Below are 115,343 nucleotides of genomic sequence, written 5' to 3'. Positions count from 1 at the left end.
CCGCCGAGCCCAGCGGTGACGCCGTTGATGACTTTGCCGCCTTGGCCACCAATGACCGTGGCTGGGTAGGGACCGGTGCCGCAGCAGCAGCGCTGACTGCCTTGGCGGCTGGCTTGATTGGCTTGCTGGGTCTGTTGCGCACCGGCGTTGTTGCCGGTGGCGGCCTCCTGCCCGTTTCCGGATCTCCCGGAGACATGTGGGACAACGCCTCGGGTTGGTGGATCTCCTTGGGCGCCGGACTGCCCGGGCACGGGGACCCGTTCGGCTATGTCCTGTGGCTTCTCTCGCTCTTCGGTGGGGGCGATGGGAATTCAGCCATCGCCTGGCTCCTGGTCCTGGCCATGCCCTTGTCCGGTGTAGGCGCCTGGTTTGCCGTGGGCGCGCTCACCAAGCGCCGCCGGTTCAGGACCGTTGCAGCCCTGGCCTGGGGCGGTGCGCCGGGCCTGTTGATCGCCATCAACGAGGGCAGGCTGGGGGCCCTGTTGGCCCATCTGGTGATGCCGCTCCTCCTGCTGGCGCTCCTTCGGGCTACCGGGACGGCCATCGGCGGCACTGCCACCCAGGCACCCTTCAGCCGCAGGCCGACGCCGGTGCGTGGGAAGCCGGGCATCAACGGGACTCCATCCTGGACTGCCGCGGCAGCCGCCGGGCTTGCCATGGCCGTTGTGACCGCTGCGGCTCCATCGCTCCTGGCTCCCATCACTGTGGCAATCGTGCTTGCCGCCGTCGTCCTGGGATCCCGCGGGAAAACGCTCTGGTGGTCGTTCCTTCCCAGCCTGGTGCTTTTTGTCCCCTACGCCGTCTCGGCGCTGGACCGTCCCCGCTCGCTGCTTGCCGATCCCGGCCTGCCGCTGGACTTCGCGGCCGCCCCGCTGTGGCAGCAGATCCTGGGCCAGCCACTGGCGTTCAAGCCCGACGGCGGCCTCACCGGACTTGCGCTCTTTGGGCCCGGTCCCGTGCCTTGGGCACTCTTGCTTGCCTTGCTGGTCAGTGTTCCAACGCTTCTGCTCGCAGTGGCGGCCCTCTTCCTGCCAGGAAAGCGTACGGCCCTGGCCCGCGTGTTCTGGCTGGTTGCTTTGGCTACCCTGGCCAGCAGCTGGTTGGTAGGTCACGTGGCAACGGGCGTCAACAGCACCGCCTTGGTGGGTCCGTTCACGGGTCCTGCGGTGTCCGCCGCAGGAATGCTGTTCCTGGGAGCGGCGATGATCGGTGCGGACAGGATTTTCTCGGCGCCGCGATCCGCTCCGGACCCAACGCGCTGGAGGTTGCCGTTGCGGGGCCTTGCGTCTGCCGTGACGGTGGCATTGTTGGTGGCCGGTCCTTTGGCGGCGATGGCGGCCTGGACAGCGCAGAACATCCTGCAGCCTTCCTCTGAAACCGGTGGTACGCCAGTGGCGGCCCCGGCAAACGGTTCCCTCGGCGCCAGTCGGTTGGTGGGGGCAGTGACCAGCGATACTTTGCCGGCCACCGCGGTCGACCGCGGTACGGGACCCGAGCGGACGCGGACGCTGGTGATCACCAGTGGCGAGCAGGGCTCGTTCACTTCGTCCCTCATGCGGGGTTCCGGAACCACGCTGGACAGTTTGTCCACCATTGCCACGGCACGGACGATTATCGGAGCGCCGGGCCGTGAGGAGATTGTCACCGACGATTCGGCCACCGCTTCCATGCGGCGCGCCGTGGCCACGATCGTGGCGAGCACCGGGGTTGATCCGCGGGCGGACCTGGAACAGCTGGCCGCCGGATTTGTGGTCCTCAAGGCCGCGGACAGTGCTGCCCAACTGACGGCCAGCAGGATCGACGCCGTTCCCGGCCTGGTGGCCGTGGGACAGACGGACGCCGGGTGGTTGTGGAGGGTGACTCCGCGGAACACCGGTGGCCCTGCGGCTCCGGACACCATGAACCGGGTCCGCATTGTTGACGCCAACGGAGCCGTGGTGGGCGCCCTGCCATCGGACGACGTGGCCGTGGATGCCGAGGTGCCCGCCGGTAAAGAGGGCAGGAAAGTGGTGCTGGCCGAGCGTTCGGACCAAGGCTGGAACGCGTGGCTGGATGGCCGGGCATTGACTTCAACGTCTTCCGGCTGGGCCCAGGCCTTCGAGCTCCCTGCCGCCGGTGGAACGCTGGAAATCCGCTATACGGCTCCCTGGGCGCTGTGGTTCGGAATCCTCCAGGCCGTGGTCTTCGGCCTGACGGTGCTGCTGGCCGTTCCCGTCCCCGCCCGCCGTTCGCGCACCGGCATGTCGAGGGACGAAGTTTCCCTCCGTAAGGAGTACAGCAGTGTCTGACGACCAGAACAACGGCGTCGAAAGAACGACGGATCACGGAAAGCCACGGACGGAATCCGCCAAAGCTCCCAAGCCGTCCAAGGAGCGCGCTGGAAGCCGGCGGAGTTCGAACAAGGGCATCGTCACGGGCGTCTTGTCCGCCGTCGTCATCCTGGCCGCCGGTGGCGGCGCGGTGGCGGCCGCGGGCATGGTTCCAGGACCGTCCGGCGGGTCCAAACTCGAAGCCCGCCAGGCAGACGTCCCCGCCGGGCGCTCCCTGGGCGTTTGCCCCGAGCCGGCGCGGCTGGTCACGGGCACGGAGGTAGGGACGGACGCGCAGTTCAGCCCGGTCTCAACTACCGCAACCAGCGCCCTCAATGCCGTGGTCCTCAGCAACCCGGCCGGAACCGTCCCCGGCAGCAGCATCACGGCACTGGGCGGGAAGAACGTGGCCGAGATTGCCAAGGCCCCCACCAGCACACCGTCGCCCACACCTGGTCCGCCCGTGCTGGCCGCAGCGGCGGCATCCGTCAGCCCCGTGGATTCGCCAACCGTGGTAGGCGCCGACCCCATCGGCAACGAAAAGGCCTCGCTGTCGGCGAACCTCAGTTACTCAGCCACGGACGGCGACCTCCGGGGATTGGCCGCAGCGCAGTGCCAACAGCCCGGCAACGACGCCTGGCTCCTGGGCTCAAACACGGCCTTGGGCCGCACTGCAGTACTGAACCTGAGCAACGCCTCCGAGACCCCGGCCACCGTTAACCTGGACCTGTTCGGCCATCAAGGGCAGATCCAGGCGCCCGGCGCCCGAGGGCTCCTGATCGCCCCGGGAACAACCCGCTCGGTCAACCTCGCAGGCCTCGCGCCGAACGAATCCGAGTTGGCTGTCCACTTGCGCAGCACCGGCGGTCCCGTGGCAGGAACCATCCAGCAGAGCGTCCTGCGGGGGCTGGTTCCCGGTGGGGTCGACTTCCTGTCGCCGGGTGCCGCACCATCCAACCTCCAGGTGATGACCGGCGTCGACATCCAGGACGCGGCAGCCCTGAAGGCGCTGGGTGGCAAGTCCGGCTTCGGCGACGCGGTGCCGGCCCTGCAGCTTGCCGTTCCGGGGTCCACGGATGCCGTGGTCCAAGTGAAGCTATACGGGGCCAATGGCGAGCGGCAGCTTCCCAACGGGGGAGTGGTCACCGTCAAGGGTGGGACCGTCACCAGCCTGGACCTGGACGGAGTGCCTGCGGGGAGCTACACCGTGACCGCAAGTTCCGATGTTTCCTTCGTGGCCTCCACCCGGATTGCACGCGGGGCCAAGGCCGAATCGCCCACCGACTTTGCCTGGTCGCCGTCGTCCGCACGGCTGGGCAGCCAGCATCTGGTGGCGGTTCCCCGCTCAGGCCAGCGCTTCTTCAGTTTCGGCGTTCCGGAGGGGCGGGCAAGCGTCAGTTACGCCCCTGTCACCGCCGACGGGAAAGTGGGGAAGTCCGTGGACATCGACATCTCGGGAGGAACCACGTCGCTGATTGAACTCCCGGCAACCGCGGACGGCGCTGCGGTGGCAGGCTTCGTGGTTTCCGCCTCCGGCGATCCCGTCTACGGAGCCATGCTGCTTGGCACCAAGGACCGTGCCGATGTTTCCGTGCTGGCCATCCAGGACGCTGCAGCCGGCCTGGAGAAAGTTCCGGTCACGGTAGGCTACTGAGCCTTGGCTTGCCGGTAATGGCTTACTGGTAACGCCGCCGGTACACCGGGTCCAGCGTCTCCGGCGGCACCCCGAGCATTTCGGCGGTGTACTCCACCACGACGTCGTGGACCAGGTCCTGGAGTTCCTCCTTGGTTCCGGCGGTCTGTTCCACCACGCGCCGGTACACAGTGATCATGGGCGCTGCACCCCGGACACCGGGAGTGTAGGCGCCCATGGGTGCCGGCGTTGCCGCGGCCACCAGTTCTTCGAGGTTTGGCGGTATTTCATCCACGGCGAAGAGCACGCCGTCCAATTGCTTGCCCCACATGTCCTGCAAGCGTTCCGCGGAATCCAGCACGAGGTCGTCGAAGCGTTCCGAGCGGGAGCGGAAACCGGGCAGGTTGGGAAGCATGAGGTCCCCTCGCAACCCCCGACCGTGCCGGTTCCGCCGGCGCGTCCGGAAGCCTTTGGCCTTCGGCGCGGCAAGGTCCGGCTCACCGGATGCTTCGGCGTCTGTCCACCGGATGGAGAAGCCGGGAACATGTGGCTGTGACTGCATATATCGACTGTAGTCCCGGGAATCCGCCAGCGCGACATCATGGGCGGCACCGCGCCGACCATGGAACCGCGGGGCAGAATCCACGCGGCCACACGCCCTCAATGCGGCGTCCATGGGCCATATGCGGCTAATCTGGGATGTTGTGGGTGCTATTCGCCAGTGTTCCAGATCCGCTTGCCGCCAGTCCGCGGTAGCTACTTTGACGTACGTGTACGCCGAGTCGACTGCCGTGCTCGGTCCTTTGGCGACCTACGCAGAACCCCACGCCTATGACTTGTGTGCGCAGCATGCCGAGACCCTGACGGTTCCCCGCGGGTGGGAAGTCCTGCGGCTGGCCATGCCTACCTCGCCTCCCGAGCCGGGACCCGACGATCTCCTGGCGCTTGCCAATGCCGTTCGCGAGGCTGCGTCCAACGCCAATTCCGCTCCGGAAACGTCCACACGCCAGCACCGCCAGCCCGTGGAGCCGCCCGCCGCGGTTGAGGGAACGCGACGCGGACATTTGCGGGTTCTCCGCGAGCCTTCCTGACCGGACGCAAAACGTCGCGGGCTCCGAAGGGCCTGCCCCGGCGCGGTAGGCTGGAGGCTGCAGATAAGTCCGCCAGCGGCGCCATGCCCGGCGCCACCCAGGGAGCATCATCCATGCCAAAGGTCAGTCCTGAATTGTTGTCCATCCTGCGTTGCCCGGTGACCGGTTCACCGCTGCTCCAGGAGGGTGAGGAACTCGTGTCCACCGAGGCTGCTGACACTGGGGAAAAGCTACGCTACGCGATCGAGGACGGCATCCCGCTCCTCTTGCCTCCGGACCTTCTCGCCGCCGCCAACGCCTGACAGCGCCCCAGACACCAAACGCACACGGTCTACCTAAGGACACCCATGACTTTCGACTACAAAGTGGCTGACATTTCGCTCGCCGAGGCTGGCCGCCACCAGATCCGCCTGGCCGAGCATGAAATGCCGGGCCTGATGTCCCTGCGCGCCGAGTTCGGCGCGTCGCAGCCGCTCAAGGGTGCCCGCATCGCCGGTTCGCTGCACATGACGGTCCAGACTGCCGTGCTGATCGAGACTCTCACGGCCCTCGGCGCTGAGGTTCGCTGGGCTTCGTGCAACATTTTCTCCACCCAGGACGAGGCAGCTGCCGCCGTCGTGGTTGGAAAGGGGACCACGGAGGACCCGCAAGGCGTCCCGGTGTTCGCCTGGAAGGGCGAAACCCTGGAGGAGTACTGGTGGACCGCCGAGCAGATCCTCACCTGGCCTGGCGCGGACGCCAACCCGGAACTCGGTCCCAACATGATTCTCGACGACGGCGGAGACGCGACGCTGCTGCTGCACAAGGGGGTGGAGTTCGAGGCTGCCGGCGCTGTTCCCACGGCCACGGACGACGACCCCGAGGAATACCACCTCATCCTTGACCTGCTCCGCCGCACGCTTGCCGTGGACCCGCAGAAGTGGACGCGCATTGCCGCGCGGATCGAGGGCGTTACCGAAGAGACCACCACGGGCGTGCACCGCCTGTACCAGCTGGCAGAGCAGGGCAAGCTCCTCTTCCCGGCCATCAACGTCAACGACTCCGTTACCAAGAGCAAGTTCGACAACAAGTACGGCATCCGGCATTCACTGCCGGACGGCATCAACCGCGCCACCGATGTCCTCATGGGCGGCAAGGTCGCCGTCGTTTGTGGCTATGGCGACGTCGGCAAGGGTGCCGCTGAAGCGCTGCGGGGACAGGGTTCCCGCGTGGTGGTAACCGAGATCGACCCCATCTGTGCACTTCAGGCTGCCATGGACGGCTACCAGGTTGCCAAGCTCGAGTCCGTCCTGGCCCAGGGTGACATCTTCATCACCACCACAGGCAACAAGGACGTCATCCTCGCCGAGCACATGCTGGGCATGAAGAACAAAGCGATTGTGGGCAACATCGGCCACTTCGACAACGAGATCGACATCGCCGGCCTCGCCAAGGTTGAGGGCGTCAAGAAGGTGGAGATCAAGCCGCAGGTCCACGAGTGGGTCTTCGATTCCGGAACCGGCGACGAGCGCTCCATCATCGTGCTTTCCGAGGGCCGGCTGCTGAACCTGGGCAACGCCACGGGCCACCCGTCGTTCGTGATGAGCAACTCCTTCGCGAACCAGACCATCGCGCAGATCGAGCTCTGGACCAAGAAGGACCAGCCCGAGGGGGAACGCGAGTACGGAAAGCAGGTCTACGTTCTTCCCAAGATCCTCGATGAGAAGGTGGCACGCCTGCACCTGGACGCCTTGGGCGTGGAGCTCACTGAACTGAGCAAGGAACAAGCCGACTACCTGGACCTCGATGTTGCCGGACCCTACAAGCCGGAGCACTACCGCTACTAGGGCGACATCGCTCTTGACGGAAGCGAAAGGCCGGACGCGCACCATGCGTGGCCGGCCTTTCGGCTAAAATTGGGTGTTCAGTATTGCTTGCCGGGGGACAGGAAGACAGGGCCATGACGGAAGTCGCCAAGCGGAAGACGGGCAAGATCCTTGCCATCGTGGGGATCTGCGCTGCCATTGCCGCCGGCGGAATCGGTGTTGCAACCGTTCCGGGCCTGTTGGCAGGCTCCGCGCAAAACCAGGCCGGAACGGCTCCTTCTACTCCGGCTCCCGAGGCCAAGCCCGTGGAACTGGGGGTCACGCCGCTTGACGGCGCGGTTGAGTGGAACCCGGTGGTTGGTCCGCAAGTGAAGGCTGTCAACGGCAAGGTCAAGGATGTGGTCCTCGCTCCGGTTGGCGGCGGCGCGGCTGTTCCCGGCAAGACCAGCGCCGATGGCACCACGTGGACCACCCTGGAAGTCCTGAAGTTCAAGACGCAGTACAACTACTCCTTCACCGTAGTGGATACCGCCGGCAAGGAAACCAAGAAGTCCCAGACCTTCACCACGGTGTCCGCCGCCTACGAAGCCGATGCTTCCATCTATCCGCGGAACGGTTCGGTGGCGGGATCGGGCCAGCCCATCGAGATCAACTTCAGCGAGCCCGTACTGGACAAGGCGGCCATGGAGAAGCGCGTTGGCATTACCGTATCCTCCGGTCAGCCCGTGGCGTGGCACTGGTATTCGGACAAGAAGGTCCGCATCCGGCCCGAGGCTTTCTGGGCGTCGGGGAGTACTGTCACCGTTGACATGAAGCTGCTGGGGGTGGACTTCGGCAATGGCATGATCGGCAACGGGAATGTCACTTCCACCTTCACCACCGGACCCCAGCGCATTGCGGTGGTGGATGACACCACCAAGACCATGAACGTGTACATCAACGGCCAGTTGGAACACACTGCCCCCGTTTCGCTCGGCGGGGAGGACTGGCTCTCGCCCACGGGCTACGCAGCGATCATGGAGCAGGAACGCCACTCGAACTTCAACGCAGGAACCATCGGCCTCAAGCCCGGCGACAAGGGGTATTACCCTCCGCTGGTTGTGGAGTATGCCAACCGCCTGACCTGGTCCGGAGTGTATGTTCACCAGGCCCTCGAAGCTGCCTGGGGTGCCATTGGAAGGGTCAACGTTTCCCACGGTTGCGTTGGCTTGCTGCCCGAGGACGCCGCGTGGTTCTTCAACAACATGAAGACCGGCGATGTGGTGCAGATCCTGAACACCGGAGCTCCGCCGGTTGAGCCGCTTGAAGGCTTCGGGGACTGGAACATTCCCTGGGCGAGCTACGCGCAGCGCTAGTACTGCTGTTAAGATCGAAGCAGTGATTATCTCCTGCGCTCTTTGATCAGTCCTTTCGGCGCCGGCCATTCCCCGGCCCCTCTTTCCGTGCTGCCCTCTGTGGTGATTCCGGGTGTCCCGTTGGGGAACCCGTTGATGGGTTCCCCGGCTCCTGCCCCCGGATCCTTTCACCCCTTTGGAGCACCTGTGACCATTTCACCTATCTTTCGCCCCGACTGCGGCAACTGCTTTGCGCTGTGCTGCACTGCCCTGGGTTTCGCCCGTTCGGCTGACTTTGCCATCGACAAAGCCGCGGCTGCACCATGCCCCAATATGGCGGGCGACTTCAGCTGCACCATCCATGATCGTCTGCGCCCGCGCGGCTTCAGCGGCTGCACCGTGTTTGATTGCTTCGGTGCGGGGCAAGTGGTGTCCCAGCAGATCTTCCGCGGCGTCAGCTGGACGGACGACCCCTCTGCCCGAACGTCCATGTTTGCTGTCTTCAAAGTGGTCCGCCAACTCCATGAGATGCTCTGGTACCTGGAGGAAGTGCCGCAACGCACCTACGATCCTGAACGCGCGGACGCCGCGTTCCAGTTGTCGCGGACCATCCTGGCCATCACGGGCGGTGACCCGGCCGCCGTCGTGCGGGCCGACGTCGAACGCCTCCACGGCGAGGTCCGCAGGCTTCTTCTGGAGGTGAGTGAGGAAGTGCGGGGTTCGTACGGCGCTGAAGGGAGCAGAACGTACGACGGCGGACTTCGGCCGGGTGCGGACCTCGCCGGAGCGGAACTGGCCCGCCGCCGGTTGTGCGGCGCCGATCTCCGGGGAGCTGTGCTCATCGCGGCGGACCTCAGGGGGAGCGACCTCGCGGCCGTGGATCTTCTGGGCGCAGACCTTCGCGGAGCCCGGCTGGAAAACGCCGATGTGTCTCTGTCCCTGTACCTGACCCAGCAGCAGCTCAACGCCGCGGAAGGGAACGGTGCCACGCTGATCCCGGCGCGGCTTGAACGGCCCGGGCATTGGGGGTGAACGTCAGCGGTCCGTGAACGGAAGCTTTCCCAGTCTTTCACCTACGGCAATGTTGCGTTGCTCCGCTTGCCGCAGCCTGACGAACTCGCGGTTCCTCCGCTCGCCCAGGACTGCCCCGATGTAATCCGCGGGGTTGGTTCCAGGCGGCGGGGGAGGAGCGACGTAGCGCGACAACTCGGAGGCCAAAGCGATGGCCATGTTGTTCCGCGAAACGGGGGCCATCCGGTATGCGTGTTGGACGAATGTTCCGGCTCTGCGGGCCGTGGCGTCCGGGACGCGGCCAATGTCCGCCATGGCCACCCAGCCCTGAAGGTACGGAGGGGCCGTGGCGAGAATGTGCGGTTCGGCAGGGACGCGGAGACGCAACGAGTAGGTTCCGGCAACAATATCGCCCAGTCGCTTTGACTTCTCGTTGAACAGGGCCACGCCGATGGCCAGGCCACCAAAGGTCAGGTAGATCTCCAGGAATCCGAGCAGGCCCCGGATCACAGCGTGCCTGAACCGGATGGCGCCGCCGTCATCGCGGACGATCCTCAAGCCAGCAGCAAGTTTGCCCAGGGAGCGCCCCCGGGTGAGGGTCTCAACTGTCACCGGAACAATGACGAAAGTGAAGACCACAGCTGCCAGGATCATGGCCCGCATGGCGGCCTCATCAACATCGCCGGCGGCAGCTCCCAGGAGGGCGATCAGGAGGATCAGCAGGAGGATGTGCGCGATGACATCGATGATCAGTCCCAACGCACGTGCTGCGAACGAAGCCGGGCGCAACTCAAGGACAACGGCCTCGCCTGTGATGATCGAACTCAAGCCGTCCCCCGGTCCAGTATGCTGACAGGCACTCCTGCGGCGGGCCAAGAAGGCCCACTTCACCGAGTCTAGCGGCGCTCCTGCCTCAACGGGCCACATCACGGGCTAGGGTGGTGCCGTGGACATCGATGCCTTCTCAGCCGTCAACCAGGGCAAATGGTCACGGCTGACGTACCTGGCCCAGAAGCGGCGGCTTTCCGGAACCGAAGCCGATGAGCTGCTGCGCCTCTACCAGACGGTGTCCGCCCACCTGTCACTCATTCGTTCCGTGGCACCGGAGACGGCCTTGTCGTCGTCGTTGTCCGCGGCGCTTGCGCAGGCACGAACACGGTTCACCGGCGCGCGGTCCAATGTCATGGAGGACCTGGCCCGATTCTTCGTCATCTCGCTTCCAGCCGCCTTCTACCGGGTCCGCTGGCTCACCGTGTGGTGCGGGGTTTTCTTCGTCCTGGTTGGCGGCGCCTACGCCTGGTGGATCGGCACCTCGCCTGAGGCTTTGCGCGCGGTGTACGGAAGTGATGCGAGCATCCGCCAGTACGTCGAGGACGACTTCATCAATTACTACTCCGAGAACCCCGCAGCCTCCTTTGCCGGAGCCGTGTGGACCAACAACGCCTGGATATCCGCCCAGGCCGTAGCATTTGGCGTGACCGGATTCTGGGTGCCGATGATCCTGTTCCTCAACGCCCAGGGGGTGGGCGTGGCCGCGGGCGTGTTCGCCGCGTCCGGCAAGCTGGACGTCTTCTTCAGCTATATCCTCCCGCACGGCCTGATGGAACTCACCGCAGTCTTCATCGCCTGTGCCGCCGGACTGAAGATCTTCTGGGCGATGGTCCAGCCAGGTCCGCGAACCCGCTTGCAGGCCGTAGCCGACGAGGGGCGTTCGCTGGTGACCGTCGCGCTGGGGCTGGTCCTGGTGCTGCTGGTCTCCGGAGTCGTAGAGGCGTTCGTGACGCCGAGTCCGCTTCCTGTCTGGGCGAAGATCACCATTGGTGCCCTGGTCCTTGCCGGCTATTGGGTCTACACGCTGCTTTTGGGCGGACGGGCTGCCCGCGCCGGCGAGACCGGCGACCTGGACGTCAACGACGCCGGTTACCGCGGCATTTCGGCGTAGCACCTTACAGTTACGTTTCAATCCGGCCGCAAGCGGGGTGGCTCCTGTCTCGGTGCATGGGCGGACTGTAGGCTCGAAAGCAGACAAGAATGCCGGCAGTCCCCAACCGCCGGTGGATGCCTACGGAAGTGAAACCGCTGTGAGCGACAAGAGCCCGAAACCACAAGAACCGGATACGGACGTCCATGACGACCCCGACGAGCCGGCTTTCGACTGGATGAAGCCCAAAGCTTCCGGTGGAACGTCTCCAGCCGCCGGGTCCGCCCCTGCCGCTGCTTCCGCTTCCAAGGCTTCTGCTGCTCCCGCGACTCCCACGGGCAAACAGCCCCCCACGGGCAAACAGCCCCCCACGGGCAAACAGCCAGCCGCGGCGGCTGCCAGCCAGCCATCGACGCCCACCACCGGCCAGCCCGGGAGCCGTGCCGACCGGAAAGCGGCAGAAGCTGCCGACGCCGAGCCGGAGCCACCGCTCTTCGCGGACACCGTTGCGGGCCGCCCGTCGCACTATTCGGAACCGTTGCCGACGTCGGCCCTTTCAGTCCGTCCTCCCGAGGAGGAAGTGGCGCGGCGGAATGCCGAGCGCGAGCAGGCCGCGAAGGTGAAGCCGATCGGTCCTCGTGTTTTCCAGGTCCTGCTGGCGGTTTTCTACCCTGTGATCCTGCTGGTCCTGGCGGTACGTGCCGTGACCAGCCCACTGTTCCTTTGGGTGGAGTACAACCGCCCGGGATTCCCCGGTGACGGCTACGGGTTCAGCACCGATGACCGCATGACCTACGGATCCTACGCCGTGGACTACCTGAGCAACTGGGCCGGGCCACGGTACCTCGGCGGGCTGGTCAACCAGGACGGCGCCAAACTGTTCAAGGACTCCGAAGTCTCGCATATGGCCGATGTCAAAGTGGTCATGCTGTCCTCGTTCGGTGCCGGCCTGCTGCTCATCATCCTCAGCATCATCGCCATCATCTACCTCCGGAAGCGGAGCGCTGGCGGTGTGCGCCGGGGGCTGTTCGCCGGATCCATCGTGACGCTCGTGATCATCATCGGCCTGGCTGTGCTGGCCGTCCTCAGCTGGCAGCAGTTCTTCACGGAGTTCCACCGGATTTTCTTCGCCAGCGGTACGTGGACGTTCTCTTTGGAAGACACGCTGATCCGCCTGTTCCCGGGACAGTTCTGGTCGGACGCCGGAATCGTGATCGGAGGGCTGGTCTTCCTGGCCGCGACGCTGACGTTCATCTTCACGTGGCCAACCCGCCGGCGTCGTGGCGTGGCCGCCGAACCCGTGGCCGACGCTGGTGACGAGGAACAGGAAGAAGAGCCGGCATCCGGGGAAGAGGCTGTCCGCCGCTAGGCCGACTGCCCTGCAGGTGGTGGCTTTACTTCGCGTAGAGCCTTTCCAGCAAGGGCGAGAAATCGTTGACCACGGCTCCCCGCTTCACTTTCAGCGACGGCGTGAGGTGGCCCGATTTGATGCTGAGTTCAGCATTGATGAAGTCGAACTTGCGGATCGACTCGGCGGCCGAGACCAGCTTGTTGGCCTCGTCGACGGCGGATTGCACTGCCGCCCGCACGCGCGCGTCAGCACCGGCTTCCTGGAGGGACAGGGCACCGGTCTTGTTCTCGGCGCACCAGTCGGCCAGCCCCTCAGGGTCCAGGGACACGAGGGCTGCGACGAACGGACGCCCATCGCCGACCACCACGGCCTGGCCCACGAGTTGGTGTTCACGGAGCTTCTCCTCCAAGGGAGCCGGCGCTACGTTCTTCCCGCCGGCAGTTACCAGGAGGTCCTTCTTGCGGCCTGTGATGGTGAGGAAGCCGTCCTGGTCCAGCTCGCCGAGGTCTCCGGTGCGGAAGAACCCGTCAACAAAGGCCTCTTGAGTCGCAGCTGGATTGGCGTGGTATCCCTTGAACACTCCGATGCCTTTGACCAGCACTTCGCCGTCGCCGGCCACACGGATGGTGGTGCCGGGCAGGGGAATTCCCACAGTGCCGATGCGGGACATCGTGGGGGTGTTAACGGTGCAGGGCGCCGTGGTCTCCGTGAGCCCGTAGCCTTCCAAGACGGGAACGCCCGCGCCGTGGAAGAAGTGGTTTTCCCGAAGGCTCAAAGGGCTGGCACCGGAGACGGTGTAACCGACCGCCCCGCCGAACACCTCGCGGACTTTCGGGTACAGCAGTTTATTGAACACGGCGTGCTTCAGCCGCAGGAGTAAACCCGGCCCCGTTCCCTGCCCCCGCGACGCGAGGTCCACCGCCGTTGAATATTCAACAGCGGTGGCCGAAGCGGCCGAGAAGAGCGCCGACTTGCCGCTCATGGCCGCCTTGTGGCCGGCACCGGCGTACACCTTCTCGAAGATACGTGGCACGGCCAGGAGGAAGGTGGGCTTGAACGCGCCGAGGTCCGCCATGAGGCCGTTGGCACCGGCACTGTGGCCCAGGGTGACACCGGCTGAGAGGCACACCACCTGCACGGCGCGGGCCAACACATGGGCCAGCGGCAGGAACATCAACGTACGGGCATCCTGCTGCATGAGCAGTTGCGGAAGGAAAGGGATGACGTTCCTGGCCACCAGCACAAAATTCCCGTGCGTGATTTCGCAGCCCTTGGGTTTGCCCGTAGTTCCCGAGGTATAGACGATGGATGCGACGTCGGCCAGGGTTGCGGCGCTGCGTTGCCGTTCCAGCTCCGTGTCCGTAATGCCGCTTCCGACGGCGGCCAGGCTGGTCAGGTTGGGTACCTCGCCTTCGTGCTCCATCCGGATGATGGTCACGGGATCGTCGCCCAGGGTGGCCGACTTGTCCACGACGCCGCGGACCAATTTTGCCTTGCCGGCGTCCTCGACGAAGACCCGGCGGGCCCCGGAGTCCATCAGGATCCACTCGATCTGGCTCGGCGATGACGTCTCATAGATGGGCACGGTGACACCGCCGGCCATCCAGATGGCGAAGTCCACCAGAGTCCACTCAAAGCTTGAAGGGGAGAGGACGGCTACGGGATCACCGGGATTGAGGCCGCCTGCAATCAGTCCTTTGGCCAGCGCGTTGACGTCGGCCTGGAAACGGGAAGCAGTGACGTTCAACCAGCCATTGGCGGTTTTGTGCGCGTAGAGCGTCCCGAACGGGTCCTTGGAACACCGTTCCAGCAGGAGGTCCGTGACATTGCTGTTCTCATCGGCCTCGACCAGAAGCTCCGTGCTTGCTTCCCTCACGACCCTCCTCATTTCCTTGCCTTTGCTGCGCACTTGCGGGGGGCTTGCCACCCGACCCCGGTGAATTGCCTCCATGGATCAGCCTAGATCCACGAGGGCATCCACATCCTCATCCGCCAGTCCTGGTAGCTGATCACTTCGGCCGTCAACACCGGGTAGAAGAAGGCCGTGGCAATGACGGCCAGCACCACGATGAGCGCCACGACGTAGAGGCCGGATCTGCGCCGCCAGGGTGGATCGCTGCTCCGGCCCAGCGCCAACCCCAGTACGTACGTCAAGGCCAGCACCAGGAAGGGTTCAAAGGACACCGCGTAGAAAATGAACATGGTGCGTTCGGGGTACATGAACCACGGAAGGTAGCCGGCAGCAACCCCGGCCAGGATGGCACCGGCCCGCCAGTCCCTGCGCCCGGCCCACCAGAACAGCAGGATCACCAGGGCGATGGTTCCACCCCACCACACCACGGGGTTGCCGACCGGGAGGATAGCCGAGGAACAGGTCTCCACCACGCACCCGGCGGTTCCCTGTTTGGGCGACTGGTAATAGAACGATGTTGGGCGGCCCATGATGAGCCACGTCCAAGGACTGGATTCGTAGGGGTGGTCCGAAGACAGGCCCTGGTGGAACTTGTAGGCCTCAAGGTGGTAGTGCGCCAGCGATCGAACGGAGTTGGGCAGCCAGTCCCATCCGGGGGCCGGGTTGGTGGCAGCCCACTGCCGATAGTAGGCGTCCTTGGAAAGGAACCAACCCGTCCAGGTGGCGACGTACGTGACGCACATGGCGGGAATGATGGTGACGAACGCCGCGAGGCCGTCCTTGATGATGGAGGCGCTGGGCCAGCTTCGGATCCCGGCAACGCGGCGGGCGTTCATGTCCCAGAAAACGGTCATGAGTCCGAAGGCAACCACGAAGAAGAGGGCCGACCATTTGGTTCCGACGGCAAGCCCCAGGCAGATCCCGGCCACGAGCCGCCACCAGCGCATGCCCAGCCACGGGCCGGAGAGCAGTTGGACGGGGGAGGGGCGGCCATGGCGTGAAGCAGCCGCTTGCGCGGCAAGCCGGGAAGCAAGTCGACGGCGGCCGTCGTCGCGGTCCAACAACAGGGCACCAAAGGCCGCGAAAAGCCAGAAAGCCAGGAAAATGTCCAACAAGGAGGTCCGTGACAACACCAGGTGGTGCCCATCGATGGCGAGGAGGAGTCCGGCGACCAGCCCGAGTATGTGGGACCGGAACAGCTTCAGGGCGATGAGCGAGATCAGGAAGACCGTGAGCGTTCCTGTCAGGGCAGCCCCGAACCGCCAGCCGAAGGGGTTGTCCGAACCGAACAGCCACATGCCGAAGGCGATCATCCACTTGCCCACGGGCGGGTGCACCACGTATTCGGGAGTGTTCAGGAGGACGTCCGGATTGCCGATGTTGAACGAGTCGTTGGCTTTGGCCGGCCAACTGCGTTCATAGCCGCTCACCAGGTAGGAGTAGGCGTCCTTGACGTAATACGTCTCATCGAAGACCAAGCTGTGGGGTGCGTCCAGCCGGTAGAAGCGAAGGATGCCCCCGAGCGCGGCCGTCAGGGTAGGGATCAGCCAGAACCACAGGCGCAACGACGGCGGATAATCCCGCCAACTCTGGATGCTGCCAATGAGCCGGGACCGCAAGGCCTCCGCGGTGAACGCCTCAGCCGGACGCTCAATCCAGCGGTGGCCTTCCAAGCCACGCTTTGGTCCACGATTGCCGGGGCTGCGCCGGCCAGGGGGCTGCCAAACGGTCAGTTTACTTACCGTTTGTCCGCCAGCAGCACCCTGTGCTGTCTCTTCGGTCTCTTCAGGCGAGGACGGCATCCCGGAAGTTCCGGAAGCTGTTGCTGGGACGGGCGACTGGTTCACCCGCCCATGCTACCTTTCGATGCTTGGTGCGAAGCCGGATGCCTCGCGGGGCGCCCCGGGCATTAGGCTTGGCAGGTGGACGAAGAACGCAGTGTGCCGGCCGAAGCCCCCTTGGATGACGAGTTTCCCGACGACGAGCTCGAAGCGCCGGTACCCGGAGGCACCTCCGGAATCGGAAGGATCGTCCTGGCCGCGACCCCTATTGGCAACGTGGGCGACGCTTCCTCCCGTTTAATCGAGCTCCTGGGGACCTCGGACATCATCGCGGCCGAGGATACCCGGCGGCTGCATCGTTTGGTTCAGGCGCTTGGGGTCCAGGTCACCGGCAGGGTCATCAGCTACCACGAACACAATGAGGTGGCGAAGACAGGCGACCTGCTGGAACAGGTCCGCGCGGGCAAGAACATCCTCATGGTCAGCGATGCGGGGATGCCAGCGGTCTCCGACCCCGGGTTCCGGCTGGTTGAAGGCGCAGTCGCGGCCGGGCTGACGGTGACGGCAGTGCCCGGTCCTTCGGCTGTACTGACCGCCCTGGCGTTGTCCGGGCTGCCGACAGACCGTTTCTGCTTCGAGGGCTTCCTGCCCCGCAAATCCGGGGAGCGCAGTTCCCGGCTCGGGGAGTTGGCTGGCGAGCGCCGCACCATGGTGTTTTTCGAAGCCCCCCACCGCCTGGAAGCCATGCTGCGCGCCCTGCACGAACGTTTTGGGCCGGATCGCCCTGGAGCCGTCTGCCGGGAATTGACCAAGACCTATGAAGAAGTGATTCGCGGATCGTTGAGGGATCTCTTGGAGTGGGCCGAGGCCAATGAGGTCCGGGGCGAGATCGCCGTAGTGGTGGGTGGTGCACCTGAACAGGCGCCTGCCAAGCCGGAGGACCATGTTGCTGCGGTCAATGAGCTGGTTTCGCAAGGCATCCGCCTGAAGGAAGCCGTGGCGGCGGTGGCCGACGATGCCCGCATCAGCAAGCGTGAACTGTACGCGGCGGTGCTCGCAGCGCGCTGATGAGCTCCTGTGCAGTTGCACAAATTGGGAGGCGCAGGGCAGTGCGCGAAGGCGTAGACACTCCTTCCGGCCGGGCAGTACCGTGGCAGTAATTCAAGCCACTTCTGGCAAGGAACCCTAGTGGTGCAACACTCCAAATGCACCCAAGACGAAGGAGTCGCCATGACTGTCACGGTTGAACGCGAAAGCGAACTGCTGGCTTCCGTCCCCACTGGCCTGCTGATCAACGGTCAGTGGCGTCCGGCGGGATCCGGGAAGACCTTTGATGTTGAGGACCCGGCCACGGGCAAGGTCCTGCTCAGCATCTCCGACGCCGGCGCGGAAGACGGCGCCGCTGCCCTGGATGCTGCCGCTGCCGCGCAGGCTGACTGGGCCCGCACGGCCCCGCGCGAACGCGGTGAAATCCTGCGCCGTGCCTTCGAGTTGGTCACTGAGCGTGCTGAGGACTTCGCGCTGCTGATGACCCTGGAAATGGGCAAGCCCCTGGCCGAAGCCCGCGGCGAAGTGACCTACGGTGCCGAGTTCCTGCGCTGGTTCTCCGAAGAAGCCGTTCGTGTTTCGGGCCGCTACTCCGCAGCCCCGGACGGCAAGAACCGCCTCCTGGTCCAGAAGAAGCCCGTTGGTCCTTGCCTGCTGATCACGCCGTGGAACTTCCCGCTGGCCATGGCCACCCGCAAGATCGCCCCGGCCGTTGCCGCCGGTTGCACCATGGTCCTCAAGCCGGCCAACCTGACCCCGCTGACCAGCCTGCTGTTCGCCCAGGTCATGCAGGAAGCCGGCCTCCCGGCAGGTGTCCTGAACGTTATCCAGACCTCCACCGCCGGTGCGGTGACCGGTCCGCTGATCAAGGACGACCGCCTCCGCAAGATCTCCTTCACCGGCTCCACGCCGGTGGGCCAGGCCCTCATCCGGGAAGCCGCGGACAAGGTCCTGCGCACGTCCATGGAATTGGGCGGCAACGCGCCGTTCGTCGTGTTCGAGGACGCGGACCTGGACAAGGCCGTCGAAGGTGCCATCGCCGCGAAGATGCGCAACATGGGCGAGGCCTGCACCGCTGCCAACCGCTTCATCGTCCAGGAATCCATCGCTGATGAGTTCGCGGAGAAGTTCGCCGCGAAGATCGCTTCCCTGACCACCGCCCGCGGCACCGAGCCCGAATCCAAGGTTGGCCCGCTGATCGACGGCAAGGCCCGCGACGGCGTCCACGCCCTCGTTGCCGACGCTGTCGCTGGTGGCGCCGAGGCAGTGACCGGTGGTGCCGCCGTCGACGGTCCTGGCTACTTCTACCAGCCCACCGTGCTGAAGAACGTCGCCGAAGACGCCCGCATCCTGCAGGAAGAAATCTTCGGCCCGGTAGCCCCGATCGTCACCTTCTCCACCGAAGACGACGCGATCCGCCTGGCCAACAACACCGAATACGGCCTGGTGGCCTACGTCTTCACCAAGGACCTCAACCGCGGCCTGCGCGTCAGCGAACGCCTGGAGACCGGCATGCTCGGCCTGAACGCCGGCGTGATCTCCAACGCAGCGGCACCGTTCGGTGGCGTCAAGCAGTCCGGCCTGGGCCGCGAAGGCGGCTCCGAAGGCATCGAAGAGTACCTCTACACCCAGTACGTAGGTATCGCGGACCCCTACGCCGACTAAGGGCTGCTCTCCACCAAGGAGCCGCATGCACCGCTCTCGCAACAAGAATGGTGCGGCACCGACGAAGGGCCCGGCCTGGAACCACAAGTTCCGGGCCGGGCCTTTCGCTGTCCTAGCGGCGCTGGGGGAGCAGCCCGCGCATGGCACGCCACGCCCTCGAGATTCCGTAACCGAGGTGCCGTAAGAGGGCCGCCATGGCCCGGAACGGCGCCCCGAGTGCACGGAACCACCGGCGCATCAACGACGGCGGCAGCCAGGTTGCCCGGAAGCGGACCCACCAACTGGAGTTGTTCCGCAACGATTCGCGGACGACGGCGATCCTCGCTGCGGCTGCCTTGCTCGCCTCAGAGGGCCTTCCGTAGCGTTGCCTTTCGAAATCCGAGGTCAGCGAAGAGACGGCGCTGTGGGCGGCATCGTCGAGTCCGCCCACCTCACCCAAGGCGGTGCTGGAACGAAGCCGGTAGGAGAAGTGCCTGGGCGTTTCGCTCGGGGTGGACGGCAGCCCAAAATCCGCGGAGAGGTCCAGGAGCTCCGCCCAGGCATGGGCGGCCGACGGGTCCACGTACCCGGGTGGCCGCTCGTCCTCCGGAGGCGGCTTGCGGTTCAGGCGACGACGCCGCAACAGGGTGCGGCTCAGCCACGGCGATCCGAGGAAGGCCGCGAGAACCACGGCAGCGGCCGCAAGGAGGCCGATGGTCGGGAAGGGGTTGCTCTCCACGGGCCCTGTGGCAGGGGTTTCCGCTCCTGGCAGTGGCAGCGGGGTGGGCGCCGGTGTGGCCGGTGTGGTGGGGACGTCCTTCTCATCGGCATTGGTGCTCAGGTTGCCGGTGACGGAGGAATCAGTGGCGTAATCGGGAACTACACCACGGGAGGGAGTTGGTTCGAAGGGAACCCAGCCGAGGCCCTCGAAATACAGTTCAGGCCAGGCATGGGCATCTCGCGCATCCACTTCGTATTCGGGGAACGACCCCTGGCCCACCAAGGCCACCGACTCGCCCGTTAGCCGGCCGGGAGCGTAACCCACGGCGATACGGCTCGGGATGCCTTCCACGCGTGCCATGACTGCCATGGCCGAGGAAAAGTGGACGCAGTAGCCGGCTTTGACGGAAAGGAAGTCCGCCAACACCGAAAGGCCGTTGCCGTCATATCCGTTCTGCACCGGGGCCTGGAGAGAATAGCTGAACTCTCCCGAGCGCAGGAACTTCTGGATGGCCAGGGCCTTGGCGTAGTTGTTCCCGGAAGACGCCGTCACCTTGTCCGCTGTTTCGCGGACAATCCCCGGAAGGTTGCCGGGAATGCGAAGGAAGTCGTCCGAAATGGAGCGGGGGGCTGCATTGGCTTGGGAGAGGGCCTGGGCCGTTACTCTGGGGGCGGCAGAAAACACGACATAGCGCTGGGCCAGGGTGCTGGTTTCCGTGCTCATGATGCTGAGCGTGTTGGGGTCCCACGTCCAGCGTCCGTTGAGCCCGTTGACGGACACGGGCGCGAACGGAGCTGGAAGGTACGGGCTGGTGAACAGGCCGGCATTGATGGATGTCACGGCATTCACCACGTCGCCTTGGACTGCGTACCCGGTTTCGATCCTGTCCGCCCCGGCGCGGCGCGTGGCGGTGCGGTCGTCCGGAGCCCAGGTTTCGCCGTCGAAATGGTCAATCGTGACCGACCTCAGGTACAGCGGTGCGCTGGAACTGGTGGCGTATGTGATGCGACCCGAGCCCGTAGGGCTGCGGAGGCTGTTGCCCAAGGTGATCATGGGATTCAGCCCGTTCGATGTGCCCCAGGGGCTGAGCCGCGATCCCTGCGGAAAGGTCCCCGAGTCGAAGCCCGGGATGGCCAGCGGAACCGCCAAGGCCAATCCGAGCGTCAGGACACCGGTCACCAGGGACCGTTTGAACTGTCCGGAACTCCGCGAAGCGCCGGACTGCAGCCTTGAATCAGGGGCGAACCACTGGCTGCAGCCGAGGATGAGCAGGAAGCCGACGGTTGCACCGATGAAGCCCGGCATCCCCACGCTTTGCGGTTTGATGGTGGCGGGAACCACCATCACTGCCAGCAGGCCCACACCGCTGGCTGCCGGCATGGAAAGCGGGACGGCCAGCGCGTCGATGAGGATCACCAGGAGGCCCAGGCACGCGCAGGTGACGAACACGATTCCCGCGTTGGGGGCCACCGGAGCACTCTCCGACACCACCGTTTCGCCCGCCCGCTTAATGAGCCGTCCCACGGCCGCGAACGTGCCAGGGGTGGGAATGAAGCCCAGCAGGCTGTCCGGGCGGCAGAACGTGAAACTCAGGATGCCGGCCAGGGCGGCAAATGAACCGAGCGTGGACACGAGGGGTGGGAGGCGGAGCGAGCGCAGGATGGCCAGTGTCAAGGAAACAGCCACCACGGTGGTGATCAAAGGCAGGAGCCAGGCCCAACCACGGAACACGCCGTTCAGGGACAGGGCGGCACCGAGGACACCTGCCGAGATGGCGCCGGCCATGGCCCAGGGGTACAGGCCGGCGCTTGGCTTGCGCTGGCGCTTCGATGGGGGGCCGGTCGGCCGGCCCCGGAGACCGTCACCGGTGTTCGCGGCGTCGGGCCGGGATGTCACCGTCACCGGGGCACCGCCGCTCCACGCCTGACGTCCATGGCCGCCCCGGCCGCGGCGACGATGCCGCCCTCGTCGAATCCGGACCAGGCCGCTGCCAACGGTGTCTTGGCCGTCACTGCCAGGGCGCGCCACCCGCCTTGCCGCAGGATCTCCAGGACCTCGTCGTTGTTTCGGGCCGGGTCCGTGACCATCAGGGCGAAGGCGTTGGCTCCGTAGGCCGCTGCCTGAGCCAGCGATTTGGCCTCCGCCACGGTCAGCGTGCCAATGAGGGCCAGGAGCGGCCCGCGCAGGCGGTGGGCGGCCAACTTGTCCATGAGCCGATCGTCGAAGGCTGCGTCCAGGCCCTCGGCCCCGGGCGCTTCAGGCCCCGGATTTCCGCGGCGTGGGTCTTGGCGCGTCCGCTCCTTCTGCTTGGCGTCCGCCCTGACGTACTCGACCCGGTGATGCCGGGGACCGCCGAGTTCAATGGCCGCAAGGCTCTCGGCAATGGCATGCAATCCGCCGGATCCGATGAATTCCTCGTCTCCCGGGTCGGGCGCCGAGCGGGAATGGACGAAAGCAGGGTGGCCAAAGGCATCCAGGACCCGGAGGGAATAATTCCGTTCGGAAAGGTGCGCGCTGATGGACATCGCCGCCGTCACCACCCACTCGAAATTGGGCGACGTGACAAGGTCCGAGTCTTCGTCGTGGCTCCCGAAAACCGTCCCGGTCCCGGAGGCAAACGCCGTGAACCTCTGGTCCATGACGATGGTTGCTTCCGGAGTGGTCACCGACTCTTCCTGGCGTACCATGAGCTGCCCGTGGCGTGCTGTCGCCGGCCAATGGACCCTGCGCATGGGGTCACCGTGCCGGTACTCGCGCGTCATGATGTCGTCATCGCTCGGATTCGCCCGGATACGGGTGGCGGTGACGCCGTCGTTGCCGCGCGCCCCGGCCAGGCCCGTTGCGGGAAGTTCGACGGCGGCCGGCGTCACGGTGAGGAGGTCGCCGTCGTCGATTGAATGGCGACGCAACGACAAACCAAAGGGGTCGCTGAACTCGGCGGTGACCGGGCCAATCCTGAACTGCCCGCGCTTTCCCGAACGCAGATGGTACTCATAGCGGCTGGTACCGCCCGAGGCGGAACGGGCAGGGAAGCGGAACGCCGGCGGCTCGCCGAAACGCGGCGGCAGTTGCTCCTCCATGATCACGTGGCCCGTGGCGAACGAGGTGCGGGCCACCGCCAAGCGGACGGTTGTGGCCGTTGCGGTCTCCACAGTGGAGGGATTGAACTCCCGGTACACCTGGAACCGTGGTTTGAGGATCCGAACGCCAGCCAGCGCAACCAGCGGCAGGAGGAGAAGGAACACAGCCAAGGTGAGGAGGTCGCGCCGGCCCATCACTTGGGCGCAGGCCAACGAGGCCATCCCGGCAGCAAGAAGTCCCCACCCGCGGTTGGTGAACAAGTGCTTGGGGAGCCGGTCCACGAGTGCCATGCGCTTCTCCTCTGCGGTTCCGGTCCTACGCGGTCTGCTTGTCCCGGCGCCAGGCACCGGGTGGTTCCTGGGCAACAGGCAAGGAAGCGAGGATGCCCCGGATGATGGTCTGCGGCGTATCGCCGGCGCTCGCGGCCTTGCGGTCCAGGATGATCCGGTGGGCGAGGACGGACTCCGCCACATCAACCACGTCGTCCGGCAGTACGAAGTCGCGACCGTCCAAGGCCGCAGTGGCCTTCGCAGCCCGCAGCAACTGGAGGAGGGAACGTGGGCTGGCGCCCAGCCTCAGCCGTGCGCTGTCCCTGGTGGCACGGCCAATTGCCACCGTATATTCCTTGATGGCCGTGGAGACGTATACCTGCTGGACCGTGGCGATCATGGCCGCGACATCGCTGGCTGTGACAACGGGGGTGACCTTGGCCAAGGGGGAGACGGCCTGGTGTGTCTCCAGCATTTCGATCTCGGCTTCCTGGTCCGGGTAGCCCATGGAAATCCTGGCCATGAACCGGTCGCGCTGGGCCTCCGGCAGGGGGTAGGTGCCCTCCATCTCAATGGGGTTTTGCGTGGCCACCACCATGAATGGCAAGGAGAGCTGGTAGGAATTCCCGTCCACCGTGACTTGGTGTTCCTCCATGCACTCCAAGAGCGCCGACTGGGTCTTGGCCGAGGCACGGTTGATCTCGTCGCCGATCACGATGTTCGCGAAGACCGCGCCCGGCCGGAACTCGAACTGGCGCGAGGACTGGTTGTAGATGGACACTCCCGTCACATCTGAAGGGAGGAGGTCCGGGGTGAACTGGATGCGCGAAACCGTACAGTCCACCGTCCGGGCCAGGGTTTTTGCCAACATGGTCTTACCCACGCCGGGAACGTCCTCCAAGAGCAGATGCCCCTGGGCCAGCAGCACAGTGAGGGCCAGCTTTGCGGCGTCAGCCTTGCCGTCGATGACCTTGCCAATGGCGGCCAGGATCCGTTCGCTGGCATCGTGGAACCGTTCAGGGTCCATGACCTGCGGCTTGTGCCCGTTGAGGACGGCATCCCGGGGCGCAGCGGCGTATGCCTCGCCCTGGAAGGCAGCGGGTTCAACGGTGACGTGTCGCTTGGACTCCATGGATTGCCCTTCAGCCGTGGCCAACGTCCCCCGTGTGGCCTCCTTGTCCGTTCCAGCCTACCCAGAGTTTGGGCGTGGCTCACATAGTGGCAGGCGAATTTATGTACCAACTGGAATTTATGCGAAGTGCTGCGGCGGCACGGGCGGGACCGCGGTCCGGTTAAGGTGGGAGCATGTGCAACTCCCTCGCTCCTGCTCCCTACCGCAGCAACGTTGACGCGACCGGGGCCAAGGATTCCCGCAAAGAGTACCCGCCGGCCCCGGAACCGCTTCCCGTGTCCGTGATGGACAATCACACTCACCTCGACTTCCGGCACGGACTGATCGCGGTCAACGTTGCCGATGCCATGGACTCCGCGGAAGCCGTTGGTGTCCAAGGGGCGGTGCAGGTTGGCTGTGACCTGGAGTCCTCGCGATTCACCGTGGAGGCCGTGGAAGCCGACCCGCGCCTGCTCGGAGCGGTGGCGATCCATCCCAACGATGCTCCCGTCTACGCTGGCCGGGGCGAACTCGACTCGGCGCTCGCCGAGATCGAGGAACTGGCGCGCCACCCCCGCGTTCGCGCCATCGGAGAGACAGGATTGGACTTCTTCCGGACCCACGGAGAAGGACTGGCCCACCAGCGGTACTCCTTCCGCAGGCACATCGACATCGCCAAACGGCTGGGACTCACCCTGCAGATCCATGACCGGGACGCACATGACGACGTGGTTCAGGTGCTGCGGGAAGAAGGCGCTCCGGAGACCGTTGTCTTCCACTGCTTTTCGGGCGGCGCCGAATTGGCCCGGATCTGCAACGAGAACGGCTGGTACATGTCCTTCGCCGGAACCATGACCTTCAAGAATGCAGACAACCTCAGGGAAGCGCTCGCCATCGCAGAGCCGAGCCGGATATTGGTGGAAACCGACTCGCCGTTCCTCACCCCGCACCCTCACCGTGGCCGGCCGAACGCCAGCTACATGGTTCCGTACACCGTCCGTTCCATGGCGGATGTGACAGGAAGTGACTTGGCCGGGCTGTGTTCGCGATTGGCCGAAAACACCGTCAACGCCTACGGAACATGGGCCTGAGCGCCGCTTCTCCTCGCCCCATGGAGCTGTTCGGCTGAATACCGGGTATGCAGATTTCTTGGCCGCTTTATAACAGATCGGTTACTGTGTACAAGAAATAGCCGGGGTCGGGGAAGGCCTCCGGACAGCTGGTTCGGTTATCCCGGACAACCCAGTTGAATGTTTTGGCGGCACAGATGGCCGCCGCGCGTGTGGGACCAGGCTCGTTTGCCTGGCCCCGTTCCTGCGCGGCCGGGCATGTTTGTTCTGTGCTTATCCCCGTGCCCGGATGGTCTGAGAGTTATGGGCAAACGTGATCAAGTTCTTCACAACGGATGGAAAGTTCAGCTTCCTCAAAGTTGGTGCGCAGGCACTGGTTTTGGTGGCCTTGGTGGCCGGCGTTGTTGCCTTTGTGGGCAACAACAAGACCGTCACCCTCAACGTTGACGGCAAAGTGAGCTCCATCCAGACCTTCGGCGGCACAGTTGACCAAGTGGTCAAAGCCGCCAAGGTGGAATTGAAGAACGACGACCGCGTGACTCCTGCCCTGGACACGCGCGTGGAAAACGGTTCGGTGGTCAACGTCAACCTTGCCAAGGCCGTGTCCATTGAACTGGACGGCGCCCGCAAGACCGTGAACACGAACGCCCCAGACGTCGCCGGGCTGGTCAGCGAACTCGGCGTGGCCAGTTCGTCCGAGATTTCCCAGCCCAAGGACGCTTCCCTGGCCGTGGAGGGTTCCTTCGTTTCCATCTCCACCCCCAAGACCATCAGCCTGGTGGCCGACGGCAAGGACACCAGCACCACCACCACGGCGTCCGATGTTGCCGAGGTCCTCAAGGACGCGGGGATCACCGTGGGTGCCAGCGACCGTGTCTCCCAGCCGGGCAACGCTCCCGTCATTCAGGACATGGTGATCAAGGTCTCCCGCGTGGACACCAGCAAGACCGCCGACGCCACCGAAGAAGTTCCGTTCGACAGCGTCCGCACAGACAGCGCCGATCTGTTCAAGGGCGAAGAAAAGGTGACCCAGAAGGGCGTTGCCGGTTCCGTGGTGAAGACGTTCAAGCTGGTCCTGGTGGACGGACGCGAAGCTTCCCGGACGCTGGTCTCCAGCAACGTCACCACCCAGCCGGTCACCGAAAAGGTGGCCGTCGGCACCAAGGCCCGCCCCGCAGCCACCCCCGCCAAGGCTGTCTCCGGCGCCGCTACCGGCGCGCCGAACGAGGCCATGTGGGACAGGATCGCCCAGTGCGAATCCGGCGGCAACTGGGCCATCAACACCGGTAACGGCTACTACGGCGGCTTGCAGTTCTCCAGCCCCACCTGGCTGGCCAACGGTGGTGGCGCCTACGCCCCCACGGCAAACCTTGCCAGCAAAGCACAGCAGATCGAGATCGCCAACCGTCTCTACGCCAAGAACGGCCTGCGTGACTGGGGCTGCGCCGGCGCTGCCTGATCCCGCGCAGGCGATACGATACCTAGGTGACTGAACCGAATTCCGAACCCGCCGCCGTCGCGCCTTTGCTGGGCGCAACTGACATCCGACGGTTAGCCGAGGAAATCGGTGTCCGCCCCACCAAAACGCTGGGGCAGAACTTCGTGATCGACGGCAACACCATTCGCAGGATCGTATCGGCGGCGAACATTGATGCCTCGGAGACCGTCCTGGAAGTGGGGCCCGGCCTGGGCTCGTTGACGCTCGGGCTGCTCGACGCGGCACGTGAGGTTGTCGCCGTCGAAATCGATCCCGTGCTGGCGCAGAAGCTGCCCGAGACGGTGCGTGCTTGGCGTCCGCAGGCTGAAGAGCACTTCCACTTGGTCCTCTCTGACGCCATGAAGGTAACTGAGCTGCCGGTTGAACCTACCGCCCTCGTAGCCAACTTGCCGTACAACGTGGCAGTTCCCGTGGTTCTGCACCTGCTCCAACACTTCCCGAGCCTCCGCCATGGCCTGGTCATGGTCCAGGACGAGGTGGCGGACCGCCTTGCCGCAGGTCCCGGCTCCAAAATATACGGAGTTCCGTCGGTCAAGGCAGCTTGGTACGGACAGATGCGCAAAGCCGGAGTGATCGGCATGAACGTCTTCTGGCCGGCCCCCAAAATCCATTCCGGACTGGTTGCCTTCACCCGGCACGAGCCCCCCGCCACGCACGTGACGCGGGACCAGGTCTTCGCCGTGATCGACGCCGCATTCGCCCAGCGCCGGAAAACCCTCCGCGCCGCCTTGGCCGGCTGGGCAGGAGGCGCAGTGGAGGCCGAACGGTGCCTGGTCGAAGCCGGCGTGGACCCCACTGCCCGCGGCGAAGTGCTGGACATCTCCGCCTACGTACGCATCGCCGAAGCCCGCCACCCAAGGGACGCATGAGCGCGGGCACCCGTGGTTTGCCTTTCGTGGGGGAGCGGTTCCACCCGCGCACTGTCCGAGTGAAGGCTCCGGGCAAAGTCAACGTCTCCTTGAGCGTTGGCCCACTGAGGCAGGACGGCTACCATTCCGTTGCCAGCGTCTACCTGGCGGTGTCGCTGTATGAAGAAGTTGCTGCCACCAGCACGGAAAGCCCGGGAATAACTGTCAGCATCAGTCCTTCCAGCACCCTGGACCTGGACGGCGTGGATATGCCGCTGGACGAGCGCAACCTCGCCTACAAGGCGGCGGCCCTCATGGCCGAGATGTCCGAGAAGCCGACGGGTGTGCACCTGGAAATTACCAAGCGCGTACCCGTGGCCGGTGGCATGGGTGGCGGATCCGCGGACGCTGCGGCCACGCTCCTGGCCTGTGACGCCCTGTGGGACAGCGGCCTGTCACGCGAGGAACTGGCCCACGTGGCCGCCGAGCTTGGCGCAGACGTGCCTTTTTCGCTCCTGGGCGGGACCGCCGTCGGGCTTGGCGTGGGCGACAAGTTATCGCCGGCGCTGGCCAAGGCACAAATGGACTGGGTGCTGGTGTTCGCCGACTACGGGCTCTCCACCCCCGAGGTGTTCCGGACGCTCGATGGCCTCCGTGACTCCGAAGGCAGCGAAATCCCGGAGCCCGTGGACGTGGATCCCACGATTTTGCAGGCACTCCGGAATGGCGACCCCGAAACGCTGAGTCGGGTGCTGGTCAACGACCTCCAACGTGCATCGATTGCCCTCGCCCCGGGATTGAGGGACACGATCGGGCTCGGGGAGGCCAGGGGAGCGCTGGCCGGAATGGTCTCCGGTTCCGGACCCACCATCGCCCTGCTGTCCCGGGACCCGGACTCCGCAGCCGTCCTCGCTGAAGAGCTTTCACACCGGGGCCACACGGCCAAGGCGGTCCATGGCCCCGTACCGGGTGCCCGGATCATCTCCGATACCCTCCTTTAGTACGCATTTCCAGCTGTAGAAAGTAGTACCTCTTGGCCCACCTTCTTGGCGGCGAAAACCTGACGGTTTCCTTCGCAACCCGCACAGTCCTCGACGGCGTCACCCTCGGTTTGGAGGACGGCGACCGGATTGGCATGGTGGGCCGCAACGGTGACGGCAAATCCACGCTGATGCGGCTGCTCGCGCAGCGCTCCACCCCGGATTCCGGCCGTGTCACCAAGCGCGGCGACGTCAACGTCGGCTACTTGGACCAGGGTGACGTGCTCGACGGCGACCTGACGGTTGGCGCAGCAATCGTCGGCGACCGCGCGGATCACGAATGGGCCGCCAACCCCAAGATCCGCGAAATCATGGGCGGCCTGGTGGGCGACGTCGACTGGCACGCGATCGTCCACTCGCTGTCCGGTGGCCAGAAGCGTCGTGTGGCGCTGGCAAAGCTCCTCATCGAAGACCACGACGTCATCATGCTCGACGAGCCCACCAACCACCTTGACGTCGAAGGCGTTGCGTGGCTCGCCCGGCACCTCAAGTCACGCTGGCGTGCCAACCAGGGCGCCTTCCTGGTGGTCACCCACGACCGGTGGTTCCTGGACGAAGTCTGCAACTACACCTGGGAAGTCCACGACGCCATGGTGGACATGTTCGACGGCGGATACGCCGCCTACGTTTTGGCGCGCGCCGAGCGGGACCGGATGGCCGCCGTCGTTGAGAACAAGCGCCAGCAGCTCGTCAAGAAGGAACTGGCCTGGCTCCGGCGAGGGGCGCCCGCCCGTACGTCCAAGCCCAAGTTCCGCATCGAGGCCGCCAACGAGTTGATTTCCGATGTCCCGGAGCCACGCGACTCGGTGGCGCTGAACAAAATGGCTACCGCCCGGCTGGGCAAGGACGTGCTGGACCTCGAGGGCGTTTCGCTCGATTTCGAAGGTGGCGAGGCCGGGCAGAAACTCTTCAACAACATCACCCTGCGCCTTGCTCCGGGCGAACGTCTGGGCCTGGTGGGCGTCAACGGTGCCGGCAAGTCCACGCTCCTGAAGCTGCTCAACGGGGACATCCAGCCGAGTGCCGGCAAGCTCAAGCGCGGCAAGACCGTGGTGACCGCCGTCCTGACCCAGGATGTGAAGGAGCTCGACGAAGTCTCGGATCTGCGGGTCATTGAGGTCATTGAACGCGAAAAGCGGTCGTTCAACGTCGGTGGCAAGGAATTCACCGCCGGGCAACTCGTGGAGCAGTTGGGCTTCACGAAGGAAAAGCAGTGGACCCCCGTCACGGATCTCTCTGGTGGAGAACGTCGTCGGCTGCAGCTCTTGCGCCTGCTGGTGGGCGAACCCAACGTGCTGATGCTCGACGAGCCCACCAACGACCTCGATACCGACACCCTGGCCGCCGTCGAGGATGTCCTGGATGGCTGGCCCGGAACGTTGGTTGTGGTCAGCCACGACCGCTACCTCCTGGAACGCGTCACGGACCACCAGATGGCGCTGCTGGGCGACGGTAAACTTCGTGGCCTGCCCGGTGGCGTGGACCAGTACCTGGAACTGCGGGAAGCTGCCTTGGCTTCGGGTGCCGTTGTGGGTGGATCCGGCGCGCCCACAACGTCTGCTTCCGGAGGCACCTCACCTGCTGCCTCCGGACCCAGCGAGGCTGAGAAGCGCGAGGCTCGCAAGGACCTCAACAGGATCGACCGCCAACTGGGCAAGATCGCGCAGCAGGAGGAAAAGCTCCACACCCAGATGGCCGCCAAGTCCGAATCCGGAGACTTCGACGCGCTCGGGGAACTCAATGCCAAGCTGCAGGAGTTGCTTGACGAGAAGGAAGGTCTGGAACTGGAGTGGCTGGAGGCCGCCGAGGTCCTCGGCGAGTAGGACGCTCTCTCACCGAATCGCCCGTTTCGCCGGGCGCTCTCTCACGGAATCGCCCGTTTCGGCGGATGCTCTCTCACCGAATCGCCCGTTTTGCCGGATGCTCTCTCAGGGAATCGTCCGTTTTGGCGGATGCTCTCTCAGGGAGTCGTCCGTTTTGCCGGGCGCTCTCTCAGGGAGTCGTCCGTTTTGGCGGGCGCTCTCTCACGAACGGGCGTTCCTAACCGCGTTCGTAACCGATCAGCCAGTGCAAGCCGTAGCGGTCGATCACCTGACCGTCGCTGGCTCCCCAGGGTTTGGGGCCGAGAGGGTCGATGACCGTGCCGCCGTCGGCGAGTCGTTCGAACCATCCGTGCAGTTCCGTTGGCGCGGCTGCGCCCAGCAGCGAGAGCATCAGTCCTTCCGTGCGGATGCTCGTCTCGCCTGCCGCCGCGTCTGCGCCGGCTAAGGCAACTGCACCGCCGAGGACGCCGTGGGCGACCGCGTCCTCGGGGCCATCGGTGCGCCCAAACTCTCCGTAGCTGTGGAGGGTGAGTTCTCCGCCGAAGACTCCCTGGTAGAAGGCAAGGGCTTCACGGGCAGTACCGGGGAAAAGGACATAAATCTGCAAGGCAGTCATACGTCCGACCCTACTTCGTCCGTGACAGAGGGTTGGGGTTTTGGGGTGGTTTGGTGAGAGAGGGTTGGGGTTTTGGGGTGGTTTGGTGAGAGAGGGTTGGGGTTTTGGGGTGGTTGGGTGAGAGAGGGTTGGGGTTTTGGGGTGGTTGGGTGAGAGAGGGTTGGGGTTTTGGGGTGGTTGGGTGAGAGAGGGTTGGGGTTTTGGGGTGGTTTGGTGAGAGAGGGTTGGCTTAGGTTTCGGTGCGGAGTTCGGGTTCCTTCTGCAGGCCGGTGAGGCCGTTCCAGGCCAGGTTCACCAAGTGCGCTGCAACGGCGCGTTTGTCCGGTTCGCGGCTGTCCAACCACCATTGCCCCGTCATCGCCACCATGCCAACGAGCATCTGGGCGTACATGGCGCCGTCCGCCGCGCTGAAGCCCCGCCGGGCGAATTCGTCCGAGAGCAAGTGCTCTACGCGGGCCGTGACGTGGGAGAGCAACGTGGAGAACGCGCCCTCGGGTTGTGAGGGCGGGGCGTCGCGCATCAGGATCCGGAATCCGTCGGTGCGTTCCTCGATATAGCCCAGGAGGGCCAACGCGGCGCGCTCAACGAGGACCCGGGGTTTGGCGTCGGTACTGAGGGCCCCGGTGATGGAATCCAGAAGGATCCGGAATTCCGTATCCACGACTTGCCGGTACAAGCCTTCCTTGGAGCCGAAGTGCTCATAGATCACAGGCTTGGAAACGCCCGCAGTGGCCGCGACTTCTTCGATGGTGGTGCCGTCCAGGCCCCGTGCGGCAAACAACGCACGGCCGATGCCGATGAGCTGCGCACGCCTCTGCTGGCCCGTCATCCTGGCCCGGACAGGGGACCCGCCGGTACGGGGTTCCAAGGACTCAGGGACAGCGGTGTGCAGGGGAAGTTCGGTGCGCTTGCTCACTTGTCCATCATGCACCAAGGGCAGCGGCGGGAGGCCGGACGCGCAGTTCACAACCCGGCAAAAGAGGGTCAAGTCGCGAAGCACGCAAAGGTCATGGCAAACTAGTTTCTTGTGTGTGCATCCCGGTGATCCGGGAACGCCTCCGGACCCTGCCGTCCGGATGTGGAAAGCATGCACGGTCCGCTCTGGTGTAACGGCAGCACCCCGGCCTTTGGAGCCGTGGAGTATAGGTTCGAATCCTATGGGCGGAACGGTCGGAAATGCGCTCCACTCTGTACCTGGAACGGCTTGAGCAGTGCCTGGGTCCAAAGCTTGGATGGCAGCATTCCGAAGCCGGAATATCCGGGACAAACCGAGCAAGGAGAGCCAGTACGTGAGCCCCGAAACCACCGGTCCCGCAGCGGTCATCGTCTTGGCGGCAGGTACCGGAACGCGAATGAAATCGCGGACTCCCAAGATTCTCCACGAAATCGGCGGCCGTTCCATGGTGGGCCACGCGATCCTCGCCGCCCGTTCGATCAACCCCCAAAAGCTTGCCCTGGTGGTCCGTCATGAGCGCGACCGCGTCGCCGAGCACGTCTCCGTGCAGGATCCCGCAGCGCTGATCGTGGACCAGGACGACATCCCGGGCACGGGCCGCGCTGTCGAGGTAGCCGTGAAGGCCCTGGACGCGGAAGCCGAGCTGAGCGGCACCGTGGTGGTCACCTATGGCGACGTCCCGCTGCTCACTGGCGAACTCCTGGGCGAACTGGTCAGCACCCACGAATCCGAGGGCAACGCCGTGACCGTCCTGACCGCATTGCTGGACGACGCCACGGGCTACGGCCGCATCCTCCGTGCCGAGGATGGCACCGTGCTGGGTATCCGCGAGCACAAGGACGCCACGGACCAGGAACGAGCCATCCGCGAGATCAACTCCGGTATCTACGCCTTCGACGCCGCAGTCCTCCGCAAGGCGCTCGAAAGCGTCACCACGGACAACGCACAGGGCGAGATGTACCTGACCGATGTGCTCGGTTTGGCCCGCGACGCCGGTGGCCGGGTTGCCGCCGTCGTGACTGACGACCGCTGGCAGGTCGAAGGCGCCAACGACCGCATCCAGCTCTCCGCGCTCGGCGCAGAGCACAACCGCCGCATCATCGAATCCTGGATGCGCGCCGGCGTCACCGTGGTGGACCCCTCCACCACGTGGATCGACTCCACCGTGACCCTCGACGAGGACGTCCGCCTGCTGCCCAACACCCAACTGCACGGTTCCACCACCGTGGCGAGGGACGCCGTCGTCGGACCTGACACCACCCTCACCGACGTGCACGTAGGCGAAGGCGCGAAGGTGGTCCGCACCCACGGATCCGGTTCCACCATTGGTGCCAAGGCGAGCGTCGGACCGTTCACCTACCTCCGCCCGGGAACGGTGCTGGGGGAGACGGGCAAGATCGGCGCCTTCTACGAAACCAAGAACGTGACGATCGGCCGCGGCTCGAAGCTGTCCCACCTCGGTTACGCCGGCGATGCCGAAATCGGCGAAGACACCAACATCGGCTGCGGCAATATCACCGCCAACTACGACGGCGAGAAGAAGCACCGTACGGTCATCGGCTCCGGCGTCCGGACCGGTTCCAACACCGTTTTCGTTGCCCCGGTCACCGTGGGCGACGGAGCGTACAGCGGCGCCGGTGCAGTGATCCGCAAGGACGTCCCCGCAGGTGCCCTGGCCGTGAGCCTCGCCGCGCAGCGGAACGCCGAGGGTTGGGTCCTGGCCAACCGCGAAGGCTCCATCTCCGCGCGCCACGCAGAGGCAGCCCTGGAACCGCGGCTTGCAGCCGCCCCCACATCCTCACCATCCCCGGCAACCACAGAAGAGGGCACACAGGCATGAGCGAAATTACCGCACACGGCGAGAAGAAACTGGTTCTCGCCGCCGGAAGGGCACATCCGGAGCTGGCGCAGGAAATCGCGAAGGAACTCGAAACAGAGCTCCTGCCCATCGACGCCTACGACTTCGCCAACGGGGAAATCTACGTCCGTTCGGCCGAGAGCGTCCGCGGCACCGACGCGTTCGTGATCCAGGCCCACCCGGCACCCCTGAACAACTGGCTCATGGAGCAGTTGATCATGATCGACTCCCTCAAGCGTGCCTCGGCCAAGCGCATCACGGTGGTTTCGCCGTTCTACCCGTACTCCCGCCAGGACAAGAAGGGCCGTGGCCGCGAGCCCATCTCCGCCCGGCTGGTTGCGGACCTGTACAAGACCGCGGGCGCTGACCGCATCATGTCCGTGGACCTGCACACGTCCCAGATCCAGGGCTTCTTCGACGGCCCGGTGGACCACCTCATGGCCATCCCGCTGCTGGCCGACTACATCCGCACCAAGGTCGAAGCTGACAACATCACCGTTGTTTCGCCGGACACCGGACGCGTGCGCGTTGCCGAGCAGTGGGCCGAACGCCTGGGCGGTGCCCCGCTGGCGTTCGTGCACAAGAGCCGCGACCTCACGGTTCCCAACCAGGCCGTCTCCAAGACCGTGGTGGGCCAGATCGAAGGCCGCACCTGCGTGCTGATCGACGACATGATCGACACCGGCGGAACCATCTCCGGCGCCGTCCAGGTGCTGAAGAACGCCGGCGCCAAGGACGTCATCATTGCCTGCACCCACGCCGTGTTCTCGGACCCGGCAGCGCAGCGCCTGGCTGATTCCGGTGCCCGCGAAGTGGTGGTCACCAATACCCTGCCCATCCCGGCAGAGAAGCGCTTCCCGCAGCTCACGGTCCTCTCGATCGCGCCGCTGATTGCCCGCGCCATCCGTGAAGTGTTCGACGACGGTTCGGTCACCAGCCTGTTCGACGGCAAAGCATAGCCGAGGACTGACAGGGACTGATCCTGACGACGGGCCATCCACCGCTTGAGTGCGGTGGATGGCCCGTTTTCCGTTTCCGGCCGGACCGCTGGTAAACTTTTGGGGATACCTTGGCGAGGGAGAGCACGCCGGTTGTTGAAACCGGTGGATGTCTCCGTCATCGACTGGGTCTGTAACCTCCTTCGACAAAGGCGGGCCGGCGTTCAAGTCGGGGCCCGCGGGCGTGGAAGGTCACTCCAGACCTCCGCCCTTGCTGATCAACCAACCGCCATCCGGCGGTACACCAGTAATCAAGGAGTACACATGTCTGAGCAGAAGCTCGCAGCAGAACTGCGCACCGAATTCGGCAAGGGCTACGCCCGCCGTGCACGCGTCGCCGGCCGCATCCCCGCCGTCATCTACGGCCACGGTGCAGAGCCCGTCCACGTAACCCTCCCGGGCCGCGAAACCACCCTGGCAGTCCGCGTTGCCAACGCCCTGCTGAACCTGGACATCAACGGCGAGGCACACCTGACCATCGTCAAGGACATCCAGCGCAACGCCATCAAGCAGACCATCGAGCACATGGACCTCCTGACGGTCCGCCAGGGCGAGAAGGTCACCGTGGACGTTCCCGTCCACGTCACCGGTGAAGTTGCTCCGGGTGCCGTTGCCAACCAGGAAGCCGTCACCCTCTCCGTTGAGGCCGAGGCTACCCACCTGCCCACCGCCCTCGAGGTCGACATCGAAGGCCGCGAAGCCGGCGCGCACGTCCACGCTTCCGACGTCGTTCTTCCCAAGGGCGTCAGCCTGCTGACCGAAGCCGACACCCTGGTGGTCAACATCTCGGAGCCGGTTGCTGCTGCAGCTGAAGAAGAAGAGGCAGCTGAAGGCGCAGAAGCACCGGCCGCTGAAGAAGCTGCCGAGTAGTCTGAGGCTTAGCCTTTCGAAGAGTGGCCGGGTCCCTGCGGGGTCCCGGCCACTTTCCTTTGCCTGACCTGCAGTACCCACCAGATTCCCTAGGATGAAAACCATGACTGACACTTGGCTGATCGTTGGCCTGGGCAACCCCGGCAGCGAGTACAGCGGCAACCGCCACAACGTGGGCCAGATGGTCCTGGATGAACTGGCCGCACGCATGGGTGGAAAGTTCAAGGCCCACAAGTCGCGTGCCCAGGTGGTGGAGGGCCGGCTCGGGATCGGCGGGCCCCGGGTAGTGCTGGCCAAGCCGATGACGTACATGAACGTTTCCGGTGGCCCGGTGTCGGCGCTGAGCAAGTTCTTCGACATCGCCCCGGACCACGTGATTGCCGTCCACGACGAAATCGACATCCCGTTCAATACCCTCAAGCTCAAGATCGGTGGCGGCGAGGGCGGCCACAACGGGCTGCGGGATATCTCCAAGGCGCTTGCCACCAAGGATTACCTGCGCGTGCGCGTGGGCGTCGGCCGTCCCCCGGGACGCATGGACACCGCCGATTTCGTCCTGCGTGATTTCGGCACCGTGGAGAAGAAGGAACTGCCGCTGCTGCTGGACGAAGCCGCCGACGCCGTGGAACTGCTCATGGCCCAGGGTTTGCTTGCCGCGCAGCAGAAACACCACCCGGCGCGTTCTTGAGCAAATCTTGAGGAAAGCCTGATCAAAGCCTTACGGTCGTAAGAACCCTTGGCCCTACTAACTGTCGGCGCCCGGCGGTAGTGTGCATGGTACGCGGTGGGGACTGTCGGGATGTTGTAGCGAGGGATGCGGGTGTCGGCGGAGTTGCTAAACAGGAATGGGGGAGGCGCAGCGAGGGCTGCGGCTCCCGATCTTGTTGGCGGACCCTCGGATCGGCAAACCTGGTCCCTCCTGGCGCGCAGCCAGGATCTCGCAAGGGCCAACAAGCATCTCGAATCATCCGAATCCTATGGCGTTGTCCTGACCGGTGACCGCGGAATCGGCAAGTCCGGGCTGGCAAGGGCGGTGGTGTCCTCCCTCGGTCCCAAGGTCCACAGCCTGCAATTGCGCAATACCTTGGCCAGCGGACAGACCCCTTATGGCTGCTTGGGTTTTCTCCTGGCCCGGCTGCCCTCGGAGGCAGTGAGCTCACCGACGGGCATCCTCCATGCCGTCACGTCGCTGATCCGGGCCGAAGCCGGAGGACGCCAGACAGTTTTCATCGTTGACAACGCCGGCGGAATGGATCCGATGAGCACGGGCGTGCTGCTCAACCTCATGGCTACGGGCACCGCGAAGGTGATCGCCACCGTCCAGCGCGCCAGCGACCTCCCCGCAGATTTCCATCGCTTGGTGCTCGAAGGCCAATTGGGTGAAGTGCACCTGAACGCCCTGTCAGAAGAGCAGACCAAACAGGTGCTGGGCTCGGTCCTGGGCCACTACGTTTCCTCAACCCTGGTGGGTTCGCTGCACTCCGCCGTGGGCGGGAACCCGATGCTCCTGCATGCGCTGTTGGATGAGCAGCGGCATTCGGGCAACCTGGTGCTCAACGACTCGGTTTGGACCCTTCGTGACCGCATCAAACTCGACGGCGCGACGGTGGTGGAGGACTTTGTCCGCTCCCGGCTGGCGCGCGAATCCCCAGCCAACCGGACCGTCGTCGAAATTCTTGCCTGTGCCCGGCGGGCGACGCTCATGGACCTGGCCGCGATCTTCAGCACCGAAGTCCTGGTGGAGATGGAGGAATCCGGCCTCCTTTCGGTGGACCGGTCCGGGGAGCACTGGGTTTCGCTCCGGGATCCCTACTTGGGCGAGGTTGTCCGCGGGTGGCTGAGCACCAGGCGTCGCCGGGAACTGCGCCTCATGCTCCTGGGACCCAAGGAGCCCGAACTCCATGGCCTGGCACCCCAGGACCTGCTCAGCTACGCAGCCTGGATGCACGAGTGCGAGGACGAACCTTCGCCGTCGGCATCGCACGCCCTCGCGGCCGGACGCGCTGCCCTGGACGAGTACGATCCCAACTTCGCCATCCAGTGCACCGTTTCGCTCGATCCCAAGGATCCCGAATGGGTGGCCGGCCAGCGACTCAAGGCAGCGTCCTACCTCATGCTGGACCTCCCGCTGCACGCCGCGCAGGCACTGGATGAGGTCTCGGAGGCGCACCTGGCGGTCCTGGGACCCACGGACTTCGCCGAGATCACGGCGGCGAAGTGCCAGGCCATGACGTGGATCGACGGCCGCTCCGCCATGGTCCCGGGAGTGATCACGGAGGCCAGGGAATCCCTTGCCGCGATGGAGGCCTCAGGAATCCATGCGGACACCGACCTCTCCCGGGCACGCAACCGGCTCAACCTCTGCAACTACGAGTACCAGACGTACATGGGCGAATACGCTGACATTGTTGAGGCCCTGGAACGTGAACATGCGCAGGAACCCGGTGAGGACAGTGAGCACTGGTTGCGGTGCGGCTTCTTCCTGGTGGAGGCCCGTTGCATGTTGGGCCGCGAACTGGAAGCCCAGCAATTGGCGCGCACCATGTCCAAACATCTTCGGCAGGCCGGTACCACGCCTTCCCTGGAGGAAGCCTTCGCCCGGCACACCTACCTGGTGCTCTTGCTGTCCGGCCACTGGCGCAAATGCATCGAGTTGATGCGCCGGGCGCCGTCCAAGCCCTCGCGCCTGCAGTTCCGGGGTGCCGTGACCGAATTGGGCATCGGGCTGGCGTACGCCTATGCCGGCAAACCGTCGTGTGCCATTGAACCGTTGCGTTCGGCTGCGGCGCAGCTTGAACTGCGGCCCGCCATGAACCTCGTGAAGGTGGCCTATGCTGCCACGGCCTTCGCCTACGCCCAGCTGGGGAACGCCTTGGAAGCGGGCCGCTACTTGGATCTTTACCGGACGTGCCGGGGTACGGGAATGTATTTCTCCGAATCGGTGGCGGAATTCTGCGCGGAGATGGCCGGACGCTGGATGGGCGATCCCGAGGTGAAGCAGCGGCTCCTGGCGAAGGTCCACCTGGATGTGGCCAAGCAACGGTTCACCACTGCGGGTATTTGCCTCTTCGGTGCCACGGTGGAGGGCACGGACGCCGAGTACCGCTTCCTGGAAGACATCGCGGCCAGCCGTCAGGGTCCGCTGGCGAAGATCTCCGGCGATCTGGCCCGCGGTTCGCTGACCCGCAGCTCACGTTCGCTCCTGGCGGCCGCAGATGCCGCCGCGGCGTTGGACCTGCTGGTGGTCGAGGCCCGGTGCGTGGCGATGGCCCTGGACTTCGCCCGCGACGCCGGTGAAACCACCACGGCGCGGACAGCCCAGCTCAGGCTCGAACGACTCGAACAATCAGTATCGGCCCTGCCGATCCAACCTCGCAGCGATGCGCCTGTCCTGACCGAGAGGGAACGGCAAATCGCCAAACTTGCTGGAAAGGGTGTCAGCAACCGTGAAATCGCCATGGATATTGGGGTGTCTGTGCGGACCGTGGAAGGCCACCTCTACCAAGTCTTTACCAAGCTGGGTGTCTCCTCGCGGGGCGAGCTCAATGGCCTGCTGTAACGGAGGGACGAACCGTCCAAGGCTGAGCGCTGCCCATGCAGGCTGAGCACCTTGTGGGCCGGGAAGCCGAACTGGACCTGGCGACGGAAATATTGAGGCAGGAGGGCGCTGGAGCCGTCCTGCTCCTTGCGGACCCTGGAATCGGCAAAACCGCCATGGCAGCGGAGATTGCTGCCCGTCTGGCCGACGAAATGGTGGTGATGCGGGTCCATGGAAGCCCCGCCCTGTCCGCGGTTCCCTTTGGCGTCCTGTCCCCGTACTTGTTGGACCTGCCCGTGGACCAGGCCACCTCGCCGGTAGCGATCCTGCGCGAATTCTGGTCGCAATTCGAGAAACGCCGGGGCAGTGCGGGGGCCCGCCTCCTGCTGGTGGTGGACGACGCGCACGACCTCGACGAAGGCAGCACCCAAATCCTGGCTGAACTTGTCACGGCCGGCTGGGCCCGGCTCGTTGCCACGAGCCGGCCCCGGCCCGGACTGCCTGCAGCCCTGCTTCAGCTCTGGTATGACGGGTTGGCTGAACGGTTGGAACTGCACCCGCTGGAGAAGGAAACGGTCACGGAACTGGCCGAGAAGACCCTGGGCGGCACGGTGATGGCCAGCACCGTGGACGTGCTGCATTCAGTATCCGAGGGCAATCCCTTGCTGTTGCGGTCCCTCCTGGAGGACTCAAAGGCGGACGGCAACCTGGTCCGCCGCAATGGTGTGTGGTTCCTGACCCGCGCGCTGACGGGCAATGGAGAAGGCCTCGCCGAGGTGGTCCGTAACAAGGTCCTCCGGACCAGTGAGGCCGAGCGGGAGGCGATGTACGTCATTGCGTTGGCCGAACCGGTCCCTGCCGCCGTGTTGGACTCGCTGGTGGGCAGGGACACCGTCCGCTCCTTGATGGACAGCCGGTTGGTCCTCACCACGAACGGGGTGGGCAGCCCGCTGAAGATGTGGCACCCCATGTACGGGGAGGCCTTGCGCCAGATCGTTTCGCCGGCCCGCAGCCTGCAGATCCGCCAGAGCATGGTGCAGCACTTGCTGACCGAGCCGGCCACGGCGGAGGGGCTGCTCCGCATGGTGAGCTGGGCACTGGACTGTGGGGCCGACGTCGACGATGAACAGCTGCTGCAGGCAGCGTTCCTGGCCGCGAAACTGCTGCAGAACCCCCTGGCCATGGCCGCGGCGGAGCGCGTCAGGTCAGAGGCGCTGCGGCCCCGCGCCCGCGCCGTGATGGCGATGGTCAATTACAACGACGGCGACTACCGCAGTACCATCCGGCTGTTGGAGGAAGGCGCCGGGTTCCTGGACGCGGACCCGTCCGGGCCCTTGGGTGCCGGACTCCTGTGGGCGGCGGCCCGTTCGGCTGTGGGGGACAGCTCCGGGGAAATCGTTGCGGATGTGCGCGCCGCAGCGGAGGCCGTTGCCGGGCAGCACCCGGCGGACCAGGAGTTGGTCAACGGAATCCAGCGGCATGCGTTCGCCCTGGAATTGGCTGCCTTGGCACACGACGGTCGTTATGCGGAACTGAGGGAAGGCCTGGACGCTTTTGAGTCCGGGTTGGAACAGGACCAACCGGACATCGTCATGAGCCAACTGTTCCTGCTGGCCATGCGGTGCGAGCTGCTGATGGTGGAAGGCCAGCCCGTCCAGGCCCTGGACAAGGGCCGGGACGCGTTGGTGCTGCTGGACGAGCACAAGGACGATCTCCTCTACCTCAGCGACTTCATCCTGGTCCGCTACGCCTTGGCAGCCCTCGAATCGGGGGACTGGGCCGCGGCGGAGACGGCACTGAACCGCTATGCCGCCAGCTCGGCCTTGGGGCTCATCACCTTCGGCGGCGACATCCAGACCCTCAAAGGCCTGTCGCTGCTGCGCCAGGGCCGGTTGGAACAGGCTGGGCTGGTGTTGACGCCCGCTGTGGAAGCCCTGAAGGTCAAAGACCCGCAGCGGCTTCGCAGGCTCGGCAACGCCTTGGCGTTCTACGCCGCGGCGCGCTCGGGGAACACGGACTTGGCCAGGCGGCTGGGCAGGGAACAAAGCGCCGCCGCGGCCGGCGGAGCCTACGTTGAAGCCATGGCCCAACTCTTCATGCTCGCCGGCAAGGAACACCTGGACAAAGGCTCTGCGCTGGAGAAGCTGCGCACCATCGCCGGGGAATCGACTCTCCACCACCTCCCGGGTGTCCTGCTCCAAAACCTGGTGCTCCGCGCTGAACTGGGGGACCTGGAAGCCATGGAAGCCATCCAGGACACAGCCTCCACGATGGGAGGCTCGTGGGCCAACGGCTGGGAGTCGCTGGCATCGGCCCAGATGGGCGGAGCGGGCGACGGATTCGTGAACGCCGGGAACCTCCTGGCCGCTGCAGGAATGCCCGGTCCTGCCGCCGTCGCCTTCGACAGGGCAGCGAACGCGTTCGACGCCGAGGGCAAGCGTCCCGAGGCCAGGCAAGCCGCTGTGCTGCGCGACGTCAGCGAATCCAACCTGGGCGACGCCTTGGTCCACGACCCCCACACCGAAACGGACCGCTCCGTACCCCTGACCCGCAGGGAGCAGGACATCGTGGCGCTCGCCGTCTCGGGGCTGACGGACCGGCAAATCGCCGAGAAGCTGATGGTTTCCGTCCGCACCGTGGAGGGCCACCTCTACCGCAGTTACGCGAAGCTTGGCATTCGTCGCCGTGAGGATTTGGGAGCGGCCGTCCGCAGCTGACGGCAGGCGACTAAGTACCGCCGAAACCGCCCTGCGTACCACCTGCCCGCGGGTTGCCGCGGAATTTAACCATTCAATGGAGTAACGCCTGCCTGTGCGATGCCCGGACCAAGTAGTGCGCTCCCGAACGACTGAGTACAAGAGAGTACTGCCGCTGAAAATCCCCGCAACTAATCGAGTACCAACTACTGGTGTTCTGCTTTTCGCCACACGGTTAACTGTTCTCAGGAAGCACGGTTAGCCCCAAGCATCGCCGGACTTCCCACCGCAACACCCGCATCGGTGGTCTCGTTGAGCCGATGCTCCGGCCGTCGCAAGACGGTCCGGCCCTGGACGAAGCCGGCGGCGACAGAGTCTTCTGAGACCGAGACTCTCCCCCCAGCCGTCGCCGGCTTCTAGGCCAGGGATCCGCATTCGCGGAACACCGAACCCCTCCCGGACCAAGGGACTGCTGCTATTGGAGTGCGCATGCTGCCGGATCCCTGGCTGGACGAAGACACCGTCCCAGTCGGGCTGAGGCCACCAGTATTCCCGGACCGGAAGAAGCTGCTTGAGCTGATCCTCGCAGCCGTACCTTCACCGTCCACCAACGGCATTGTGGTAGTGGGGGACCGGGGCTCCGGGAAGAGCCATTTGTTGCTCTCCATCCAAGCCGGCCTTCCTGAATCCATGGATGTCCACACGTTCGCCGGAAGGCCTGAGCTCGAGGCAATCCGGTTCGGGGCCCTGACCGGCGGCGAAGACGCCCCGGACGAACATGCCGTCCTGCCCGGGCTGCAGGTGCTCCGGGCCCTCACCCGGACCCTGGGACCGGCCGATTACCTGTACACACCGTCGGCGGTACGCCGTCGCAGCAAGAAACACGCCACACCGCTGCGAAGGGCACCTCTGGTGCTGCTGGTGGACGATATCCACTACATCGACCCCGCCTCCCTGGCGGTCCTGCTGCAGTTGATTCCCGGTTTTGGGGCGACGCTGGTGGCGACGGCGGACAGCCGGCGTCCCCTGCCCCAGGATCTGTACCAGTTGTGGGAGGACGGGTTCCTAGAGCAGTATTTCCTGCCGCCCTTTACCTTCAATGAGGCCCACGCCCTGTGCCAAGAGGTGTTGGGCGGCAACGTCCAACGCCGCGCGAGCAGCCTCCTGGCCGTCATGAGTGGCTTCAACGTGGGCCTCTTGTGCCTGGCTGTGGAGGATGCCCGCGAAGCAGGCCTCCTGGTCCTCCGCGATGGCTACTGGACCCTCGATGTCCGGGCCCACTGCCACTGGCCACGGGTGGTTGAGCACGTCAGTTCGGAGAACGCCAACCGTCCCGAGGAGGAGCGCCAAGCACTGGAGCTCATTGCCTTGGGCGAACCCCTGGCGTTGGACACCGTGGAGCGCAGCTTCGGCCAGCGCGCCGTGGAACACCTCCTGTCCGCCCACCACATCAGGTTGCTGCCAGGCCGCCCGCCCACGGTCCGGACCAGCTCGTGGCTGCGGGGCGAGGGAACGCGGCTTTCCGTCCCCAAGGCGCGGAGTACCGCCCTGCGGAAGGGCATCGAAGGGCCGGCCGTGACACGCGAGTCCGCGCCCACCATGCTCCGGTGGATGACGTGGACGCTCGATTCCGGCCTGAGCTTGTCCGATGAGCTCCTCCTCTCCGCCGCGCCGGCCGCCGACAGGCCCTCCACTGCTGAGCTTGCGCTGCGGGCGGCGGACGCCATCAAGGAACCGGGCCACCTGCAGGAGGCCAAGCTGCTCCGTGCCCGTGCGCTCATCGCGGAGGGGCAGCTCAGGGAAGCAACGCCTGAACTGCGGGAGTTGGCCGCCACAGGATCGCAAGCGGACGTCAGGGACGAGGCCAGCCATCGGCTCATGGCGCTCAGCCTGCTCGGGGCGGTTCCGGAGTCTGGCGGAGACCGCGAGGGCGGGCCCGTGGACCAGGCGGGGTTTGTCATGAAGACCATCGACGAGGCAGGGCGGCTGCTGCTGGCAGGCGCAGCACCGCAGGCCTTGGCCGAGTCGTCCGCCGCCATGGCCGCCATAGACCAAGACCCTGCCTTGGAGGTCTTCCGGCCCGGAGTCCTGCTGCGCCACATCATCTGCTTGCGCCACAACCTGGCGTGGGGTCCCGTTGATGCGCTGCTGAACTGTCCGGGGTCCTATGCGATGCCCGCCCACATGGCTGTTTGCCTGGAGGTGGCCCGCGGGTACGCCCAGCTCAGCCAAGGACTGCCGCGGGCAGCACGGCTGACGCTGCAGCCGGCGGTGGCGGAACTGCCCGACGCCGGCCTGCCGCCCGTCCTGGCGTTCGCTGCGGCCATGTTGGCCTACTGTGAGGCGCTGTGTGGAGACCCTGTGCAGTCCGGGGAACGGATCGCCCAAAGCCACGCTGCCCTGCTGGAAACGCCCCCAGGGTTCTTCGGTCCGTTCACTGACCTGTTCCTGGCCGCTGCCAAGGATGCCGTTTCGCGGGGGTGGCACGCGGAAGGTGGAAGGCTGTTCACGCTTGCCGGAGATTTCCATGGGCAAAGCCCGTTGCTCGAAGCCGAGGCGCTCTCCCTCCTGACCCTCAACGCAAGCAGCACCGCCGTCGACGATCTGGTGCTGCAGCGGCGCCTCGGCGAGCTGGGCGCCGCTGTCCAGGGACCGGCAGGGGTGGCCCTGCAGACCTTCGCGCTGTCCCTGCTGGACCATGACCCCAAGACGCTCGAGTCTGCCGGAAGGAGCCTGTCCGCGGACCGCCAGTTTGCGCATGCCGCGGTGTGCTATTCACGCGCTGCGAACGGCTACGAGGCGAGGACCCGCAGTGCGGCGAGCCGCCGGGCCTCGGTGATGATGGAGCGCTTGCGCCATGCCTTTGAGAGCGAGGCTGTTCCGCCGCTGGGTTGGCTGCCGGGGACCGCCGGCCGCTGACGTGCTGGAAGGCACACTCCCGCCGGCCTGTGCCGTGGGATAATTGAGTGTCCCTGAAGGCTTTCCAAGGAGCGCCCCTTGACCGTCGTATCAACCCCCGCCTCGCTGAAGCATTCCGTGCACGCCATGGACAACGCCGAGGTTTTGCGGATCCGGAACGACTTCCCCGTCCTGGACCAACTGGTGAACGGCAAGCCACTGGTGTACTTGGATTCCGGCGCCACATCGCAGAACCCGCTCAGTGTCATCGAGGCCGAGCAGGAGTTCTACGAACAACGCAACGCGGCCGTGCACCGCGGCGCCCACTACCTTGCCGTGGAGGCAACGGAGGCTTTTGAAGACGCCCGCCAGACGGTGGCCGATTTCATCGGTGCCCGGTATGAGGAAACGGTGTGGACCTCCAACGCCACCGAGGGCCTGAATTTGGTCAGTTACGCCCTCTCTAACGCCGCGCTGTGGTCCGCGCAGGGCCGGGGCGGTTCGGCGCTGAAGGACCTCGCTTTTGGGCCAGGCGACGAGATAGTGGTCACCGAAATGGAGCACCATGCCAACCTCATCCCATGGCAGGAACTCGCGTTCCGCACCGGGGCCACTTTGAAGTACATTCCCATCACGGACGACGGCGCGCTCCGGCTCGACGCTGCGGCGGAGATCCTAGGGGAGCGCACGCGCTTGCTCGCTTTCACGCACGCGTCCAACGTCCTGGGAACGGTCAACCCGGTGCGTGAACTGGTGGCCCTGGCCCGCCGCGTGGGCGCGCTGGTGGTGCTCGATGCCTGCCAGTCGGTGCCCCACCTGCCCATCGACGTCAAGGAACTGGACGTCGATTTCGCCGTCTTCTCCGGCCATAAGATGCTGGCGCCCACGGGTGTTGGCGTGCTCTACGGGAAGCAGGAACTCCTGGACGTCCTGCCGCCCTTCCTGACAGGTGGTTCCATGATCACCACGGTCACCATGGAACGCGCCGAGTACCTGCCGGCTCCGCAACGCTTCGAAGCCGGAACCCAAAGGATTTCCCAGGCGGTGGCACTCGCCGCGGCGGTGAACTACCTGAGCGAAACCGGGATCGACCGCATCCACGCCTGGGAATCCCAGCTGGGCCAGCGGCTGGTGAAGGGCTTGGAAGCCATTGACGGCATCCGCGTGGTGGGGCCTGCTTCCGGTTCCGAACGGATCGGCCTGGCCGCGTTCGACGTCGCCGGAGTGCACGCGCACGACGTCGGGCAGTTCCTGGACGATCGCGGCATCGCCGTCCGCGTGGGCCACCATTGCGCCCAGCCGCTGCACCGCAGGCTGGGACTCACCGCAACCACCCGCGCCAGCACCTACCTCTACAACACCACGGACGACGTCGAAGCTTTCCTGGACGCTGTGTCCGGAGTGCGGGCGTACTTCCAGGCCTGAGGGCCTTCCATTCACCCTTTGACGAACAGGCAAGCACCATGAGTCTCGACCAGTTGTACCAGCAGATCATCCTGGACCACTCCAAGCAGCGGCACGGCAGTGGCCTCGCCGACACCCCAGCACCCGAAGGGGCCGCCACGGGCCAGTCCCACCAGCTCAACCCGGTCTGTGGCGACGAAGTGACCCTGCGGCTCGCCGTCGCGGATGGGACGGTCAGGCAAGTCAGCTGGGATGGGGCCGGTTGCTCCATTTCCATGGCATCCGCCTCCGTCCTGAGCGAGCTGGCCGAGGGCATGTCCATCGGCGAACTGCATGCCGTGATCGATACCTTCCGCGAGGTCCTCCGTTCCCGCGGGAAAGTCCAGGCCGATCCGGAAATCCTCGGCGATGCTGCGGCGTTCGAGGGCGTCGCCCGGTACGCCGCCCGGGTCAAGTGCGCCATGATTTCCTGGGTGGCTGCCGAGGACGCGCTCAACCAGGCCAGCGCCTGACCCTCCTCGCCGGGGACGTCCCCTAACTGCGGGCGAAAACGTCAGGCACGCCGTCGCCGTCGTCGTCCCGTTGCTCTTCTGCCGCCACTTGCCGGTACCGACGGTTGCGGGCCTTAAGCACGACGGCGGCAAGCACTGCCGAGATCAGGGAACCGGCCAGGATGGCCACCTTGGCGTGGTCGTTGTGGGCCGAACCTGCCCCGAAACTCAACTCGCCGATGAGCAGCGAGACCGTGAAACCGATGCCGGCCAGAAGCGCCAGGCCGAAGAGGTCGATCCAGGCGATGCTCGAGTCCAGGCGGGCCCGCGTGGTCTTGGTGACCAGGAAAGTGGTGCCGAAGACTCCCGCGGCCTTGCCCACAACCAGAGCGGCCACCACTCCCAGGGCCACAGGATCACTGAGGGCTGCACCCATGCCGCCAAAGCCGCCCAAGGCAACACCTGCCGAGAAGAAGGCGAAGACGGGGACGGCGAAGCCGGCCGAGAACGGGCGCAGCCGGTGTTCGAAATGTTCGGCAAGACCCTCCGCCGGTTCACCCTTCCTGCCGCTGGCAAAGACCGGAACAGCGAAGCCCAGCAGCACTCCGGCCACGGTGGCGTGGATCCCGGAAGCATGCACCAGGGCCCACGTCGCCAGGGCCAGCGGGAGCAGCACGTACCAGCTCCGGATGCGCTTCTGGACGAGAAAGGTGAAGAGGGCGAGGGGAACCAGGGACGCGAGGAGCATGAGGGGCTGCAGACCGCTGGAGTAGAAGAAGGCGATGATGCCGATGGCGATGAGGTCGTCCACCACGGCGAGCGTCAGGAGGAAGGTCCTGAGCGCTGCGGGAAGGTGTGTGTTGATCACGGCCAAGACCGCGAGGGCGAAGGCGATGTCCGTTGCCGTGGGGATGGCCCAGCCTTTGAGGGTTTCTTCGGCCGATCCGAGGTTGAAGAGGACGTAGATCAGGGCCGGGACAATCACGCCGCCTACAGCAGCGGCCACGGGAACAACAGCCTTGGCGGGCTTGCGGAGTTCGCCGGCCACGAACTCCCGCTTGAGTTCCAGCCCGGCCAGGAAGAAGAAGACGGCGAGCAGGCCATCGGACGCCCAATGGCCAAGGCTGAGGTCAAGATGCCACGGCTCGTAGCCGATGGTGAAGTCCCGCAAGGCAAAGTAACCGTCCGCGGCGGGGGAGTTGGCCCAGATCAGGGCAATGACCGTTGCGGCCAGCAGTAGCGCGCCACCGACTGTTTCGGTCCGCAGGATCGCGAGGATGCGCCGGTACTCGGGGTAGCTGGAACGGGTGAAGATTCTGTTGGTGCTCGGCGGCTTGGCCACAGGGGCTCCTTCAGTTGGTTCGGGGTATCACAATGACTCCGCCGACCAGACTTCCCGGCACACCAACATCCATCCTACCCAACTGGGTCGCAGTAGAGCGCGTTATGAGGGGTCAAAACGCGCTTAACTGCGACTCAGTTGGGTGAGGGTTACGCGAAAAGGCCGGCGACGCCGATTGCCGCCGTCGCGAGTCCCAGCACCATGGAAATGGTCACCAGGACCACGTGCACGGTCAGGAACCTGGTGGCCTTGCCCGAGGCGTCACGGGCGCGGGGATCCTTCATGACGCGCTTGAGGAACTGCGGCCACACCGCCAAGGACCATACGCCCGCCACGATCAGGATGATCGCGAGGATGGCAGGAAGCTGCACCTTAGTGGCTTTCGAGCCAGGCCTGGGCCTGCTGGGACTGGATGTTCAGGGCCTTGCCAACCATCGGTTCCGCGGCGTCGGCGATCTTGCCACCGAGGAACGGAACGGAGGAGGTGACGTTGCCTTCGAGTTCGATGCGGGTGCTGCCGCCCTCGGCGATCAGGCGCTGCACGGCCGAAACGTCCAGGGGAGCGCCGGAGACCTTCAGGGCGATGGTGCTGGCACGCGAACCATCGGCAGCGGGAGCGTCCCACTTCTCGGTCTGGGTGACGGTGAGGCTCTCACCGACGAACTTGCGGGCGATGTCCGGCAGCCGCGTGGTGGGCAGCGTGCGGACGGTGGTGGTGGTGAACGCGCCGGCGGTGTCACCGTCGATCGTGAACGATTCCAGGGAGCCGCCCACCAGTTCGCTCGTGTGGCGCAGGAAGTCTTCGTCAACGAAGACGGCAGCTACGCGGTCAACGCTGTGCGGCAGGGTGGTGGATGCACTCAGGGCCATGGGTCCTCCGTGGATTGGTGGTGTTGAAGCTCTTTTAGCTCCCCAACATCCTACGGGGTGTCGGTGGACACTCCTGAACCGGGCTCCACGGCCTCTTCCTCTTGCAGGGCAATAGCTGCCGCCGAGATGTTCCTGGCCATCGACGGAAAAATGAACCCGTGGAACGGGTAGACGCCCAGCCAGTACAGCCTTCCCGCCAGTCCCCGGGGGAAGAAAATGGCGCGCTGCTTGTAAAGGCTTCCGCCGCCGTCGGGCTCCACCGCCAGCTCCAGCCAGGCGCGTCCCGGTGCCCGCATCTCCGCCCGCAGGCGGAGCAGGTGCCCGCGCTCGATCGCCTCCACCCGCCACCAGTCCACCACTTCGCCGCTGCCCAGCGTCTTGGGGTGGCGGCGTCCGCGGAGCAGCCCGGCCCCGCCTTGGAGCTTGTCCAGCCAGCCACGGACCCGCCAGGCCAGGGGGAGCGAGTACCAGCCGTTCTTGCCGCCGATGCCCTCAATGATGGTCCACACGTGTTCCGGCTTTGCTTCGCTGTGGAAGCTCCGTTCATCCAGGTAGACCTTGTAACCGGCCCAGTCGGGGTCGCTGGGCAAAGGATCGGCGTCGATGCCGGCGTTGGCCCACGTGGTCTCCACCTGGCCGTCGCGTTCCTTGCCCAGTGCCAGGGCGACGGCGCGGCGGTACGGTGTCAGGCCGCCGTCGGGCTGCGGTATGTAATGGTCGACGTCGTGCTCCCGCGACACAGCATCGTGCTGCAGTGACTGCACCAACGGGAAGGACATGGACAAGGGAATGGGTGTCACCAGTGCCACCCACAGCCCTGCGAGCTTGGGTGCCGGGACGGGCAGGGCGATCACGAGCCGCCGGGGAAGTCCACGCTCCAGGGCATACTCGTTCATCATGTCCTTGTATTTGAGGACATCCCGGGAGCCGATATCGAACGTCCGGTTCAGCTTGTCCGGAAGTGTCGCCGCGGCGACCAGGTAGTGCAGGACGTCCCTCACGGCGATGGCCTCGATCCGGTTGGTGACCCAGCTTGGTGCAGGCATCACCGGCAAGGTATCCGCCAAGTGCCGGATCATCTCGAAGGACGCCGAACCGGAACCAATCACCACCCCGGCCTGGAACACGATGGAATCCACGCCGGACTCCAGGAACACCCGGCCTACCTTCTCGCGGGACCGCATGTGCTTGGAAAGCAGCTCGTTGTCCGGATGCAGTCCGCCGAGGTAGACGATCCTGTCCACCCCCGCCGCCTTGGCTGCCTCCGCAACCAGCCGCGCCATGGCTTCCTCCTTGGCCTCGAACCCGCTGCCGGAGGCCATGGAGTGCACCAGGTAATAGAGCACCTCCACACCCGCCAAGGCCTCTTCCACGCCGGCGGCATCGTCCAGTGAGTCCTGCACGATCTCAACCTGGTCGTGCCACGGGACATCCTTGATCTTCTGTGGCGAACGGACCAGCACCTTGACGCGATGTCCGGCCTCGAGGAGCCGGGGGACCAGTCGGCCGCCGATGTAGCCGGTGGCGCCGGTGACAAGGACGGTCCGGCTGTGGGAGGGAACGGAAGGCTGCAAAGGGAACTCCTGGGTCTGGAGGGAGGGGTAGGCTGGAATAACCCGGCATTCTTTTGAATTTCCGGGCATTTGTGTTGCCTGCCCTTGGATCCACCCTAGGAGTTTCAGCCATGAGCCTCAACGGTCTGCGCCGCGCACTCGCGGAAGACAAGAGTTTTGCGCGTGTCCGCACCGAGGCCAGGCGGCCCTTCGACTCCCGGAGCACGGATTACCAGATCAGTGGTCCCACCGGCATGCGTTCCGTGCTGCTCGCCGAAATGGCCGACGCCCTGGCCGGCGAAGGCTCCGCGGGTCCGGTGGTCCTCGCGGTGACGGCCACGGGCCGCGAAGCCGAGGACCTCACCGCAGCGCTGGCCTCCTACCTTCCCGCCGAATCCGTGGCGGCATTCCCCAGTTGGGAAACCCTTCCGCACGAACGGCTCTCGCCGCGCTCGGACACAGTAGGCCGCCGGCTCTCCGTCCTGCGGCGGCTGGCCCACCCGGAAAGCTCGACGGCGGCCCCCCTGCGCGTGGTGGTGGCGCCGGTCCGCGCCGTGGTCCAGCCCATCGTCGCCGGCCTGGGCGACCTGGTCCCCGTGACGCTTAAAGTGGGCGAAGAGCGGTCCTTCACCGAGGTGGTCCGGGCCTTGTCGGACGCCGCCTACGCCCGCGTGGACATGGTGACGCATCGCGGTGAGTTCGCCGTGCGCGGTGGCATCCTGGACGTTTTCCCGCCCACCGAGGACCACCCGATCCGCGTGGAGTTCTTCGGCGACGAAGTGGACCAGATGCGTTGGTTCGCCGTCGCCGACCAGCGCTCGCTGTCTGCCCCCGGAATCCACCACCCCACCGAATTGCATGCCCCGCCGTGCCGGGAAATCCTCATTACGCCCTCGGTCATGTCCCGGGCGGCCAAGTTGAAGGCGGACATGCCTGCCGCAGCGGACATGCTGGAGAAGATCGCCGGCGGCATCGCGGTGGAAGGCATGGAGTCCCTGGCCCCCGTCCTGGTGGATGCCATGGTTCCGTTCGTGGACCAACTTCCCGCCGGCTCGCTGGCCGTGGTGATCGAACCCGAGAAAGTCCGTACCCGGGCGCACGATCTCGCCGCAACCAACGAAGAGTTCCTTGAGGCCGCTTGGTCAACAGCGTCCGACGGCGGTGCTGCGCCCCTTGATCTCTTGAGCCGCGCCTCCACCGACTTGCATGCCGCAAGTTTCCGTTCGCTCACGGACACCCGGACTTCGGCCCTGGAGAATGAGGTGTCCTGGTGGTCCATCACCTCACTGGCCTCCGATGAGGACCTGGTGTTGGACATTGACGTGCTCAACCTCCATGCCCGTGAACCCCGCGGCTACCAGGGCGAAGTGGCTGAAATGCTCGACTTCATTGGTTCCCGCGTCCGGGACCAGTGGCGCGTGGTGGTGGTGACCGACGGTCCCGGCCCTGCGCAGCGATTGGTTGAGCTGTTCCATGACGCCGATATTCCATGTGCCCGGGTTGACTCCCTGGATGACGAGCCGCAACCCGGCATCATCGAGGTGACCTGTGCCGCCGTCGGGCGTGGCTTTGTGCTCGATGGCCTGAAGATGGGCCTCCTGACCGAAGCGGACCTGCTGGGCCGCGCTTCGACGAGCTCCACCAAGGACATGCGGCGCATGCCGTCCAAGCGTCGCAACGCCGTGGACCCGCTGCAGCTGCATGCCGGGGACTTCGTGGTCCACGAACAGCACGGGATCGGCAAGTTCGTGGAACTGATCCAACGCAAGGTGGTGGGAACATCCGCGTCCGACTCGGGGCTGCGCGAGTACCTGGTGCTGGAGTACGCCCCGTCCAAGCGGGGTGCCCCCGGGGACCGCTTGTTCGTTCCCACGGACCAGTTGGACCAAGTGACCCGCTACGTTGGCGGTGACACCCCCGCGCTGAGCAAGATGGGCGGCGCCGACTGGGCCAGCACCAAGTCCAAGGCCCGCAAGGCCGTCAAGGAAATCGCGGGCGAACTGATCCGCCTTTACTCGGCCCGCATGGCCTCGCGGGGGCACGCGTTCGCCCCGGACACGCCGTGGCAGCGGGAACTTGAGGAGGCCTTCCCCTACGTGGAGACCCCGGACCAGCTGACCACCATCAACGAGGTCAAAGCGGACATGGAGCGCGAGATCCCCATGGACCGGCTGGTGTCCGGCGACGTGGGCTACGGCAAGACCGAAATCGCCGTCCGCGCCGCGTTCAAGGCCGTCCAGGACGGCAAACAGGTGGCTGTCCTGGTGCCTACCACCCTCCTGGCCCAGCAGCACTATGAGACCTTTACCGAGCGATTCTCCGGCTTCCCGCTGCGCGTCAAACCATTGTCCCGGTTCCAGTCCAGCAAAGAAGCCAAGGAGACCGCAGAGGGTGTCAAGAGTGGCGCCGTGGACGTGGTGATCGGCACGCACCGCCTGCTGTCCAAGGATTTCGAGTTCAAGGACCTCGGCCTGGTGATCGTGGACGAGGAACAGCGGTTCGGCGTGGAGCACAAGGAAGCGCTCAAGAAGATGCGCACCAACGTGGACGTGCTGGCCATGAGTGCCACCCCCATCCCGCGTACCTTGGAAATGTCCCTCACCGGCATCCGGGAAACGTCCACCCTGGCCACGCCGCCGGAAGAACGCCACCCCGTGTTGACCTACGTGGGACCGTTCACCAACAAGCAGACCTCGGCCGCGATCCGCCGTGAACTCATGCGCGAAGGACAGGTGTTCTTCGTGCACAACCGGGTGTCCTCGATTGAACGGATTGCCGCGCAGATCCGCGAGCTGGTTCCCGAAGCGCGGGTGGAAGTGGCTCACGGGCAGATGTCCGAGAGCCGCCTGGAAAAGATCATCGTGGACTTCTGGGAGAAGCGCTTCGATGTGCTGGTGTGTACCACCATCATCGAAACCGGCCTGGACATCTCCAACGCCAACACGCTGATCGTGGATGGTGCCGACAAGTACGGCCTCTCGCAGCTCCACCAGCTTCGTGGCCGCGTGGGCCGTGGACGTGAACGGGCGTATGCCTACTTCCTGTACCCGTCGGAGAAGCCGCTGGGCGAGGTCGCGCTGGAGCGCCTCAAAGCCGTGGCTGCGCACAATGAGCTCGGCGCCGGCATGCAGCTGGCCATGAAGGACCTCGAAATCCGCGGCGCCGGCAACCTCTTGGGCGGCGAGCAATCCGGCCACATCCAGGGTGTCGGCTTCGACCTTTACATCCGCTTGGTGGGCGAAGCCGTGGCAGAGTACCGTGGCGAGGCCGAGGAGAAGGCCGCCGAGATGAAGATCGAGCTGCCTGTCAACGCACACTTGCCGCATGACTATGTTCCGGGAGAGCGCTTGCGCCTGGAGGCCTACCGGAAACTGGCCGCAGCCATCACCAACGAGGCCATCGACGAGGTCCTGGCCGAACTCGTGGACCGCTACGGTGAGCCGCCACTCCCGGTCAAGAACCTCATTGCCGTGGCCCGCTTCCGGGTGGGTGCACGCGAAGCCGGGCTGTCCGACGTCGCACTCCAAGGAAACTTCATCCGCTTCTCGCCGGCGCAACTGCCCGAATCGAAAACCATGCGCCTCAACCGCATGTACCCGGGTTCGCAGGTCAAGCCCGCCTTGGACGCGGTGCTGATCCCCAAGCCCAAGACAGCAAGGATAGGTGGCCGCGACTTGCAGGATGCCGAGATCCTTGACTGGGCCAACAACGTGATCGAAGCAATCTTCACCGATGTACCCGTAAAGGCTGGCTAAACGAATGATGGGAGGACACCACGCCGCGTCGGGAGCCGCGGCGTGGATCGCTATTGCCTCGACCGGCCCGTACGCGCTGGGCTGGTACCCGCTGGATTCCACCGGCATCCTGATCGGCGCCATGGCGACGGCGGGAACGGCGCTGGTGTGCGACTGGGACCACCGGCACAGCACCATCGCCAATTCGTTGCCGCCGTTGTCCAACGCGATCGCCGTGGGGATCGAGAAGGCCAGCGGCGGGCACCGTCAGGGAACACACTCCTTGCTGGGCGCCTCGGCGTTCGTGGTGTTGGCTGCGATGGCTGCCCAATTCCAGATGGTCACGCCCGTTGGGAGGTTGTCGGTGGGCGCCGGGCTGCTGTGCATGTTCATGATCAACCTGGCAGCCAAGGCCCTGAACCTGTTTCCCAAGTCCGGGTGGATCACCAACTGGCTTTTCGCGCTGGTGATGGCGGGGTTGGTGACCTGGTTCGCGCCGGCCCAGTGGGGCTGGCTGCCCCTGTCCATGCTGACCGGCGTCGTGGTCCACATCGTGGGGGACATGATTACCGTGGGCGGTGTGCCGTTGCTGTGGCCGATCGTCATCAAACCGCCCAAGTTCCTGCGGAAGTCCGCCATCAGCGGGATCTGGCGTCCCAACGGAGCCTTTTCCCTGCCGCTGCTGGGCCGGGCGGGATCACGCCGCGAATGGCTGGTCCTCATCCCCGTCAGCGGCTACGCGATGGTGGGCATGGGCGCTGCTGCCTGGGGACTGGCTCAACAGCACTGGCCGGCGGTCCTGGCGGCACTCGCGCTGTAACCCCGCACTTAAACAAGGAAGGGGCACCCGCTGGGGTGCCCCTTCCTTGTTGCTTAAGACCTAGTTCTCGCCGGCCGAGTCCGAACGGCCGAGGACGGTCTGCGGAATCCAGAAGGCCAGGGCGAAGAGGCCCAGGCAGACGGCCATCGGCCACGGGTTGTCCAGCGTCAGGAAGGACAGGGAGTAGATGGCGCCGAGGAAGAGCACGATCATGACCACGAACAGCACGATGCTCGTGCCCAGGTTGTTCTCGTTTTCAATCGGGGCAGTGTTCTTGGACAATTCATTCCTCCTCGGCCCCGCAGGGCTCAAATCCGTGGCGGCGGCCGGAAGCTCAGTAGTCGGATGAACCCTGTTCACCCTTGACGATGGCAATTCCGGAACTCGCTCCGATACGTGTTGCACCAGCAGCAATCATAGCCTGTGCATCGGCGAGGGACCGCACTCCGCCCGAGGCCTTGACGCCCAGTTCGGGGCCGACCGTCTTGCGCATGAGGGCTACGTCTTCGGCTGTTGCGCCGCCTCCGTTGAAACCGGTAGAGGTCTTGACGAAGTCGGCACCCGCTTCCACCGCTGCTTCACAAGCGATGACCTTCTGCTCGTCGCTCAACAGCGACGTTTCGATGATGACCTTCAGGATCGCCTCACCCGTGTGCACAGCTTCGGCCACGGCGGTGATGTCCTCCACGAGCGCGCCCTTGTCATTGGCCCGGGCCGAGGCGATGTTGATCACCATGTCGATCTCGTCCGCGCCGTCCAGCACGGCGCCCCGGGCCTCGAACGCCTTGACGTCGCTGGGCGTCGCGCCGAGCGGGAATCCCACCACCGCGCAGGTCAGGACGCCGGAACCCTTGAGGGCTTTCTTGACGGTCTTGACCCAGATCGGATTGACGCAGACGGACTTGAAGTTGTACTCGGCTGCCTCGGCACACACCTTGAGGACGTCGGCCTCGCTGGCCTCGGGCTTCAACAGGGTGTGGTCGATGTACGAGGCGATGCCGGCTTGGTTGCTCATGGAATCCTTCCGTGCCGGGCGTGGCCGGCCCGGTGGCCGCAGGGTTGTCACTGCCCGTCAAAGGACCATCTTGCCACACCGGCCACCGGCACCGGCGGGAGGTTGTCAGGCGGCTGCCTGGACTTCTGCCGTGCCAGCGGCAGCGCCGCCACGAGCGGCAGACAACAGCCCCGAAGCGCACAACATGGCTGACGATTCCGCGGACAGAAGGAGCCCCAACCGCAACCCGTCGCACGACGCGGCGTCGCCGATCGCCCAGATGCCCGGCACCGATGTGGCCAGGTCGCGCCCGACGGCGATACCGCCGTCGTGAGCCAGTTCCAGGCCCGCGCTGGAGGCGAGTTCGGTGCGCGCAGTGCGCTCCTCCGCCAGGACCACCAGGTCGCCGTTCATGCTGCTGCCATCCTCGAACAGGATGCCGGTGGCCGGCAGCGGGGAACCGGCCAGGGAAGGTACGACGGCGGACGGCCGCAACGTGGTGCGCACGGGACGGACACCCCTGGCCCGGAGCACGGCCTCAGCCTGCCCGGCCGCGGGTCCGGTTCCCACGAGGATGCCCAGCGGACGGCGGCCAACAACCCGGGTGACGTCCTTGACGGCTTCGCCGATGGTACCGGCATCGTCAATGGTGGAGTAGTTCAAGCCACAGTAGGCGCCGGTAACCGGGGGCAACGACGGTGCCGAGCCGGTAGCGATCACCAGTTGGTCGTAGGAGAACTCCATGCCATCAACGGTGGTCACCATCTTGGCGTCCACGTCGATGTAGCTTGCAGCCTGGCCGAAACGGACCGAGACCTTGGGCAGCTCAGCGAGTTCCAGCAGGGCGTCGGAGCACTCGTCGCGGTTGCTGAGGACCGTGATGGTGCCCTCGAAGGTGCGGTGATCCCGGGGGCGTGGGCCACCCTTGCCTGCGAGCCTCCGCACCAAAGCCTGGGCGGCCGGACCTGCGCCGGCAATGACGATGTGGAGGGAAGGTGAGGACATGGTGGGCCCTTTCGCTGAATGACCTGTTCGGTGCTTGTGGGATCAGCCTAGGACGCCGGTTTTTCGCGGGTGTTTCACCGCTGTTGCCATCTTTGGTTGTTGCGTAGCGTGGTGTTTACCGGGCGGTAATAACGTAGATCACATTTGCAGCGTTCGCAGTGGGGCATCCGGGATTCTGGCCCTGTGGATAGCACCACCTAGATAATTTTCCGCTCCACCTAATTTTGGGTTTCTACCACATAATTTCCCTTGTTTTGGTCTAGGGAGAGCCTTTTTTGCCACCTAGTCGGTTTTTCGTGTGCTCACAATGACCCCGGCTGCGTGACCACTTCCGGTCACGACCATTCCGGTTGTTATTCCAGGAGCGCTTGTGACGTCCGTTGACACTTCGTCGGGGTTGAATCCTTCGGGTGGGTTCACTTTGCCTGAGGTTGATTCCCTTGATGATGCGGTGAAGTCGCTGCGGCAGTTGGCCGGAGATTACCTGACGGACTTTTGCAACACCGCGGGGATTTGGCGGAACCTTTCGGTTCATTACAGGTCCGAGGAATCAGCCGCGGTTCTGACAGCATTTGACCATCTGACGCCCACCGCGCAGCGCGTAAACAGCACGGCAACTTCCACCGCGGCCGCTCTGGAGACTTTTTCGTCCACGTGCCGGGACTTGAAACAGCGGCTCGAAGCCTACGGCAGGGCTGTGCACGCCTTGGACGCGGATATTTCCGCATTCCCGAGCAGCATCGAGGTCACCCATCGCGTCAAAGACGACGAGATAACCACCACGGTCACCCAGCACTGGAGCGGGGACGCTGACCTGAGCGCCCGGCGCGAGCGGCTCGCCACCGATATCAAGGCCATCCACGACGACTACCTGAATGCCCAAAACACCTGCGCACAAGCACTTGCAGTCATCTCCGGCGGTCCCGTGTACGCGGCCACGGCACCTACCGGGCCGGACCCGAAATTCGGGAACTGGGTGGACGCACTCCTCTGGGACGCCGGAACGTACGCCGGCATCGATCGCCCCCAGGACGAACAACCCTGGGGCAACCAAACCATTCCCTACCGGCCCAACGGCGGGCTGGGGCTTCTCCAAGGGATCGGCGCAGCGTTTATCGAAACCGTGGACGGCATCTGGTCCCTGAGCGGAACCCTGAATCCGATCAAACGCGACCTGGCCTGGGGCGGTATCAACACCACCATCGGCGCCGCTGGAACCTTGGCCGGAGCCAGCATTCCGTGGCGGGACGAGGAGACCAAGGAACGCGAAGAGCCCAAGGTCAAGGAAGCCCGGGACCTCTTCACGTCCATCGGCCCGGCCTTCATCCACCTCGAAGAAAATGAGACCACCGCGGCCTGGGCAGCCGGGGCATCCGTGTTCAACGTCTCCAGCCTCTTCCTCGGCGCCGGAGCAGGCGCAGGAATTAAGGCCTCCAAGATCGTCTCCTCAGCAGGGATGGCCGCAGGGCGCCTGTCCCTCGCGACGATCGACAGCGCCAAATACGCGGCGTTCGCAGCCAAGCTCGCCGCCAGTTCCCATCTGCTCCTGAAAACCGCGGACTTCCTCGAAAAACCCGGCTCCTTGGCCTTGAAGGTTTCGGACATCCTCGCTCCCAAGACCACAGCGAAGGTCCAGGACGCCCTCACCAAGGCCCGCGTTGGAACCTGGAACCTCGTCACCAATGCTCGGGCCGGCGCGGCCCAATCCGCCGCCGCAGTCAAGAACGCAACGGCCAATGGTTTATCCAAGCTCGCGGACGGACTCCGCGCAGCAGATGCTTCACTGCCAAAAGCCGTTTTCCCTACCCCGGGCGGAGCTCTCACCCGGACTGGCCACACCCACCATGCCTCCAATTGGTTGGAAACCCGGGCCTCGGCCATTCGCGGGAACAACCCACCCCCGTTCGTTCCACCACTCAGGACCAGTGCGGGACATCCAGCTGTGCCGTCGGTACTCCCGGACCACTTCGTCGTACCGGACAGAATCGAGAACACCATCATCCTGAAGCACGGTGATGGACTTTTCCCGGTCAGCCGCAGGGAAAACTTCGCGGCACGAACCAACCTGAAGCCGTTCACCGAGTATGTCATCGAGCACCGCAACCTCATGAAGAACTCCCAGGGGATCGTCAATAAGCCCACTCTGGAAGAGTTCTACACCGACGCCACTGGCACCGTCAGGGTCGTCGACACTTATGGCGGCGTCAGAGGGGCGTGGTCCCTTGAGCTGAACAAGCCTCTGCCAAACGTCACCTACAACGTGGTGGTGGAAGTGGATGGTGGACTCCAGAACACGTTCACTCTTGTCATGGACCAGAATGCTGAGCTCGCCTCAGCCAAGGGCCACATTGTTTCGACACTCGTCGGAGACAGTAACCGCAACGGTTACCAACAGCGCAAGGCCGGCCGCCTCGGAGGCCCCGGCTACGACGGGGGCCACGCAGCACCCTCAGGTCTGGGCTTCATCGGCGAAGGCGCCGGCATCTTTCCCCAACACATGTGGCAAAACCGCGGTGTGGGCATACCCAACGACATACAAAACTTCCACGAGGTTGAGATGGATGTGATTAACAAGGTCAACCGTCAACTGTCCGCAGGAGCACCAGTCGACCTCACGTGGGAAATGCGGATGATTCCGGGGACTAGGTCGGGGGTCCCCAGTAAGGTGGAATTGGAATTTCGATTCGGGCAGGGTCGGCCTACGTTCAAGACATTTAACAATTAGTTCGGGAGCTGGTTGAAAATGACTGTTTACGACTTAGCGGACGTTGCATGGATTGTTGACGGACTGACGAGATTGCGGGAAGAGGCCTTCGGAGACGTTGGTTTCGCACGAGGCATGAAGAAGGCACGTGCGACCCTTGTGCATCACGTCTCGGGAACGTCCTGGCACGGAACAATCGAGAGTGCCGACCGATCAACATTTATGACTGGCGACATGCGCTTTTCGCATGCGGCGTGGAACGATTGGCTGGAGACGTGCAGGGTCTTGGCCTATCAGCCGGGTCACGGGACATGGACAACAGCTGAAGTTGTGGTGTTCCCGGACTCGGCCGGCGAAGCAAGTTTCTTCGATGAAGAGCATCTGGAACTTGACGCCGACGGTGAGTGGTATCCAGGCCAACGCCCTTCGAATGCGAGCGCATGGGCCCAGGAACTGTATGCGTTTCCCCGAACCGTCGATAACATCCCCGCGTGGATGTGGGACATCTTCCGTGCCGAAGGCGTAACCCCGCCCATCTACAACCCGCAATTCAACTCTGTGGACTGGAACAACCGGCGCCGCCCGGTCACGGACCGCGGAACCGACTTCTCCGTGGAGCCCACCATCATCGACCCCTCCAAAGAACCAGGGAAGTTCGCGCGGTTGAGCAAGAAATTCCTGCGCCGTTGACGCAGGCATGGGGGACACGACGACCGCAGGGCCATTCAGTACCGGCGCAGCAGTTCCCTCAAGCCGTTCGCGGCAAAACCCGCCACGGCCGCGGCGCGGTCCACGACTCCGTGTGCGCCCACGGGTTCAATCGAGGCCAGAAGTCCCGCTGCGTCGGCGAGGCTCATGGACAGTTCGGCCCGCACATCCCCGACGATGAGCTGGGCACGGCGCGAATCTGACCACGCGTCCGGGCCCGGATCATCGTGCAAGGTGCGGGTAACCGTGACATCCTGCCACCCGCCGTCGAGCCTTGCACGGCCCCGGTAGGTGACGTCCGCGCCGGACGCTTCCACGCGTCCGTCGGCAACAAACGCCCGCCCGCCGAATCCGGCGTGTTCCAGGTACCCGGTGAACTGCGGGGGTGCGCCGGAAGCCGCGGTGGGAAGCACCACCGTTGCCCGGAACGTGAGCGGATCTCCTCCGATCCTGCCCTGCAACGTGTCATTGAAGCGCACCCCGGGAACGGGGTCGGTCATGGCCGTGCAGCTGGAATCCTTGGCGAGCCCCTCCGCGGTCATGGAGTCCAGGTAAGCCCGGGCGTCGCGGTAGCCCATGCCGATCAGGGTGTCTGCGTCCACCCGGCCCAGGTAGAACTCGGGATCCAGCGGCAGCGGGTGCGCAGGACGGATCACGTGCAGCACAAACTCGCGCCCCACGGCGGCGGCAGCCTCGAAATCAGCAAGCAAAGCACCCATGGCGCTCATTTCGATCATGTGCACGTACTGCTCCAAGGGCCCATCGCCCCAGTACGGGGAGTTCCCGATGCACCAAATGAGCCAGACCTCGGTGGCTCCGCGGCGGAGTGCCTCGCCCACATTGGCATCGCGCATCCACACGGCGTCCGTCCAGATCTTTCCATCACGCCGCAGCGGTGTCAGGAAGATCGGCAGCGACATTCCCGCCGCCATGAGTTCCGCGTCGACCTCCTTGGCGTCGATGGCATGGCATCGTTTTTCGACGAACTCCACCACGTTGAAGGAACCTTCGACGGCGTCCGGTTCCGCCGCGCGGCCACGGATGGTGGCGTCGTTGATCCCCAAGGCGGGGAAGACTTTGTCCAGGATGCCGTCGGCATCGCCGACCGCAGGCAGCGACCACGGGCCCTTGAGGTAATCGCCGAGCGGGAGGGCAGAGCCGAAATCCTTAACGTCCACGCCCGACCAGCGCTGGCACATTTCCCTGGCGGACACTCCGGAGAGCAGCATGCCGGCGGTCAGGATGCCCCCGGAAGCGGCGTCGACGTGGTGGAAGTCCAGGCCCTCCTCCTCAAGAGCGCGCATGACGCCCGCCTGCCAGGCCACGCGCATGCCACCGCCGGCAAGGACCAGGGAGCGTTTCACTGTTGCAGGCCCGGCCCGGCACCAAGCCGGCGCCAATACACGAAGAGGAGTACCGCCGTCGCGAGGTCAAAAAACGCGACCAACAGGGCAATCGGCGAGAACACTCCGTTGAGTACCCCAATGCCGACCGCACCGAAAGCACCCGCCTTCTGGACGCCGGACCACAGGACAACTTCAGGGGACGGCACCGCATTGAGCAAGGTGTGGAGGAGGAGTCCGCCAACCACCACCATGAACATGCCCACGGTGCCGAACAGTTGGCGGGCCTCCGGCGTGGGATCGGCGCCGAGCAATTGGAGCAGCGGCCCGCCAAAAGGAACCTCCACCACGCCCGTGATCACCGTGATGACGGCGATGGCCGCGAGGACGGCGCGCAGCGGGTCTGCGATGGCCCAGGCCACCGTGCCCGGAGGGTGGGGCTTGCGGGAGTCAGCGTGGGCGCTCATGAGAAGGACTCCAGAATCCGTCCCCGGTCCACCAGCAGCCAGACCATGGCCGCCCAGGTGAGCGTGGAGACGTAGAAGCGGATGTCGTTGAGGAGCATCCACCGTTGCAGAAGGGTACGGAGCTCAGCGTCATCCTTGAAGTCGCCGCCGCGGATCCGGACGTTGATAGGGATGATGATGCCTTGCCCCACAACGGTCAGCGTGATGATGCCCACCAGGCAGATGATGGCCGGGATGAGACGGATGGTGCCCCACTCGGACCACACCAGGATGCCCCCGGAGATGAACATGATGGGCACCACCACGGTGAAGAATTTGGTGGCTGCCCGGGTGGGGATGCCGAAGTGCATGTCCACGTTATCCCTGGCCAGCGACCGCCACGTGGGGTAGAGGAAGAACTTGAGGACCCACATGGTGCCCACGTACATGGTGGCGCCAAAAAGGAAGTACAGCGCATTGAGGAGCAAGAGCCAGTTCACGGAGCACCGTCCGTGGCCCGGTCCGGCGCACCGGGGACCCTGCTGCGGTCCGGGGGCGCCAGCCATTCCTGCCCTTGTCCAAGGTCCGTGACGCTGTCCAGCATGTCTCCACCGCGGATACCGGCGGCACCGGCTTCCGTGGGGGCGGTCAGGAACCAGGCTTCGTAGTGGTCGTCCAGGACGCCGTGGGCCTGTGGCAGCCAGGCGGTGAAGATCGGCTTGCTTTCCACCTGGAGCGTCTTCAAAGGTTCGACGCCGGGCGCGTCACCCAGGATGAGCCGGGCCTTCGCTTGGGCGCCGAGCGCAATGTCTCCGGTGGCTTCGAAGTAGATGTCGGACTTCCAGAGCATGTTCCGGAAGGCACAGTAATTGGAGGCTGCGAGTTTGAGCGGCAGGCCCAAGGGGTCCGGCCGTTCGATCTCGATATAGCAGCCAAGTTGGCCGTCCTTGTCGTACTGGGCCGAGACGCTGGAGTCCGTGACCACGAAGTCCAGGTTGGCCTGGTGCTTGGGCATGCCCCAGATACCCTTCCCGCCCTTCACGGAGATCTCCGTGCTGACGGGGAGGTCCACCACGAACTGGCCGAGCTTGAATGTCTTCTGGAAAAGCAAGGGGAGGATGGGTGGTGCCGGGCGGCTGCCGTGGGTGATGGCGATGGCCAGGGAGTATTCGATGTACTTGCCGATGTCCGTGGATTTGTAGTTGACCACCGTGACCACCAACAGCCCTTTCCCGCCCAGGCTGAACGGTCGCAGTTCCGTACCCGGGAGCACGGAGGCGGCGGCACGCTTGTTGATGGGGAACGCCGCCATCAACACGGGGGAATCATCGGAGTTCACGGGCATGAGGTACTTGATGCCGTCGGCCTGGGCATGCTGGCCGCGGAGCCGCTCCTGGCGCCGGGGTACCGGCGAGGGCATGAGCTTGAGCAGGGGACTGACCAGTTCGGTGAGGGTTTTCATGGGTTCAGCTCCTGCTGCCGTTGAGTTCGCTGACGATGACCGGGAAAGTGTCCTGCCAGGCGCGTTCTCCGAAGAACACGTCTAAATGGCCGTAGCCGGGGATGAGGTGGAGGGAGTCCTTGCCGGGGCGGTGCTTCCGGAAGAAGTCGTAGCTGCGTTGCTGGCTTTCCGGCAGGAAGCACAGGTTGTCCAGCCCTGCGATGAACGCGAAGCGGGCGTCGGTTTGTGGAGCCTCGGCCACATAATTGTCCGGCAGTTCCGGATGCTCGCCCGCGGCCACCATGTGACCGGCTTTGATGCTGCGGCCCATTTCTTCGAAGAACGTGACGGGGACCTCGGCGAATTCGCCGCTGAGCCATTCATGGGTGGCCTCGTCCAGGTTCTCGTGAGCCCACAGCGCGGGGCGGCCGCTGCCGTAGGTGAAGCTGACCATTTTGCAGACCGTGTTGTCGCACTCGTGGTGCGTGGCTTTGACCAGCCCGCGGATGGCCCGGGTGAAGTACCCCTGGGACTTGTATCCCCAGGCGGGCGAAAGGTAGGGCGTGAACATCTTCACCACGGGCGTGAGGTAGTCGATCTTGAGCCGCGAGAAAGCCGGCACCACGGGGTGGAGGGAGACGGCGTTGGAGACGATCGTGTCCACTTGCGGCAGGAGCCCGGCCACCGCGGACATGGTGAACGATGTTGATCCCTGGCAGTGGATCACGGCTTTCATGGTTTCGGCGCCTGTCGCCTTGAGGACATGCTCGACGGCGGCAGGATGGTCGTACACGGCGGCGTCGGCAAGCGTCCAGGACAGGGGATCGAGGTCAATGGATGCCCGCCAATTGAGCATCCACACGTCCCATCCGTCCTCCAGGAGCACGTCCACAATGGTGGTGCGGATGGGCGGCCTGAACAGTTCGGCGCGGACTCCCGATCCGTGGACCAGCAGCACGGGCCCTTTGCTTGCCTCGGCCGGCGAGGTTACATGGACCAGGCTGAGCGGGGTATTGTCCCGGGCACGGAACGGGATGACCTCGGTCCGGTGCTCGGCACGGGTGATGATCATGGTGCGGTTCCCTTCCGTGCGATGGTGATGGGTTCTTCAAGCAGCCGCACGGCAGGCAGGCCGGACTCCGGAACCAGCCGCGCGCCGTCGTTCGTGTCCGGGAGCCGCCAGTCGCGGCAGATGGTGTCAACCACCAGCGGGTAGACGGTCAGGGTGCCGTCGGCCGCGAGGTGCAGGCGAAGGAAGCCTTTGTGGTCCTCGATGGATTGCCCGGACATCTTCCACGTGGACACCTCACCGCTGGGCGTGGACAGGATGTACAGCGCGAACGCCTCGCTGCCCAGCACCCAGCCGCCCGCATGGACCAACGCCAGGGCCAGCAGTACCAGCACGACGTCCGGCCACCCGCGGGGCCACGGAACCAGGATCACGACGGCGGCACTCACCGCGAGCGCGGACAGTTGGTAGAGCACGCCGCGGGTGAAGACGACGATGCCGGCCTTGGCGATGCCGAGCACTCGAGCCGTAAGCACCGTGATTCCGAGGAGGACGGGCATGGCCAGGACCAGGAGCACGATGAGCAGGAGGGTGTTTCCGTGGGTCAGGCCATGCAGGCTATCCACGAAGGATTCGCCGCGGAAGGCGCTGAAGACGGTCCACGCGGTGAGGGCGGCCACCACGTGGACGAAGCCCATGGAGAGCCCGAAGCCGGGGTTGCGGGCCGGCAGCCACGAGGGCGAGAAGGGGTTGGCCAGGCGCGGACCCAGGAGATGGGAATCGGACTGGCCGGGGTAGATGGTGGAAGTGCGGGTGAAACGCCTGCCTGTTGCCGGGGTTCGGTTGCCGGCGGGAACGCTGGACGATTCACCGGGTTCGGCGGGAGCCGGTAGGAGGAGTTCGTCCGGCAACCAGTGGGCGTCGGAGAGGTAGGCTCCGCCGAGGCCGCAGGTGATGAGTTGGGTCTTGGCTGGTCCCGCCACGGTTCCGTCTTCGTAACGCGAGTAGTGGTGCAGGTCGCCCGTGAGCCAGAGCCGGACGTTCGCCCCGGTGGATTCGAAGTGGCCGGTGACGGGGTTGAACCGGCGGCGCAGGTAGTCCTGTTCGAAGAAGTTCGCCTGGCGGAATTCGTTGGGTCGTTCGGCGGCGTGGGCTGCGTCTGCGTCCACCCAGAAGGGGGAAGCGACGCAGAGGATGATCGCGTCCCCGGGCTGCAGCTGCAGTGTGACGTTGCGGTAGAAGTAGTCCAGTTGGGGTTCGTCGATGTATTGGCCCAGTTGGCTGTCCAATCCCAGGAGCCACCAACCGGGCGCGCCGCTCCGGCCTGGTCCTGGTGGTTCCCCCGTGAGCCTCACTGCGAAGTAGCTGCGGGACTGGATGGTCCGCCAGGCTCCAATGTTCCGTTGCCGGGTGAACGTGCGGATGAACGAGGTGAGGCCGTCATACCAGTCGTGGTTGCCGGGAAGCGCGAGCATGACGGGAACCTCGTTCAGCAGGCCCCGCAACGCAGGATTCCGTTCGGGGAATGCTGTCCTGTAGGGGCCCACCATCCGGTTTTCGTAGGCCGCCGGCGACGCCACGGGGTAGACCTCGTCCCCGCCCAGCACCAGGACGCGGCCGCGGGGGAGATCCTCTCCTGCCACGGGCAACGCATCCTGCGCCAGCAACGACGCCACCGTGTAGGTTGCGTCGAAGCCGTCCCCGAGGTCCGCGGTGAAGTCCAGCCACAAATCCTGGGCAGGCGCAGTGCGTTCCGGGCCGGCAAGTTCACCCGGACCGGGCAGGCCGCGGCTGGTCACCGGGGGCTGGGCCGGTTGGCCGGGGATTGGGAGCTTGTCCAGGCGCAAGAGGTCGCCCGGGAAGCCGCCTTCCAGCTCGCGTTTGTCACCGAAGTCCGCGAAGACCGTTGCTGCCATGACCTTCAATGCCGTTCTGGCCAAGGACATGGGTGCGAGCCACCGGACGGCGGGCTGGGGAGTGAAACCCAAGAGGCCCCTGTGTTGGGCGAGCTCCCAGCTTTTCATCGCGTCTCAGCGGCCTGGGCGATTCGGCGTGCGGGAGGATCTGAGCGGGAACGGCACACGCCGGATGCCGCGCCCGTAGACCTGCCACAGCTCGCCCGCGAACAGTTTCATGAAGGCCGCCAGACCTGCAGCCCGCGCCGGGCCCTCCGCCCGGAACGTCGTCAGCTGCTTCGCGAAATCGAGCGGCCGGATGTACAGGATGCCGGCCCCTACCACGCCATGGTCCGCTGCCGCAGAGCCCGCTGCCGCAGAGCCCGCTGCCACGGAGTCCGACGCCACGGAGTTCGCGTCCGGCAGCTTCGTGTCGGCGTCCGGTGGCACGTGCCCGCGAAGGATGGTGGCGTACAGGATGGTGGTATCCGGCCAGAGGTCGAAGCCCGCCTCGTTGTGGATCCGCTTGTACCCGGTAAACGTGAACGGCGTGCCGCCGGGATCGCGCAGCCACAAGCGGTACAGCATGCGCCGGGCGGGGCGCCCGTCCGTGGATTCGTCCTCCACGAAGAGGTTGAACCAGCCACGCTCCACGGGCATGCGGCCCCCGAAATAGTCGGCCAGGACGTAGCCCTCTGCCTTGGCGGGATGGCTCGGATCCGCGACAAACGCCTCCATGTCCTCGGCGATGATGGTGAGTTCGAACATGATCTTCCGGCTCCGGTCCCGGCCGAGCATGCGGCCTTTCTCCGGGTCGGAAAGGCCGGGACTGAACCAGCCATGCATCTGCTCGGTGAATCGAACCGAGGTGGCGGGTGGCGGACCCGCTGCGGGTGGCGTCAGCCCGCGAGCGCGCGCTTGGGGAGTATTGGTGTCGCCGGTAGCAGCGCTCGCCTGGGAAACGTCGGTGGCGCCAGAAGCCTGGCTCGCGCGGGGCGGCGTCAGCCCGCGGGGTTGCGCCTGAGGAGCGTCGGTGGTGCCAGGAGCGGTATCCTCACCACGCCGCGTCAGCCCGCGGGAGCTCGCTTGGGGAGCGTCGGTGCCGCCAGGGACCGCGCCAGCGGGCTGTTCCTTACGCGCCCCTTTGCCTTTGGTAGCGTCAGGCGCCAGTGCCCGCGGTGCGCTCGCTCCGACGTCGACGACGGCGCCCGCCGCCTCCGGCTGCGAGGTAACCGCTCCGCTGTGGCCCGGTCCGGTGTCCTCCGACTCCGCGTCCTTCGCAGCCGCGTCAGAGGGCGCGATGCCGCGATGTCCGGCAGCCCGGCGTCGTTCCCTTGCTGCGCCCTCATCGAGGATCCGGGCACACGCCCGCTCGGCGAACGCCGCGATGGTCAGGGACGGGTTGGCGCCCACAGGGCCGGGCATCGCCGCCCCGTCCACCACGAACAACCCCGGATACCCGAACACTTCGCCATAGGAATCGCACACGGCCTCGCCGGGATGCCGCCCGGACGGTGCCCCGCCGATCGGGTGCACGGTGATGACGCGCTTGGCCCACCACAGCGGGTTGTCCACGAAATTCCCGTCCAGGTCCTTCGCGATGGACTCCATGGTTGCCCGAACGCGACCGAAGTACTCCTTGGACGTTGCCATGGTCCACGCAATGGCGAGCCGCCCATCGTTCAGGGTCATGACGCCGTCGGGGATGTCCCTGCCCATGCCCAGCAGCGGCACCGAACTGGCTGACAACCTGCCATCGCCCAGCGCCGCGGCAAGGTCTGCGGAGACGTTGGAGCGGCCGGCCTCGAAAAGCCTGTCCTTCAGCAGTTGCCCGGCAACCCGGGCGGTGCGCATGGCCGCAGTGCGTAGTTGGGCCGTTTCCATGAGCCAGTTGATGAAGGCCGGGTACCCGGCGTCCTCCACGTAGTAGCCGCGACCGTCGCCGTCGTCGTCATTCGCATCCGGAACCCTGATCGCCGTGGTGATCACCGGTCCACGGCTGCCGGTGAGGGTCCGCACGCCGGGGCGGGATCCGTTGGTGGCCGGTGTCTTGGCGTCCATGATGAAGGTCAGCAGGTCTCCGTTGCCGCTGAAGCGGGTGCCCAGGGTTTCGCTCAGGGCGGGGAGCGAGCCACGGTTGCGCAGGAGCAGGAAATTGGTGCCGAACGTGCCCGCCCCGAGGATCAATCGGGTGCAACGGATGATCTGTTCGGTGAGGAGTTCGCCTTGGTTCTCCGGATGATGGACGACGTAACGGACTTCGTAACCGCCGCCGGGCAGGGGCCTGATGCCGCGGACATCATGGAACGTCCGGACATCTGCACCTTTGGCGGCCGCCGCCGAGATGTAGTTGTGGTCCAGCGTGTTCTTGGCGCCCGCATTGCAGCCGATATCGCATTCGCCGCTGAGCGTGCAGGTGGTGCGGACGGTGTTGGGGCCGTGGACGCTCCCGTACTCCGGCAAGGGCAGGGGATGGTTGGTCCGCGGGTCTCCGCCCGGGGTGGGCGCGAACGTCACGGCGATCGGTGGGCGGCTGATGGACAAGCCCAACGTCGCAGCAGTGCTTTCCATCGCCAGGGTCTTGGCCGTGTCCTTCCACGGATAGGGGACCGGCTGGAGCATGGCCTCGGCGGCATCGTAGTAGGGGTCCAGGTCTTCGCGGGTGAAGGGCCAGTTTTCGTAGCCGCCGCCCGGGATGGGGGACTCGTTCACGAACCACTTTTCATCCTTGCGCAGCAGCACGTTCGCGTAGATGAGCGAGCCGCCGCCCAAACCACTGGACACCAAGCCTTCAGTGCCGCGGAAGGTCCAGGCGTCGAACAGCCCGTAGAGGCCGCGGTCCGGGTCCCAGAAGTTCCGGCCCATTTCCGACGGCGACCGGGCGAAACTCCCCGGCGGATACGGCTTGCCGCGTTCCATGAGCACCACGGACTGCCCGGCTTCGGCCAGGCGCAGGGCAGCCACCGAGCCGCCGAAGCCCGAGCCCACCACCACAGCGTCCACTGTCTCAAGGCTGCCGCCGTGGCGTGACCGATCGATGCCGGGTTCCGGACCCGTACTCCCAGTGTTCGCGTACCCCAGACGAACCATGGCCGTTCCCCTCAAGCGAGAGCTGACCTGGAGTTACCCGAACGTGGCCGGGCGATGCCTCCGCGGATTATGGCCCTTATGTTCCCACCGGTCCGGGAATCTGTCCATGAGGTGGAGTAATCCGGGTGTAGACCATGTCGAAGTCGTGCTCCAGCGGTCCGCCGGGATACGTGCCGCGCTCCAAGCGTGCGGTGATGGTCTTCCCATCGTCGCTGATGCGGCCCACGAAGCGTTGCGGCCAGTCCGGACCGTCCCGGAACAGCGTCCACACGTTGTCTTTGAGCGTCATGTCGTAGATGCGCGCTACCCCTCGCGAATCGAAGTAATGCTGCTGGAACGCCCCGTCTGAACCGGTTGCCCCGATCACGCTCACAGCGTTGGGGTACTCGGGGCGTTCCACCGTTGAACGCTGGATCAGGAAGCCGCCGCCTTCCAGCCACTCGAACGTGGTCCGGCCCTGGGTCTCCGCGCTGGGAATGGTGGTCTCCCATGTGCCAAGCAAGATGGTCAGTTGCTCCAACGTGGGTTCCGGTTCGCGTGCCATGGCGTCCCTCTTTTCGTGGGTATGGACAGGTTCAGCGTAGGACGCGGGACCGGCACGGAATAGGGTCGAGGCATGAATCATCCTTCTCAGGTAGCTGTGGTCACGGGAGCAGGGAGGCGTCGTTCCATCGGCGCCGCGCTGGCCACGGGCCTTGCCCGCGATGGCTGGAACCTCGTCCTCAACCACTGGAAGCCCTACGACGACCGGCTCGGCCTCGAGGCGTCACCCGACGATGCCGCCGCCATTGCCGCCGAATGCCGCGAACTGGGTGCCGCCGTCGAACTCGTCCCGGGCGACCTCAGCGATCCCGCTGTTCCCGCGGCCCTGGTTGCCGCAGGGCAGGAATTGGGTCCGGTGACCGGCCTGGTGATGTCCCACTGCGAGTCGGTGGACAGCAGTATCCTCAGCACGTCCGTGGACAGCTGGGACCGCCACTTTGCCGTGAACGCCCGCGCGACGTGGCTGCTCATCAAGGCGCTCGCCGAGCAGCTGCCCACGGTGTCCGACGGTGTTGCGGGTGCGCGGATTGTGGCGTTGACCAGCGACCACACCGTCAACAACCTGCCCTACGGCGCCAGCAAAGGCGCCCTGGACCGGATCGTGACGGCGGCCGCCGTGGAACTGGCGGACAGGGGAGTGCGCGCCAACGTGATCAACCCGGGACCGATCGATACCGGCTGGATGGACGACGCCGTTCGCGGCTGGGCGGTCGGGGCGACTCCTGCCGGACGCCTGGGCACACCCGCCGACACGGCCAACCTGGTGCGGTTCCTGTTCTCCGACGCCGGCTCATGGGTCAACGGCCAGATCCTGCACAGCAACGGTGGCTTCAACGTGGCCTGAATCCGTGACCATTCCGTTGATCCGGTGGCAGGATGGGCGCATGAGCCAAGTTACCTGTGACCTCACCGTGTCCCTTGACGGCTTTGTAGCCGGTCCCGACCAGTCCATGGAGCAACCCTTGGGTGCCGGTGGCGAGACGTTGCACTGCTGGCAGTTCCAGGAGCGCGATACCAATGCTGCGGAAGTGGCCGGGATCCTCGAAGCCGGCGCGTACATCATGGGCAGGAACATGTTCGCCGGTCCTGACGAAGGGGTATGGCCGGCCGATTGGCGGGGCTGGTGGGGTGAGGAGCCGCCGTACCATGCTCCGGTCTTCGTGCTGACCTCCCACGCCCACGAGCCCTTGGTCATGGAGGGCGGCACGACGTTCCACTTCGTGAACGACCCCATCGAATCGGTGCTGGCCCGTGCCCGCGAGGCTGCGGGCGGGAAGAACGTGGCGATTGCCGGTGGAGCGTCGACGGCCCGGCAGTTCTTGGCGGCGGGCCTCATTGACGAGCTTCGGCTCCACGTCGCTCCGGTCATCCTTGGCGGCGGCGAGCGCCTGCTGGACGGCGTGGGCGAGCTGAAGCTTGAGCCCTTGGACGTGCGGGGGACCCGGCTGGTTTCGCACCTTCGCTACAAGGTGGGCTAGGGCCCTTCCTGGTTGGCTGTTTCCTCGATCCAGTCAACGGCCTCGTCGGGGAGGTAGGACCCCTCCATTTCCCCGGTGACCCACCAGGGATCTGCCGCGTCCGGACCACCCGCGGCAGCGATCTCGGCGACGATGTCCGGGCGAACGGCGTCACCGTTGTTGTTGATGAGCCAATCCTGTGTAGCGGCCGTTAGCTTCGGCCACCAGTGCTCAATGGCTTTCGGGGGAGTAGTCATGGTCGGGAGTCTCCCACGCCGGGGCTGCGTGGTCGATCCCTTGTACTGGGAAGGAAGTCAGCCTCGAGCCAGGCCGCTGATGATGGTGGCCACGGCAGCGAAGGCTGCCACGAAGGCCCAGTACTGCATGGGGAGGAAGAACAGGCTGTGCCGGTTGAAGTATCCCCGTCGCGCAGTCTCGGCTTCGTACTTCCACTGTTCTTCTGCTTGGGCATGCGCCTCTTCGATGGACCGCGGTGCGGCCAAGCCGGGGAATTGATACGCTCCCACCTCTACCATCCGGTTGAGCTCCTGGGCACGTAGATTGACGGCCTTCTCATAGGCCTCCTTGGGCATGGTCTGGTTGAACCATTTGCCCAGATACCAGATCCCCGCCGCTCCGGCAGCAAACCCCACCCCTACGGCAATCAAGTTGCCGTGCGAAAGGCTGCCGGCCAAACCGCCACATACTGCAAACACCAGAATCACCAGGATTCCCCAACCTCTCCAAATAATCACTTCATTAGCGTAATTTATGGGGAGGGATGCGCTGGCCAATCCCGCACGCCAACTCGCGGGAGAGCGGCGAATCCGCCGCAAGCTTCCCAGCGCCCAGGCAGCGTTGCCGCGACCCCGGCGAGCCCGCCCGAAGGCCACAATGTCTGCCACCCGATGTACACTCAGTTATCGAACATATATTCGAATAAAGGTGTGTTGTGGGCGTGATAGTCGGCCCCCGTGTGCTAGATGCGGGCTTCTCTCTTTTGTCGGTCCTGTTGGCTCCGGTCCCGGTGGCAGCTGGGTTTCCGTCGCCCGCGCAGGACTACTTCGACGGCCGGATAGACCTCAACGAGCACCTCATCAAGGACGTCACCAGCACCTTCGTGGTGCGCGTGACCGGCCAATCCATGGAGGGTGCGGGAATCAGCGATGGCGACGAGTTGATCGTCAACCGCGCGCTGGAACCCAAGGACGGCTCCATCGTCGTCGCTGTCCTTGATGGCGAGTTGACCATCAAGAGGCTGCGCGTCACGAAGTCCGGGGTGGTGCTCCAGGCTGATAACCCGAAGTTTCCGGACATCCGGGTGGGGGCGTTGTCGGAATTGACCATTTGGGGCGTGGCCACCACGTGCCTGCATCACATTTGAGCAGGCCGGGCTGTTGAGCGCCGGAGCACCAGTTGCGGCATGAACTTCCGGTCCGCGGGAGGTCCGTCCGGGTTGGCGAGGCGCTCCAGGGCAACCTCCCCGGCTGCCTCCCCGAGCTGTACCGCGTGCAGGTCCACTGAGGTGAGGTCGATTCCGTGCAGCCGCGCGGTGCGGGAGTTGTCGTAGCCGATCAGCGAGAGGTCCCCGGGAATGGAGATACCCCTGGCGTAGGCGGCTTCCCGTGCGCCGAGGGCCAGTTGGTCGTTATGGCAAAAAAGGGCCGTCGGCCGGTCTGCTTGGTCCAGGATCCGGGCCGCGGCGCGTTCTCCGGAGTCCTGGGTGAAGTCGTCCGCGCATACCGTCTGAGGGACCAGGCCGGCGTCCCGCATGGTTTGCTCATAAGCGCGTCGGCGCACCAGATGGCCGTCGTAGGCAGGTCCTGCCAGGTGGGTGATCCGCGTGTGCCCAAGTCCCAGGAGGTGCTCGGTGGCCACGCGGGCGCCGTACGCATCGTCCGAATAAACGCTGTCCACGCCCTCCACCGGTCGCGTCACACTCACCAGCGATACGCTTCGCGCCATCTCGTGGACGTCATGGTCCGGGTCCAGGAGGGTCGCGGCGATGATGATTCCCACCCGGGCCTCGATCAGCGACTCCAGCGCCCCGCGGTCCTCGCCGTCGGCAGATCGCGAAACGCTCAGGATCAACCTGTTGCGTTGCTGCGCCAAGGCTGTCCGGACTCCGCTGAGGATATCGGCGTAGATCTCGTTGCGGATGTCCATGAGGTAAAGCCCGACGGCGGAACGGTGCTTGCGTGCCAGGTCGGCGGCTACGGCATTGGGCCGGTAACCAAGACGCCTCGCGGCTTCGAAGATCGCTTCCTTGGTTTCGCCGCTGACCCCGGGCGCTCCGCGGAAGGCGAAGGAGACGAGGGTGCGGGACACGCCGACTTCACGTGCAACGTCACTCTGCGTCGCAGCCCGGCGCTGCTGGTTCTCGGATGCCATAGGGATCATCCTGCCATGAAGACAAAACCGAACAATTAAGGTCATTTGTTAGTTTGACCTTACATTTAAGTCTTTCGCGCGTTAGTCTTGTGTCAGAGCGGGAGAGTATGACCCGCAACACACTGACAAAGGAGTCCTGATGTCTGCTACGCAAACTCAACGGGAGAGTGCCCATAACGCGGCCCTGCCCCCGTTGACCAACGGCCCGCACCGCAAGCGGTTGGGCCTGGTAGCTCTGGTCGCCACGTTCGGCGGCCTCCTCTTTGGTTACGACACGGGTGTGATCAACGGGGCACTCCGGCCAATGACGGTCGATCTCGCCCTGACGCCCCTGACGGAAGGAATCGTCACCAGTTCCCTGCTGTTCGGCGCCGCAGCCGGCGCTGTGGCCGGAGGAAGGCTCTCCGACGGCTGGGGGCGCCGCAAGACCATCATCCTCCTGGCAACGCTGTTCTTCGTCGGAACCATTGCCTGCGTCTTCGCGCCAAGTTTCGAAGTCATGGTGCTGGGCCGGATCATCCTGGGCCTGGCTGTGGGTGGCGCGTCAACCGTTGTGCCGGTCTTCCTGGCGGAGCTTGCGCCCTACGAAATCCGTGGATCCCTGGCCGGGCGCAACGAACTCATGATCGTCATCGGCCAGCTCGCCGCGTTCGTGGTCAACGCCATCATCGGCAACATCTGGGGTGAATTCGGCGGAGTGTGGCGCATCATGCTCGCCGTGGCAGCCCTGCCAGCCATCGCCTTGTTCTTCGGCATGCTCAGGATGCCCGAATCGCCGCGTTGGCTCATCTCCAAGGGCCGCACCCGCGAGGCTTTGGCTGTCCTGAAGACCATCCGCTCCGAGGAACGCGCCGAAGCCGAGATGGCCGACGTCAAGCACCTCGCGGACGAAGAGAAAGCCTCCAAGGCAACGTCCTGGGCGGCCCTCAAGGACAAGTGGATCCTCCGCATTATCCTGGTGGGCATCGGGCTGGGCGTTGCCCAGCAGCTGACCGGCATCAACTCGATCATGTACTACGGCCAGTCCGTCCTGGTGGAAGCCGGTTTCGATTCCAGCGCCGCCCTGATCGCAAACATCGCGCCCGGTGTGATCGCCGTCGTGGGTGGTGTGATCGCCCTGACGTTGATGCAGCGCGTCAACCGCCGCACCACGCTGCTCCTCGGCTTCACCCTGACCACCATCTGCCACTTCCTCATTGGCATCGCGTCGATCGTCCTGCCGGTTGGCAATGCTGCCCGTCCGTTCGTGATCCTGTTCCTGGTGGTGGCGTTCGTGGGCTCCATGCAGACCTTCCTCAACATCGCCGTTTGGGTGATGCTGTCCGAGATCTTCCCGCTCCATGTCCGCGGCTTCGCCATTGGCCTCTCGGTGTTCTGCCTCTGGATCGCCAACGCCCTCCTTGGCCTGTTCTTCCCCACGCTCGTGGCCGGCGTCGGCATCACCGGAACGTTCTTCCTGTTCGGCGTGGTGGGAATCCTGGCGTTGATCTTCATCTACACGCAGGTCCCGGAAACCCGCGGCCGCACCCTCGAAGCCCTCGAAGAAGACGTCACTACCGGCGCCATCTACCTGGTGCACAAGAAGTAGCCACCCCACCCAACTGGGTCGCAGTTAAGCGCGTTTTGAACCGTCAGAACGCGCTTAACTGCGACCCAGTTGGGTGCTGGGCGTTAAGAACGCGTCAAGATCTGCGCCTGCCGCGTTAAGGAACCGTTAGGAACGGCAATTGGCCGGTTTTTGAGGAGTTGACTTTCATCTGTCCCGCAAACGGGACTTGATGAAAGGACGTTCCAGTGGCCGACCTGGCTGTTGTGGGGATTCTCGTGGTGTCCATGGGAACCGTGATGTGGGTTGCCCATCTATTGGGCCGGATGATCGACAAGGACGGGCCGGTGAGTGGCCGGTGACCATCGACGCTGTGATCTGGATCGGCCTGCTCGTGGCCGGACTGTTGCTCCTGGGGTACCTGGTAGCTGTCTTGGTCAATCCGGAAAAGTGGTGATCCGGGTTGGTCTTCAATACCCTCTCCTTCCTGACCCAGGTTGCCGTGCTGTTGGTGGTCCTGGTCCTGCTGCATAAGCCCCTTGGCATCTACATCGAACGGGTGCTCGCCGGGACCACGTCCTCGCGCGCAGAGAACATCTTCTATCGCCTGGCCGGAGTGGACCGCACCGCCGAACAAGGATGGTCTGTGTACCTGCGCAGCGTCCTGGTGTTCTCCGCGGTGTCCATCCTGGCGGTCTTCCTGTTGCAGCGGCTCCAAGGCATCATCCCGGGAACGGGGCCCGCAACTCCCGTGGATCCGTGGGTGGCCATGGACACCGCGATTTCCTTCGTGACGAACACCAACTGGCAAACCTACGTCCCCGAGTCCACAGTGGGGATCTTCGTCCAGATGTGCCTCCTGGCGGTACAAAACTTCCTGTCCGCGGCCGTGGGCATCGTTGTGGTTGCCGCCCTCATCAGGGGCATCACCCGAACCCGCACGGACAAACTCGGCAACTTCTGGGTAGACCTGGCCCGGACCACCTTCCGGCTCCTCCTGCCTTTGGCCACCATCGGTGCGGTGGTGCTGGTGCTTGGCGGCGTGGTGCAGAACTTCTGGTCCACTGATGTCACCAACGCGGCCATGGGTGTCAGCCAAACCATCCCCGGTGGTCCCATAGCCTCACAAGAGGCCATCAAGGTCCTGGGGACCAACGGTGGCGGCTATTTCAATGCCAACTCAGCCCACCCCTTCGAAAACCCGAACGCCTTCACCAGCCTGTTCCAGGTGTTCCTGATCCTGCTCATTCCGTCTGCCCTGCCGTACACCTATGGACGGATGGTGGGTGACCAGCGCCAGGGATTCACCGTTGCGGGCGTCATGGGCACCCTGTGGCTGGGTTCCACGCTGCTCATGGGCGCTGCGGTTGCTGCAGGGCAGGGGACCGCGACGGCGGCTGCCGGCGGCCTGGGCGAGGGTTTCGAACAGCGTCTTGGACCGGCGTCGAGCGCTTTGTTCGCCGCCTCCACCACCCTGACCTCCACGGGTGCAGTCAACGCCGCACACGACTCGCTGCCACCCTTGGCCGGAGGTGTGGCCATGGTCAACATGATGCTCGGCGAGGTGGCTCCCGGCGGCACCGGCTCAGGACTCTACGGCATGCTCATGCTGGCCATCATCGCCGTGTTCATCGCCGGACTGATGGTGGGCCGGACACCAGAGTTCCTGGGCAAGAAGATCGGCCCACGCGAAATGAAGCTGGCGGCCCTCTATATTTTGGTCACGCCCACGCTGGTCCTGGTCTTCGCAGCCATCACCGTCCTCCTGCCCGGAATCACGGCCAACGCCCCGGCCTCCGGCCCGCACCAGTTCAGCGAAGTCCTGTACGCCTTCACCTCTGGTGCCAATAACAACGGCTCCGCGTTCGGCGGCATCACGAGTTCCGGACCCTACCTGTCCACCATGCTGGGCCTGGCCATGCTGTTCGGACGCTTCCTGCCCATCGCCCTGGTCCTGGCGCTCGCCGGTTCCTTGGCAAGGCAACACCACGTGCCCGCGTCGTCGGGAACCGTACCAACGCACGGTCTGCTGTTCGGGTCCCTCCTGATGGCAGTCACCGTCATCCTCACCGCGCTCAGCTACTTCCCGGCCCTGGCCCTGGGCCCCCTCGCAGAAGGACTCGTCGCATGACCAAGTCATTGACGGAAGCCGCCACGGCTACACTTGCCGACGGCAACCCGCTGGGAACTCCCGGCGAACACAAACACCACACCAAAGCGCCCGCCAGGCTCACGCTCACGGCAGTACGCGAGGCCCTGCCCGTAGCCTTCCGGAAACTGGCCCCGCGCCGGATGCTGCATTCACCGGTCATGTTTACCGTGTGGGTGGGCGCGGCACTCTGCACACTGATCTGCGTGGCGCAGCCCGCGGTCTTCAGCATCGCCATCACGCTGTGGTTGTGGCTGACCGTGCTGTTCGGCACGTTGTCCGAGGCCATCGCCGAAGGACGCGGAAAGGCCCAGGCGGACAGCCTGCGCGCCAGCCGGGAGGGCGTCATGGCCAAGGTCCGTTCAGCGGACGGCACCATCAGGGAAGTTCCAGGAACCGAACTCCGGCTCAACGACACGGTGGTGTGCGAGGCCGGCGATGTCATCCCTTCGGACGGAGAGATCATCGAAGGCCTGGCGAGCGTGGACGAATCCACCATTACAGGTGAGTCCGCTCCGGTGATCCGGGAGTCCGGCGGCGACCGGTCCTCGGTGACCGGCGGAACGCGGGTCCTTTCCGACCGGATCGTGGTCCGCATCTCCGCCGACCCCGGCGAAACCTTCATTGACCGCATGATCAAACTCGTGGAGGGTGCCGTGCGGCAGAAGACGCCCAACGAGGTGGCCCTCCACGTTCTCCTGGTCTCCCTGACCGTGGTTTTCCTCATCGTGACCATGAGCCTTGCCCCGTTCGCCTCGCTCGCCGGTTCCACGCCGTCGCCCATTGTGCTCACAGCGTTGCTGGTGTGCCTCATCCCCACCACGATTGGTGCGTTGGTGCCGGCCATCGGGATTGCCGGCATGGACCGGCTCGTCCAGCACAACGTGCTGGCAACCTCGGGACGCGCGGTCGAGACGGCTGGTGACATCACCGCCCTGCTGCTCGATAAGACGGGGACCATCACGTTCGGCAACCGTCGCGCCGTGGAGTTCCACCCGGCGTCGAACGTTGGCCGGCAGGACCTGGTCGAAGCCGCCCGGCTGTCCAGCCTCGCGGATGAAACGCCTGAGGGCCGGTCGATTGTGGAACTGGCTGATGGGCGCGGAAGCAACGGCCCGGGGCTGGAAGAACTCCAGGCTGCGGACAGCGCGCTCGAGGTGGTGCAGTTCAGCGCCAGCACCCGCATGAGCGGCCTGGATACAGGCGGACGGATGCTCCGGAAAGGCGCTTCCGCCGCAGTTGCTGCCTTTGTGACTGAGGCTGGCGGCGCCGTTCCCGCTGACGTTGATGAGGCGGTGCGCCGGATCTCTGCCAGCGGCGGGACCCCGTTGCTGGTCGCCGAGAAGAACCACGACGGCGGAGCCCGGGTCCTGGGAACCATCCACCTTGCGGATGTGGTCAAGCCGGGCATGACGGCCCGCTTCGCGGAACTGCGGAAGATGGGCATCCGCACGGTCATGATCACCGGCGACAACCCCGTGACCGCAGCAGCCATTGCCGCCGAAGCAGGCGTGGACGATTTCGTGGCCGAAGCCACCCCCGAGGACAAACTCGAGGTCATCCGCCGCGAACAGGAACAGGGCCGGCTTGTGGCCATGACCGGCGACGGAACCAACGATGCCCCGGCGCTCGCCGCGGCCGACGTAGGGGTTGCCATGAACTCCGGCACACCTGCCGCCAAGGAAGCGGCGAACATGGTGGACCTGGATTCGGATCCCACCAAGCTCATCAACATCGTGGGCATCGGCAAACAATTGCTGATCACCCGCGGAGCCCTCACTACCTTCTCCGTGGCCAACGATGTTGCCAAGTACTTCGCGATTGTCCCGGCCCTCTTCACGGCAGCGTTCCCGGGACTGGGCCTGCTCAACATCATGGGACTGGCCACGCCTGCCTCGGCCATTCTTTCCGCGGTCATCTTCAACGCGCTGATCATCGTGGCCCTCGTGCCGTTGGCGCTGCGTGGCGTGAAGTACCGCGCGGTTTCGGCGAGCCAGGCACTGGGCAGGAACCTCTTGGTCTATGGACTGGGAGGCCTGGTGGCGCCGTTCATCGGCATCAAACTCACTGACATGCTCATCGCCCTCATCCCCGGCATGGCTTAGGAGGCCCCCCATGAATACGCTCACTGGTTATGTCCGGCAAGCAGCAACAGCCCTGCGGTTCCTGGTGCTGGCCACCGTTGTGCTCGGTGTCGCCTACCCGCTCGCCGTGTTCGGCGCGGGCCAACTGACGGCACCGTTCCAAGCAAATGGTTCGGTTATTCACGACGTCGAAGGGCGGCCGGCTGCCTCGGCGCTGCTGGCGCAGGTGGCCGCCACCGCGGACGGCGTGCAGGACCCTGGGTGGTTCCATGCACGGCCGTCGGCGGTCGGCTGGGATCCGGCGTCATCGTCCGCGAGCAACCTGGGTCCCAACGAGCAAAAGCTGCAGGACGCGGTGACTGCCAACCGGAACGCCGTGGCTGCGGGCGAGGACGTGGCACCCTCCCAGGTCCCGGCCGATGCCGTGACGGCGTCGGGGTCGGGCCTTGATCCGGAGATCTCCGTGGACTATGCCATGCTGCAGGTCCCGCGGGTGGCCCGGGCCCAAGGGCTGCCCGAGGACGCCGTACGGTCCATGGTTGAGGCGCGCACGAGTTCCGGCGTGGTGGCCTTCCTGGGCCAGCCAAGCGTCAACGTCACCACGTTGAACCTCGACGTGGCCGCGGCTGGAAGCAAGTAACCGATGGTTCACCGAGTGAAAGAATGACGTCATGGCAAGGGGTACGCTGCGCATTTTCCTGGGGGCCGCCCCGGGCGTCGGGAAGACCTACGCCATGCTCGAGGAAGCCCACCGCCTGAAAGGCCGGGGCGAGGACGTGGCCGTGGCTTTCGCCATGGACCACGGTCGGATGGAGACACGCGCCCTGCTGGATGGGCTGGAGGTCCTTCCGTCGAAGGCCATGGATTACCGGGGAACCTCCTTCGAGGAGCTCGACGTCGACGCCGTCCTGGCACGCAGGCCGCACACCGCCGTCGTGGATGAATATGCCCATTCGAACGTGCCCGGCAGCCGGAACCCGAAGCGCTGGCAGGACGTCGAGCAACTGCTCGACGCAGGCATCGATGTCCTGTCCACCGTCAATGTCCAGCACCTGGCATCCCTGGGCGACGTGGTCACTGCCATCACCGAGGTGAAGCAGGCCGAAACCGTGCCTGATGACGTGGTCCGGAAGGCCTCCCAGATCCATCTGGTGGACATTTCGCCGGAGCTTCTCCGCCAGCGGCTCGGCGACGGACGGATCTATGCGGCGGACAAGATCGATGCCGCCCTGTCCAACTACTTCCGCCTGGGCAACCTCACGGCATTGCGCGAGTTGGCACTGTTGTGGCTGGCGGACAGGGTGGACGAAGGCCTGGCACGCTACCGGGCCGAGAACCGCATTGAGGCAAGCTGGCCGGCCAGGGAACGGATCGTGGTGGGGCTCACGGGGGGACCCGAGGGTGAGGTCTTGATCCGGCGGGCAGCCCGCATCCTCAAGCGGGTCAATGGCGGGGACCTCCTGGCCGTCCACGTCCGGGCCTCGGACGGCTTGGCCACGGAGTCGCCCAAGGACCTGCGGACACAACGCACCCTGGTCAAGGACCTGGGCGGCAGCTATCACACTGTGACGGGGGAGGACCCGGCCACGGCCTTGCTGGACTTTGCCCGCAGCGTCAATGCCACGCAGATCGTGGTGGGGGTTTCGCGACGGAAGTCGTTGCCGGGGCGCTTGTTTGGCGGAGTAGGCAACAAAGTGGTCCGTGAGTCGGGCGATATCGATGTCCACATGGTTTCGCATCCCCTCGGGGGCCGCGGCCGGGAACGCCCTCGCCAAGGTGATCTGGGCCGGATGCGGGTTGGCATCGGATTTGTGCTGGCCGTGGTGCTGCCCGTGCTGGTGCAGGTGCTGTTGGCGGCCAGCCCCACCCACAACATCGCCACCGCCGCACTGATCCAGCTCACCGGTTCCGTAGTGGTGGCGTTGGTTGGCGGGCTCTGGCCAGCCCTGCTCGGTGCGCTGTGGAGCAGCCTGCTGCTGAACTACTTCTCCGTCCCTCCCTTGGGAACCCTGACCATCAGCGATCCCCAAAACCTGCTGGCCCTGCTGGTCTTTGCCGGTGTTTCCACGGCCGTGGCCGTAGTGGTGGACCGCTCGGCGCGTCGGTCCAAGGAAGCCTCGCGCGCCCGCGCGGAGGCCGAGACGTTGGGCGACCTGACCCGCGGGGCCTCCGTTGCGGAGGACCCCGTGCAAGGCCTGTTGGAGCAAGCGACGGCGGTGTTCCAGGTTCGGCGGGCGGCGCTGTATGTCTCCTCCGGCGATCCGGACTCCGACGTCCCAGGGCAGCCGCGCTGGCACCTCATCGCGGGAGCGGACGGCGCCGTGCCTACGTCGCCTCCCGCGGATCTGGTGGAGACCGTGGAACAGATCGACGCCGGCACGCGCCTGGTCCTCACCGGAAGGGCCCTGCCTGCCAGCGACAGGCGCCTCCTGGGGGCCTTCGGGGCACATCTTGCGGCCTTGCTGGAACGTCGCCAACTGGCAGCAAGCCGACGGGAAGTGGTGCGCCTGGCCGAGAGCAACAGCATGCGCACGTCCATCCTTCGGGCGGTTTCCCACGACCTCCGCACTCCCTTGGCCGGGATCAAGCTGGCCGTTGGTGGATTGCGCCAACCTGGCGTCACGTACACCAAGGATGAAGAACAGGACCTGCTGGCCACCATCGATGAATGCTCGGACCGCCTGGACGTCCTGGTGGGAAACCTGCTGGACATGTCCCGGATAACCTCCGACTCCGTGACCCCGCTGCTGAAGCCGGTGCGCTGGTCCGAGGTAATACCCGCATCCCTCCATGGAGTTCCCGCGGGTACAGTGCGGGTGGACCTTCCTGCCAACATGCCGGAGGTGGAAGCCGACGCCGGCATGCTGGAACGGGTGATCGCCAACATCGTGGAAAACGCCGTCAAGTACGCGCCCAACACAGACATCGTGGTGGTGGGCGCGGCCGGCGGACTGAGCACCGTGGCACTGAACGGGCGACCTGCCGGTGAGCTGCGCGTCATCGACCACGGGCAGGGTGTTCCAGCGGCCAACGTCCTGCAGATGTTCCAGCCCTTCCAGCGCCTGGATGATGTACCCGCGGCCACCGGCGTTGGCCTGGGCCTGGCCGTAGCCAAGGGGTTTATCGAAGCCATGGCTGGAACACTCACTGCTGAGGAAACCCCGGGCGGTGGCTTGACCATGGTGCTCCGGCTGCCACTCTCCACCGGCTCGTTGTTTGTCCATCCCACCGGCCAGGCTCCCATGGAGGCACGATCAGTGCTGCTCCACCGCCATCACACTCCGCCGTTGCCAGCCAAGGAAGGGCTGCAGTGAACAACATCCTGGTGGTGGATGACGATCCCCATTTGCTGCGGGCCCTCGGCATCACGCTCAAAGCCCACGGCTATGCCGTGGCCACAGCTGCCGACGGCGAAGCGGCCCTGCACGTTGCCGCCCAACGGCCTGTCGCCGTCGTGATCCTCGACCTTGGCTTGCCGGACATGGACGGCACCGCCGTCATCGAACGGCTGCGGCAGTGGAGCAGCGTCCCTATCCTGGTGCTGTCCGCGCGGCACGGCTCCAACGATAAGGTGGAGGCCCTCGATGCCGGAGCGGACGACTACATCACCAAGCCGTTTGGCCTCGATGAGCTGCTGGCCCGGTTACGGGCGATCCTTCGGCGCAGCAACGAAGCCGGTCCGGAGTTTCCGGTGGTCGAAACGGGATCGTTCACCGTGGACCTCGCCAAGAAGCGGGTCAGCAGGGAAGGCCAAGACATCAGGATGACTCCTACGGAGTGGAACATCCTGGACATCCTGGTCCGCAACCCGGACAAGCTGATCACGCAGCAGCAACTCCTCAACGAGGTGTGGGGGCCGTCCTATGCCAAGGAAGGGAACTACCTCCGCGTGTACATGGCCCAGCTCCGTCGCAAGCTTGAAGCTGAGCCCGGCAATCCCCGCCACCTGATCACGGAGCCGGGGATGGGGTACCGGTTCGTTCCGTGAGTGGGGGACTACACTGAACACTCCGGACGAACTCACGCCGCGGACAACCTAGGAGGACTCCCATGAAAATCAGCGCCCGCAACCGCCTCAAGGGCACCATCACGGAGATCACCAAGGGAGCCACCACGGCCCACGTTCGCATCCAGATTGAAGGCTCGGTGATCACCGCATCGATCACCAACGAGGCAGTGGACGAGCTTGGCTTGGCGGTGGGCGGCGAAGCCTACGCCGTGGTTAAGGCATCCGATGTGATGATCGCCGTGGACGAATAGGTGTCCGTCAGGCCGCGTAGACCGTGATCGCCGTGGCCTTGATGACAAAATAGGCCTCTGATCCAGGTGCCAGGCCGAGTTCCGCGGACGCTGCCGGTGTGACATCTGCGGCGAGGTGTCCTGCCCGGACACGGATCAGGTCTCCGTGGGGTTCGAGGTCCGTGATGGTGACCTTGAACGAGTTCCGGGGGCTGCCGTGCCCGGCCGTTGCGTAGATCGAGACAGCCGACGGCGGAAAGGCTGCGGCTCCGGGGTTGCCGGGGAAGGCCGCGTCTTCGCGTTGTCCGGCGATCTCCAGGCCGTCATCCGTAGCCAGGCCGGATTCGGTGATGGTGCCGGTGAGCAAGTTCAGGCCGGACAGTCCCGCGGCAAACCGGCTGCGCGGACGCTCGAGGATTTCGCGGGTAGGGCCCTGTTCGATGATATGGCCGTCCTCGAGTACCACCACCCGGTCGGCGAGCATGAGGGCGTCAAGGATGTCGTGGGTGATGATGATGGCCTTGCGGTCTGCGAGCACCCGCTTGAGCAGGCGCCGCAGCAGGGGAGCGGCGTGTATGTCCAACGCGGCCATGGGTTCGTCGAGGAGGAGCAGCTCCGGATTGGTGGCCAATGCCCGGGCAACGGCGACACGCTGGGCCTGGCCGCCGGAGAGTTGGCCGGGACGCCTGGCGGCGAATTCGACGGCGTCAACCTCGCCCAGCCAATGCTGCGCAATCTGGTGGGCTTCCTTGCGGGACGCCCCGGCTGCGCGGGGTCCGAAGGCAACATTGTCCACGACGGTCAGGTGCGGAAAGAGCAGCGACTCCTGGGCGAGCAAGGCGGTGCCGCGGGCGTGCGGCGGCGTGAAGGTGCCGCCGTCGATGTCGAACAGGGTCCTTGCACCGATCTCCGCGTAGCCGGTATCCGGCCGGAGCAAGCCGGCCGTGATCCCCAGGAGCGTGGATTTGCCCGCCCCGTTGGGACCCAGGACGGCGACCGTTTCGGCCGGACCGATGTTCAGCGAAACGTCGAAGTTGCGGGCCTTCAAGGCCACGTTCAGGGTGAAGGTCATGCCGTAGCTGCCTCGGTGACGGGTTGGGTGCGGTAGCGCCGGTAGGAAAGCCCGACGACGGCGACGGCCACCGCTACCAGTACGAGGGAGAGTGCGACCGCGGCATCGGCGTCCGTTTCGCGTTGCAAGTAGATCTCCAGGGGGAGAGTGCGCGTGACTCCCTGCAGGCTGCCGGCGAATGTCAGGGTGGCGCCGAATTCGCCGAGACAGCGGGCGAAGGACAGCACGGCGCCCGAGGCCAGTCCTGGCAGGACGAGCGGAATGCTCACCCGCCGCAGCACCGTGGTGGGACGGGCACCGAGAGTGGCGGCGACGGCCTCGTATTTGGTTCCCGCCGTGCGCAGGGCGCCTTCGAGGCTGACCACCAGGAACGGCAGCGCCACGAACGTCTGGGCGAGGACCACCGCGGTGGTGGAGAACGCTATCTGGATTCCCGCTACTTCCAGGGTCCTTCCGAGGAGTCCTTGGCGGCCGAAGGTGTAGAGCAGGGCGATGCCTCCCACCACGGGCGGCAGGACGAGCGGCAGCAAGACAAAAGCCCGCAGCAGGCGTTGCCCGGGAAAGCTTCCCCGGGCGAGTACCAGCGCCAGCGGAACGCCGAGAACGATGCACAGGAGCGTGCTGGCAGCGGACGTACGCAGGCTCAGGCCCAAGGCGGTCAGCGACGACTCCGAGGTGATGAGGGGAACGAACTGGGTCCAATTGACCTTGGCCACCATGGCCACCAGCGGCAGCAGAACGAAGAGTCCGCCTGCTGCCGCGATGGCGTAGATCCATGGTGGGATGCCGGTGTACCCGGTCCTGCGGCGTGATGGCATCCGTGCAGTCTACGGGGTGCCGAAGCCTGCGTCGGTGAGGACCTTCTTGCCTTCTGCGCTGGTTACGGCCGCGATGAAGGCCTTGGCCAGGTCCTTGTTCTTGCTGGCCCCGACCGTTGCGATCGGGTAGGTGTTCACGGCCTTGTCCGATTCGGGGAAGGGGATGCCCTTGACCTTGTCGCCAGCGGTCTTGACGTCCGTGACGTAGACCAGTCCGGCGTCGGCCTCCTGCGAGGTGACCTTGCCCAGGACATCGGTGACGGAGGACTCTTCACTGACCGGGGTCAGCGTGGTGCCCGTGGCCTTTTCGATGGTCTCAGTCGCTGAGCCACAGGGGACCTGCGGGGCACAGACGACTACCTTGACGCCGGACTTGGCGAGGTCGGCGAACCCTGCGATGTTGGCCGGGTTCGACGGCGGAACGGCGATCTCCAGGACGTTCGTGGCGAAGTTGGTCGCAGTCCCGTCGACGAGCTTCGCATCGGTGAGCTTGGTCATGTTCTTGGTGTCGGCCGAGGCGAAGACGTCGGCCGGGGCACCCTGGGTGATCTGGGTGACCAGGTCCGAGGAACCTGCGAAGTTCAGCGTGACCTTGGTGCCCGGGTTGGCGGCCTCGAAGTCCGAAGCGATCTTGGTGAACGTGGACTTCAGCGACGCAGCGGCGAACACGGTAACGGTTCCGGAGAGCTTGGCGCTTTCGGTGGCGGTGGCCGTGCCGGATGCGGCCGGGGTGGCGTTTCCTCCGCCGCAGCCTGCAAGGCCTGCGACGAGCGCGCCTGCGGCGAACAGCGTAGTGATGGTCTTGGGGGCGATCCTCATATGATGCTCTTTCCTTGGGGTGTTTCGATGATGACTGTGGTGGCTTTGACCACGGCGGTGGCCACTGAACCAAGTTCCAGTCCGAGTTCACGGACGGCTTCGCTGCTCATGAGGGACACGACCCGAAAGGGGCCGCACTGAAGCTCTACCTGCGCCATGACCTTGTCCGCCGTGATGCCGGTAACCAGTCCGACGAACCGGTTGCGGGCAGAACTGCCGATCTTGGTGGGGTCATCAGGTAGCTGCGCCTGTTCCCGGGCCAGGGTTGCGAGCTCAAGTCCGTCCACCGCGAGGCGGCCGGACTCGTCCTTGGTTGGCGTCAGGATCCCGTTTTCGGTCCAACGCCGGACAGTGTCGTCACTGACACCGAGGAAGCGCGCTGCTTCAGCGACTCGTATTTTGGCCATAAGACCAGAATATTCCCTGATATGCGGTTCAAACCAAGCCAAGAGTCCGTAAATTCGAATGTGACTGATCTGATCAGTACACATCCCGCAGGTAGCGTTTCTGGGCTGCGAGGTTCTTGACGTAGCCCTTGGCTTCGATTTCGGAGATGCCGCCGTGCGCGGCTGCGATTTCCGTGAGGGTTTTGTCGACGTCTTTGGCCATCCGGCTGGCGTCTCCGCAGACGTAGAAGTGCGCCCCCGATTCGAGCCATTTCCAGAGTTCGGCGCCGTGTTCGCGCATGCGGTCCTGGACGTAGATTTTCTCGGCCTGGTCGCGGGAGAACGCGAGATCCAGGCGGGTGAGGAACCCGTCGGCGTGCATGGCGGAGATTTCGTCTTTGTAGTAGAAGTCGGTTTCGGCGTGTTGTTCGCCGAAGAACAGCCAGTTGGGTCCGGTGTGGCCTTGGGCGCGCCTGTCGTGGAGGAACCCGCGGAACGGTGCGATGCCGGTTCCGGGTCCAACCATGATCATCGGTGTCTCCGGGCCCGCTGGCGGACGGAAGCTTGAGGCCTTCTGGATGTAGATGGAGACGTTGTCGTCTTCAAGGTGGTCCGCCAGGAACGTCGAGCAGACCCCGTGCCGGGGCGTGCCTTCGCAGCCATACCGCACCGCGGAGACCGTGAGTTGGACCTCACGGGGGTCAGTCCTGGGGCTGGAGGAGATCGAGTACAGCCGCGGCTGCAGGGGTTTAAGCACGGTCAGCCACTCCTCTGCCGTTGCCTTGACGTCGAGGTTTTTGAGGACGTCCGCCGGTTGCCGGGCCCAGAGCCATTCGGTGAGGGCTTTCTTGTTTTCCGGGCGCAGGAGTGAGGCGAGGTCCGCGTCGTGGGTGCGGTCCAGGACAAAGCGCAGGAAGTCCGGGGTGATTTTCGTGATGTCCAGCCGTTCCCGCAGGGCGATCTCCAAGGACATGGTCCCGTGGTCGGGCAAGGTCACCGGCGTGGCTGCGTCCAGGGCCGTGAGGTTGAGCCATTCGATGACGAGGCGTGGGTTGTTCCGCGGCCAGACGCCAAGGGCATCGCCGGCTTCGTAGGTGAGAGAGCCGTCTGGGAGGTGGAAGCCGAACTGGCGCACGTCCTTGGACGCGCCGGGGCGGCTCAGCAGCTCATTGCGGACAAGCAACGTAGACAGCGGAGCCTTGCGTGTATACCCGGATGGTTCCGGAGATCCGGGTTCGACCAGGTGGGGGATGGGTTTGGGAGCTCTCACGGGCGCAACGGCAACGTTGGCGCCGGTATCGGGTGCTCCCACAGACACAGGGTGCTTCGCCTGTGCGGACTCAGGCGCCTCGGCGGTCAAAGCGGTCTGGATGGTTGCCAGCCACGCTCCGGCGGGTTCCTCGAAGTCCGGCTCGCAGTCGGTGCGGGGAGCCATTCTGGTGGCACCGAGCTCGGCCAGTCGGGTGTCGAGCTTGCGGGCGTAGCCGCAGAAATCGTCGTAGCTGGAGTCCCCGAAACCCAGGACGCTGTACCGGGTTCCGGCAAGTGTGGGGGCGGTCTCGGCGCTGATCGCGTCCCAGAACGAGGAACCGTTGTCGGGGGCTTCGCCGTCGCCCGTGGTGCTGGTAACCACCAGCAGTTCCGCAACCGAGGCCAAAGTGACCACATCGACGTCGTCCATGCAGCGCAGATCCGCTGGCCGGCCCGATGCGGTGAGTTCCGTGGCGCATTGGGCGGCGAACTCTTCGGCGTTGCCGGTCTGTGATGCCCACACCACCAGAACCGGAGGCTCGGAAGCGTCAGGGGTTCCGGCGGCTGCCGGCGGGGAGACGGTTGCTGGTGCCGCCGCAGCGGCACCGGAGGTGTTGCCAACAGCGGCGGGCGCGGCTGGGGATGAGAGTTCCAAGGTCCCGCCGGGGACGGGGGAGCGGGAGTACATGCCGGCGAGCATGCCGTCGATGAACATCCGCGTCTCCGGCGCGAACGGGGCGTTGGCTGGCAGTGCAGGTGCGCCGTGCGTGAGGTTGGCGGCGCCGGCGTTCAGCGCGGCAAGCATACCGGACAGGTAGGCCTGCTCGGTCGCGGTAAACGCGGGAGCCGGTGCGGGTTCGTGTCCCAGGATCCGTGAGAGCACTTGTCCTTGTGTCACTGCTGATACCTCCATGGCCGAGGTCTGGCCGGGTGTGTTCGGTGGCGCTGCCGGCACTCTGGCCTCTGCCGCAGCCGGCACGGACGGGGCTGCCGTGTCTGCGGGGACGGCGGGTGTGCTGGTCTTGACCTTGGTCAGGACCACGGCGCAGGCTTTGAATTCGGGTTGTTGGGAGATGGGGTCGATTGCGTCGTTGGTGACGGCGTTGATGGACAGGTATTCGCCGAAGGCATCGTTCCAGTGGAACGGTGCGAAACAGTTCCCGGGACGGACGCGGTCGGTCACGACGGCGGGAAGGACCGCCCGCCCGCGGCGGGACGCGACCTCGACGCTGTCTTTGTCGACGATGCCGAGCCGTTCGGCGTCCTCGGGGTGGATTTCGACGAACGGACCGGGGTTGAGTTTGTTGAGTTTGGCGACCTTGCCGGTTTTGGTCATGGTGTGCCATTGATGCGCGAGGCGTCCGGTGTTGAGCAGGATGGGGTAGTCGTCGTCGGGCATTTCCTTCGCGTCCATGTGCGGGCGGGCGAAGAACGAGGCCCGGCCGGTCGCCGTCGGGAACGCCAGTCGCGGAGTGCTGCCATCTTCACGGACGAGCAGTTTTTGGCTGATCCCGTCGTTGAGGTAGCGGATGGGGTTCCGGCCGCTGCCCTCGGCCGTGGCCGCCGGCCACTGCACCGGGGTTTCGCGAAGCCGGGCGTAGCTCACTCCACGAAGGTCGTACCCGGTCTTGGGGTTCCAGAATCCTTTGATCTCCTCGAAGACCTCCTCGGCGCTGGCGTAACTGAAAGCTTCAGCGAAGCCCATCTCGCAGGCGATGCGGGCAATGATCTGCCAGTCCGGCAGAGACTGTCCCGGTGCTTCAACACCTGGTTGGAACAACGTCAGGTTGCGTTCGGAGTTGATCATGACGCCCTCGGACTCGGTCCACAGCGAGGCGGGCAGCACGACGTCGGCGTAGTCGTTGGTTTCGGTTTCGCGGAACGCGTCCTGGGTGATCACCAGCTCCGCGGCTTCGAGCCCGGCAAGAACCGTCTTCCGGTTCGCGACCGTTGCAACCGGGTTGGTGCAGATAATCCAGCACGCCTTGATCTGGCCCTCGGCCATACGCTGGAACATGTCGATGGTTCCGCCACCGGTCTCGGTGCGGATGGTGCCGGCAGGGACGCCCCAGGCCTTTTCGACGAACTCTCGGTCAGCGTCAACAATGGCTGAGCGCTGCCCAGGGAGTCCAGGGCCCATGTAGCCCATCTCGCGGCCGCCCATCGCGTTGGGCTGCCCGGTGAGGGAGAACGGCCCGCTCCCGGGCCGGCAGATCGCTCCGGTGGCCAGGTGGAGGTTGACGATCGCGTTGGTGTTCCACGTCCCGTGGGTGCTCTGGTTCAGGCCCATGGTCCAGCAGCTCATCCACTCACCGGCCTCACCGATCCACTGGGCGGCCTGCCGGATATCGGTTTCGGGAATGCCGGTGGTTTCGGCGACCTTCGCCGGGGTGTAGTCGGCCAGGAACTCCGGCATGGCCTCCCACCCCTCAGTGAATTCAGAGATGAACTCGGGATCGGTGTGGCCATTCTCCACCAGCAGGTGCATCAGCCCATTAAGCAGGGACAAGTCCGTGCCGGGTTTGATCTGCAGGAACAGATCGGCCTTGTCGGCGGTGGCATTGCGGCGCGGGTCCACGACGATCAGCTTGGCCCCCGCCTTGACCCGGTCCATCAGGCGAAGGAACAGGATCGGGTGGCAATCCGCCATGTTCGCCCCGGCCACGAAGAACACGTTGGCCTGGTCGAAATCCTGGTACGAACCCGGAGGGCCGTCAGCGCCCAACGAGAGCTTGTAGCCCGAGCCCGCACTGGCCATGCACAGCCGGGAGTTCGATTCGATCTGGTTGGTGCCGATGAAACCCTTTGCCAGCTTGTTCGCCAAGTACTGCGCCTCGAGGGACATCTGCCCGGAGACGTACAGGGAGATCGCATCCGGGCCATGCGCGTCCAGGATCGTGCGGAGCTTTGCCGCGGTTTCGGTGATGGTTTGGTCCACGGCCATCGCCTGTGGTTCCTCGCCGCGGGAAGCCCGGACGAACGCGCTCTCCATCCTTCCAGGGGCGGCGAGCATGTCCGCCGTCGTGGCGCCCTTCGTGCACAACCGACCGAAGTTGGTGGGATGCTCCTTGTTGCCGGTGGACTTCAGCGCCCGGATTGCGCCCGTCTTTGGATCCTTGCCGATCTCCAGAACCAGGCCGCAGCCGACACCGCAGTATCCGCAGAGCGTCTTCACGGTACTTCCATGACCAGCAGCCAACGATTTACTTCCTCACCTGAGTCCCGATCCCACCAACAATTGCCGTGGTATCAATACTCAGATTCGGATAATTCGTATCCTTTGCTTGATGATTGCGGTCTTGTAAATAGTTCTCAACCGCAACTGCTGATTAGCGGTTAGGCGCGCCGATCCAGGGAAGCGATCAGCGACTCCACCCGGCCTTTAATCTCATCGCGGATCGGGCGAATGGATTCGACGCCCTTTCCGGCCGGGTCTTCGAGGCCCCAGTCCTCGTAGCGTTTGCCGGGGAAGTAGGGGCATTCGTCGCCGCAGCCCATGGTGATGACGACGTCGGAGTCCTGGACAGCCTCGGTGGTGAGGACTTTCGGGATCTCGGCTGACATGTCGATGCCCACCTCGGCCATCGCTTCGACGGCGGCCGGGTTGACCTGCTCGGCGGGCTGCGAGCCGGCAGAGCGGACCTCAATGGCCCCGCCGGAAAGGGTGGTGAGGTAGGCGGCGGCCATCTGGGAGCGGCCGGCATTGTGGACGCAGACGAACAGGACAGAGGGCTTGTTGCTCACGTGAGCACTTTTCGGTCAGCGGCGGTATCCGCGGAAGCACCGGGAATGGGGTAGAGGAATCGGACCAGGGCAAACCCAAGAACGCCGCCGGCGAGTTGGGCCAGGATGAATCCCGGGGCGGAGGCTGGGGCGATCCCGGAGAAGGTATCAGTGATGGTCCGGGCGATCGTGACTGCAGGGTTGGCGAAGCTGGTGGATGAGGTGAACCAGTAGGCGGCTGCGATGTAACCGCCGACGGCGAACGCCACCCGATCCGCCCTGCCGGACCGGATGGATCCGAAAACCACCACCAGCAGCCCGGCGGTAGCGATGACTTCAGCCAGCCACAGACCCGGACCGGACCGGTCACGCGCAGCGAAGGACACCGCGTCCAACCCGAACATCAGGTTTGATGCGACCGTCCCGGACAAACCGCCAAGAACCTGTGCTGAGGCCAGCACAGCCGCAGTCCGGGTATCGATGACCCCGAGGACCCGTTCAACCAGGGTGACCACGGGGTTGAACGATGCCGAAACCGGCTGGAGTGCCAGGATCAGCGCGAGCAGTGCGGCGCCGGTGGCGAGGCTGTTCTGCAAAAGCTGCAGTCCGACGTCGTTCGGTGACAGCCGTGAGGCCATCACGCCCGACCCAACCACGGCCATCACCAGCAGGGAAGTGCCGATGAACTCAGCCGTGGCCCGCCGGGCCAGAACATCCTTCACCCGGCCTGCCCGCCGATCAGTGCCGCCAGGTTCTGCAACGCCTCGGTCCGGGCCTTGTAGTAAACCCACACGCCACGCTTCTCGCGATCCAGCAACCCAACCTCGTGCAGCACTTTCAGGTGGTGGCTGATGGTGGGCTGCGACAACTCAAAGGCGTCGTTGAGGTCGCACACGCACGCCTCGCCGCCCTCATGGGAGGCAACGAGGGACATGAGCCGCAACCGCACGGGGTCGGCCAGTGCCTTCAACAGCGGGGCGACACCCTCGGCTTCGCTTTCGGACAGGGGCTCCCTGGCGAGTGGTGAGCAGCAGGCGACCGCTTGAACCGGGGTCAGTTCCAAAGACATAGACACCTATAAATATTTACACTCATCTATGTTTTAGACAAGACCGCTACTTTGTCGTGGCCCCGCTGTACAGTTGAACCATTCGAATATTTGTTCGAAAAATACCGTGTTGAATCAGCCGAAGGCCGGGGTCATCTGCTAGCGCCGGAAGGGGGCCCGATGTCCAAACCAGCCCTCATGCGCCGGATGCAGGAGATCGCCCATGTGGACATCAACTGTTTCTACGCATCAGCCGAGCGGGCCTTCAATCCAGCGTTGGAGGGCAAACCCCTGATCGTCCTGTCCAACAACGACGGCTGTGCGGTGACCCGGTCACCGGAGGCCAAGAAGCTCGGGATCGGCGTAGGAGACCCGTGGTTCAAGATCGCCCCGCGGGCCAAGGAGTGGGGACTCATAGCGATGTCCAGCAACTACGAGCTCTACGGAGATATCAGCCTGCGCGTCATGGAACTCTTGCGGCGCTACTCGGCGTGGCAGGAGGTGTACTCCATCGATGAAGCGTTCCTGGGGGTCAAGGGCGGCCCGGAAAACCTCCTGGAGCTGGGCCGGACCATCAAGGAAGCGTGCCGCAAGCATGTGGGCGTTCCGGTGTGCGTAGGCATCGCTCCCACCAAGACACTCGCCAAGCTCGCCAATAAGTGGGCCAAGCACAATCCCGCGTTCAATGGAGTGTGCCGCTGGGATTCCGTGCCGGCAGATCAGCGAGAGGCGCTCATGGCACGGCTGTCCGTCATCGAAATCTGGGGGATCGCCACCCGGCTTACCAAGAGGCTGAATGCCATCGGAATCTTCTCCATCCTGGACTTGGTGCGGGCGGACCCCGTGAAGCTCCGGGACAAGTTCTCGATCGTGGTGATGCGTACTGTGCTGGAGTTGCAGGGCACGCCGTGCATCCCCATGGAAGAGGAACGGATCGGGCGGGACCAGCTGATTTTCTCCCGCTCGTTTTCGACGCCGATTACGACGGCGGCGCAGTTGCGGCAGGTGCTCAGCGTCTATGGCCAGATGGCCAGTGCCCGCCTGGCGAAGCACGACCTCCAAGCCAAGCTGCTTACGGCCTACGCGGCAACATCCGTGTACAACCCGAACGACAAATCCTTCCCCACCGTCACCGTCAGGTTGCCCATGCCGACGTCGGATCCCGTGCTCCTGACCAAAGCCGCGCATGCCTTGGTGCCCAAGTTCCAGGAAGGGACCAAGTACGCCAAGGCGGGGATCATGGTCACGGACCTGCGGCCCACGGGCAACCAGAAACCGTTGGAGATCTTCGAGAACCGCCACGAGGAACGGGGGATCGGGCCGCTCCTGGAACAGGTCAGCAAACGCTACGGCCGCGGCTCCATCGGCTTGGGGCATGCGGGCATCCGCGGCGGCCCGGACTGGTCCATGAAACGGGGCCTGCTCAGCCCCCGCTACACCACCCGTTGGGACGAACTGCCCCTGGTGAAGGCAGCCTGAAATGAACGGTGGCGCAGCGGGATGCAGAGAGGACTACGCCCGCAGGCGGTACCCGCGCTTCACCACGGTCTCCACGAGCTTGCCGTCGGGCAGCGAGGACCGCAGCCGGCTGACCGTCATGTCCAAGGCGTGCACGGAACCGCGGAGGTCCAGCAGGTCGGACAACGCTTCACGGGAAAGCACGGCGCCGCCGGCACCCAAGAGGGCCCGCAGCAACAGCAACGGGGCAGGCGCCAATTCCACCACTTCACCGTTGATCCGCAGGCAACGGCCACGCAGCTCGATGGTGGCGCTCCTGGTCTCCAGGCGGCGCACGTGGTTCAAGGAAAGGTGCTCAGTGACCAGGCGTATCAGGGCACCCATGCGGTACCGGTCCGGGATGAGTGGCGTCAGCCCGGCGTCGACCAGTGGCTGGGCGGTGACCGGCCCCACGGCCGCGACAGTCACGGGTCCCTTGAGGGCCTCGATGAGCTGGCGGTACAGGCCCATCTCGTGCGCCGTGCTCCACATGGCATCCACGGCCGGGGCGCTGGTGAACGTCAGGACGTCCAGATTTCCGCCGACCACGGCTTCGATCAGGCGCGGCAGCTTGTCCTCGCCGTCAGGTTTCACCCACCGGTAAGGAGTGACGGTCAGCACCGTCGCGCCGGACATCCGCAGCCGCTCAAGTTGGCGCACATCCGTGTAGCCGTGAAGCTGCACGGCCACGGTCTTGCCGCGGACTCCTTCCGCGAGGAGCATGTCCACCAGCGTGGCGGTGGTTTCGTCGCTGCTGATTCCGACGTCGGCAAGACCCGCCGCGCGCACGGCACCGCGGGCCTTGGGGCCGCGGACGAACATCCGGCAGGCAGACAGTGTCTCCAGCAGTTGCTCGCCGATCCCGAAGGAATCCGCGGCCTCGCACCAGCGTCGCATGCCATAGGCCGTGGTGGCGATGCAGATGTCAGGTTTGGCCTCGATGATGGTCCGCGTGTCCTCGATGAGGACCAGGTCCTCCTGGACGGGAGCGATCTTCAAGGCGGGGGCGTGGAGCACGCTCGCACCGCGGCGTTTCAGGGCCTCGATGAGGTCCCGGGAACGGCGGTGTGAGGTGACGCCGATGCGAAAGCCATCCAGCGGCAGCTCAGCGGCTTCGGTGGCCTCGGCCAACGTCGCAGCAGCTTCGAGATCGTGTGCAACAGTCATGGGTCTACCTTCAGGCTTCAAGGAGCGAAGCCGCGAGGCGGCTCAGTTCAGCGGATGCTTCGGCATGATTGCGGTTGGCTTCAGCCACCCGGACCACCTCGCCGATGACCAGCACGGCCGGGTTGCTGCAACCGGTGGCTGCCGTTTCGATGGTACCCAGATCCGCGATGGTGGTGCGTTGGCCGGGGCGGTATGCGCGCTCCACTACTGCCATGGGCATGTCCAGCTTCATGCCGGCACGGCGGAGTCCCGCGGCAAGCTGGGGGAGCGTGCCGATGCCCATCAGGACCACGATGGTTCCGCCGAGGCCCGCCAGGTGGGTGTGCTCCTTCTCGGTGAGGGGAGCGTGACCGGAAACCACCGTGAACATGTGGCTTACTTCCCTGTGGGTGACCGGAATTCCGGCCGCCGCAGGAACGGAGATGGCACTCGTGACACCGGAGATCACACGCGCTGGAACACCTGCAGCAACACAGGCGGCCACTTCTTCGCCGCCGCGTCCGAACACGTAGGGGTCGCCACCCTTGAGGCGGACCACATTCTTGCCCAGCAGTGCGGCTTCCACCATGAGCTTCTCGATGTCACGCTGCGTCACTTTGTGGTGTCCGGGCTGCTTTCCGACGTCCACCAGTTCGGCGGAGGTCAGGGCGGCAAGCTCCTGGTAGGGCGCGAGCCGGTCGTAGAAAACGACGTCGGCATCCCGCAACGCGTGGACGGCACCTACGGTCAAAAGGTCCAGGGCGCCCGGACCGCCGCCCACCAGGGTCACGTGTCCTTCCGGGCCAGCGGCAGGTTCGTGGGCCACAGGGACTCCGGCTTCGCGGCAGCTTTCCAGCAGCGGCAGCCAGCCGGTATCGCCGTCGTCCACCACTGCCACCAGGAACGGACGCACCGTGAGCGGCCCGTCGAAGGAAACGGCTGCGGGCTTGAGGAGGCGGTGGATCGTGGCGCCGGCTGCCTGGTAGCGGCGGACCGCCTGGCGGGAAACGGTATCGGAACCGGTGACCAGGACGTCCCGGCCGGTGAGGTCGATGGTGAGCTGCATGGATTCCCCCTAGTTGTCTGCCGTGACGGCGCTGCGGACCGGAATGGTGGAAGCGATGAGCACGCCGCCCTTTTCCTCGTTCGTCGCCGGGCGGATCTGGCCGCGTTCCGGAACGAAGGAGATGGAGTCGTCCTTCTGGTTGGGCGCGTTGACGAAGGAACGGAACCGGCGCAGGCGCTCCGGGTCCTTCAGGGTCTCGGCCCACTCGTCCTCGTAGGTGTCGATGTGCTTGGACATCGCGGCTTCGAGTTCCTCGGCGATGCCCAGGGAGTCGTTGACCACCACTTCTTCCACGTGCTTCAGCCCGCCGTCGAGCTCTTCCTGCCAGCGGGCCGTGCGCTGCAGGCGGTCCGCCGTACGGATGTAGTACATGAGGTAGCGGTCGATGTACTTGATGAGCGTCTCGTCGTCCAGGTCCTTGGCCAGCAACTGGGCGTGGGCGGGAGTGGCGCCACCGTTTCCGCCGACGTACAGGTTCCAGCCATCGGCCGTGGCGATCACGCCAACGTCCTTGCCGCGGGCTTCGGCGCACTCACGGGCGCAACCGGAAACACCCATCTTCAGCTTGTGCGGGCTGCGCAGGCCGCGGTAGCGCAGCTCCAGGGCGATCGCCATCTGCACGGAGTCCTGGACGCCGAAGCGGCACCACGTGGAGCCGACGCAGGACTTCACGGTGCGCAGGCTCTTGCCGTACGCCTGTCCGGATTCGAAACCGGCGTCCACCAGTTCCTTCCAGATGTCCGGGAGCTGCTCCAGGCGGGCACCGAACATGTCGATGCGCTGGCCGCCGGTGATCTTCGTGTAGAGGCCGTACTTCTCGGCCACGGCGGCAATGACGCCAAGGCCCTTCGGGGTGATCTCGCCACCGGCGATGCGGGGAACCACCGAGTAGGTGCCGTCCTTCTGCATGTTCGCCAAGGCGCGGTCGTTGGTGTCCTGCAGGGTGCCACGGCCGGCATCGAGCACGTAGGCGGAGTGCTGGCTGGCCAAGATGGAGGCAATGGTCGGCTTGCAGATGTCGCAACCGGCGCCCGTGCCGTACTTGGCCATGATGTCTTCGAAAGAACTGAGTTCCAGGACTCGGATGGCGTCAAAGAGTTCCTGGCGGGACAGGCTGATGTGCTCGCAGAGCGCCTTGGAGACCTCGATGCCGGACTTCTTCAGTTCGCCTTCGAGGAGCTTCTTCAGCATGGGGACACAGGAACCACACTGGGTGCCGGCGCGGGTGCAGCCCTTCAGCTCGCCCAGTTCCTGCACGGGAGCGTTCCCCTCGCAGGCACCGCAGGCATTGATCGTGTCGCGGATGGTTCCCGCCGCGACGTTGTTGCAGGAGCAGAGGATGGCGTCGTCCGGCAGTTCCGTTTCCGGGGCCTCGCCGCCACCGGCAGCGCTCAGGTAGGCGCCCGGTTCGGCGGGGAGCTCCCGGCCCAGGAGCGGTCGCAGGCTCATGTACGGGGAAGCGTCGCCGACGAAGATGCCGCCCAGGAGGGTCTTGGCGTCGTCGGTGGTGACGATCTTCTGGTAGACGCCACGGGCCGGGTCGGCGTACACGATCTCCAGCGAGTGTTCAGTGCGGGCGAAGGCGTCACCAAAGCTGGCAACGTCCACGCCGGACAACTTCAGCTTGGTAGCGGTATCGAAGCCCGGGAACGTCGCCTCGCCACCATGAAGGCGGTCTGCCACGATCTCGGCCATGGTGTTCGCCGGAGCCACCAGGCCCAGGCACATGCCGCCGAAGTTGGTCACTTCACCAATCGCCCAGATGCCTTCAACCTCGGTGGCACAGAAATCGTTGATGACTACGCCTCCGCGTTGTCCCAGGCTGAAGAGCTGCTCTTCGCCCTCGGCTGCGCGGAACAGGTCATCGCGGGGCTTCACGCCGATCGCGACGATAACGAGGTCCGCCGGGATGGTGCGGCCGTCCGCCATCAAGACTCCGGTGACCTGGCCGTCGTCGTCCGCCAGTACCTCGGACGGGAACACGCCGCCGTGGACCTCGAAGCCCTTGGCCTCGATCAAACGTCCCAGGGCCTGGCCGGCGCCTTCGTCCAACTGCGTGTTCATGAGCCACGGCGAGCCGTTGATGACCACCGGCGTGGCACCGAGCTGTTCGGTTCCGGCAGCGGACTCAAGGCCCAGCAAGCCGCCGCCGATGGTGACGGCATTGACCTTGCGGCCCAGCTTGGCACCGAGATCGGCGATCGCCTTATTGATGGCCCACACGTCTTCCAGCGTGCGGTACACGTGGGTGTGTTCGGCGCCGGGAATCGGCAGGCGGGCGGCGTCCGATCCGGAAGCGACTACCAGCTCGTCGTATTCGTACTTGTTGCCGGCGGCGGTGAGGACGGTCTTGGCGACCGTGTCTACCTTGATGGCGCGCTCGCCGGTCTTCAGGGCCAGGGCCTGGTGGTCCCACATGGACGCGTCACCGAGGGTGAGGTCAACATCTGTTTCGGTCAGGGCCTTGCTCAATGCCACGCGGTCGTAGGGGAGGTGGGCTTCCTCGGTGAGGACGGTAACCTGCCAGCCATCGAGTCCGCGGTTGTACATGGCGTCGGTAAAACGGTGGGCAGCAGGGCCGCCTCCGACCACGACGATGCGGCGCGGGTTCTCTGTGCTTGAAGTGTGTCCGGTCACTGGTGGGCCTTTCGCAAATGTTGCAGACAGGTCTCCGCAACTTGTGGAATCAGCCTAGGGAAGGGCAGTTTCACTTCAGTTTCCCGTTTGTTTCGTGATCTTAACTTCTGCATCACGAACGCATTTCGCGGGGCGTGAGGTCTCTTTTACGCGCTGGACACAAAGCCTGACACCGGTTGAAACACCCGGGTCCTAGCTTTGAGGGGTGGCCGCAAGCGTGGCCTGGTCCGGGGGAGTGACGGTGGAAAGTGCCCGCACCCGGACGCAGCGAGAGGGGCTGACATGACCGTAATTCTTGACCGCGCAGAGGACCTGTCCATCACCGGCACCTGGCATCGGGTGTGCCCGGTGGACGAGCTCGAACTGGCATGGGGCGAGGCAGCACTGATCGAGGGCCGGCAGGTAGCGTTGTTCCGCACCGCCCCCGGTGAGGTTTTCGCCGTCGCACAGCAGGATCCGGCAACCTTCGCCAATGTGATGGCGCGCGGCATCATTGGGTCCCGCGGGGCGCGGCCCACCATCGCCTCGCCGCTGCATAAGGAGGTCTACGACCTGGAGACCGGCGAGTGCTTCACGCACCCGGAACTGACGCTCGCCACCTATGCCACCCGATTGGTGGATGGCTACATCGAGGTTGAGCTCTAGAGTCCCAGCGCTTCGCGGACATCCCTGAGGACATCGTCCAGGGATGTCCGTGCCGCTTGGCGGGCAGCGGGAAGTTCCGCCGCCGACTCCACGGGCTGGATGACCTCCAGGTAGCACTTCAGTTTGGGCTCGGTGCCGCTGGGCCTGATGATCACGCGGCTCTGGTCCTTGGTCAGGTACAGCAGCCCGTCCGTGGGTGGCAACGTTTCGCTTCCTTCGGCGAGGTCCGTGAAGACCTCGACGGCGGAGCCTCCAAACGCTTCCGGCGGGTTGACCCGCAAGCGGTTCATCATGGCATCCAGCAGCCCCAGGTCCGCCACACGAATGCTGAGTTGGTCGCTCGCGTGCAGGCCATGGACCAAGTACAACTCGTCCAAGGTATCGAAGACTGTCTTGCCGTCGGCCTTCGCAGCCGCCGCAAGCTCGGCGATGAGCACGGCGGCCGAGATGCCGTCCTTGTCCTTCACCAAATCCGGCGCCACACAGTAACCGAGTGCTTCCTCATAGCCATATGTCAGGCCGGGAACGCGCGAGATCCACTTGAAGCCCGTGAGCGTTTCCTCGTGGGCGTAGCCTGCAGCCGAGGCAATGCGGGAGAGCAGCCTGGACGAAACAATCGAGTTGGCGAAGACGCCCTCGCGTGGTTCATCGCTTGGCGTCGCGGCCAGTCGGGCCACCACATGGGCCCCCAGGATCGCGCCCACTTCGTCACCCCGCAGCATCCGCCATTCACCCGTCGCGGGGTCCAAGGCGGCAACCGCCGCCCGGTCGGCGTCGGGGTCGTTGGCCAGGACGATGTCCGCCCCTGCCTCTGCAGCCTTCGCGAGCGCCAGGTCCAGTGCACCGGGTTCCTCCGGGTTGGGGAAGGCCACCGTGGGGAAGTCCGGATCCGGTTGGGCCTGTTCGGCCACGAGGATCACGTCAGCGAAACCGGCAGCGTTGAGCACGGACACGGCTGTTTCGCCGCCCACGCCGTGCATGGGGGTGAGGACGATCTTGAGGTCCCGCGCAGGGAAGTGTTCGCGATCCGCCAAGCCAGCCATGGCAGCTTCGTAGTCCGTGGCGATGGAGGCGGGCAGCACGGTCCAGCCTTCACCCGCCAGTTCAATCGATTCCAGCGGACCCACCCCTGAGATCTTCGAGGCAATTTCCGCATCGTAAGGGGCAACGATCTGCGCACCCCGTCCGCTCTCGGCCACCGCATGCCGCCCCAGGTAGACCTTGTAACCGTTGTCCTGCGGAGGGTTGTGGCTGGCTGTAACCATCACTCCGCCGTCGCAATCCAGCGCGCGCACCGCGTAGGCGAGGATCGGCGTCGGAAGTGCTGCCGGCATGAGGAACGCGTCGATGCCGGCGGCAGCGAAGATCGCCGCCGTTTCCTGCGCGAAAATGTCCGAGTTGTAGCGGGCATCAAAGCCGACGACGGCGCGTGGCCGGGTTCCCGGGGATGCGGCGCCAACCGCTTCGCTGAGGAAAGCCGCCAAGCCTGCCGCTGCCCGTCGGACCACCACGCGGTTCATGCGGTTGGGGCCCGGGCCGAGGGCGGCGCGCAGGCCGGCCGTGCCGAACTGCAGTGTGCCGTTGAAGCTGTCCGCGAGCTCCTGGGCTGCTCCGGCATCCCCGTCTCCGGCAAGGGCGGCGAGCTCCAGGAGGGCGGCCGACGTCGCGGGGTCGGGGTCCTGGGAAGCCCACGCGTGGGCGTCGTCAATCAGTTGTCCAAGTGCGGCATCGCTCGATGTCATAAGCACAAAACTATCCTCAATGCCCACACCAAAGGCAACGCGGGGTCAGATACGGCCCACAAAACGGGTCGTAATGGGCCGTATCTGACCCCGCGTTGCTCTAGAGGGTGCGGGAGCGGATTGAGAATTCCGTGTCGCCGTCGATGCTGAAAACGGAGGCCCCGGTGTGGTCCCAGCCGGGGAAGAACGTATCCGTGATCACGGCAGCCCCGTCCTGGGCAAAGACCTCCACCGACGAGGTATCGAGCAAGATCCGCAGGCGCACCTTGTTGCCGTCTGCAGGCACGCGTACCTGATGGTAGGGACTGAACTTTTCCGAAAAGTTCGTGGTCCCGGCCTTCGAACGGTCCACTTTCAACGTACCCGTCTCCTTCTCGTAGGAGATGCGGAGTCCATCCTCGCCGTCGGCGGAATGACGGAGCAGGATGCCGGCTTCGCTGGCCGAACCGAGGTCCAGTTCAAGGTGAAGGAGTTGGCTGCGGCCTTCAAAATCGGAGCCGAGCGACTCCAACCGGGAGGAGACGGTGAGGTTTTTGCTCTTCAGCTCACCGCCCTCCAGATTGTCCAGAGCCGTCGCCGCGATGCCCGAGCGAAGCTCGTACCGCTCTTCACCGCGGACCAAGGTAAGCTCCCGCGGGATCGCCATGGCACCCCGCCACGGCGTGGTGGGCACGTCCTGGGCATAGTCCCAGTTGCCCATCCACCCCAGGAGCACCGGTTTGCCACCGGGCGCGTGGGAAATGGAGTTGGCGGCGTAGTAGTCGGCGCCGTGATCCAGCCACTGGGACTCTTCCAGGGGAGCATCGGGAGCCGCTGCGTTTTCCGCAACGAACCGCGTGCCGTCGAATTCGCCCACGAAGTACTGCATTCCCGAACCACCGGCGATGCCGCCCGGATTCATGCTCAGCAGCATGACCCACTTCCTGGCCGTGGATCCCTCCACCTTCATCTGCAGCAGCTCAGGCACTTCCCACAGCCCGCCTTGCGCGCCGACGCCGGAGAAATCGCTCAAGTAGTCCCAATGAAGAAGGTCGGTGGACTTGAACAGCTTCACCACCTGGGCGTCGGCCACCACCGTGGTCATCACCCAGTAATTGCCGGGCTCGTACCAAGTGATTTTGGGGTCCCTGAAATTGTTGTTGCTCGGCGCGAGGTTCAGCACAGGGTTGCCGCGGTGCTTCTCCCACGTGGTTCCGCCGTCCAGGCTGAAGGCGACCGACTGTGCCTGGACCCCTTGGGGCAGGGCTCCGTTCTTGCCGTAGGCGCTGGTGTAGAGGGCAACCATGGGCGGGTTCTTGGCAGACCCGAGTCCGGAGGCGTTGTTTGAGTCCAGCACGATGCACCCGGAGAAGATCTCCTCGTCCTCGCTGGCTTCCATGGCCACCGGCTGCTGCTCCCAGTGCACCAGGTCCTTGCTGGTGGAGTGCCCCCAGGACATGTTGCCCCAGGAGTTCGCACGGGGGTTGTGCTGGTAGAAGGCGTGGTAGGTCCCGTTTGCATAGACCAGGCCGTTGGGATCGTTGAGCCAATTCTTCTCCGCGGTCAGGTGCGCCGCGGGACGCCACGGCTCCGAAGCGGAAGGCTGCGGCCCGCGCGTGGCGGGGACCGGCGTCGGGCTTTCCGCGTCGCGTGGCGCTGTGCACGAGGCGGCTGAGAACGAAACCACGACGGCGGCACTTGCGGCCAGCAACTGGCGGCGGGAAAGGCGCGGGCTGGGTGTGTTGGGGGTGGGGTAAACCATGGGGAAATCCTGGGGGTTGGGGGGTGGCGGGGGTGCGCCCGGCTCGTGGCCGCACGCACCCCTGCCGAGGCCTTGTGGGCCAGGGGTGCTACTTGTAGAGGCCCTCGCCGCCAACGCGCACGTTGGTGGGCAAGTAGCCAAACGGGCCGAGGCCGTTCTTGCCGAAGCTGCGGTCAACCTGCGTCACGCCGCCCTGGAAGTTCATCTTCACCGTGGGGGAGAGGGAACCGCCGCGGACGCCGTCCACGTTGTCGATGAACGACTGGACCAAGCCGCCGGGCTGCACGTAGTGCGAGTAGGCCTGGAACTGGCGGCCGTTCTGGCGCGGGTCCGGTCCTTCCGGTGCGTTGGCCGGCATGTTGAGGTCCGTCGGCGAACCGAGTGCCAGGCCGCTGTTGTTCACGGGCTGGTAGTCGGAGCGGACGCCGTTGCCGACGAAGCCATACACGCCATCAGGGCCGCGCATCCCATCCGCGTACGTGAACTGGTGGCTGATGGTGAACAGGTAGTACTTGTTCTTGCCGTTCTCGTTCTGGATGAAGATCTGCGGACGCTCGGTCTGGTCGTTGACGCAGTTGGCGGACAGGATCGGGGGCAGGAAGCTCCACTTGGTCAGGTCCTTGTTGTCCGCCACGGCCAAGCCCACGTTCGCGGTCTGGTACCAGGCGCCGGTGCTGTTGACCTGGTCCACGGTCTCAGCGTTGGGATCGCCCGGACGGTAGCCCAGGTCTTCCTGCTTGCACTTGTAGGAGCCACGGGTACCGCCGGTGTTGCCTTCGAAGACCATGAAGGTCTTGCCCGGGTGGGCCGGATCGGCGAACGTGTACGGATCACGGAAGGCGAAGCCGGCGTTCTGGGCTTTGTTCTGGTACAGCTTTCCGTCCGGCTCAAGCAGCTTGGTGTGCTGGAAGCCGTCGAAGCTCACGCCGTTCTTGTCTGCGTGGATGGTGCCCAGGGCCTTGGCGATCACGGCGTCGGGGGCGATTCCGCCACCGCCTGCGTTCCGCTCCTTGACGTCGTAGAACGTGGTTGCCGTGTAGAAGACGTTGATCTTGTTGCCCTGCATGAGGCGGGTGGAGCCGGACCATTCCGTGTTGCCGATGGACGTGTTGTCCAGGAACAGGTGCCCGCCGTAATTCCACTTGTCCTTGGCAGGATCGGCGTTGGTCTTGCGGAAGAAGTAGCCGATCCGGGCATTCCAGTGGCGCTGGTCGAAACCGTAGCCGGCGTGCCGATCAGCGACCAGGGAGAAGATGACGTCCCAACCCTTGTAGCTGATCTGGTTGGCATTCTCATCGGTCAGGGACCAGGTGTCCCACACCCACACGTCGTCGTTCATCGCCGGGAAGTCCTTGGGGATTTCCGGCATGGTGACGTTGGGGCTCATGGAGTTCTGGCCGGGAGCGACATTGGGGTTGCTCTGGGCCATGATCTGCTTGGCATCGGCGCGGGTCCACTTGGAGGTGAAGTTCGCGGCCGGATCGTAGGCCTGCTGCGTGTGGTTCGACGGCAGCGGGAAACCGGGCGTGGGTGCCGGCATGGTGCTCGACGGCGGATCGGCCGGCAGGTTGGCCTGCGCGGCCGGCGTGACAAGGAGGATGCCACCGGCGACGCCGACTGCTGCTGCGATGGCTGTTGCCTTGCGCAAGCGGCGTCTTGGCCGTGTTGGGGTTGAGTGCGTGTTCATGCTTGCTCTTCTCGCGGAGTATTGGACTTCGTGGAGTTGCTGCTCGAGTCCGGCGTCCGCTCGATCCGCTGGTGGCGTCTTCGAGGGACGCCATCGTTTCGAGGTGCGGCGGCCCTTCCTGAGGCGCTCGCCGCTGGTGCTCCGGCACGTCGACTTACCGGGGCACTTTCCACGCTAAACACGTGTCAGGTGCCAAAGCAAAGCCTGTTTCGAGGGCTTCGGCGGGGATGTCAGACATCTGGATGCAAGCGTTTACATTGCCAACACGCGCGCGTGCCATGCACGGTGCGGGAGGGTCAAATGTTTCGCTATAAAACAGACTTATTCTGAGAATTTACTGTGCGTTTACACGGGCGCCATGTGACTTGACGGCCTGCCTTGAGTCCCGTAGGTGCCCACCCATCTAGGTCGCAGTAGTGCGCGTTTTGAGCGCCCATAACGCGCACTAATGCGACCCAGTTGGGTCTGCCTAATTCCAATCGCTCGACGTAAAATGTGCTTGCGGTTCCCGGTTGTCGCCCGAACCTGGCAGACCTGGCGCGTTGTGAGTTGGTGCACCATGTGTGAGTTACCAAAGCGGCGTTGGCGCTCATCGATCACTCCTCTGCGGTTTCTTATCGGTGTCTTGGCGCTTGGAACCATAGCCTTCGGCTGGCTTGCTCCGTCTTTTCCGTGGGGCTTCCCCGTGGTCATCCAGGCGGCCGTGCTCATGGGCGCCGGATTCCTGGCCTTGGCCGTTGCGGTGTTCATGCCCATGGTGCGCGAAGTGGAACTTGGACTCACTCCAAGCGTCAAGCTGGGACCCGCCCTGAAGGACCGCCAAGCCGAGCTGCGGAGCGTGTTCGAGCAGCAAAAGGGCGACCTCGAGTACTGTGCCCACCTCCTGTGCGGCGATCCTGAAACCGCGCGCAGGTTGCTGGAGGCTTCGTGGTCGCAGGCGGCCAGTGTGTGGAAGGGGCCCGCCACTCCGCTGCTCCGTGTCTATACCTTGTGCGTTCTGGTCGAGAAGCTGAGGAAGGAAGATCTCTGGCTGCGTGGCTCGCCGAAACAGGCCAGGAAGGGAAAGTTACCGCGTCCGAAAGCGGATACCGGTCCCTTGGGTGTGTTGTCGCCTGACGAGCGGATCGTCGTGGTCCTCCACGAGTTTGCGAACCTGACGGTCCACGAGATCGCCGGCCTGACCAACCAGCCCGTTACCAGGGTGCGTCAGCTGTTGACGGGTGCCACCGCCAAAACCAACCAACCGGCTTTGGAAGACGGCCGGCCGTGAAAGCGGAGTTGCGCGAGCGCCTCCTGGCCGAAGCCTCCGCCCACATCCGCACGTACCCGGCGGACATGGAGGGGGCTCTTGAAAGCGGCATGCAGCGTCTTCGCCGAAGGACCATCAGGACATGGGTAGTGGCTCTGGCAGCGGCGATCCTGTTGACGGCCGGCTTGGTGGCCGTTCGGGTATTCCTGGACCGCGGACCGGCGGCACTGGCGTCCATCGAGGTCAGCGCGTCCGCAACAGCCCTCCGCCCCGATGCCACAGTGCAGCTCTCTGCCAACGGTGTGTACAGCGATGGTTCGCGCCGCTCCCTGATGGACGGCGTCGTCTGGGCCTCCGAAAACCCTGCAGTGGCTGAGGTGGCAGGGTCGGGCGAGGTGACGGCTTTGGCCCCCGGCGACGCCGGGATGACAGCAACGTACGACGGCGTCTCCGGGCGTTTGGCGCTGACCGTCACCCGGCCCGGGCCGGCTCCGTTGACGGCCCTGCGCATTTTCCCGGAGACGGTGTCCCTGCAGACTGGTGGCAAGGTCCAGTTGGACGCCGTGGGCAGCTTCAGCGACGGCTCAATCGGCAAGCTCAACGTCACGGCGGTCTGGGCTTCGGACCGTCCGGCCGTGGCACAGGTGGACGGGAATGGCCTGGTCACGGCCGTCTCCGCGGGTTCGGCCACCGTGACGGCCACTGAAGCCGGCCTGCAGGCGGTGGCGCGCCTTACCGTGACCCCGAAGCCCCCGGCCACGCTGACCGGACTGCACCTTGACCCCGCCGAGGCCACCCTCAAGGACGGTCAGTCGCGGCAATTCACAGCGGTGGGTGAATACTCCGACGGAACCACGGAGACGTTGGCGGCAGTCACGTGGTCCACCGGCAACCCGAAGGTGGCCACAGTCTCCGCGGCAGGACTCGTCACGGGGCAAAGCGTCGGGCAGCTGCTGGTCACAGCCCTCCACGTCGATGATGCAGGCAAGCAATGGCAAGCCCAATCCAAGGTAACGGTGGCGCACGCGGTGACTGCCGTCGTCGTCAATCCTCCCGGGCCTTTTGCCCTTGACAGCGGACAGACCGTCCAACTGACCGCCACTGTGGCCTACAGTGACGGACTGCCCGGGAACGCAACGGTAGTCTGGGCGTCCAGTCGGCCGATCTTCGCCTCCGTTGATGGAAACGGGCTGGTCCGCGCCGGCCCGGGGCAGGGACAGGCCACCGTCGCTGCCACCGCGGAGGGTGTCTCCAGCAAGGCCGTCACGGTCAGTGTTGGACCAACCGTGCCGACACCCGGGCCGGTGAAATAGCTTTACAGCTTCGCGATGATCCCTGCCAGCAACGCCGAGATCCGCTTGCCTGCAGCCTCGCCCGCTTCCAGGACTTCGGCGTGGCTGAGCGGAACCGGGCTGATGCCTGCGGCGAGGTTGGTGACCAAGGAGATCCCGAAGACTTCCATGCCCGCGTGGCGTCCCGCGATGGCTTCCAGTGCCGTGGACATGCCAACGAGGTCCGCGCCGATCCGTTTGGCGTACTGGACCTCGGCCGGGGTCTCGTAGTGAGGGCCGGTGAACTGGGCGTAGACGCCTTCCTGCAACGAAGGGTCCACTTCGCGTGCCACAGCCCGGAGGCGTGAGGAATAGAGGTCGGTGAGGTCCACGAACGTGGCACCCTCCAGCGGGGACGTGGCTGTGAGGTTGATGTGGTCGCTGATCAGGACCGGCGTGCCGGGTTCCCAGGCTTCGTTGAGGCCGCCGCAGCCGTTGGTGAGTACGAGCGTCTTGCAGCCGGCAGCGGCAGCGGTCCGCACGCCGTGCACCACGGAACGGACACCGCGGCCTTCGTAGTAGTGCGTGCGTGCGCCGAGGACCAGTGCGCGTTTGCCTTCTTTGGTGAGGACTGAGCGGATGGTTCCCACATGGCCCACGACTGCCGGTTTGTGGAAGCCCGGAACTTCCGAGGCACTGAGGGTTGCGGTGGTTTCACCGATCAGGTCGGCGGCTTCTGCCCAGCCGGAACCGAGCACCAGGGCGACGTCGTGGGACTCGACGCCGGTCTCGGCAGCAATGTAATCGGCGGCGTCTTTGGCGGCTTCGAAGGGGTCAGTGTTCAACAGCTCCGAGTTACTCACTGGTACAAGCTACCGTGCACGCGTAGCTGTCCGGTAGGGACGCGCCCGTGGGTGAGGTATGGCTGACTGGCAGCAGCAGCGCGGATACGGGAGAATTGAGGATTGTGACCACCCAAGTTGACTTCAGTTCCCCACGAATCGCGATCCTGGGAGGTGGTCCCGGCGGATACGAAGCTGCCATGGTGGCCGCCTCGCTCGGCGCCAAAGTCACCATCATCGAACGGGCAGGCCTCGGCGGCTCGGCCGTTCTGACCGACGTCGTGCCTTCCAAAACCCTCATTGCCACTGCCGACCTCATGACCCGCGTCAGCGAAGCCGACGAGCTCGGCGTCAAGTTCGATGACACCGCCTCCAAGCCGCACGCCGACCTCAAGCACATCAACGACCGCGTCCTTAACCTCGCGCGCGGCCAGTCCAAAGACATCCGCGACGGGCTCGAGCGCCTCGGCGTCGAAATCGTCATCGGCTCCGGCAAGCTGCTGGACAACAACACCATCGAGGTCCTCACACTTGAGGGCACCCGCACCATCGAGGCCGATTCCATCCTCCTGGCGGTCGGCGCCCACCCCCGCGAACTGCCCACGGCAAAGCCCGACGGCGAACGCATCCTGAACTGGGCCCAGATCTACAACCTGGACGAGTTGCCCGAGGAACTGATCGTGGTGGGGTCCGGCGTCACCGGCGCCGAGTTCGCTTCCGCTTACAACGGCCTCGGCTCCAAGGTCACCCTGATCTCCAGCCGCGACCAGGTTCTCCCGGGCGAGGACACGGATGCAGCCAAACTGCTGGAGGGCGTGTTCGAGCGCCGCGGCGTGCGCGTCCTGTCCCGCTCCCGCGCCAACGCAGTTGAGCGAACGGACGACGGCGTGAAGGTCACCTTGGGTGACGGATCGGTCGTGACAGGTTCGCACTGCCTGGTGTGTGTTGGGTCCATCCCGAACACGGCGGGGATCGGGTTGGAAGAAGCAGGCGTTGCCTTGACCGAGTCCGGCCACATCAAGGTTGACGGTGTCTCCCGCACCACGGCACCCAACATCTACGCAGCAGGCGACTGCACGGGCGTGTTCGCCTTGGCGTCCGTGGCTGCGATGCAGGGCCGGATCGCCATCGCGCACTTCATGGGCGACGGCGTGAAGCCCCTCAAGCTCAACCAGGTGGCTTCCAACATCTTCACGTCCCCGGAGATCGCTTCCGTAGGTGTTTCCGAGGCCGATCTGGCTTCCGGGAAGTACCAAGGCGATGTGGTGATGCTGTCCTTGCTCAGCAACGCCCGTGCCAAGATGCGCAACACCAAGGACGGCTTCGTCAAGATCATCGCCCGCAAGGGTTCCGGCACCGTGATTGGTGGCGTGGTGGTGGGTCCGAACGCCTCCGAGCTGATCTTCCCGATCTCCGTGGCCGTCACGCAGAAGCTGCACGTGGACGACGTCGCAAGTGCCTTCACGGTGTACCCGTCGCTGACCGGCTCCATTTCCGAAGCTGCACGGCGTTTGCACGTGCACATGTAGCCAGCAGTTTCACAGGCCCGTTTCGGGGCGTCGCTGCGCAGAGTGCCGTTCGCACGACATGATGCGCAGCGAGCCATCGAAACGGGCCTTTGCGTTTCCGGGGCGATCAGCGGCTCAGGTAGTCAGCGATGCAGGGCAGCCACGGCGTCGGCCAGGGACAGGCGCAGCACAGGGCCGTGGCCCGGGAGGATCAGCGTGGCCTGGAGATCTCCGAGCCTGCGGGTTGCCTCGAGCGCAGCTTCCGGGTCTGAGTGGAACATCCGTTGCAGCATTTGTGGCCCGGGCTTGCTACTGAGTGGATGCCCGCTGACAAACGTGTCGCCCACGGCGATCGCCCCAGCGCCCGGCAGGAGAAGCGCCACGTTGCCAGGCGTATGCCCGGGGGCCGCGATGGCCTCCGGACGTCCGGGCAGGTTAGCCAGCTTCTGCTCCGTCCAGGCCTCGGCCAGCGTTGCGGGCTCTGCTTGGAGGGCCTTGGCCTTGATGACGTGGACCATCCAGCGGAAGACCTTGGGACGCCAGATGCGGGCCAGGACCTGGCCGATGGTGACCTGGTGCTTCTCCTTGCCTTGCACATGCGCGAGTTCTTCGGGGGAGCAGAGGATGGGCGTGCCGAACGTCCTGGAGAAGTACGCCGCCGAGCCCGTGTGGTCCACATGGCCATGGGTGAGGAGCATGGCCTTGGCTTCAGCCGGCTCCAGGCCGAGTTGCCGGATCGAGTCCAGCACCGCATCCCGGTCAGCCGGGTACCCGCCGTCGATCATGATGAATCCGGAAGCATCGCGCACGATGATCCAGTTGGAGGCCGGTCCCTCCACGAAGTGGATGCCGGGTGCGGGTTCAGTGATGGTCACCCGGAAATTCTAGGCGCCCAAGCAACGAGTTCGCCGGAAACCCTCAACAGCTCCCGGAAACTTCCAGCGTTCTTGCAGCCTTGCAGCGACCCAGCGAGTTCGCCGGAAACACGCCGGCCCAAGCAACGAGTTCGCCGGAAACCCTCAACAGCCCCCGGAAACTTCCAGCGAACGGGCACGCTTCCCGCGAACGGGGTGCCGTGCGGGGAATCGTGAGCTTACGCGGCCTCAGGCGGCAGCCGCTTGGAAGTGTTTTTCGATGAGTCCCTTGATGTCCTCGTGGCAGCCGCCGCAACCCGTACCGGCGCGGGTGGCCTTGGAAACCTCGGCTACCGAAGAGCAGCCTTCCACCACGGAGTCCTCAATGCTGGCCGCGCTCACGCCCGCGCAACGGCAAACGGTGCGCTCCGGATCGGAACTGTTGCCGCCCCCGGAATCAAGCTGGTCGGGGCCATCCAGGCGCAACAACAAGGAACGGTCGGCCGGGAGCTCAGAGGAGCGCTCGAACAGCACCACCAACTCGGCGGCTGTCCTGGGCATCCCCACGGCAACCAGGCCTTCCAGCACTCCGCCGCGGGTGGTCATCTTGACGTAGCGGCCGTGCTCGGGGTCGGCCCATTGCGAGATCTGCCGCCGGGGTCGCCCGGCCACGGCGCCGGCTTCCAAAAGTTCCTCGTCCCACGGATCGGCTTGGTTGTCCCCGGCTACGGCAAGGTTGATGCCACGGGCTTTCAAGACCACGACTCCAGGCTTCTCAGCGGCCAGGGGCTCCAAGGCATCCGCCACCGACTGGCCGTCGCGGGCCAGTACCATCAAGTACTCTGCGAGCCATTCAGCCTGCCTCCATCCGGGACCCACCAAGCCGGATGGACCCCCGGCTGTGCGGCAGTCGACGCAGGCGGCGTCGGGGCAGCGGACCTCGGCACAGTCGCCGATCGCGAACATGTGCGGCTCGTGATAGGTCCGGAGATGGTGGTCCACCAGGATTCCGGTACCCACCGGAAGACCGCAGCCCTCGGCCAGTTCGATCCGCGGACGCACGCCGCAGGACAAAACCAGCAGGTCGCCGTCGATGGCTGAACCATCCGCCAGCAACAGCGCGGAGAAGGATCCGCCGGGCCCCGCCGTTTCAACACCGGTGGACCGTGCGTTGCCGGCCATGCGGACACCACTGGAGCGGAGGCTTGCCGTCAGGACTGATCCACTGCCGCGGTCAATGCTCCGACCGAGCGGGAAGGGTCCGTTGTGGACCACAGTGGCCTTGGCACCTTCTTCCGAAGCTGCCAGGGCAGTCTCGAGGCCAAGGACGCCGCCGCCCAGGACCACCACGCGCTTGCCTTCGGAAACAGCCGATCGAAGCACCGCGGCGTCCTGCAGATCGCGGAGCGTAATCACTCCGGCCGGCAGCACCGGACCCGACGGATCGGGGTTCAGTCCAGTCAGGTTGGGGATGACCGGACGTGAGCCCGTGGCGAAGACCAAACGATCATAGTGCTCGGCGGAGCCGTTGGAGAGGACAACCTGCTGCCGGGCGCGGTCGATCCTGCGCACCTTGGTTCCGAGCCGGACATCTACCCCGTCGGCCACAAGGGACGCGGCATCAGCCATGGCCAAAGCGTCGGCTGTGGTGCGGCCAACCCCAAGCTCAGCCACCATGACGCGGTTGTAGGCTGCCTCGGTTTCCTGACCAACAACCAAAAGCTGTACCAGGCCTGAACGGACGGAAGGAAGGAGCTCATCCACCAAACGCGCGGCCACAGGGCCGAATCCAACAACAACAATGCGCTCGCTCATGAAGCCTCCTCGGAGTGCAGTGACAATTCGGTGCTGACAGCAGCGGGAACGACGCTGGATGCTGCGGGCCGGACCCACACCCGGCTGGTCTTGAACTCAGGCATGCCGGAAATGGGGTCGGTTGCTGCTTCGGTCAGCCGGTTGGCGTTTTCCTGGCCCGGGAAGTGGAAGGGCAGGAAGACGGTATCCGGCCGGACGGCGTTGCTTAGCTCGGCACGGCACAACACCTCGCCCCGCTCGTTGGTCACCGTGGCGTAGTCGCCGTCGGCAATCCCGCGGGAAGCAGCGGTTGCCGGGTGGATCAACAGCCGCACCTGGGGCTGGGCCGCCAGGAGCTCGGCTACGCGCCTGGTCTGGGCGCCCGACTGGTAATGCTCCAGCAAACGGCCCGTTGCCAGGGCCAGGGAGTCATCGGCAAATGACCGCGCGGCCCGCTTCGAGGGGGTCACCGGAACCAGGACGGCCCGGCCATCGGCATGTGCGAAGCCGTCACTGAACAAGCGGGGAGTACCGGTGCTGCCCACGGGATACGGCCAGTACGCAGCCTCGCCGCGGTCCAGCATGGCGTAGTCGATCCCGGAGTAGTCGGCCATACCACCGGCAGATGCCAGACGGAGTTCCTCAAAAACCGTCTCAGGATCTTCACTGAAAGTAGAAGGTGCCTCAAGGAGCCCAGCCAGCCGGGCCATGAGCCACAGCTCGTTCCGGACACCCGGGGGAGGGGTCAGCGCGCGCCGGCGCCGGATGACCCTGCCTTCGAGGTTGGTGAGGGTGCCTTCTTCTTCGGCCCACTGCGTCACGGGCAACACCAGGTCCGCTTCCTGGGCGGTTTCGGACATGAAGAAGTCACACACCACCAGGAAGTCGAGGGCCCGAAGCCCCGCGGTCACGGCGTTCGTGTCCGGAGCCGAAACCACCACATTGGCGCCGTGGACGAAAAGGCAACGGACGCCGTCGGGCTTTCCAAGGGACTTGAGAAGTTCGACGGCGGGCAGGCCGGGACCGGGGATGAGGGACTCGTCGATGCCCCAGACGGAAGCGACGTGCGCGCGGGCAGCGGGATCGGTGATTTTGCGGTAGCCGGGGAGCTGGTCGGCTTTTTGGCCGTGCTCGCGGCCGCCTTGGCCGTTGCCCTGGCCCGTCAGTGTTCCGTAGCCGCTGCGCGCCGAGCCGGGAAGGCCCAGCAGCAGGCTGAGGTTGATGGCCGCCGTTGCGGTGTCGGTACCGTCAACGTGCTGTTCCACGCCGCGGCCGCTGAGGATGTAGCTGCCGCCATCCCGGGCACCGTGGGCCAGGCGGCGGGCGGTCTCCCGGATGAGGGTGGCGGGCACTCCGGTGATGGACTGGACCCGCTCCGGCCAGAAAGCATTCAGGCTGCGCACCACCGAGGCGTAGCCGGTGGTCCGTTCCGAGACATAGTCCGTGTCCACCAGCCCTTCATGCACCACAACATGGCTGATGCCCAACAACAAGGCCAAATCGGTGCCGGGCGTCGGCTGCAGGTGGAGGCCGCCGCCGTCGGACGTAAACGCCGCAGTAGCCGAGCGGCGGGGGTCCACGACGATCAGACCGCCGCTGTCCCGTGCGCCCTGCAGATGCTGGACGAACGGGGGCATGGTTTCGGCGACGTTGGAGCCAAGCATGAGGATGACCGATGCCGAGTCAAGGTCGGTGACGGGGAAGGGGAGCCCTCGGTCCACTCCAAAAGCCCGGTTCCCCGCGGCCGCGGCCGAGGACATGCAGAACCGGCCGTTGTAGTCGATGCGGGAGGTACGGAGTGCCAGCCGGGCGAACTTGCCCAGCATGTAGGCCTTCTCGTTGGTGAGGCCGCCACCGCCGAAGACACCGACGGCGTCGTTGCCGTACTGCTGCTGGGCGTCCTTGACCGCCGCCGTGATGAGCATGAGTGCCTGGTCCCAGGAGATCGGCTGGTGGACGCCGTCGGAGCCTTTCAGCAACGGTTCGGTGATGCGTCCGTTGTGGCGCAACAACGACGCCGATGTCCACCCTTTGCGGCACAGCCCGCCCCTGTTGGTGGGGAAGTCGCGCCCGGATACCTCCAGGGGTGCGGCCGGGGCAGCCACCGGTGCGGGCACTGCCCCGGCCGCTGGGGCAGCCGGGGTCAGCGTCATGGCGCACTGGAGCGCGCAGTAGGGGCAGTGGGTATCGGCGCCGTTGGGCATCTAGATGTGTCCGATCGTGTTGCGCTTCTGGGCCGGGCGGATGTAGAAAGCCCAGCAGACGGTGAGCATCAGGACATAGGCTCCGACGAATCCGTAGAACGCCGGTGTGTAGGAGCCTGCCGTGGTGTTGGAGGCGTTGAGCACCTGGGGGATCACGAAACCGCCGTAGGCGCCGATCGCCGAGATCAGGCCCAAGGATGAGGCTGCGAGCCGCGCGGTTGCTGCGCTGCTGGCTCCTGCGCGGGCCGCGCGGCTGGAAGTCGCGAAGATCACGGGGATCATGCGGTACGTTGCCCCGTTGCCGAACCCACTGGCGATGAAGAGCAGCAGGAACAGTCCCAGGAAGAGCCAGAAGC

General features: G+C 65.2%; 91 protein-coding genes and 1 tRNA gene (2 of these 92 cut by a window edge). 46 read left to right on the top strand and 46 right to left on the bottom strand.

From position 1 onward, the window contains the following. Both ACIQT2_RS05540 and ACIQT2_RS05535 read left to right on the top strand, forming a co-directional pair. Window positions 1-2,288 carry the 3' portion of a glycosyltransferase gene (locus tag ACIQT2_RS05540; protein ID WP_402944346.1) on the top strand. It extends 1,036 nt beyond the left edge of the window, so only the last 2,288 of its 3,324 coding nucleotides appear in the window; the start codon falls outside the window, past its left edge; it ends in the stop codon at window positions 2,286-2,288. Continuing rightward, on the top strand, window positions 2,281-3,963 hold the full coding sequence (locus ACIQT2_RS05535) for a DUF5719 family protein (RefSeq protein ID WP_402944343.1): 1,683 nt from the start codon (window positions 2,281-2,283) through the stop codon (window positions 3,961-3,963). Before ACIQT2_RS05540 ends, ACIQT2_RS05535 begins: the two co-directional genes overlap by 8 nt. A 22-nt stretch (window positions 3,964-3,985) precedes the next feature. Here ACIQT2_RS05535 and ACIQT2_RS05530 read toward each other — a convergent pair whose 3' ends face one another. After that, complete coding sequence (locus ACIQT2_RS05530; protein WP_400330860.1) at window positions 3,986-4,504, bottom strand: metallopeptidase family protein; 519 nt, start codon at window positions 4,502-4,504, stop codon at window positions 3,986-3,988. Between the two features lie 121 nt (window positions 4,505-4,625). On the opposite strand from ACIQT2_RS05530, the gene ACIQT2_RS05525 reads away from it, so the two are divergent. The 5 genes from ACIQT2_RS05525 to ACIQT2_RS05505 all read left to right on the top strand — a co-directional run bounded on the left by ACIQT2_RS05525 (window position 4,626) and on the right by ACIQT2_RS05505 (window position 9,204). Next, complete coding sequence (locus ACIQT2_RS05525) at window positions 4,626-5,033, top strand: DUF3499 domain-containing protein (protein ID WP_402944339.1); 408 nt, start codon at window positions 4,626-4,628, stop codon at window positions 5,031-5,033. A gap of 113 nt (window positions 5,034-5,146) precedes the next feature. Then, entirely contained in the window at window positions 5,147-5,335 is a 189-nt protein-coding gene (locus ACIQT2_RS05520; RefSeq protein ID WP_402944336.1) for a Trm112 family protein, read from the top strand. Window positions 5,336-5,380: 45 nt separating this feature from the next. Continuing rightward, window positions 5,381-6,859, top strand: a complete 1,479-nt coding sequence (gene ahcY, locus ACIQT2_RS05515; protein WP_402944333.1) for an adenosylhomocysteinase — start codon at window positions 5,381-5,383, stop codon at window positions 6,857-6,859. 113 nt (window positions 6,860-6,972) lie between these two features. Continuing rightward, window positions 6,973-8,193 (top strand): Ig-like domain-containing protein, encoded by a 1,221-nt coding sequence (locus ACIQT2_RS05510; RefSeq protein ID WP_402944331.1) that lies wholly within the window; start codon window positions 6,973-6,975, stop codon window positions 8,191-8,193. A gap of 186 nt (window positions 8,194-8,379) precedes the next feature. Further along, window positions 8,380-9,204, top strand: coding sequence for a pentapeptide repeat-containing protein (locus ACIQT2_RS05505; RefSeq protein WP_402944328.1), 825 nt, complete (start codon window positions 8,380-8,382; stop codon window positions 9,202-9,204). Between the two features lie 3 nt (window positions 9,205-9,207). On the opposite strand, the gene ACIQT2_RS05500 is transcribed toward ACIQT2_RS05505, so the two are convergent. Continuing rightward, window positions 9,208-10,011, bottom strand: coding sequence for an RDD family protein (locus tag ACIQT2_RS05500; RefSeq protein ID WP_402944325.1), 804 nt, complete (start codon window positions 10,009-10,011; stop codon window positions 9,208-9,210). A gap of 118 nt (window positions 10,012-10,129) precedes the next feature. Here ACIQT2_RS05500 and ACIQT2_RS05495 point away from each other — a divergent pair, with 118 nt between their 5' ends. Next, on the top strand, window positions 10,130-11,125 hold the full coding sequence (locus ACIQT2_RS05495; RefSeq protein ID WP_402944322.1) for a stage II sporulation protein M: 996 nt from the start codon (window positions 10,130-10,132) through the stop codon (window positions 11,123-11,125). Between the two features lie 139 nt (window positions 11,126-11,264). Continuing rightward, on the top strand, window positions 11,265-12,473 hold the full coding sequence (locus ACIQT2_RS05490; RefSeq protein ID WP_402944319.1) for a TIGR01906 family membrane protein: 1,209 nt from the start codon (window positions 11,265-11,267) through the stop codon (window positions 12,471-12,473). 25 nt (window positions 12,474-12,498) lie between these two features. On the opposite strand, the gene ACIQT2_RS05485 is transcribed toward ACIQT2_RS05490, so the two are convergent. Then, window positions 12,499-14,331, bottom strand: coding sequence for an AMP-dependent synthetase/ligase (locus tag ACIQT2_RS05485; protein ID WP_402944316.1), 1,833 nt, complete (start codon window positions 14,329-14,331; stop codon window positions 12,499-12,501). Window positions 14,332-14,414: 83 nt separating this feature from the next. Beyond that, complete coding sequence (locus ACIQT2_RS05480; protein ID WP_402944382.1) at window positions 14,415-16,169, bottom strand: dolichyl-phosphate-mannose--protein mannosyltransferase; 1,755 nt, start codon at window positions 16,167-16,169, stop codon at window positions 14,415-14,417. 156 nt (window positions 16,170-16,325) lie between these two features. Here ACIQT2_RS05480 and rsmI point away from each other — a divergent pair, with 156 nt between their 5' ends. Together rsmI and ACIQT2_RS05470 are read left to right on the top strand one after the other, a co-directional pair. Further along, window positions 16,326-17,216 (top strand): 16S rRNA (cytidine(1402)-2'-O)-methyltransferase, encoded by an 891-nt coding sequence (gene rsmI, locus ACIQT2_RS05475; RefSeq protein WP_400331629.1) that lies wholly within the window; start codon window positions 16,326-16,328, stop codon window positions 17,214-17,216. Between the two features lie 162 nt (window positions 17,217-17,378). Beyond that, on the top strand, window positions 17,379-18,860 hold the full coding sequence (locus tag ACIQT2_RS05470; protein ID WP_400270529.1) for an NAD-dependent succinate-semialdehyde dehydrogenase: 1,482 nt from the start codon (window positions 17,379-17,381) through the stop codon (window positions 18,858-18,860). Between the two features lie 112 nt (window positions 18,861-18,972). Here ACIQT2_RS05470 and ACIQT2_RS05465 read toward each other — a convergent pair whose 3' ends face one another. The 3 genes from ACIQT2_RS05465 to ACIQT2_RS05455 form a co-directional block, all read right to left on the bottom strand. Beyond that, window positions 18,973-21,345, bottom strand: coding sequence for a DUF3488 and DUF4129 domain-containing transglutaminase family protein (locus ACIQT2_RS05465; protein WP_402944313.1), 2,373 nt, complete (start codon window positions 21,343-21,345; stop codon window positions 18,973-18,975). Window positions 21,346-21,458: 113 nt separating this feature from the next. Beyond that, on the bottom strand, window positions 21,459-22,931 hold the full coding sequence (locus tag ACIQT2_RS05460; RefSeq protein WP_402944311.1) for a DUF58 domain-containing protein: 1,473 nt from the start codon (window positions 22,929-22,931) through the stop codon (window positions 21,459-21,461). A 25-nt stretch (window positions 22,932-22,956) separates the two neighbouring features. Continuing rightward, window positions 22,957-24,042 (bottom strand): AAA family ATPase, encoded by a 1,086-nt coding sequence (locus ACIQT2_RS05455; RefSeq protein ID WP_400330899.1) that lies wholly within the window; start codon window positions 24,040-24,042, stop codon window positions 22,957-22,959. A gap of 173 nt (window positions 24,043-24,215) precedes the next feature. Here ACIQT2_RS05455 and ACIQT2_RS05450 point away from each other — a divergent pair, with 173 nt between their 5' ends. The 5 genes from ACIQT2_RS05450 to ACIQT2_RS05430 all read left to right on the top strand — a co-directional run bounded on the left by ACIQT2_RS05450 (window position 24,216) and on the right by ACIQT2_RS05430 (window position 30,300). Further along, window positions 24,216-25,112 carry a TatD family hydrolase gene (locus ACIQT2_RS05450; RefSeq protein WP_402944308.1) on the top strand — a complete coding sequence of 299 codons (897 nt, stop codon included), beginning with the start codon at window positions 24,216-24,218 and terminating at the stop codon, window positions 25,110-25,112. Between the two features lie 292 nt (window positions 25,113-25,404). Beyond that, on the top strand, window positions 25,405-26,550 hold the full coding sequence (locus ACIQT2_RS05445) for a transglycosylase family protein (RefSeq protein WP_400330904.1): 1,146 nt from the start codon (window positions 25,405-25,407) through the stop codon (window positions 26,548-26,550). Between the two features lie 26 nt (window positions 26,551-26,576). Next, window positions 26,577-27,458, top strand: coding sequence for a 16S rRNA (adenine(1518)-N(6)/adenine(1519)-N(6))-dimethyltransferase RsmA (rsmA, locus tag ACIQT2_RS05440; RefSeq protein ID WP_402944305.1), 882 nt, complete (start codon window positions 26,577-26,579; stop codon window positions 27,456-27,458). After that, window positions 27,455-28,438, top strand: a complete 984-nt coding sequence (locus ACIQT2_RS05435) for a 4-(cytidine 5'-diphospho)-2-C-methyl-D-erythritol kinase (protein ID WP_402944303.1) — start codon at window positions 27,455-27,457, stop codon at window positions 28,436-28,438. The genes rsmA and ACIQT2_RS05435 overlap by 4 nt, the downstream gene beginning before the upstream one ends. 32 nt (window positions 28,439-28,470) lie before the next feature. Continuing rightward, the gene (locus ACIQT2_RS05430; RefSeq protein ID WP_402944300.1) at window positions 28,471-30,300 is read left to right on the top strand and encodes an ABC-F family ATP-binding cassette domain-containing protein; all 1,830 of its coding nucleotides are present in this window, start codon (window positions 28,471-28,473) and stop codon (window positions 30,298-30,300) included. Between the two features lie 217 nt (window positions 30,301-30,517). Here the strand turns inward: ACIQT2_RS05430 and ACIQT2_RS05425 are convergent, their stop codons facing one another. Next, window positions 30,518-30,916: a VOC family protein gene (locus ACIQT2_RS05425; RefSeq protein WP_402944297.1), complete on the bottom strand. Its 399-nt coding sequence runs from the start codon at window positions 30,914-30,916 to the stop codon at window positions 30,518-30,520. A gap of 229 nt (window positions 30,917-31,145) precedes the next feature. After that, window positions 31,146-31,745, bottom strand: coding sequence for a TetR/AcrR family transcriptional regulator (locus ACIQT2_RS05420; RefSeq protein WP_400331632.1), 600 nt, complete (start codon window positions 31,743-31,745; stop codon window positions 31,146-31,148). Between the two features lie 266 nt (window positions 31,746-32,011). Between ACIQT2_RS05420 and ACIQT2_RS05415 the strand changes: the two genes are divergently transcribed. The 10 genes from ACIQT2_RS05415 (at window position 32,012) to sufU (ending at window position 46,645) form a co-directional block, all read left to right on the top strand. Then, window positions 32,012-32,083: transfer RNA gene (locus ACIQT2_RS05415), tRNA-Gln, on the top strand. A 122-nt stretch (window positions 32,084-32,205) separates the two neighbouring features. Next, entirely contained in the window at window positions 32,206-33,711 is a 1,506-nt protein-coding gene (glmU, locus tag ACIQT2_RS05410) for a bifunctional UDP-N-acetylglucosamine diphosphorylase/glucosamine-1-phosphate N-acetyltransferase GlmU (protein ID WP_402944294.1), read from the top strand. Next, a complete protein-coding gene (locus ACIQT2_RS05405) occupies window positions 33,708-34,688 on the top strand; it encodes a ribose-phosphate diphosphokinase (RefSeq protein ID WP_387433444.1) in 981 nt (326 codons plus the stop codon). Before glmU ends, ACIQT2_RS05405 begins: the two co-directional genes overlap by 4 nt. 303 nt (window positions 34,689-34,991) lie before the next feature. After that, window positions 34,992-35,597: a 50S ribosomal protein L25/general stress protein Ctc gene (locus tag ACIQT2_RS05400; protein WP_400330920.1), complete on the top strand. Its 606-nt coding sequence runs from the start codon at window positions 34,992-34,994 to the stop codon at window positions 35,595-35,597. Between the two features lie 103 nt (window positions 35,598-35,700). Further along, on the top strand, window positions 35,701-36,285 hold the full coding sequence (gene pth, locus ACIQT2_RS05395) for an aminoacyl-tRNA hydrolase (protein WP_402944291.1): 585 nt from the start codon (window positions 35,701-35,703) through the stop codon (window positions 36,283-36,285). A 126-nt stretch (window positions 36,286-36,411) separates the two neighbouring features. Then, on the top strand, window positions 36,412-39,156 hold the full coding sequence (locus tag ACIQT2_RS05390; protein ID WP_402944288.1) for a LuxR C-terminal-related transcriptional regulator: 2,745 nt from the start codon (window positions 36,412-36,414) through the stop codon (window positions 39,154-39,156). Window positions 39,157-39,191: 35 nt separating this feature from the next. Beyond that, entirely contained in the window at window positions 39,192-41,852 is a 2,661-nt protein-coding gene (locus ACIQT2_RS05385) for an AAA family ATPase (protein ID WP_402944286.1), read from the top strand. Window positions 41,853-42,320: 468 nt separating this feature from the next. Next, window positions 42,321-44,750, top strand: a complete 2,430-nt coding sequence (locus ACIQT2_RS05380) for an AAA family ATPase (RefSeq protein WP_402944283.1) — start codon at window positions 42,321-42,323, stop codon at window positions 44,748-44,750. A 78-nt stretch (window positions 44,751-44,828) separates the two neighbouring features. Then, window positions 44,829-46,154 carry a cysteine desulfurase gene (locus ACIQT2_RS05375; protein WP_402944281.1) on the top strand — a complete coding sequence of 442 codons (1,326 nt, stop codon included), beginning with the start codon at window positions 44,829-44,831 and terminating at the stop codon, window positions 46,152-46,154. A gap of 38 nt (window positions 46,155-46,192) precedes the next feature. Continuing rightward, window positions 46,193-46,645, top strand: a complete 453-nt coding sequence (gene sufU, locus ACIQT2_RS05370) for a Fe-S cluster assembly sulfur transfer protein SufU (protein ID WP_402944278.1) — start codon at window positions 46,193-46,195, stop codon at window positions 46,643-46,645. A gap of 22 nt (window positions 46,646-46,667) precedes the next feature. On the opposite strand, the gene nhaA is transcribed toward sufU, so the two are convergent. The 4 genes from nhaA to ACIQT2_RS05350 all read right to left on the bottom strand — a co-directional run bounded on the left by nhaA (window position 46,668) and on the right by ACIQT2_RS05350 (window position 50,479). After that, window positions 46,668-47,966 carry a Na+/H+ antiporter NhaA gene (gene nhaA / locus ACIQT2_RS05365; RefSeq protein WP_402944275.1) on the bottom strand — a complete coding sequence of 433 codons (1,299 nt, stop codon included), beginning with the start codon at window positions 47,964-47,966 and terminating at the stop codon, window positions 46,668-46,670. Between the two features lie 149 nt (window positions 47,967-48,115). Further along, window positions 48,116-48,337 (bottom strand): SCO4848 family membrane protein, encoded by a 222-nt coding sequence (locus ACIQT2_RS05360; protein WP_400330942.1) that lies wholly within the window; start codon window positions 48,335-48,337, stop codon window positions 48,116-48,118. A gap of 1 nt (window position 48,338) precedes the next feature. After that, the gene (locus ACIQT2_RS05355; protein ID WP_387433465.1) at window positions 48,339-48,836 is read right to left on the bottom strand and encodes a DUF2505 domain-containing protein; all 498 of its coding nucleotides are present in this window, start codon (window positions 48,834-48,836) and stop codon (window positions 48,339-48,341) included. A 50-nt stretch (window positions 48,837-48,886) separates the two neighbouring features. After that, window positions 48,887-50,479, bottom strand: a complete 1,593-nt coding sequence (locus tag ACIQT2_RS05350) for an SDR family oxidoreductase (RefSeq protein WP_402944272.1) — start codon at window positions 50,477-50,479, stop codon at window positions 48,887-48,889. Window positions 50,480-50,520: 41 nt separating this feature from the next. Between ACIQT2_RS05350 and mfd the strand changes: the two genes are divergently transcribed. Beyond that, the gene (gene mfd / locus ACIQT2_RS05345) at window positions 50,521-54,144 is read left to right on the top strand and encodes a transcription-repair coupling factor (protein ID WP_402944269.1); all 3,624 of its coding nucleotides are present in this window, start codon (window positions 50,521-50,523) and stop codon (window positions 54,142-54,144) included. A gap of 4 nt (window positions 54,145-54,148) precedes the next feature. After that, complete coding sequence (locus tag ACIQT2_RS05340) at window positions 54,149-54,943, top strand: metal-dependent hydrolase (protein WP_397326108.1); 795 nt, start codon at window positions 54,149-54,151, stop codon at window positions 54,941-54,943. A 60-nt stretch (window positions 54,944-55,003) separates the two neighbouring features. Here ACIQT2_RS05340 and ACIQT2_RS05335 read toward each other — a convergent pair whose 3' ends face one another. From ACIQT2_RS05335 to ACIQT2_RS05325, 3 genes are all read right to left on the bottom strand, one after another. Then, a complete protein-coding gene (locus tag ACIQT2_RS05335) occupies window positions 55,004-55,225 on the bottom strand; it encodes a hypothetical protein (RefSeq protein ID WP_387433475.1) in 222 nt (73 codons plus the stop codon). 52 nt (window positions 55,226-55,277) lie between these two features. Beyond that, window positions 55,278-55,958 (bottom strand): deoxyribose-phosphate aldolase, encoded by a 681-nt coding sequence (gene deoC / locus ACIQT2_RS05330; RefSeq protein ID WP_402944265.1) that lies wholly within the window; start codon window positions 55,956-55,958, stop codon window positions 55,278-55,280. A gap of 105 nt (window positions 55,959-56,063) precedes the next feature. Next, window positions 56,064-56,942 (bottom strand): FAD-dependent oxidoreductase, encoded by an 879-nt coding sequence (locus ACIQT2_RS05325; RefSeq protein WP_402944264.1) that lies wholly within the window; start codon window positions 56,940-56,942, stop codon window positions 56,064-56,066. A 370-nt stretch (window positions 56,943-57,312) separates the two neighbouring features. Between ACIQT2_RS05325 and ACIQT2_RS05320 the strand changes: the two genes are divergently transcribed. Next, complete coding sequence (locus ACIQT2_RS05320; protein WP_402944261.1) at window positions 57,313-59,667, top strand: hypothetical protein; 2,355 nt, start codon at window positions 57,313-57,315, stop codon at window positions 59,665-59,667. A gap of 213 nt (window positions 59,668-59,880) precedes the next feature. Beyond that, window positions 59,881-60,336, top strand: coding sequence for a hypothetical protein (locus ACIQT2_RS05315; protein WP_402944258.1), 456 nt, complete (start codon window positions 59,881-59,883; stop codon window positions 60,334-60,336). Window positions 60,337-60,371: 35 nt separating this feature from the next. Here the strand turns inward: ACIQT2_RS05315 and ACIQT2_RS05310 are convergent, their stop codons facing one another. The 8 genes from ACIQT2_RS05310 to ACIQT2_RS05275 all read right to left on the bottom strand — a co-directional run bounded on the left by ACIQT2_RS05310 (window position 60,372) and on the right by ACIQT2_RS05275 (window position 70,122). Then, the gene (locus ACIQT2_RS05310) at window positions 60,372-61,718 is read right to left on the bottom strand and encodes a patatin-like phospholipase family protein (RefSeq protein ID WP_402944255.1); all 1,347 of its coding nucleotides are present in this window, start codon (window positions 61,716-61,718) and stop codon (window positions 60,372-60,374) included. Next, window positions 61,715-62,164 carry a hypothetical protein gene (locus ACIQT2_RS05305; protein WP_402944252.1) on the bottom strand — a complete coding sequence of 150 codons (450 nt, stop codon included), beginning with the start codon at window positions 62,162-62,164 and terminating at the stop codon, window positions 61,715-61,717. Before ACIQT2_RS05305 ends, ACIQT2_RS05310 begins: the two co-directional genes overlap by 4 nt. After that, window positions 62,161-62,643, bottom strand: a complete 483-nt coding sequence (locus tag ACIQT2_RS05300; protein WP_402944250.1) for a hypothetical protein — start codon at window positions 62,641-62,643, stop codon at window positions 62,161-62,163. The genes ACIQT2_RS05305 and ACIQT2_RS05300 overlap by 4 nt, the downstream gene beginning before the upstream one ends. Continuing rightward, a complete protein-coding gene (locus ACIQT2_RS05295) occupies window positions 62,640-63,605 on the bottom strand; it encodes an acetoacetate decarboxylase family protein (protein ID WP_400330971.1) in 966 nt (321 codons plus the stop codon). The genes ACIQT2_RS05300 and ACIQT2_RS05295 overlap by 4 nt, the downstream gene beginning before the upstream one ends. A gap of 4 nt (window positions 63,606-63,609) precedes the next feature. Next, on the bottom strand, window positions 63,610-64,656 hold the full coding sequence (locus ACIQT2_RS05290; protein ID WP_402944247.1) for an alpha/beta fold hydrolase: 1,047 nt from the start codon (window positions 64,654-64,656) through the stop codon (window positions 63,610-63,612). Then, on the bottom strand, window positions 64,653-66,581 hold the full coding sequence (locus tag ACIQT2_RS05285) for a hypothetical protein (protein WP_402944244.1): 1,929 nt from the start codon (window positions 66,579-66,581) through the stop codon (window positions 64,653-64,655). Before ACIQT2_RS05285 ends, ACIQT2_RS05290 begins: the two co-directional genes overlap by 4 nt. A gap of 42 nt (window positions 66,582-66,623) precedes the next feature. Next, on the bottom strand, window positions 66,624-69,578 hold the full coding sequence (locus tag ACIQT2_RS05280) for a GMC oxidoreductase (protein ID WP_402944241.1): 2,955 nt from the start codon (window positions 69,576-69,578) through the stop codon (window positions 66,624-66,626). A 76-nt stretch (window positions 69,579-69,654) separates the two neighbouring features. Then, window positions 69,655-70,122, bottom strand: coding sequence for a hypothetical protein (locus ACIQT2_RS05275; protein ID WP_400330983.1), 468 nt, complete (start codon window positions 70,120-70,122; stop codon window positions 69,655-69,657). A 72-nt stretch (window positions 70,123-70,194) separates the two neighbouring features. Between ACIQT2_RS05275 and ACIQT2_RS05270 the strand changes: the two genes are divergently transcribed. Further along, entirely contained in the window at window positions 70,195-70,965 is a 771-nt protein-coding gene (locus tag ACIQT2_RS05270) for an SDR family oxidoreductase (RefSeq protein ID WP_400330985.1), read from the top strand. 40 nt (window positions 70,966-71,005) lie between these two features. Then, the gene (locus ACIQT2_RS05265) at window positions 71,006-71,599 is read left to right on the top strand and encodes a dihydrofolate reductase family protein (RefSeq protein ID WP_402944237.1); all 594 of its coding nucleotides are present in this window, start codon (window positions 71,006-71,008) and stop codon (window positions 71,597-71,599) included. On the opposite strand, the gene ACIQT2_RS05260 is transcribed toward ACIQT2_RS05265, so the two are convergent. Both ACIQT2_RS05260 and ACIQT2_RS05255 read right to left on the bottom strand, forming a co-directional pair. Beyond that, window positions 71,596-71,835: a hypothetical protein gene (locus ACIQT2_RS05260; protein ID WP_402944234.1), complete on the bottom strand. Its 240-nt coding sequence runs from the start codon at window positions 71,833-71,835 to the stop codon at window positions 71,596-71,598. The genes ACIQT2_RS05265 and ACIQT2_RS05260 overlap by 4 nt on opposite strands. A 57-nt stretch (window positions 71,836-71,892) precedes the next feature. Continuing rightward, on the bottom strand, window positions 71,893-72,333 hold the full coding sequence (locus ACIQT2_RS05255) for a hypothetical protein (RefSeq protein WP_402944232.1): 441 nt from the start codon (window positions 72,331-72,333) through the stop codon (window positions 71,893-71,895). A gap of 197 nt (window positions 72,334-72,530) precedes the next feature. On the opposite strand from ACIQT2_RS05255, the gene ACIQT2_RS05250 reads away from it, so the two are divergent. Further along, on the top strand, window positions 72,531-72,962 hold the full coding sequence (locus ACIQT2_RS05250; protein WP_402944229.1) for a LexA family protein: 432 nt from the start codon (window positions 72,531-72,533) through the stop codon (window positions 72,960-72,962). On the opposite strand, the gene ACIQT2_RS05245 is transcribed toward ACIQT2_RS05250, so the two are convergent. After that, complete coding sequence (locus tag ACIQT2_RS05245; RefSeq protein ID WP_402944227.1) at window positions 72,953-73,969, bottom strand: LacI family DNA-binding transcriptional regulator; 1,017 nt, start codon at window positions 73,967-73,969, stop codon at window positions 72,953-72,955. The genes ACIQT2_RS05250 and ACIQT2_RS05245 overlap by 10 nt on opposite strands. A 139-nt stretch (window positions 73,970-74,108) precedes the next feature. Here ACIQT2_RS05245 and ACIQT2_RS05240 point away from each other — a divergent pair, with 139 nt between their 5' ends. The 8 genes from ACIQT2_RS05240 (at window position 74,109) to ACIQT2_RS05205 (ending at window position 84,008) form a co-directional block, all read left to right on the top strand. Further along, the gene (locus tag ACIQT2_RS05240; protein ID WP_402944225.1) at window positions 74,109-75,557 is read left to right on the top strand and encodes a sugar porter family MFS transporter; all 1,449 of its coding nucleotides are present in this window, start codon (window positions 74,109-74,111) and stop codon (window positions 75,555-75,557) included. A gap of 316 nt (window positions 75,558-75,873) precedes the next feature. Continuing rightward, complete coding sequence (locus ACIQT2_RS05235; protein ID WP_402944222.1) at window positions 75,874-75,972, top strand: potassium-transporting ATPase subunit F; 99 nt, start codon at window positions 75,874-75,876, stop codon at window positions 75,970-75,972. A 6-nt stretch (window positions 75,973-75,978) separates the two neighbouring features. Further along, window positions 75,979-77,646, top strand: coding sequence for a potassium-transporting ATPase subunit KdpA (gene kdpA / locus ACIQT2_RS05230; protein WP_402944219.1), 1,668 nt, complete (start codon window positions 75,979-75,981; stop codon window positions 77,644-77,646). Further along, complete coding sequence (gene kdpB, locus ACIQT2_RS05225; protein WP_402944216.1) at window positions 77,643-79,769, top strand: potassium-transporting ATPase subunit KdpB; 2,127 nt, start codon at window positions 77,643-77,645, stop codon at window positions 79,767-79,769. The genes kdpA and kdpB overlap by 4 nt, the downstream gene beginning before the upstream one ends. A gap of 10 nt (window positions 79,770-79,779) precedes the next feature. After that, window positions 79,780-80,388: a potassium-transporting ATPase subunit C gene (locus ACIQT2_RS05220; protein ID WP_402944213.1), complete on the top strand. Its 609-nt coding sequence runs from the start codon at window positions 79,780-79,782 to the stop codon at window positions 80,386-80,388. 31 nt (window positions 80,389-80,419) lie between these two features. After that, window positions 80,420-83,062 carry a DUF4118 domain-containing protein gene (locus ACIQT2_RS05215; protein WP_402944210.1) on the top strand — a complete coding sequence of 881 codons (2,643 nt, stop codon included), beginning with the start codon at window positions 80,420-80,422 and terminating at the stop codon, window positions 83,060-83,062. Next, on the top strand, window positions 83,059-83,736 hold the full coding sequence (locus tag ACIQT2_RS05210; protein WP_400331019.1) for a response regulator: 678 nt from the start codon (window positions 83,059-83,061) through the stop codon (window positions 83,734-83,736). The genes ACIQT2_RS05215 and ACIQT2_RS05210 overlap by 4 nt, the downstream gene beginning before the upstream one ends. 62 nt (window positions 83,737-83,798) lie before the next feature. Beyond that, a complete protein-coding gene (locus tag ACIQT2_RS05205) occupies window positions 83,799-84,008 on the top strand; it encodes a molybdopterin-binding protein (RefSeq protein ID WP_400331022.1) in 210 nt (69 codons plus the stop codon). 7 nt (window positions 84,009-84,015) lie between these two features. Here ACIQT2_RS05205 and ACIQT2_RS05200 read toward each other — a convergent pair whose 3' ends face one another. The 8 genes from ACIQT2_RS05200 to ACIQT2_RS05165 form a co-directional block, all read right to left on the bottom strand. Continuing rightward, window positions 84,016-85,059, bottom strand: coding sequence for a sulfate/molybdate ABC transporter ATP-binding protein (locus tag ACIQT2_RS05200; protein WP_400331026.1), 1,044 nt, complete (start codon window positions 85,057-85,059; stop codon window positions 84,016-84,018). Further along, entirely contained in the window at window positions 85,056-85,877 is an 822-nt protein-coding gene (locus ACIQT2_RS05195) for an ABC transporter permease (protein ID WP_400331029.1), read from the bottom strand. The genes ACIQT2_RS05200 and ACIQT2_RS05195 overlap by 4 nt, the downstream gene beginning before the upstream one ends. Before the next feature lie 9 nt (window positions 85,878-85,886). After that, entirely contained in the window at window positions 85,887-86,696 is an 810-nt protein-coding gene (gene modA / locus ACIQT2_RS05190) for a molybdate ABC transporter substrate-binding protein (protein ID WP_400331032.1), read from the bottom strand. Continuing rightward, on the bottom strand, window positions 86,693-87,103 hold the full coding sequence (locus tag ACIQT2_RS05185) for a molybdopterin-binding protein (protein ID WP_400331035.1): 411 nt from the start codon (window positions 87,101-87,103) through the stop codon (window positions 86,693-86,695). Before ACIQT2_RS05185 ends, modA begins: the two co-directional genes overlap by 4 nt. A 73-nt stretch (window positions 87,104-87,176) precedes the next feature. Next, complete coding sequence (locus ACIQT2_RS05180; RefSeq protein ID WP_402944204.1) at window positions 87,177-91,508, bottom strand: molybdopterin-dependent oxidoreductase; 4,332 nt, start codon at window positions 91,506-91,508, stop codon at window positions 87,177-87,179. A 161-nt stretch (window positions 91,509-91,669) separates the two neighbouring features. Continuing rightward, the gene (locus ACIQT2_RS05175; RefSeq protein WP_402944201.1) at window positions 91,670-92,077 is read right to left on the bottom strand and encodes an arsenate reductase ArsC; all 408 of its coding nucleotides are present in this window, start codon (window positions 92,075-92,077) and stop codon (window positions 91,670-91,672) included. Next, the gene (locus tag ACIQT2_RS05170; RefSeq protein WP_402944199.1) at window positions 92,074-92,778 is read right to left on the bottom strand and encodes an aquaporin; all 705 of its coding nucleotides are present in this window, start codon (window positions 92,776-92,778) and stop codon (window positions 92,074-92,076) included. The genes ACIQT2_RS05175 and ACIQT2_RS05170 overlap by 4 nt, the downstream gene beginning before the upstream one ends. Next, the gene (locus tag ACIQT2_RS05165; protein ID WP_402944378.1) at window positions 92,775-93,125 is read right to left on the bottom strand and encodes a metalloregulator ArsR/SmtB family transcription factor; all 351 of its coding nucleotides are present in this window, start codon (window positions 93,123-93,125) and stop codon (window positions 92,775-92,777) included. The genes ACIQT2_RS05170 and ACIQT2_RS05165 overlap by 4 nt, the downstream gene beginning before the upstream one ends. A 159-nt stretch (window positions 93,126-93,284) precedes the next feature. On the opposite strand from ACIQT2_RS05165, the gene ACIQT2_RS05160 reads away from it, so the two are divergent. Continuing rightward, window positions 93,285-94,583, top strand: a complete 1,299-nt coding sequence (locus ACIQT2_RS05160; RefSeq protein WP_400331043.1) for a Y-family DNA polymerase — start codon at window positions 93,285-93,287, stop codon at window positions 94,581-94,583. 33 nt (window positions 94,584-94,616) lie between these two features. Here the strand turns inward: ACIQT2_RS05160 and ACIQT2_RS05155 are convergent, their stop codons facing one another. The 3 genes from ACIQT2_RS05155 to nirB are packed head-to-tail and all read right to left on the bottom strand — an operon-like array spanning window position 94,617 to window position 99,450. Further along, window positions 94,617-95,768 (bottom strand): uroporphyrinogen-III synthase, encoded by a 1,152-nt coding sequence (locus ACIQT2_RS05155; protein WP_402944196.1) that lies wholly within the window; start codon window positions 95,766-95,768, stop codon window positions 94,617-94,619. Between the two features lie 10 nt (window positions 95,769-95,778). After that, window positions 95,779-96,813, bottom strand: coding sequence for a uroporphyrinogen-III C-methyltransferase (gene cobA, locus ACIQT2_RS05150; protein ID WP_402944193.1), 1,035 nt, complete (start codon window positions 96,811-96,813; stop codon window positions 95,779-95,781). A 9-nt stretch (window positions 96,814-96,822) separates the two neighbouring features. Continuing rightward, the gene (nirB, locus tag ACIQT2_RS05145) at window positions 96,823-99,450 is read right to left on the bottom strand and encodes a nitrite reductase large subunit NirB (RefSeq protein WP_402944190.1); all 2,628 of its coding nucleotides are present in this window, start codon (window positions 99,448-99,450) and stop codon (window positions 96,823-96,825) included. Window positions 99,451-99,732: 282 nt separating this feature from the next. On the opposite strand from nirB, the gene nirD reads away from it, so the two are divergent. After that, window positions 99,733-100,095 carry a nitrite reductase small subunit NirD gene (nirD, locus tag ACIQT2_RS05140; RefSeq protein WP_397326076.1) on the top strand — a complete coding sequence of 121 codons (363 nt, stop codon included), beginning with the start codon at window positions 99,733-99,735 and terminating at the stop codon, window positions 100,093-100,095. Here the strand turns inward: nirD and ACIQT2_RS05135 are convergent. The 3 genes from ACIQT2_RS05135 to ACIQT2_RS05125 all read right to left on the bottom strand — a co-directional run bounded on the left by ACIQT2_RS05135 (window position 100,092) and on the right by ACIQT2_RS05125 (window position 105,265). Then, a complete protein-coding gene (locus ACIQT2_RS05135; RefSeq protein ID WP_402944187.1) occupies window positions 100,092-101,837 on the bottom strand; it encodes a phospho-sugar mutase in 1,746 nt (581 codons plus the stop codon). The genes nirD and ACIQT2_RS05135 overlap by 4 nt on opposite strands. Window positions 101,838-101,937: 100 nt before the next feature. Continuing rightward, entirely contained in the window at window positions 101,938-103,578 is a 1,641-nt protein-coding gene (locus ACIQT2_RS05130) for a glycoside hydrolase family 32 protein (RefSeq protein ID WP_402944185.1), read from the bottom strand. 88 nt (window positions 103,579-103,666) lie between these two features. Then, window positions 103,667-105,265 (bottom strand): glycoside hydrolase family 68 protein, encoded by a 1,599-nt coding sequence (locus ACIQT2_RS05125; RefSeq protein WP_402944182.1) that lies wholly within the window; start codon window positions 105,263-105,265, stop codon window positions 103,667-103,669. Between the two features lie 625 nt (window positions 105,266-105,890). On the opposite strand from ACIQT2_RS05125, the gene ACIQT2_RS05120 reads away from it, so the two are divergent. Then, window positions 105,891-106,535 carry a sigma factor-like helix-turn-helix DNA-binding protein gene (locus ACIQT2_RS05120; RefSeq protein WP_402944180.1) on the top strand — a complete coding sequence of 215 codons (645 nt, stop codon included), beginning with the start codon at window positions 105,891-105,893 and terminating at the stop codon, window positions 106,533-106,535. After that, the gene (locus ACIQT2_RS05115; protein WP_402944177.1) at window positions 106,532-107,827 is read left to right on the top strand and encodes an Ig-like domain-containing protein; all 1,296 of its coding nucleotides are present in this window, start codon (window positions 106,532-106,534) and stop codon (window positions 107,825-107,827) included. The genes ACIQT2_RS05120 and ACIQT2_RS05115 overlap by 4 nt, the downstream gene beginning before the upstream one ends. A gap of 2 nt (window positions 107,828-107,829) precedes the next feature. Here the strand turns inward: ACIQT2_RS05115 and ACIQT2_RS05110 are convergent, their stop codons facing one another. After that, window positions 107,830-108,648, bottom strand: a complete 819-nt coding sequence (locus tag ACIQT2_RS05110; RefSeq protein ID WP_397326611.1) for a purine-nucleoside phosphorylase — start codon at window positions 108,646-108,648, stop codon at window positions 107,830-107,832. A gap of 104 nt (window positions 108,649-108,752) precedes the next feature. Here ACIQT2_RS05110 and ACIQT2_RS05105 point away from each other — a divergent pair, with 104 nt between their 5' ends. Further along, window positions 108,753-110,156 (top strand): NAD(P)H-quinone dehydrogenase, encoded by a 1,404-nt coding sequence (locus ACIQT2_RS05105; protein ID WP_400272136.1) that lies wholly within the window; start codon window positions 108,753-108,755, stop codon window positions 110,154-110,156. 122 nt (window positions 110,157-110,278) lie between these two features. Here the strand turns inward: ACIQT2_RS05105 and ACIQT2_RS05100 are convergent, their stop codons facing one another. From ACIQT2_RS05100 to ACIQT2_RS05085, 4 genes are all read right to left on the bottom strand, one after another. Next, on the bottom strand, window positions 110,279-111,010 hold the full coding sequence (locus ACIQT2_RS05100) for an MBL fold metallo-hydrolase (protein ID WP_402944173.1): 732 nt from the start codon (window positions 111,008-111,010) through the stop codon (window positions 110,279-110,281). Between the two features lie 228 nt (window positions 111,011-111,238). Continuing rightward, a complete protein-coding gene (locus ACIQT2_RS05095) occupies window positions 111,239-112,804 on the bottom strand; it encodes an FAD-dependent oxidoreductase (protein ID WP_402944170.1) in 1,566 nt (521 codons plus the stop codon). After that, window positions 112,801-114,987, bottom strand: coding sequence for a molybdopterin oxidoreductase family protein (locus tag ACIQT2_RS05090; protein ID WP_402944167.1), 2,187 nt, complete (start codon window positions 114,985-114,987; stop codon window positions 112,801-112,803). Before ACIQT2_RS05090 ends, ACIQT2_RS05095 begins: the two co-directional genes overlap by 4 nt. Then, window positions 114,988-115,343: the 3' end of an MFS transporter gene (locus ACIQT2_RS05085; RefSeq protein WP_402944164.1), read on the bottom strand. It continues 1,057 nt past the right edge of the window; 356 of the gene's 1,413 nt are visible here — the last part of the coding sequence; its start codon lies off the right edge, out of view; the stop codon is at window positions 114,988-114,990.

This window comes from Paenarthrobacter sp. NPDC090522, from assembly GCF_044769225.1.
Lineage (GTDB): Bacteria > Actinomycetota > Actinomycetes > Actinomycetales > Micrococcaceae > Arthrobacter.
This window is presented reverse-complemented; position numbering and strand designations above follow the sequence as displayed.

Bases quoted from the DNA above. Each gene is read 5' to 3' on its own strand.
- ACIQT2_RS05530 (WP_400330860.1), bottom strand. From the start codon at position 4,504: ATGCAGTCACAGCCACATGTTCCCGGCTTCTCCATCCGGTGGACAGAC.
- ACIQT2_RS05525 (WP_402944339.1), top strand. From the start codon at position 4,626: ATGCGGCTAATCTGGGATGTTGTGGGTGCTATTCGCCAGTGTTCCAGA.
- ACIQT2_RS05520 (WP_402944336.1), top strand. From the start codon at position 5,147: ATGCCAAAGGTCAGTCCTGAATTGTTGTCCATCCTGCGTTGCCCGGTG.
- ahcY (WP_402944333.1), top strand. From the start codon at position 5,381: ATGACTTTCGACTACAAAGTGGCTGACATTTCGCTCGCCGAGGCTGGC.
- ACIQT2_RS05510 (WP_402944331.1), top strand. From the start codon at position 6,973: ATGACGGAAGTCGCCAAGCGGAAGACGGGCAAGATCCTTGCCATCGTG.
- ACIQT2_RS05480 (WP_402944382.1), bottom strand. From the start codon at position 16,169: ATGCCGTCCTCGCCTGAAGAGACCGAAGAGACAGCACAGGGTGCTGCT.
- ACIQT2_RS05470 (WP_400270529.1), top strand. From the start codon at position 17,379: ATGACTGTCACGGTTGAACGCGAAAGCGAACTGCTGGCTTCCGTCCCC.
- ACIQT2_RS05465 (WP_402944313.1), bottom strand. From the start codon at position 21,345: ATGGCCGGCGCCATCTCGGCAGGTGTCCTCGGTGCCGCCCTGTCCCTG.
- ACIQT2_RS05460 (WP_402944311.1), bottom strand. From the start codon at position 22,931: ATGGCACTCGTGGACCGGCTCCCCAAGCACTTGTTCACCAACCGCGGG.
- ACIQT2_RS05455 (WP_400330899.1), bottom strand. From the start codon at position 24,042: ATGGAGTCCAAGCGACACGTCACCGTTGAACCCGCTGCCTTCCAGGGC.
- ACIQT2_RS05450 (WP_402944308.1), top strand. From the start codon at position 24,216: ATGTGCAACTCCCTCGCTCCTGCTCCCTACCGCAGCAACGTTGACGCG.
- ACIQT2_RS05435 (WP_402944303.1), top strand. From the start codon at position 27,455: ATGAGCGCGGGCACCCGTGGTTTGCCTTTCGTGGGGGAGCGGTTCCAC.
- ACIQT2_RS05425 (WP_402944297.1), bottom strand. From the start codon at position 30,916: ATGACTGCCTTGCAGATTTATGTCCTTTTCCCCGGTACTGCCCGTGAA.
- ACIQT2_RS05420 (WP_400331632.1), bottom strand. From the start codon at position 31,745: ATGACGGGCCAGCAGAGGCGTGCGCAGCTCATCGGCATCGGCCGTGCG.
- ACIQT2_RS05405 (WP_387433444.1), top strand. From the start codon at position 33,708: ATGAGCGAAATTACCGCACACGGCGAGAAGAAACTGGTTCTCGCCGCC.
- ACIQT2_RS05400 (WP_400330920.1), top strand. From the start codon at position 34,992: ATGTCTGAGCAGAAGCTCGCAGCAGAACTGCGCACCGAATTCGGCAAG.
- pth (WP_402944291.1), top strand. From the start codon at position 35,701: ATGACTGACACTTGGCTGATCGTTGGCCTGGGCAACCCCGGCAGCGAG.
- ACIQT2_RS05390 (WP_402944288.1), top strand. From the start codon at position 36,412: ATGCGGGTGTCGGCGGAGTTGCTAAACAGGAATGGGGGAGGCGCAGCG.
- ACIQT2_RS05385 (WP_402944286.1), top strand. From the start codon at position 39,192: ATGCAGGCTGAGCACCTTGTGGGCCGGGAAGCCGAACTGGACCTGGCG.
- ACIQT2_RS05380 (WP_402944283.1), top strand. From the start codon at position 42,321: ATGCTGCCGGATCCCTGGCTGGACGAAGACACCGTCCCAGTCGGGCTG.
- sufU (WP_402944278.1), top strand. From the start codon at position 46,193: ATGAGTCTCGACCAGTTGTACCAGCAGATCATCCTGGACCACTCCAAG.
- ACIQT2_RS05355 (WP_387433465.1), bottom strand. From the start codon at position 48,836: ATGGCCCTGAGTGCATCCACCACCCTGCCGCACAGCGTTGACCGCGTA.
- ACIQT2_RS05350 (WP_402944272.1), bottom strand. From the start codon at position 50,479: ATGCCCGGAAATTCAAAAGAATGCCGGGTTATTCCAGCCTACCCCTCC.
- mfd (WP_402944269.1), top strand. From the start codon at position 50,521: ATGAGCCTCAACGGTCTGCGCCGCGCACTCGCGGAAGACAAGAGTTTT.
- ACIQT2_RS05340 (WP_397326108.1), top strand. From the start codon at position 54,149: ATGATGGGAGGACACCACGCCGCGTCGGGAGCCGCGGCGTGGATCGCT.
- deoC (WP_402944265.1), bottom strand. From the start codon at position 55,958: ATGAGCAACCAAGCCGGCATCGCCTCGTACATCGACCACACCCTGTTG.
- ACIQT2_RS05325 (WP_402944264.1), bottom strand. From the start codon at position 56,942: ATGTCCTCACCTTCCCTCCACATCGTCATTGCCGGCGCAGGTCCGGCC.
- ACIQT2_RS05315 (WP_402944258.1), top strand. From the start codon at position 59,881: ATGCGCTTTTCGCATGCGGCGTGGAACGATTGGCTGGAGACGTGCAGG.
- ACIQT2_RS05305 (WP_402944252.1), bottom strand. From the start codon at position 62,164: ATGAGCGCCCACGCTGACTCCCGCAAGCCCCACCCTCCGGGCACGGTG.
- ACIQT2_RS05295 (WP_400330971.1), bottom strand. From the start codon at position 63,605: ATGAAAACCCTCACCGAACTGGTCAGTCCCCTGCTCAAGCTCATGCCC.
- ACIQT2_RS05290 (WP_402944247.1), bottom strand. From the start codon at position 64,656: ATGATCATCACCCGTGCCGAGCACCGGACCGAGGTCATCCCGTTCCGT.
- ACIQT2_RS05280 (WP_402944241.1), bottom strand. From the start codon at position 69,578: ATGGTTCGTCTGGGGTACGCGAACACTGGGAGTACGGGTCCGGAACCC.
- ACIQT2_RS05275 (WP_400330983.1), bottom strand. From the start codon at position 70,122: ATGGCACGCGAACCGGAACCCACGTTGGAGCAACTGACCATCTTGCTT.
- ACIQT2_RS05270 (WP_400330985.1), top strand. From the start codon at position 70,195: ATGAATCATCCTTCTCAGGTAGCTGTGGTCACGGGAGCAGGGAGGCGT.
- ACIQT2_RS05265 (WP_402944237.1), top strand. From the start codon at position 71,006: ATGAGCCAAGTTACCTGTGACCTCACCGTGTCCCTTGACGGCTTTGTA.
- ACIQT2_RS05260 (WP_402944234.1), bottom strand. From the start codon at position 71,835: ATGACTACTCCCCCGAAAGCCATTGAGCACTGGTGGCCGAAGCTAACG.
- ACIQT2_RS05245 (WP_402944227.1), bottom strand. From the start codon at position 73,969: ATGGCATCCGAGAACCAGCAGCGCCGGGCTGCGACGCAGAGTGACGTT.
- ACIQT2_RS05240 (WP_402944225.1), top strand. From the start codon at position 74,109: ATGTCTGCTACGCAAACTCAACGGGAGAGTGCCCATAACGCGGCCCTG.
- kdpB (WP_402944216.1), top strand. From the start codon at position 77,643: ATGACCAAGTCATTGACGGAAGCCGCCACGGCTACACTTGCCGACGGC.
- ACIQT2_RS05220 (WP_402944213.1), top strand. From the start codon at position 79,780: ATGAATACGCTCACTGGTTATGTCCGGCAAGCAGCAACAGCCCTGCGG.
- ACIQT2_RS05215 (WP_402944210.1), top strand. From the start codon at position 80,420: ATGGCAAGGGGTACGCTGCGCATTTTCCTGGGGGCCGCCCCGGGCGTC.
- ACIQT2_RS05205 (WP_400331022.1), top strand. From the start codon at position 83,799: ATGAAAATCAGCGCCCGCAACCGCCTCAAGGGCACCATCACGGAGATC.
- ACIQT2_RS05200 (WP_400331026.1), bottom strand. From the start codon at position 85,059: ATGACCTTCACCCTGAACGTGGCCTTGAAGGCCCGCAACTTCGACGTT.
- ACIQT2_RS05195 (WP_400331029.1), bottom strand. From the start codon at position 85,877: ATGCCATCACGCCGCAGGACCGGGTACACCGGCATCCCACCATGGATC.
- modA (WP_400331032.1), bottom strand. From the start codon at position 86,696: ATGAGGATCGCCCCCAAGACCATCACTACGCTGTTCGCCGCAGGCGCG.
- ACIQT2_RS05185 (WP_400331035.1), bottom strand. From the start codon at position 87,103: ATGGCCAAAATACGAGTCGCTGAAGCAGCGCGCTTCCTCGGTGTCAGT.
- ACIQT2_RS05165 (WP_402944378.1), bottom strand. From the start codon at position 93,125: ATGTCTTTGGAACTGACCCCGGTTCAAGCGGTCGCCTGCTGCTCACCA.
- ACIQT2_RS05160 (WP_400331043.1), top strand. From the start codon at position 93,285: ATGTCCAAACCAGCCCTCATGCGCCGGATGCAGGAGATCGCCCATGTG.
- ACIQT2_RS05155 (WP_402944196.1), bottom strand. From the start codon at position 95,768: ATGACTGTTGCACACGATCTCGAAGCTGCTGCGACGTTGGCCGAGGCC.
- cobA (WP_402944193.1), bottom strand. From the start codon at position 96,813: ATGCAGCTCACCATCGACCTCACCGGCCGGGACGTCCTGGTCACCGGT.
- nirD (WP_397326076.1), top strand. From the start codon at position 99,733: ATGACCGTAATTCTTGACCGCGCAGAGGACCTGTCCATCACCGGCACC.
- ACIQT2_RS05135 (WP_402944187.1), bottom strand. From the start codon at position 101,837: ATGACATCGAGCGATGCCGCACTTGGACAACTGATTGACGACGCCCAC.
- ACIQT2_RS05130 (WP_402944185.1), bottom strand. From the start codon at position 103,578: ATGGTTTACCCCACCCCCAACACACCCAGCCCGCGCCTTTCCCGCCGC.
- ACIQT2_RS05125 (WP_402944182.1), bottom strand. From the start codon at position 105,265: ATGAACACGCACTCAACCCCAACACGGCCAAGACGCCGCTTGCGCAAG.
- ACIQT2_RS05095 (WP_402944170.1), bottom strand. From the start codon at position 112,804: ATGAGCGAGCGCATTGTTGTTGTTGGATTCGGCCCTGTGGCCGCGCGT.
- ACIQT2_RS05090 (WP_402944167.1), bottom strand. From the start codon at position 114,987: ATGCCCAACGGCGCCGATACCCACTGCCCCTACTGCGCGCTCCAGTGC.